This window comes from bacterium SCSIO 12844, from assembly GCA_024397935.1.
In the GTDB taxonomy this organism is placed as follows: Bacteria; Pseudomonadota; Gammaproteobacteria; order Francisellales; family Francisellaceae; genus M0027.
Map to the genome: position 1 here is coordinate 862676 of CP073743.1, position 115343 is coordinate 978018.

129 protein-coding genes, 1 tRNA gene and 4 pseudogenes (2 of these 134 running past the window's edge) are annotated in these 115343 nt (G+C 37.7%); 31 read left to right on the plus strand and 103 right to left on the minus strand.

What is annotated here, in order from left to right; genetic code table 11:
- Positions 1-4907: the 5' end (the start) of a VCBS domain-containing protein gene (locus KFE69_04085; protein ID UTW43324.1), read on the minus strand. Its footprint begins 21241 nt before the window's first position; only the first 4907 of its 26148 coding nucleotides appear in the window; it begins with the start codon at positions 4905-4907; its stop codon lies beyond the left edge, outside the window.
- A gap of 214 nt (positions 4908-5121) precedes the next feature.
- Between KFE69_04085 and KFE69_04090 the strand changes: the two genes are divergently transcribed.
- Positions 5122-5352, plus strand: a complete 231-nt coding sequence (locus tag KFE69_04090) for a hypothetical protein (GenBank protein ID UTW43325.1) — start codon at positions 5122-5124, stop codon at positions 5350-5352.
- A gap of 55 nt (positions 5353-5407) precedes the next feature.
- On the opposite strand, the gene KFE69_04095 is transcribed toward KFE69_04090, so the two are convergent.
- The 52 genes and pseudogenes from KFE69_04095 to KFE69_04350 form a co-directional block, all read right to left on the minus strand.
- Complete coding sequence (locus KFE69_04095; protein ID UTW43326.1) at positions 5408-5833, minus strand: VCBS domain-containing protein; 426 nt, start codon at positions 5831-5833, stop codon at positions 5408-5410.
- The gene (locus KFE69_04100) at positions 5826-6401 is read right to left on the minus strand and encodes a VCBS domain-containing protein (protein ID UTW43967.1); all 576 of its coding nucleotides are present in this window, start codon (positions 6399-6401) and stop codon (positions 5826-5828) included. Before KFE69_04100 ends, KFE69_04095 begins: the two co-directional genes overlap by 8 nt.
- Positions 6402-6421: 20 nt before the next feature.
- Entirely contained in the window at positions 6422-7474 is a 1053-nt protein-coding gene (locus KFE69_04105; GenBank protein UTW43966.1) for a VCBS domain-containing protein, read from the minus strand.
- Positions 7465-7689, minus strand: a complete 225-nt coding sequence (locus KFE69_04110; GenBank protein ID UTW43327.1) for a VCBS domain-containing protein — start codon at positions 7687-7689, stop codon at positions 7465-7467. The genes KFE69_04105 and KFE69_04110 overlap by 10 nt, the downstream gene beginning before the upstream one ends.
- A pseudogene (locus KFE69_04115) lies at positions 7680-7769 on the minus strand (VCBS domain-containing protein). Before KFE69_04115 ends, KFE69_04110 begins: the two are co-directional and overlap by 10 nt.
- A 32-nt stretch (positions 7770-7801) precedes the next feature.
- Complete coding sequence (locus KFE69_04120; GenBank protein ID UTW43968.1) at positions 7802-7936, minus strand: hypothetical protein; 135 nt, start codon at positions 7934-7936, stop codon at positions 7802-7804.
- 40 nt (positions 7937-7976) lie between these two features.
- Positions 7977-8159, minus strand: coding sequence for a VCBS domain-containing protein (locus KFE69_04125; protein ID UTW43328.1), 183 nt, complete (start codon positions 8157-8159; stop codon positions 7977-7979).
- Between the two features lie 101 nt (positions 8160-8260).
- Complete coding sequence (locus KFE69_04130; protein ID UTW43969.1) at positions 8261-8620, minus strand: VCBS domain-containing protein; 360 nt, start codon at positions 8618-8620, stop codon at positions 8261-8263.
- 94 nt (positions 8621-8714) lie between these two features.
- Positions 8715-9038, minus strand: a complete 324-nt coding sequence (locus tag KFE69_04135; GenBank protein UTW43970.1) for a VCBS domain-containing protein — start codon at positions 9036-9038, stop codon at positions 8715-8717.
- A complete protein-coding gene (locus KFE69_04140) occupies positions 9020-9220 on the minus strand; it encodes a VCBS domain-containing protein (GenBank protein UTW43329.1) in 201 nt (66 codons plus the stop codon). Before KFE69_04140 ends, KFE69_04135 begins: the two co-directional genes overlap by 19 nt.
- Complete coding sequence (locus KFE69_04145; protein ID UTW43330.1) at positions 9147-9380, minus strand: VCBS domain-containing protein; 234 nt, start codon at positions 9378-9380, stop codon at positions 9147-9149. The genes KFE69_04140 and KFE69_04145 overlap by 74 nt, the downstream gene beginning before the upstream one ends.
- Positions 9355-9555: a VCBS domain-containing protein gene (locus KFE69_04150; protein UTW43331.1), complete on the minus strand. Its 201-nt coding sequence runs from the start codon at positions 9553-9555 to the stop codon at positions 9355-9357. Before KFE69_04150 ends, KFE69_04145 begins: the two co-directional genes overlap by 26 nt.
- A complete protein-coding gene (locus tag KFE69_04155; GenBank protein ID UTW43971.1) occupies positions 9512-9799 on the minus strand; it encodes a VCBS domain-containing protein in 288 nt (95 codons plus the stop codon). The genes KFE69_04150 and KFE69_04155 overlap by 44 nt, the downstream gene beginning before the upstream one ends.
- 160 nt (positions 9800-9959) lie before the next feature.
- Positions 9960-10370: a VCBS domain-containing protein gene (locus KFE69_04160; GenBank protein ID UTW43332.1), complete on the minus strand. Its 411-nt coding sequence runs from the start codon at positions 10368-10370 to the stop codon at positions 9960-9962.
- Positions 10371-10667: 297 nt separating this feature from the next.
- On the minus strand, positions 10668-10871 hold the full coding sequence (locus KFE69_04165; GenBank protein ID UTW43972.1) for a VCBS domain-containing protein: 204 nt from the start codon (positions 10869-10871) through the stop codon (positions 10668-10670).
- A complete protein-coding gene (locus KFE69_04170) occupies positions 10862-11356 on the minus strand; it encodes a VCBS domain-containing protein (protein UTW43333.1) in 495 nt (164 codons plus the stop codon). Before KFE69_04170 ends, KFE69_04165 begins: the two co-directional genes overlap by 10 nt.
- Positions 11334-11519: a VCBS domain-containing protein gene (locus KFE69_04175; GenBank protein ID UTW43334.1), complete on the minus strand. Its 186-nt coding sequence runs from the start codon at positions 11517-11519 to the stop codon at positions 11334-11336. The genes KFE69_04170 and KFE69_04175 overlap by 23 nt, the downstream gene beginning before the upstream one ends.
- A complete protein-coding gene (locus tag KFE69_04180; GenBank protein UTW43973.1) occupies positions 11479-11937 on the minus strand; it encodes a VCBS domain-containing protein in 459 nt (152 codons plus the stop codon). Before KFE69_04180 ends, KFE69_04175 begins: the two co-directional genes overlap by 41 nt.
- Positions 11919-12008, minus strand: a complete 90-nt coding sequence (locus KFE69_04185; protein ID UTW43974.1) for a VCBS domain-containing protein — start codon at positions 12006-12008, stop codon at positions 11919-11921. The genes KFE69_04180 and KFE69_04185 overlap by 19 nt, the downstream gene beginning before the upstream one ends.
- Before the next feature lie 64 nt (positions 12009-12072).
- Entirely contained in the window at positions 12073-12222 is a 150-nt protein-coding gene (locus KFE69_04190; protein UTW43335.1) for a VCBS domain-containing protein, read from the minus strand.
- Positions 12203-12442, minus strand: a complete 240-nt coding sequence (locus KFE69_04195) for a VCBS domain-containing protein (protein UTW43336.1) — start codon at positions 12440-12442, stop codon at positions 12203-12205. The genes KFE69_04190 and KFE69_04195 overlap by 20 nt, the downstream gene beginning before the upstream one ends.
- Entirely contained in the window at positions 12351-12584 is a 234-nt protein-coding gene (locus KFE69_04200) for a VCBS domain-containing protein (protein UTW43337.1), read from the minus strand. The genes KFE69_04195 and KFE69_04200 overlap by 92 nt, the downstream gene beginning before the upstream one ends.
- Positions 12562-12810, minus strand: coding sequence for a VCBS domain-containing protein (locus KFE69_04205; protein UTW43975.1), 249 nt, complete (start codon positions 12808-12810; stop codon positions 12562-12564). The genes KFE69_04200 and KFE69_04205 overlap by 23 nt, the downstream gene beginning before the upstream one ends.
- Positions 12811-12960: 150 nt before the next feature.
- Positions 12961-13203, minus strand: a complete 243-nt coding sequence (locus KFE69_04210; GenBank protein UTW43977.1) for a VCBS domain-containing protein — start codon at positions 13201-13203, stop codon at positions 12961-12963.
- 1 nt (position 13204) lies between these two features.
- The gene (locus KFE69_04215; GenBank protein UTW43976.1) at positions 13205-13579 is read right to left on the minus strand and encodes a VCBS domain-containing protein; all 375 of its coding nucleotides are present in this window, start codon (positions 13577-13579) and stop codon (positions 13205-13207) included.
- 20 nt (positions 13580-13599) lie between these two features.
- A complete protein-coding gene (locus KFE69_04220) occupies positions 13600-13725 on the minus strand; it encodes a VCBS domain-containing protein (GenBank protein ID UTW43978.1) in 126 nt (41 codons plus the stop codon).
- Positions 13716-14015 (minus strand): VCBS domain-containing protein, encoded by a 300-nt coding sequence (locus KFE69_04225; GenBank protein ID UTW43338.1) that lies wholly within the window; start codon positions 14013-14015, stop codon positions 13716-13718. The genes KFE69_04220 and KFE69_04225 overlap by 10 nt, the downstream gene beginning before the upstream one ends.
- A 41-nt stretch (positions 14016-14056) precedes the next feature.
- The gene (locus KFE69_04230) at positions 14057-14269 is read right to left on the minus strand and encodes a VCBS domain-containing protein (protein ID UTW43339.1); all 213 of its coding nucleotides are present in this window, start codon (positions 14267-14269) and stop codon (positions 14057-14059) included.
- Positions 14229-14405 (minus strand): VCBS domain-containing protein, encoded by a 177-nt coding sequence (locus KFE69_04235; GenBank protein ID UTW43979.1) that lies wholly within the window; start codon positions 14403-14405, stop codon positions 14229-14231. Before KFE69_04235 ends, KFE69_04230 begins: the two co-directional genes overlap by 41 nt.
- Positions 14402-14575 carry a VCBS domain-containing protein gene (locus KFE69_04240; GenBank protein ID UTW43340.1) on the minus strand — a complete coding sequence of 58 codons (174 nt, stop codon included), beginning with the start codon at positions 14573-14575 and terminating at the stop codon, positions 14402-14404. The genes KFE69_04235 and KFE69_04240 overlap by 4 nt, the downstream gene beginning before the upstream one ends.
- Complete coding sequence (locus KFE69_04245; protein ID UTW43341.1) at positions 14535-14846, minus strand: VCBS domain-containing protein; 312 nt, start codon at positions 14844-14846, stop codon at positions 14535-14537. Before KFE69_04245 ends, KFE69_04240 begins: the two co-directional genes overlap by 41 nt.
- The gene (locus tag KFE69_04250; GenBank protein ID UTW43980.1) at positions 14843-14989 is read right to left on the minus strand and encodes a VCBS domain-containing protein; all 147 of its coding nucleotides are present in this window, start codon (positions 14987-14989) and stop codon (positions 14843-14845) included. The genes KFE69_04245 and KFE69_04250 overlap by 4 nt, the downstream gene beginning before the upstream one ends.
- Positions 14971-15462 (minus strand): annotated as a pseudogene (locus KFE69_04255) (VCBS domain-containing protein). The gene KFE69_04250 and the pseudogene KFE69_04255 overlap by 19 nt, the downstream one beginning before the upstream one ends.
- Positions 15459-15602, minus strand: coding sequence for a VCBS domain-containing protein (locus KFE69_04260; GenBank protein UTW43981.1), 144 nt, complete (start codon positions 15600-15602; stop codon positions 15459-15461). Before KFE69_04260 ends, KFE69_04255 begins: the two are co-directional and overlap by 4 nt.
- A 22-nt stretch (positions 15603-15624) precedes the next feature.
- On the minus strand, positions 15625-15933 hold the full coding sequence (locus KFE69_04265) for a VCBS domain-containing protein (GenBank protein UTW43982.1): 309 nt from the start codon (positions 15931-15933) through the stop codon (positions 15625-15627).
- A complete protein-coding gene (locus KFE69_04270) occupies positions 15917-16021 on the minus strand; it encodes a hypothetical protein (GenBank protein UTW43983.1) in 105 nt (34 codons plus the stop codon). The genes KFE69_04265 and KFE69_04270 overlap by 17 nt, the downstream gene beginning before the upstream one ends.
- A 44-nt stretch (positions 16022-16065) precedes the next feature.
- The gene (locus KFE69_04275) at positions 16066-16212 is read right to left on the minus strand and encodes a VCBS domain-containing protein (protein ID UTW43986.1); all 147 of its coding nucleotides are present in this window, start codon (positions 16210-16212) and stop codon (positions 16066-16068) included.
- The gene (locus KFE69_04280) at positions 16194-16376 is read right to left on the minus strand and encodes a VCBS domain-containing protein (protein ID UTW43342.1); all 183 of its coding nucleotides are present in this window, start codon (positions 16374-16376) and stop codon (positions 16194-16196) included. Before KFE69_04280 ends, KFE69_04275 begins: the two co-directional genes overlap by 19 nt.
- On the minus strand, positions 16373-16519 hold the full coding sequence (locus tag KFE69_04285) for a VCBS domain-containing protein (protein ID UTW43987.1): 147 nt from the start codon (positions 16517-16519) through the stop codon (positions 16373-16375). The genes KFE69_04280 and KFE69_04285 overlap by 4 nt, the downstream gene beginning before the upstream one ends.
- Positions 16497-16634 (minus strand): hypothetical protein, encoded by a 138-nt coding sequence (locus KFE69_04290; GenBank protein ID UTW43988.1) that lies wholly within the window; start codon positions 16632-16634, stop codon positions 16497-16499. Before KFE69_04290 ends, KFE69_04285 begins: the two co-directional genes overlap by 23 nt.
- Before the next feature lie 40 nt (positions 16635-16674).
- Complete coding sequence (locus tag KFE69_04295; GenBank protein ID UTW43989.1) at positions 16675-16869, minus strand: VCBS domain-containing protein; 195 nt, start codon at positions 16867-16869, stop codon at positions 16675-16677.
- The gene (locus tag KFE69_04300; GenBank protein ID UTW43343.1) at positions 16806-17024 is read right to left on the minus strand and encodes a VCBS domain-containing protein; all 219 of its coding nucleotides are present in this window, start codon (positions 17022-17024) and stop codon (positions 16806-16808) included. Before KFE69_04300 ends, KFE69_04295 begins: the two co-directional genes overlap by 64 nt.
- Positions 17002-17205, minus strand: coding sequence for a VCBS domain-containing protein (locus tag KFE69_04305; protein ID UTW43984.1), 204 nt, complete (start codon positions 17203-17205; stop codon positions 17002-17004). The genes KFE69_04300 and KFE69_04305 overlap by 23 nt, the downstream gene beginning before the upstream one ends.
- Positions 17181-17360 (minus strand): VCBS domain-containing protein, encoded by a 180-nt coding sequence (locus tag KFE69_04310; GenBank protein UTW43985.1) that lies wholly within the window; start codon positions 17358-17360, stop codon positions 17181-17183. Before KFE69_04310 ends, KFE69_04305 begins: the two co-directional genes overlap by 25 nt.
- 88 nt (positions 17361-17448) lie before the next feature.
- A pseudogene (locus KFE69_04315) lies at positions 17449-17619 on the minus strand (VCBS domain-containing protein).
- Positions 17601-17774 (minus strand): VCBS domain-containing protein, encoded by a 174-nt coding sequence (locus KFE69_04320; GenBank protein ID UTW43991.1) that lies wholly within the window; start codon positions 17772-17774, stop codon positions 17601-17603. Before KFE69_04320 ends, KFE69_04315 begins: the two are co-directional and overlap by 19 nt.
- The gene (locus KFE69_04325; GenBank protein UTW43990.1) at positions 17755-18093 is read right to left on the minus strand and encodes a VCBS domain-containing protein; all 339 of its coding nucleotides are present in this window, start codon (positions 18091-18093) and stop codon (positions 17755-17757) included. The genes KFE69_04320 and KFE69_04325 overlap by 20 nt, the downstream gene beginning before the upstream one ends.
- A complete protein-coding gene (locus KFE69_04330) occupies positions 18030-18275 on the minus strand; it encodes a VCBS domain-containing protein (GenBank protein UTW43992.1) in 246 nt (81 codons plus the stop codon). The genes KFE69_04325 and KFE69_04330 overlap by 64 nt, the downstream gene beginning before the upstream one ends.
- Complete coding sequence (locus tag KFE69_04335) at positions 18209-18385, minus strand: VCBS domain-containing protein (protein UTW43344.1); 177 nt, start codon at positions 18383-18385, stop codon at positions 18209-18211. Before KFE69_04335 ends, KFE69_04330 begins: the two co-directional genes overlap by 67 nt.
- A complete protein-coding gene (locus KFE69_04340; GenBank protein UTW43345.1) occupies positions 18333-18548 on the minus strand; it encodes a VCBS domain-containing protein in 216 nt (71 codons plus the stop codon). The genes KFE69_04335 and KFE69_04340 overlap by 53 nt, the downstream gene beginning before the upstream one ends.
- Positions 18511-18702 (minus strand): VCBS domain-containing protein, encoded by a 192-nt coding sequence (locus tag KFE69_04345; protein ID UTW43993.1) that lies wholly within the window; start codon positions 18700-18702, stop codon positions 18511-18513. The genes KFE69_04340 and KFE69_04345 overlap by 38 nt, the downstream gene beginning before the upstream one ends.
- Positions 18639-18839, minus strand: coding sequence for a VCBS domain-containing protein (locus tag KFE69_04350; protein ID UTW43346.1), 201 nt, complete (start codon positions 18837-18839; stop codon positions 18639-18641). The genes KFE69_04345 and KFE69_04350 overlap by 64 nt, the downstream gene beginning before the upstream one ends.
- 193 nt (positions 18840-19032) lie before the next feature.
- Between KFE69_04350 and KFE69_04355 the strand changes: the two genes are divergently transcribed.
- Positions 19033-19215 (plus strand): hypothetical protein, encoded by a 183-nt coding sequence (locus KFE69_04355; GenBank protein ID UTW43347.1) that lies wholly within the window; start codon positions 19033-19035, stop codon positions 19213-19215.
- A gap of 33 nt (positions 19216-19248) precedes the next feature.
- On the opposite strand, the gene KFE69_04360 is transcribed toward KFE69_04355, so the two are convergent.
- The 23 genes and pseudogenes from KFE69_04360 to KFE69_04470 all read right to left on the minus strand — a co-directional run bounded on the left by KFE69_04360 (position 19249) and on the right by KFE69_04470 (position 33913).
- The gene (locus KFE69_04360; GenBank protein UTW43994.1) at positions 19249-19494 is read right to left on the minus strand and encodes a VCBS domain-containing protein; all 246 of its coding nucleotides are present in this window, start codon (positions 19492-19494) and stop codon (positions 19249-19251) included.
- Complete coding sequence (locus KFE69_04365) at positions 19428-19619, minus strand: VCBS domain-containing protein (GenBank protein ID UTW43348.1); 192 nt, start codon at positions 19617-19619, stop codon at positions 19428-19430. The genes KFE69_04360 and KFE69_04365 overlap by 67 nt, the downstream gene beginning before the upstream one ends.
- Positions 19552-19692, minus strand: coding sequence for a VCBS domain-containing protein (locus KFE69_04370; protein ID UTW43995.1), 141 nt, complete (start codon positions 19690-19692; stop codon positions 19552-19554). Before KFE69_04370 ends, KFE69_04365 begins: the two co-directional genes overlap by 68 nt.
- 20 nt (positions 19693-19712) lie before the next feature.
- Positions 19713-19838: a VCBS domain-containing protein gene (locus tag KFE69_04375; GenBank protein UTW43996.1), complete on the minus strand. Its 126-nt coding sequence runs from the start codon at positions 19836-19838 to the stop codon at positions 19713-19715.
- Positions 19839-19842: 4 nt separating this feature from the next.
- Positions 19843-19995: a VCBS domain-containing protein gene (locus KFE69_04380; GenBank protein UTW43997.1), complete on the minus strand. Its 153-nt coding sequence runs from the start codon at positions 19993-19995 to the stop codon at positions 19843-19845.
- 20 nt (positions 19996-20015) lie between these two features.
- The gene (locus KFE69_04385) at positions 20016-20105 is read right to left on the minus strand and encodes a VCBS domain-containing protein (protein UTW43998.1); all 90 of its coding nucleotides are present in this window, start codon (positions 20103-20105) and stop codon (positions 20016-20018) included.
- Complete coding sequence (locus KFE69_04390; protein ID UTW43349.1) at positions 20080-20379, minus strand: VCBS domain-containing protein; 300 nt, start codon at positions 20377-20379, stop codon at positions 20080-20082. The genes KFE69_04385 and KFE69_04390 overlap by 26 nt, the downstream gene beginning before the upstream one ends.
- 39 nt (positions 20380-20418) lie before the next feature.
- A pseudogene (locus KFE69_04395) lies at positions 20419-20514 on the minus strand (VCBS domain-containing protein).
- Entirely contained in the window at positions 20511-20684 is a 174-nt protein-coding gene (locus KFE69_04400; protein ID UTW43350.1) for a VCBS domain-containing protein, read from the minus strand. The pseudogene KFE69_04395 and the gene KFE69_04400 overlap by 4 nt, the downstream one beginning before the upstream one ends.
- On the minus strand, positions 20647-21057 hold the full coding sequence (locus tag KFE69_04405) for a VCBS domain-containing protein (protein UTW43999.1): 411 nt from the start codon (positions 21055-21057) through the stop codon (positions 20647-20649). Before KFE69_04405 ends, KFE69_04400 begins: the two co-directional genes overlap by 38 nt.
- 24 nt (positions 21058-21081) lie before the next feature.
- Positions 21082-21432 carry a VCBS domain-containing protein gene (locus tag KFE69_04410; GenBank protein ID UTW44000.1) on the minus strand — a complete coding sequence of 117 codons (351 nt, stop codon included), beginning with the start codon at positions 21430-21432 and terminating at the stop codon, positions 21082-21084.
- Between the two features lie 53 nt (positions 21433-21485).
- Positions 21486-21746 (minus strand): VCBS domain-containing protein, encoded by a 261-nt coding sequence (locus KFE69_04415; GenBank protein UTW43351.1) that lies wholly within the window; start codon positions 21744-21746, stop codon positions 21486-21488.
- Positions 21691-22065 carry a VCBS domain-containing protein gene (locus KFE69_04420; GenBank protein UTW44001.1) on the minus strand — a complete coding sequence of 125 codons (375 nt, stop codon included), beginning with the start codon at positions 22063-22065 and terminating at the stop codon, positions 21691-21693. Before KFE69_04420 ends, KFE69_04415 begins: the two co-directional genes overlap by 56 nt.
- Positions 22002-22322, minus strand: coding sequence for a VCBS domain-containing protein (locus KFE69_04425; protein UTW44002.1), 321 nt, complete (start codon positions 22320-22322; stop codon positions 22002-22004). The genes KFE69_04420 and KFE69_04425 overlap by 64 nt, the downstream gene beginning before the upstream one ends.
- Positions 22323-22486: 164 nt before the next feature.
- Positions 22487-22705, minus strand: coding sequence for a VCBS domain-containing protein (locus tag KFE69_04430; GenBank protein ID UTW44003.1), 219 nt, complete (start codon positions 22703-22705; stop codon positions 22487-22489).
- Positions 22681-23166 (minus strand): VCBS domain-containing protein, encoded by a 486-nt coding sequence (locus KFE69_04435; protein ID UTW44004.1) that lies wholly within the window; start codon positions 23164-23166, stop codon positions 22681-22683. The genes KFE69_04430 and KFE69_04435 overlap by 25 nt, the downstream gene beginning before the upstream one ends.
- 120 nt (positions 23167-23286) lie before the next feature.
- On the minus strand, positions 23287-23412 hold the full coding sequence (locus KFE69_04440; protein ID UTW43352.1) for a VCBS domain-containing protein: 126 nt from the start codon (positions 23410-23412) through the stop codon (positions 23287-23289).
- Complete coding sequence (locus KFE69_04445) at positions 23409-23627, minus strand: VCBS domain-containing protein (GenBank protein UTW44005.1); 219 nt, start codon at positions 23625-23627, stop codon at positions 23409-23411. Before KFE69_04445 ends, KFE69_04440 begins: the two co-directional genes overlap by 4 nt.
- 104 nt (positions 23628-23731) lie before the next feature.
- The gene (locus KFE69_04450) at positions 23732-23836 is read right to left on the minus strand and encodes a VCBS domain-containing protein (GenBank protein UTW43353.1); all 105 of its coding nucleotides are present in this window, start codon (positions 23834-23836) and stop codon (positions 23732-23734) included.
- Positions 23820-24089 carry a VCBS domain-containing protein gene (locus KFE69_04455; GenBank protein UTW44006.1) on the minus strand — a complete coding sequence of 90 codons (270 nt, stop codon included), beginning with the start codon at positions 24087-24089 and terminating at the stop codon, positions 23820-23822. The genes KFE69_04450 and KFE69_04455 overlap by 17 nt, the downstream gene beginning before the upstream one ends.
- Entirely contained in the window at positions 24064-25572 is a 1509-nt protein-coding gene (locus KFE69_04460) for a VCBS domain-containing protein (protein ID UTW43354.1), read from the minus strand. The genes KFE69_04455 and KFE69_04460 overlap by 26 nt, the downstream gene beginning before the upstream one ends.
- On the minus strand, positions 25569-26561 hold the full coding sequence (locus KFE69_04465; GenBank protein ID UTW44007.1) for a VCBS domain-containing protein: 993 nt from the start codon (positions 26559-26561) through the stop codon (positions 25569-25571). The genes KFE69_04460 and KFE69_04465 overlap by 4 nt, the downstream gene beginning before the upstream one ends.
- Positions 26495-33913, minus strand: coding sequence for a VCBS domain-containing protein (locus KFE69_04470; GenBank protein ID UTW43355.1), 7419 nt, complete (start codon positions 33911-33913; stop codon positions 26495-26497). Before KFE69_04470 ends, KFE69_04465 begins: the two co-directional genes overlap by 67 nt.
- On the opposite strand from KFE69_04470, the gene KFE69_04475 reads away from it, so the two are divergent.
- Complete coding sequence (locus tag KFE69_04475) at positions 33882-34049, plus strand: hypothetical protein (GenBank protein UTW43356.1); 168 nt, start codon at positions 33882-33884, stop codon at positions 34047-34049. The two genes, KFE69_04470 and KFE69_04475, sit on opposite strands and share 32 nt — an antisense overlap.
- A gap of 55 nt (positions 34050-34104) precedes the next feature.
- On the opposite strand, the gene KFE69_04480 is transcribed toward KFE69_04475, so the two are convergent.
- The 3 genes from KFE69_04480 to KFE69_04490 all read right to left on the minus strand — a co-directional run bounded on the left by KFE69_04480 (position 34105) and on the right by KFE69_04490 (position 62748).
- On the minus strand, positions 34105-59793 hold the full coding sequence (locus KFE69_04480; GenBank protein ID UTW43357.1) for a VCBS domain-containing protein: 25689 nt from the start codon (positions 59791-59793) through the stop codon (positions 34105-34107).
- Positions 59794-60006: 213 nt separating this feature from the next.
- Positions 60007-60948: an SPOR domain-containing protein gene (locus tag KFE69_04485; GenBank protein UTW43358.1), complete on the minus strand. Its 942-nt coding sequence runs from the start codon at positions 60946-60948 to the stop codon at positions 60007-60009.
- A 36-nt stretch (positions 60949-60984) separates the two neighbouring features.
- Positions 60985-62748, minus strand: coding sequence for an arginine--tRNA ligase (locus tag KFE69_04490; protein UTW43359.1), 1764 nt, complete (start codon positions 62746-62748; stop codon positions 60985-60987).
- A 191-nt stretch (positions 62749-62939) separates the two neighbouring features.
- Between KFE69_04490 and thpR the strand changes: the two genes are divergently transcribed.
- The 3 genes from thpR to dxs all read left to right on the plus strand — a co-directional run bounded on the left by thpR (position 62940) and on the right by dxs (position 66190).
- Positions 62940-63485, plus strand: a complete 546-nt coding sequence (thpR, locus tag KFE69_04495; protein ID UTW43360.1) for an RNA 2',3'-cyclic phosphodiesterase — start codon at positions 62940-62942, stop codon at positions 63483-63485.
- 157 nt (positions 63486-63642) lie between these two features.
- Positions 63643-64176: a hypothetical protein gene (locus KFE69_04500; GenBank protein UTW43361.1), complete on the plus strand. Its 534-nt coding sequence runs from the start codon at positions 63643-63645 to the stop codon at positions 64174-64176.
- Between the two features lie 133 nt (positions 64177-64309).
- A complete protein-coding gene (gene dxs / locus KFE69_04505) occupies positions 64310-66190 on the plus strand; it encodes a 1-deoxy-D-xylulose-5-phosphate synthase (GenBank protein UTW43362.1) in 1881 nt (626 codons plus the stop codon).
- Here dxs and KFE69_04510 read toward each other — a convergent pair.
- From KFE69_04510 to KFE69_04525, 4 genes are all read right to left on the minus strand, one after another.
- The gene (locus KFE69_04510; GenBank protein ID UTW43363.1) at positions 66141-67025 is read right to left on the minus strand and encodes an ABC transporter permease subunit; all 885 of its coding nucleotides are present in this window, start codon (positions 67023-67025) and stop codon (positions 66141-66143) included. The two genes, dxs and KFE69_04510, sit on opposite strands and share 50 nt — an antisense overlap.
- A gap of 11 nt (positions 67026-67036) precedes the next feature.
- On the minus strand, positions 67037-67954 hold the full coding sequence (locus KFE69_04515; protein ID UTW43364.1) for an ABC transporter permease subunit: 918 nt from the start codon (positions 67952-67954) through the stop codon (positions 67037-67039).
- Positions 67951-69066 carry a polyamine ABC transporter ATP-binding protein gene (gene potA / locus KFE69_04520; GenBank protein ID UTW43365.1) on the minus strand — a complete coding sequence of 372 codons (1116 nt, stop codon included), beginning with the start codon at positions 69064-69066 and terminating at the stop codon, positions 67951-67953. Before potA ends, KFE69_04515 begins: the two co-directional genes overlap by 4 nt.
- A gap of 105 nt (positions 69067-69171) precedes the next feature.
- On the minus strand, positions 69172-70647 hold the full coding sequence (locus tag KFE69_04525) for an NAD(P)H-hydrate dehydratase (protein ID UTW43366.1): 1476 nt from the start codon (positions 70645-70647) through the stop codon (positions 69172-69174).
- 171 nt (positions 70648-70818) lie between these two features.
- On the opposite strand from KFE69_04525, the gene KFE69_04530 reads away from it, so the two are divergent.
- On the plus strand, positions 70819-71532 hold the full coding sequence (locus tag KFE69_04530) for a TIGR00266 family protein (GenBank protein ID UTW43367.1): 714 nt from the start codon (positions 70819-70821) through the stop codon (positions 71530-71532).
- Between the two features lie 12 nt (positions 71533-71544).
- On the opposite strand, the gene KFE69_04535 is transcribed toward KFE69_04530, so the two are convergent.
- From KFE69_04535 to KFE69_04550, 4 genes are all read right to left on the minus strand, one after another.
- Positions 71545-71880: a cupin domain-containing protein gene (locus KFE69_04535; GenBank protein UTW43368.1), complete on the minus strand. Its 336-nt coding sequence runs from the start codon at positions 71878-71880 to the stop codon at positions 71545-71547.
- Positions 71881-71894: 14 nt separating this feature from the next.
- Entirely contained in the window at positions 71895-72281 is a 387-nt protein-coding gene (locus KFE69_04540; GenBank protein UTW43369.1) for a hypothetical protein, read from the minus strand.
- 73 nt (positions 72282-72354) lie between these two features.
- Positions 72355-73287, minus strand: coding sequence for a hypothetical protein (locus KFE69_04545; GenBank protein ID UTW43370.1), 933 nt, complete (start codon positions 73285-73287; stop codon positions 72355-72357).
- A gap of 172 nt (positions 73288-73459) precedes the next feature.
- A complete protein-coding gene (locus KFE69_04550; protein UTW43371.1) occupies positions 73460-74299 on the minus strand; it encodes a uridine phosphorylase in 840 nt (279 codons plus the stop codon).
- A 186-nt stretch (positions 74300-74485) separates the two neighbouring features.
- Between KFE69_04550 and KFE69_04555 the strand changes: the two genes are divergently transcribed.
- Positions 74486-75199 (plus strand): hypothetical protein, encoded by a 714-nt coding sequence (locus KFE69_04555; GenBank protein ID UTW43372.1) that lies wholly within the window; start codon positions 74486-74488, stop codon positions 75197-75199.
- Positions 75200-75302: 103 nt separating this feature from the next.
- On the plus strand, positions 75303-75749 hold the full coding sequence (locus KFE69_04560) for a hypothetical protein (GenBank protein UTW43373.1): 447 nt from the start codon (positions 75303-75305) through the stop codon (positions 75747-75749).
- On the opposite strand, the gene KFE69_04565 is transcribed toward KFE69_04560, so the two are convergent.
- The 3 genes from KFE69_04565 to KFE69_04575 all read right to left on the minus strand — a co-directional run bounded on the left by KFE69_04565 (position 75750) and on the right by KFE69_04575 (position 79242).
- Entirely contained in the window at positions 75750-76856 is a 1107-nt protein-coding gene (locus KFE69_04565) for a pyridoxal-phosphate dependent enzyme (protein UTW43374.1), read from the minus strand. It abuts the gene before it with no gap.
- Between the two features lie 151 nt (positions 76857-77007).
- A complete protein-coding gene (locus KFE69_04570) occupies positions 77008-77220 on the minus strand; it encodes a hypothetical protein (GenBank protein UTW43375.1) in 213 nt (70 codons plus the stop codon).
- A 213-nt stretch (positions 77221-77433) separates the two neighbouring features.
- Complete coding sequence (locus tag KFE69_04575; GenBank protein UTW43376.1) at positions 77434-79242, minus strand: monovalent cation:proton antiporter-2 (CPA2) family protein; 1809 nt, start codon at positions 79240-79242, stop codon at positions 77434-77436.
- Positions 79243-79771: 529 nt separating this feature from the next.
- Between KFE69_04575 and KFE69_04580 the strand changes: the two genes are divergently transcribed.
- Positions 79772-80659 carry an aminoglycoside phosphotransferase family protein gene (locus KFE69_04580; protein UTW43377.1) on the plus strand — a complete coding sequence of 296 codons (888 nt, stop codon included), beginning with the start codon at positions 79772-79774 and terminating at the stop codon, positions 80657-80659.
- Between the two features lie 14 nt (positions 80660-80673).
- Here the strand turns inward: KFE69_04580 and KFE69_04585 are convergent, their stop codons facing one another.
- The 6 genes from KFE69_04585 to KFE69_04610 form a co-directional block, all read right to left on the minus strand.
- Positions 80674-81432, minus strand: a complete 759-nt coding sequence (locus KFE69_04585) for an alpha/beta hydrolase (GenBank protein UTW43378.1) — start codon at positions 81430-81432, stop codon at positions 80674-80676.
- A gap of 795 nt (positions 81433-82227) precedes the next feature.
- Complete coding sequence (locus tag KFE69_04590; GenBank protein UTW43379.1) at positions 82228-83466, minus strand: aminotransferase class I/II-fold pyridoxal phosphate-dependent enzyme; 1239 nt, start codon at positions 83464-83466, stop codon at positions 82228-82230.
- Positions 83450-83857 carry a response regulator gene (locus tag KFE69_04595; GenBank protein UTW43380.1) on the minus strand — a complete coding sequence of 136 codons (408 nt, stop codon included), beginning with the start codon at positions 83855-83857 and terminating at the stop codon, positions 83450-83452. The genes KFE69_04590 and KFE69_04595 overlap by 17 nt, the downstream gene beginning before the upstream one ends.
- 27 nt (positions 83858-83884) lie before the next feature.
- The gene (locus tag KFE69_04600; GenBank protein UTW43381.1) at positions 83885-85081 is read right to left on the minus strand and encodes a PAS domain-containing protein; all 1197 of its coding nucleotides are present in this window, start codon (positions 85079-85081) and stop codon (positions 83885-83887) included.
- Between the two features lie 419 nt (positions 85082-85500).
- Positions 85501-85577: transfer RNA gene (locus tag KFE69_04605), tRNA-Arg, on the minus strand.
- Positions 85578-85626: 49 nt separating this feature from the next.
- Positions 85627-86217, minus strand: coding sequence for a YihA family ribosome biogenesis GTP-binding protein (locus tag KFE69_04610; GenBank protein ID UTW44008.1), 591 nt, complete (start codon positions 86215-86217; stop codon positions 85627-85629).
- Positions 86218-86325: 108 nt separating this feature from the next.
- On the opposite strand from KFE69_04610, the gene KFE69_04615 reads away from it, so the two are divergent.
- Positions 86326-87261 carry a class I SAM-dependent methyltransferase gene (locus tag KFE69_04615; protein ID UTW43382.1) on the plus strand — a complete coding sequence of 312 codons (936 nt, stop codon included), beginning with the start codon at positions 86326-86328 and terminating at the stop codon, positions 87259-87261.
- A 3-nt stretch (positions 87262-87264) separates the two neighbouring features.
- Here KFE69_04615 and KFE69_04620 read toward each other — a convergent pair whose 3' ends face one another.
- Positions 87265-88593, minus strand: coding sequence for a hypothetical protein (locus tag KFE69_04620; protein ID UTW43383.1), 1329 nt, complete (start codon positions 88591-88593; stop codon positions 87265-87267).
- Positions 88594-88965: 372 nt separating this feature from the next.
- On the opposite strand from KFE69_04620, the gene glyS reads away from it, so the two are divergent.
- From glyS to rimO, 20 genes are all read left to right on the plus strand, one after another.
- The gene (glyS, locus tag KFE69_04625) at positions 88966-91044 is read left to right on the plus strand and encodes a glycine--tRNA ligase subunit beta (GenBank protein UTW43384.1); all 2079 of its coding nucleotides are present in this window, start codon (positions 88966-88968) and stop codon (positions 91042-91044) included.
- A 96-nt stretch (positions 91045-91140) separates the two neighbouring features.
- On the plus strand, positions 91141-92178 hold the full coding sequence (gene recA / locus KFE69_04630; GenBank protein UTW43385.1) for a recombinase RecA: 1038 nt from the start codon (positions 91141-91143) through the stop codon (positions 92176-92178).
- The gene (locus KFE69_04635) at positions 92171-92644 is read left to right on the plus strand and encodes a regulatory protein RecX (GenBank protein UTW43386.1); all 474 of its coding nucleotides are present in this window, start codon (positions 92171-92173) and stop codon (positions 92642-92644) included. Before recA ends, KFE69_04635 begins: the two co-directional genes overlap by 8 nt.
- A 12-nt stretch (positions 92645-92656) precedes the next feature.
- Positions 92657-93670 carry a Holliday junction branch migration DNA helicase RuvB gene (gene ruvB, locus KFE69_04640; GenBank protein ID UTW43387.1) on the plus strand — a complete coding sequence of 338 codons (1014 nt, stop codon included), beginning with the start codon at positions 92657-92659 and terminating at the stop codon, positions 93668-93670.
- Positions 93671-94432, plus strand: coding sequence for an alpha/beta fold hydrolase (locus KFE69_04645; protein UTW43388.1), 762 nt, complete (start codon positions 93671-93673; stop codon positions 94430-94432).
- Positions 94433-94689: 257 nt separating this feature from the next.
- Positions 94690-94761, plus strand: coding sequence for a hypothetical protein (locus tag KFE69_04650; GenBank protein UTW44009.1), 72 nt, complete (start codon positions 94690-94692; stop codon positions 94759-94761).
- A 323-nt stretch (positions 94762-95084) separates the two neighbouring features.
- Complete coding sequence (locus KFE69_04655; protein ID UTW43389.1) at positions 95085-95867, plus strand: hypothetical protein; 783 nt, start codon at positions 95085-95087, stop codon at positions 95865-95867.
- A gap of 258 nt (positions 95868-96125) precedes the next feature.
- Positions 96126-97466 carry a serine/threonine-protein kinase gene (locus tag KFE69_04660; GenBank protein UTW43390.1) on the plus strand — a complete coding sequence of 447 codons (1341 nt, stop codon included), beginning with the start codon at positions 96126-96128 and terminating at the stop codon, positions 97464-97466.
- 152 nt (positions 97467-97618) lie between these two features.
- Positions 97619-98299, plus strand: coding sequence for a protein TolQ (gene tolQ, locus KFE69_04665; GenBank protein UTW43391.1), 681 nt, complete (start codon positions 97619-97621; stop codon positions 98297-98299).
- 24 nt (positions 98300-98323) lie between these two features.
- The gene (tolR, locus tag KFE69_04670) at positions 98324-98755 is read left to right on the plus strand and encodes a protein TolR (protein ID UTW43392.1); all 432 of its coding nucleotides are present in this window, start codon (positions 98324-98326) and stop codon (positions 98753-98755) included.
- Positions 98742-99617 (plus strand): cell envelope integrity protein TolA, encoded by an 876-nt coding sequence (tolA, locus tag KFE69_04675; protein UTW43393.1) that lies wholly within the window; start codon positions 98742-98744, stop codon positions 99615-99617. Before tolR ends, tolA begins: the two co-directional genes overlap by 14 nt.
- Positions 99617-100933, plus strand: coding sequence for a Tol-Pal system beta propeller repeat protein TolB (tolB, locus tag KFE69_04680; protein UTW43394.1), 1317 nt, complete (start codon positions 99617-99619; stop codon positions 100931-100933). The genes tolA and tolB overlap by 1 nt, the downstream gene beginning before the upstream one ends.
- A 111-nt stretch (positions 100934-101044) precedes the next feature.
- Positions 101045-101674, plus strand: coding sequence for an OmpA family protein (locus tag KFE69_04685; GenBank protein UTW43395.1), 630 nt, complete (start codon positions 101045-101047; stop codon positions 101672-101674).
- Between the two features lie 3 nt (positions 101675-101677).
- Complete coding sequence (gene ybgF / locus KFE69_04690; GenBank protein UTW43396.1) at positions 101678-102412, plus strand: tol-pal system protein YbgF; 735 nt, start codon at positions 101678-101680, stop codon at positions 102410-102412.
- A 219-nt stretch (positions 102413-102631) separates the two neighbouring features.
- Complete coding sequence (locus KFE69_04695; GenBank protein ID UTW43397.1) at positions 102632-104362, plus strand: hypothetical protein; 1731 nt, start codon at positions 102632-102634, stop codon at positions 104360-104362.
- Positions 104363-104490: 128 nt separating this feature from the next.
- Positions 104491-105387, plus strand: a complete 897-nt coding sequence (locus KFE69_04700; protein ID UTW43398.1) for a hypothetical protein — start codon at positions 104491-104493, stop codon at positions 105385-105387.
- 221 nt (positions 105388-105608) lie between these two features.
- Positions 105609-106874 carry an arginine deiminase gene (locus KFE69_04705; GenBank protein ID UTW44010.1) on the plus strand — a complete coding sequence of 422 codons (1266 nt, stop codon included), beginning with the start codon at positions 105609-105611 and terminating at the stop codon, positions 106872-106874.
- A 13-nt stretch (positions 106875-106887) separates the two neighbouring features.
- Complete coding sequence (locus KFE69_04710) at positions 106888-107802, plus strand: hypothetical protein (GenBank protein ID UTW43399.1); 915 nt, start codon at positions 106888-106890, stop codon at positions 107800-107802.
- A gap of 53 nt (positions 107803-107855) precedes the next feature.
- On the plus strand, positions 107856-108689 hold the full coding sequence (locus KFE69_04715) for a carbon-nitrogen hydrolase family protein (protein UTW43400.1): 834 nt from the start codon (positions 107856-107858) through the stop codon (positions 108687-108689).
- Positions 108690-108735: 46 nt separating this feature from the next.
- The gene (gene rimO, locus KFE69_04720) at positions 108736-110064 is read left to right on the plus strand and encodes a 30S ribosomal protein S12 methylthiotransferase RimO (GenBank protein ID UTW43401.1); all 1329 of its coding nucleotides are present in this window, start codon (positions 108736-108738) and stop codon (positions 110062-110064) included.
- A gap of 8 nt (positions 110065-110072) precedes the next feature.
- Here the strand turns inward: rimO and KFE69_04725 are convergent, their stop codons facing one another.
- The 6 genes from KFE69_04725 to KFE69_04750 form a co-directional block, all read right to left on the minus strand.
- On the minus strand, positions 110073-110933 hold the full coding sequence (locus KFE69_04725; GenBank protein UTW43402.1) for a hypothetical protein: 861 nt from the start codon (positions 110931-110933) through the stop codon (positions 110073-110075).
- Positions 110934-111074: 141 nt separating this feature from the next.
- Positions 111075-112442, minus strand: a complete 1368-nt coding sequence (locus KFE69_04730; GenBank protein UTW43403.1) for an MATE family efflux transporter — start codon at positions 112440-112442, stop codon at positions 111075-111077.
- Between the two features lie 161 nt (positions 112443-112603).
- Positions 112604-112957, minus strand: a complete 354-nt coding sequence (locus tag KFE69_04735; protein UTW43404.1) for an STAS/SEC14 domain-containing protein — start codon at positions 112955-112957, stop codon at positions 112604-112606.
- A 78-nt stretch (positions 112958-113035) separates the two neighbouring features.
- Positions 113036-113617 carry a phosphoribosylglycinamide formyltransferase gene (gene purN, locus KFE69_04740; protein UTW43405.1) on the minus strand — a complete coding sequence of 194 codons (582 nt, stop codon included), beginning with the start codon at positions 113615-113617 and terminating at the stop codon, positions 113036-113038.
- Positions 113610-114650: a phosphoribosylformylglycinamidine cyclo-ligase gene (gene purM, locus KFE69_04745; GenBank protein UTW43406.1), complete on the minus strand. Its 1041-nt coding sequence runs from the start codon at positions 114648-114650 to the stop codon at positions 113610-113612. The genes purN and purM overlap by 8 nt, the downstream gene beginning before the upstream one ends.
- Positions 114651-114722: 72 nt before the next feature.
- Positions 114723-115343, minus strand: partial view of a 16S rRNA (uracil(1498)-N(3))-methyltransferase gene (locus tag KFE69_04750; protein UTW43407.1) — the 3' portion only. It continues 111 nt past the right edge of the window; only the last 621 of its 732 coding nucleotides appear in the window; its start codon lies beyond the right edge, outside the window; it ends in the stop codon at positions 114723-114725.

Consider the following 115343-nt stretch of genomic DNA (forward strand, 5'->3'; position numbering starts at 1 on the left):
TTAGTACCTGTAATGGTAATGGTAATATCTTGGGTTGTACCATCATCTGAAGTTACAGTAATTGTATCAGTAAGGGTATCGCCGTCACCTAAAGCCTGAATGGCAGATTGAGAGTTATCAGCAGAATAGCTCCAGTCACCATCCGCTTCGATGGTTAAGTCACCATAAGTGCCAGAGATGGTTTCAGCATTAAAGACGGCTTCACCTGTATCGGTATCAGAAATCGTTAATGTACCAGAAGTGGTTAAAGTAGCCGCTGCATCTTCGGTTACGCCACCAGTTGTGTCGCCACCAATGGTAGGATCATCATTAGTACCTGTAATGGTAATGGTAATATCTTGGGTTGTACCATCATCTGAAGTTACAGTAATTGTATCAGTAAGGGTATCGCCTTGACCTAAAGCTTGAATGGCAGATTGAGAGTTATCAGCAGAATAGCTCCAGTCACCATCCGCTTCAATGGTTAAGTCACCATAAGTACCAGAGATGGTTTCAGCATTAAAGACAGCTTCACCTGTATCGGTATCAGAAATCGTTAATGTACCAGAAGTGGTTAAAGTAGCCGCTGCATCTTCAGTCACAGAGCCTGAGGTATCGCCACCAATGGTAGGCTCATCATTAGTACCTGTAATGGTAATGGTAATATCTTGGGTTGTACCATCATCTGAAGTTACAGTAATTGTATCAGTAAGGGTCTCGCCGTCACCTAAAGCCTGAATCGCAGATTGAGAGTTATCAGCCGAATAAGACCAGTCACCATCCGCTTCGATGGTTAAGTCACCATAAGTGCCAGAGATGGTTTCAGCATTAAAGACGGCTTCACCTGTATCGGTATCAGAAATCGTTAATGTACCAGAAGTGGTTAAAGTAGCCGCTGCATCTTCAGTTACAGAGCCTGACGTATCACCACCAATGGTAGGGTCATCATTAGTACCTGTAATGGTAATGGTAATATCTTGGGTTGTACCATCATCTGAAGTTACAGTAATTGTATCAGTAAGGGTGTCACCGTCACCTAAAGCCTGAATCGCAGATTGAGAGTTATCAGCAGAATAGCTCCAGTCACCATCCGCTTCGATAGTTAAGTCACCATAAGTACCAGAGATGGTTTCAGCATTAAAGACAGCTTCACCTGTATCGGTATCAGAAATCGTTAATGTACCAGAAGTGGTTAAAGTAGCCGCTGCATCTTCAGTTACAGAGCCTGACGTATCACCACCAATGGTAGGGTCATCATTAGTACCTGTAATGGTAATGGTAATATCTTGGGTTGTACCATCATCTGAAGTTACAGTAATTGTATCAGTAAGGGTGTCACCGTCACCTAAAGCCTGAATCGCAGATTGAGAGTTATCAGCAGAATAGCTCCAGTCACCATCCGCTTCGATAGTTAAGTCACCATAAGTACCAGAGATGGTTTCAGCATTAAAGACAGCTTCACCTGTATCGGTATCAGAAATGGTTAATGTACCAGAAGTGGTTAAAGTAGCTGCTGCATCTTCGGTTACGCTACCGGTTGTATCACCACCAATGGTAGGATCATCATTAGTACCTGTAATGGTAATGGTAATATCTTGGGTTGTACCATCATCTGAAGTTACAGTAATCGTATCAGTAAGGGTGTCACCGTCACCTAAAGCTTGAATCGCAGATTGAGAGTTATCGGCAGAATAAGACCAGTCACCATCCGCTTCGATGGTTAAGTCACCATAAGTACCAGAGATGGTTTCAGCATTAAAGACAGCTTCACCTGTATCGGTATCAGAAATCGTTAATGTACCAGAAGTGGTTAAAGTAGCCGCTGCATCTTCAGTCACGCCACCAGTTGTATCACCACCAATGGTAGGATCATCATTAGTACCTGTAATGGTAATGGTAATATCTTGGGTTGTACCATCATCTGAAGTTACAGTAATTGTATCAGTAAGGGTATCACCGTCACCTAAAGCCTGAATGGCAGATTGAGAGTTATCAGCCGAATAAGACCAGTCACCATCCGCTTCGATGGTTAAGTCACCATAAGTCCCAGAGATGGTTTCAGCATTAAAGACGGCTTCACCTGTATCGGTATCAGAAATCGTTAATGTACCAGAAGTGGTTAAAGTAGCCGCTGCATCTTCGGTTACGCCACCAGTTGTGTCGCCACCAATGGTAGGGTCATCATTAGTACCTGTAATGGTAATGGTAATATCTTGGGTTGTACCATCATCTGAAGTAACCGTAATTGTATCAGTAAGGGTATCACCGTCACCTAAAGCCTGAATGGCAGATTGAGAGTTATCAGCCGAATAAGACCAGTCACCATCCGCTTCGATAGTTAAGTCACCATAGGTACCAGAGATGGTTTCAGCATTAAAGACAGCTTCACCTGTATCGGTATCAGAAATCGTTAATGTACCAGAAGTGGTTAAAGTAGCTGCTGCATCTTCAGTTACAGAGCCTGACGTATCACCACCAATGGTAGGATCATCATTAGTACCTGTAATCGTAATGGTAATATCTTGAGTTGTGCCATCATCTGAAGTTACAGTAATTGTATCAGTAAGGGTCTCGCCGTCACCTAAAGCCTGAATGGCAGATTGAGAGTTATCGGCAGAATAGCTCCAGTCACCATCCGCTTCGATGGTTAAGTCACCATAAGTACCAGAGATGGTTTCAGCATTAAAGACAGCTTCACCTGTATCGGTATCAGAAATCGTTAATGTACCAGAAGTGGTTAAAGTAGCCGCTGCATCTTCAGTCACGCCACCAGTTGTGTCGCCACCAATGGTAGGCTCATCATTAGTACCTGTAATGGTAATGGTAATATCTTGGGTTGTACCATCATCTGAAGTAACCGTAATTGTATCAGTAAGGGTGTCGCCAGCGCCTAAAGCCTGAATCGCAGATTGACTATTATCAGCAGAATAGCTCCAATCACCATCAGCTTCGATAGTTAAGTCACCATAAGTACCAGAGATGGTTTCAGCATTAAAGACAGCTTCACCTGTATCGGTATCAGAAATCGTTAATGTACCAGAAGTGGTTAAAGTAGCTGCTGCATCTTCAGTCACAGAGCCTGACGTATCGCCACCAATGGTAGGGTCATCATTAGTACCTGTAATGGTAATGGTAATATCTTGGGTTGTACCATCATCTGAAGTTACAGTAATTGTATCAGTAAGGGTATCACCGTCACCTAAAGCCTGAATCGCAGATTGAGAGTTATCAGCAGAATAGCTCCAGTCACCATCCGCTTCGATGGTTAAGTCACCATAAGTACCAGAGATGGTTTCAGCATTAAAGACAGCTTCACCTGTATCGGTATCAGAAATCGTTAATGTACCAGAAGTGGTTAAAGTAGCTGCTGCATCTTCGGTTACGCTACCGGTTGTATCACCACCAATGGTAGGATCATCATTAGTACCTGTAATGGTAATGGTAATATCTTGGGTTGTACCATCATCTGAAGTTACAGTAATCGTATCAGTAAGGGTATCACCGTCACCTAAAGCCTGAATGGCAGATTGAGAGTTATCAGCCGAATAAGACCAGTCACCATCCGCTTCGATGGTTAAGTCACCATAAGTCCCAGAGATGGTTTCAGCATTAAAGACGGCTTCACCTGTATCGGTATCAGAAATCGTTAATGTACCAGAAGTGGTTAAAGTAGCCGCTGCATCTTCGGTTACGCCACCAGTTGTGTCGCCACCAATGGTAGGGTCATCATTAGTACCTGTAATGGTAATGGTAATATCTTGGGTTGTACCATCATCTGAAGTTACAGTAATTGTATCAGTAAGGGTATCACCGTCACCTAAAGCTTGAATGGCAGATTGAGAGTTATCAGCCGAATAAGACCAGTCACCATCCGCTTCGATGGTTAAGTCACCATAAGTGCCAGAGATGGTTTCAGCATTAAAGACGGCTTCACCTGTATCGGTATCAGAAATCGTTAATGTACCAGAAGTGGTTAAAGTAGCTGCTGCATCTTCGGTTACGCTACCGGTTGTATCACCACCAATGGTAGGATCATCATTAGTACCTGTAATGGTAATGGTAATATCTTGGGTTGTACCATCATCTGAAGTTACAGTAATCGTATCAGTAAGGGTATCACCGTCACCTAAAGCCTGAATCGCAGATTGAGAGTTATCAGCAGAATAGCTCCAGTCACCATCCGCTTCAATGGTTAAGTCACCATAAGTACCAGAGATGGTTTCAGCATTAAAGACAGCTTCACCTGTATCGGTATCAGAAATCGTTAAGCTACCAGAAGTGGTTAAAGTAGCCGCTGCATCTTCAGTCACGCCACCAGTTGTGTCGCCACCAATGGTAGGGTCATCATTAGTACCTGTAATGGTAATGGTAATATCTTGGGTTGTACCATCATCTGAAGTTACCGTAATTGTATCAGTAAGAGTGTCGCCAGCGCCTAAGGCTTGTATTGCAGATTGGCTATTATCGGCAGAATAGCTCCAGTCACCATCCGCTTCGATGGTTAAGTCACCATAAGTGCCAGAGATGGTTTCAGCATTAAAGAGGGCTTCACCTGTATCGGTATCAGAAATCGTTAATGTACCAGAAGTGGTTAAAGTAGCTGCTGCATCTTCGGTTACGCTACCGGTTGTATCACCACCAATGGTAGGATCATCATTAGTACCTGTAATGGTAATGGTAATATCTTGGGTTGTACCATCATCTGAAGTAACCGTAATTGTATCGGTAAGGGTATCGCCGTCACCTAAAGCTTGAATCGCAGATTGACTATTATCAGCAGAATAAGACCAGTCACCATCCGCTTCGATGGTTAAGTCACCATAGGTACCAGAGATGGTTTCAGCATTAAAGACGGCTTCACCTGTATCGGTGTCAGAAATCGTTAATGTACCAGAAGTGGTTAAAGTAGCCGCTGCATCTTCAGTCACAGAGCCTGAGGTATCGCCACCAATGGTAGGCTCATCATTAGTACCTGTAATGGTAATGGTAATATCTTGGGTTGTACCATCATCTGAAGTTACAGTAATCGTATCAGTAAGGGTGTCACCGTCACCTAAAGCCTGAATCGCAGATTGAGAGTTATCAGCAGAATAGCTCCAGTCACCATCCGCTTCGATGGTTAAGTCACCATAAGTACCAGAGATGGTTTCAGCATTAAAGACAGCTTCACCTGTATCGGTATCAGAAATGGTTAAGCTACCAGAAGTGGTTAAAGTAGCTGCTGCATCTTCGGTTACGCTACCGGTTGTATCACCACCAATGGTGGGATCATCATTAGTACCTGTAATGGTAATGGTAATATCTTGGGTTGTACCATCATCTGAAGTTACAGTAATTGTATCAGTAAGGGTCTCGCCGTCACCTAAAGCTTGAATGGCAGATTGAGAGTTATCGGCAGAATAGCTCCAGTCACCATCCGCTTCGATAGTTAAGTCACCATAAGTACCAGAGATGGTTTCAGCATTAAAGACGGCTTCACCTGTATCGTATCAGAAATCGTTAATGTACCAGAAGTGGTTAAAGTAGCTGCTGCATCTTCAGTCACAGAGCCTGACGTATCGCCACCAATGGTAGGGTCATCATTAGTACCTGTAATGGTAATGGTAATATCTTGGGTTGTACCATCATCTGAAGTTACCGTAATCGTATCAGTAAGGGTATCACCGTCACCTAAAGCCTGAATCGCAGATTGACTATTATCAGCAGAATAGCTCCAGTCACCATCCGCTTCAATGGTTAAGTCACCATAAGTACCAGAGATGGTTTCAGCATTAAAGACAGCTTCACCTGTATCGGTATCAGAAATCGTTAATGTACCAGAAGTGGTTAAAGTAGCTGCTGCATCTTCAGTCACGCCACCAGTTGTGTCGCCACCAATGTAGGATCATCATTAGTACCTGTAATGGTAATGGTAATATCTTGGTTGTACCATCATCTGAAGTTACAGTAATTGTATCAGTAAGGGTATCACCGTCACCTAAAGCCTGAATGGCAGATTGAGAGTTATCAGCCGAATAAGACCAGTCACCATCCGCTTCGATGGTTAAGTCACCGTAGGTGCCAGAGATGGTTTCAGCATTAAAGACGGCTTCACCTGTATCGGTATCAGAAATCGTTAATGTACCAGAAGTGGTTAAAGTAGCTGCTGCATCTTCAGTTACAGAGCCTGACGTATCACCACCAATGGTAGGATCATCATTAGTACCTGTAATGGTAATGGTAATATCTTGGGTTGTACCATCATCTGAAGTTACCGTAATTGTATCAGTAAGGGTGTCGCCAGCGCCTAAGGCTTGTATTGCAGATTGGCTATTATCGGCAGAATAGCTCCAGTCACCATCCGCTTCGATGGTTAAGTCACCATAAGTGCCAGAGATGGTTTCAGCATTAAAGACGGCTTCACCTGTATCGGTATCAGAAATCGTTAATGTACCAGAAGTGGTTAAAGTAGCTGCTGCATCTTCGTTACGCCACCAGTTGTGTCGCCACCAATGGTAGGATCATCATTAGTACCTGTAATGGTAATGGTAATATCTTGGGTTGTACCATCATCTGAAGTTACAGTAATCGTATCAGTAAGGGTATCACCGTCACCTAAAGCCTGAATCGCAGATTGAGAGTTATCAGCAGAATAGCTCCAGTCACCATCCGCTTCGATGGTTAAGTCACCATAAGTGCCAGAGATGGTTTCAGCATTAAAGAGGGCTTCACCTGTATCGGTATCAGAAATCGTTAATGTACCAGAAGTGGTTAAAGTAGCTGCTGCATCTTCGGTTACGCCACCAGTTGTGTCGCCACCAATGGTAGGATCATCATTAGTACCTGTAATGGTAATGGTAATATCTTGGGTTGTACCATCATCTGAAGTTACAGTAATTGTATCAGTAAGGGTATCGCCGTCACCTAAAGCCTGAATGGCAGATTGAGAGTTATCAGCCGAATAAGACCAGTCACCATCCGCTTCGATGGTTAAGTCACCATAAGTGCCAGAGATGGTTTCAGCATTAAAGACGGCTTCACCTGTATCGGTATCAGAAATCGTTAATGTACCAGAAGTGGTTAAAGTAGCCGCTGCATCTTCAGTCACAGAGCCTGAGGTATCGCCACCAATGGTAGGGTCATCATTAGTACCTGTAATGGTAATGGTAATATCTTGGGTTGTACCATCATCTGAAGTTACAGTAATTGTATCAGTAAGGGTGTCACCGTCACCTAAAGCCTGAATGGCAGATTGAGAGTTATCAGCAGAATAGCTCCAGTCACCATCCGCTTCGATGGTTAAGTCACCATAAGTACCAGAGATGGTTTCAGCATTAAAGACAGCTTCACCTGTATCGGTATCAGAAATCGTTAATGTACCAGAAGTGGTTAAAGTAGCTGCTGCATCTTCGGTTACGCCACCAGTTGTGTCGCCACCAATGGTAGGATCATCATTAGTACCTGTAATGGTAATGGTAATATCTTGGGTTGTACCATCATCTGAAGTTACAGTAATTGTATCAGTAAGGGTTCGCCGTCACCTAAAGCCTGAATCGCAGATTGAGAGTTATCAGCCGAATAAGACCAGTCACCATCCGCTTCGATGGTTAAGTCACCATAAGTACCAGAGATGGTTTCAGCATTAAAGACGGCTTCACCTGTATCGGTATCAGAAATCGTTAATGTACCAGAAGTGGTTAAAGTAGCCGCTGCATCTTCAGTTACAGCCACCGTATCACACCAATGGTAGGGTCATCATTAGTACCTGTAATGGTAATGGTAATATCTTGGGTTGTACCATCATCTGAAGTACCGTAATTGTATCAGTAAGGGTATCCGTCACCTAAAGCCTGAATGGCAGATTGAGAGTTATCAGCAGAATAAGACCAGTCACCATCCGCTTCGATGTTAAGTCACCATAAGTACCAGAGATGGTTTCAGCATTAAAGACAGCTTCACCTGTATCGGTATCAGAAATCGTTAATGTACCAGAAGTGGTTAAAGTAGCTGCTGCATCTTCAGTTACAGACCTGACGTATCACCACCAATGGTAGGATCATCATTAGTACCTGTAATGGTAATGGTAATATCTTGGTTGTACCATCATCTGAAGTTACAGTAATTGTATCAGTAAGGGTATCGCCGTCACCTAAAGCTGAATGCAGATTGAGAGTTATCAGCAGAATAAGACCAGTCACCATCCGCTTCGATGGTTAAGTCACCATAAGTACCAGAGATGGTTTCAGCATTAAAGACGCTTCACCTGTATCGGTATCAGAAATCGTTAATGTACCAGAAGTGGTTAAAGTAGCTGCTGCATCTTCGTTACGCCACCAGTTGTGTCGCCACCAATGGTAGGATCATCATTAGTACCTGTAATGGTAATGGTAATATCTTGGGTTGTACCATCATCTGAAGTTACAGTAATTGTATCAGTAAGGGTATCGCCGTCACCTAAAGCTTGAATGGCAGATTGAGAGTTATCAGCAGAATAGCTCCAGTCACCATCCGCTTCGATGGTTAAGTCACCATAAGTACCAGAGATGGTTTCAGCATTAAAGACAGCTTCACCTGTATCGGTATCAGAAATCGTTAATGTACCAGAAGTGGTTAAAGTAGCCGCTGCATCTTCAGTTACGCCACCAGTTGTGTCGCCACCAATGGTAGGTCATCATTAGTACCTGTAATGGTAATGGTAATATCTTGGTGTACCATCATCTGAAGTTACAGTAATTGTATCAGTAAGGGTATCGCCGTCACCTAAAGCTGAATGCAGATTGAGAGTTATCAGCAGAATAGCCAGTCACCATCCGCTTCGATGTTAAGTCACCATAAGTACCAGAGATGGTTTCAGCATTAAAGACAGCTTCACCTGTATCGGTATCAGAAATCGTTAATGTACCAGAAGTGGTTAAAGTAGCCGCTGCATCTTCAGTCACAGAGCCTGTATCGCCACCAATGGTAGGGTCATCATTAGTACCTGTAATGGTAATGGTAATATCTTGGGTTGTACCATCATCTGAAGTTACAGTAATTGTATCAGTAAGGGTATCACCGTCACCTAAAGCCTGAATGCAGATTGAGAGTTATCAGCAGAATAGCTCCAGTCACCATCCGCTTCGATGGTTAAGTCACCATAAGTACCAGAGATGGTTTCAGCATTAAAGACAGCTTCACCTGTATCGGTATCAGAAATCGTTAATGTACCAGAAGTGGTTAAAGTAGCTGCTGCATCTTCGGTTACGCCCAGTTGTATCACCACCAATGGTAGGATCATCATTAGTACCTGTAATGGTAATGGTAATATCTTGGGTTGTACCATCATCTGAAGTTACAGTAATTGTATCAGTAAGGGTATCACCGTCACCTAAAGCCTGAATGGCAGATTGAGAGTTATCAGCCAGAATAAGACCAGTCACCATCCGCTTCGATGGTTAAGTCACCATAAGTACCAGAGATGGTTTCAGCATTAAAGACAGCTTCACCTGTATCGGTATCAGAAATCGTTAATGTACCAGAAGTGGTTAAAGTAGCCGCTGCATCTTCAGTAGGATCACGTACCTGTAATGTAATCGCCACCAATGGTAGGGGTATCATCATTAGTACCTGTAATGGTAATGGTAATATCTTGGGTTGTACCATCATCTGAAGTTACCAATGTAATTGTATCAGTAAGGGTATCGCCGCCTGAATCACCTAAAGCTTCGATGAATGCAGATTGAGACAGCTTATCAGCAGAATAAAGTAGCCAGTCACCATCCGCTTCGATGGTTAAGTCACCATAAGTACCAGAGATGGTTTCAGCATTAAAGACAGCTTCACCTGTATCGGTATCAGAAATCGTTAATGTACCAGAAGTGGTTAAAGTAGCCGCTGCATCTTCAGTTACGGTAGGTCATCACCTGTAATGGTTGTATCGCCACCAATGGTAGGGGTCATCATTAGTACCTGTAATGGTAATGGTAATATCTTGGTATCAGAAATTGTACCATCATCTGAAGTTACCAATGTAATTGTATCAGTAAGGTATCAGTATCGCCGTCACCTAAAGCCTGAATGGCAGATTGAGAGTTATCAGCAGAATAAGACCAGTCACCATCCGCTTCGATGGTTAAGTCACCATAAGTACCAGAGATGGTTTCAGCATTAAAGACAGCTTCACCTGTATCGGTATCAGAAATCGTTAATGTACCAGAAGTGGTTAAAGTAGCTGCTGCATCTTCGGTTACGCCACCAGTTGTGTCGCCACCAATGGTAGGATCATCATTAGTACCTGTAATGGTAATGGTAATATCTTGGGTTGTACCATCATCTGAAGTTACAGTAATTGTATCAGTAAGGGTATCGCCGTCACCGTCACCTAAAGCTGAATGCAGATTGAGAGTTATCAGCAGAATAAGACCAGTCACCATCCGCTTCGATGGTTAAGTCACCATAAGTATCCGCCGTCAGAGATGGTTTCAGCATTAAAGACAGCTTCAGCCTGTATCGGTATCAGAAATCGTTAATGTACCAGAAGTGGTTAAAGTAGCCGCTGCATCTTCAGTTACATTAGAGCCTGAAGTTACAGTATCAGTAAGGGTATCCACCAATGGTAGGTTATCAGCAGAATCATCATTAGTACCTGTAATGGTAATGGTAATATCTTGGGTTGTACCATCATCTGAAGTACATCATTAGTAATTGTATCAGTAAGGGTATCCCGTCACCTAAAGCTGAATGGCAGATGAATTATCAGCAGATTGAGAGTTATCAGCAGAATAGCTCCAGTCACCATCCGCTTCGATGGTTAAGTCACCATAAGTACCAGAGATGGTTTCAGCATTAAAGACAGCTTCACCTGTATCGGTATCAGAAATCGTTAATGTACCAGAAGTGGTTAAAGTAGCTGCTGCATCTTCAGTTACGACCAGTTACCGTAATTGTCGCCACCAATGGTAGGATCATCATTAGTACCTGTAATGGTAATGGTAATATCTTGGGTTGTACCATCATCTGAAGTTACCGTAATTGTATCAGTAAGGGTATCGCCGTCACCTAAAGCCTGAATGGCAGATTGAGAGTTATCAGCAGAATAAGACCAGTCACCATCCGCTTCGATGGTTAAGTCACCATAAGTACCAGAGATGGTTTCAGCATTAAAGACAGCTTCACCTGTATCGGTATCAGAAATCGTTAATGTACCAGAAGTGGTTAAAGTAGCTGCTGCATCTTCAGTTACGCCACCAGTTGTATCGCCACCAATGGTAGGATCATCATTAGTACCTGTAATGGTAATGGTAATATCTTGGGTTGTACCATCATCTGAAGTTACAGTAATTGTATCAGTAAGGGTATCGCCGTCACCTAAAGCCTGAATCGCAGATTGAGAGTTATCAGCAGAATAGCCAGTCACCATCCGCTTCGATGGTTAAGTCACCATAAGTACCAGAGATGGTTTCAGCATTAAAGACGGCTTCACCTGTATCGGTATCAGAAATCGTTAATGTACCAGAAGTGGTTAAAGTAGCCGCTGCATCTTCAGTACAGACCTGAGGTATCGCCACCAATGGTAGGATCATCATTAGTACCTGTAATGGTAATGGTAATATCTTGGGTTGTACCATCATCTGAAGTTACCGTAATTGTATCAGTAAGGGTATCGCCGTCACCTAAAGCTTGAATGGCAGATTGAGAGTTATCAGCAGAATAGCTCCAGTCACCATCCGCTTCGATGGTTAAGTCACCATAAGTACCAGAGATGGTTTCAGCATTAAAGACAGCTTCACCTGTATCGGTATCAGAAATCGTTAATGTACCAGAAGTGGTTAAAGTAGCTGCTGCATCTTCGGTTACGCCACCAGTTGTGTCGCCACCAATGGTAGGATCATCATTAGTACCTGTAATGGTAATGGTAATATCTTGGGTTGTACCATCATCTGAAGTTACAGTAATTGTATCAGTAAGGGTATCACCGTCACCTAAAGCTGAATGGCAGATTGAGAGTTATCAGCAGAATAAGACCAGTCACCATCCGCTTCGATGGTTAAGTCACCATAAGTACCAGAGATGGTTTCAGCATTAAAGACGCTTCACCTGTATCGGTATCAGAAATCGTTAATGTACCAGAAGTGGTTAAAGTAGCGCTGCATCTTCAGTTACGCCACCAGTTGTGTCGCCACCAATGGTAGGATCATCATTAGTACCTGTAATGGTAATGGTAATATCTTGGGTTGTACCATCATCTGAAGTTACAGTAATTGTATCAGTAAGGGTATCCGTCACCTAAAGCCTGAATGGCAGATTGAGAGTTATCAGCAGAATAAGACCAGTCACCATCCGCTTCGATGGTTAAGTCACCATAAGTACCAGAGATGGTTTCAGCATTAAAGACAGCTTCACCTGTATCGGTATCAGAAATCGTTAATGTACCAGAAGTGGTTAAAGTAGCTGCTGCATCTTCGGTTACGCACCAGTTGTGTATCGCCACCAATGGTAGGATCATCATTAGTACCTGTAATGGTAATGGTAATATCTTGGGTTGTACCATCATCTGAAGTTACAGTAATTGTATCAGTAAGGGTATCACCGTCACCTAAAGCCTGAATCGCAGATTGAGAGTTATCAGCAGAATAGCCAGTCACCATCCGCTTCGATGGTTAAGTCACCATAAGTACCAGAGATGGTTTCAGCATTAAAGACAGCTTCACCTGTATCGGTATCAGAAATCGTTAATGTACCAGAAGTGGTTAAAGTAGCCGCTGCATCTTCAGTCACCACCAGTTGTGTCGCCACCAATGGTAGGTCATCATTAGTACCTGTAATGGTAATGGTAATATCTTGGGTTGTACCATCATCTGAAGTTACAGTAATTGTATCAGTAAGGTGTCGCCGTCACCTAAAGCTGAATGCAGATTGAGAGTTATCAGCAGAATAGCTCAGTCACCATCCGCTTCGATGGTTAAGTCACCATAAGTACCAGAGATGGTTTCAGCATTAAAGACGGCTTCACCTGTATCGGTATCAGAAATCGTTAATGTACCAGAAGTGGTTAAAGTAGCTGCTGCATCTTCGGTTACAGAGCCTGGTATCGCCACCAATGGTAGGGTCATCATTAGTACCTGTAATGGTAATGGTAATATCTTGGGTTGTACCATCATCTGAAGTTACAGTAATTGTATCAGTAAGGGTATCACCGTCACCTAAAGCCTGAATCGCAGATTGAGAGTTATCAGCAGAATAGCTCCAGTCACCATCCGCTTCGATGTTAAGTCACCATAAGTACCAGAGATGGTTTCAGCATTAAAGACGCTTCACCTGTATCGGTATCAGAAATCGTTAATGTACCAGAAGTGGTTAAAGTAGCTGCTGCATCTTCAGTTACCCCAGTTGTATCACCACCAATGGTAGGATCATCATTAGTACCTGTAATGGTAATGGTAATATCTTGGGTTGTACCATCATCTGAAGTTACAGTAATTGTATCAGTAAGGGTATCACCGTCACCTAAAGCCTGAATCGCAGATTGAGAGTTATCAGCAGAATAGCTCCAGTCACCATCCGCTTCGATGGTTAAGTCACCATAAGTACCAGAGATGGTTTCAGCATTAAAGACAGCTTCACCTGTATCGGTATCAGAAATCGTTAATGTACCAGAAGTGGTTAAAGTAGCTGCTGCATCTTCGTTACGCCACCAGTTGTGTCGCCACCAATGGTAGGATCATCATTAGTACCTGTAATGGTAATGGTAATATCTTGGGTTGTACCATCATCTGAAGTTACAGTAATTGTATCAGTAAGGGTTCGCCGTCACCTAAAGCTTGAATGGCAGATTGAGAGTTATCAGCAGAATAGCTCCAGTCACCATCCGCTTCGATGGTTAAGTCACCATAAGTACCAGAGATGGTTTCAGCATTAAAGACAGCTTCACCTGTATCGGTATCAGAAATCGTTAATGTACCAGAAGTGGTTAAAGTAGCTGCTGCATCTTCAGTTACGCCACCTTGTGTCGCCACCAATGGTAGGATCATCATTAGTACCTGTAATGGTAATGGTAATATCTTGGGTTGTACCATCATCTGAAGTACAGTAATTGTATCAGTAAGGGTATCGCCGTCACCTAAAGCCTGAATGCAGATTGAGAGTTATCAGCAGAATAAGACCAGTCACCATCCGCTTCGATGGTTAAGTCACCATAAGTACCAGAGATGGTTTCAGCATTAAACGCTTCACCTGTATCGGTATCAGAAATCGTTAATGTACCAGAAGTGGTTAAAGTAGCCGCTGCATCTTCAGTTACAGAGCCAGGTATCGCCACCAATGGTAGGATCATCATTAGTACCTGTAATGGTAATGGTAATATCTTGGGTTGTACCATCATCTGAAGTTACAGTAATTGTATCAGTAAGGGTATCACCGTCACCTAAAGCCTGAATCGCAGATTGAGAGTTATCAGCAGAATAGCTCAGTCACCATCCGCTTCGATGGTTAAGTCACCATAAGTACCAGAGATGGTTTCAGCATTAAAGACAGCTTCACCTGTATCGGTATCAGAAATCGTTAATGTACCAGAAGTGGTTAAAGTAGCTGCTGCATCTTCAGTTACGACCAGTTGTATCACCACCAATGGTAGGATCATCATTAGTACCTGTAATGGTAATGGTAATATCTTGGGTTGTACCATCATCTGAAGTTACAGTAATTGTATCAGTAAGGGTATCGCCGTCACCTAAAGCTTGAATGGCAGATTGAGAGTTATCAGGAATAGCTCCAGTCACCATCCGCTTCGATGTTAAGTCACCATAAGTACCAGAGATGGTTTCAGCATTAAAGACGGCTTCACCTGTATCGGTATCAGAAATCGTTAATGTACCAGAAGTGGTTAAAGTAGCTGCTGCATCTTCAGTCACGAGCCAGTTGTATCGCCACCAATGGTAGGGTCATCATTAGTACCTGTAATGGTAATGGTAATATCTTGGGTTGTACCATCATCTGAAGTTACCGTAATTGTATCAGTAAGGGTATCACCGTCACCTAAAGCCTGAATGCAGATTGAGAGTTATCAGCAGAATAGCTCCAGTCACCATCCGCTTCGATGGTTAAGTCACCATAAGTACCAGAGATGGTTTCAGCATTAAAGACAGCTTCACCTGTATCGGTATCAGAAATCGTTAATGTACCAGAAGTGGTTAAAGTAGCTGCTGCATCTTCAGTCACGCCACCAGTTGTGTCGCCACCAATGGTAGGATCATCATTAGTACCTGTAATGGTAATGGTAATATCTTGGGTTGTACCATCATCTGAAGTTACAGTAATTGTATCAGTAAGGGTATCACCGTCACCTAAAGCCTGAATGGCAGATTGAGAGTTATCAGCAGAATAAGACCAGTCACCATCCGCTTCGATGGTTAAGTCACCATAAGTACCAGAGATGGTTTCAGCATTAAAGACGGCTTCACCTGTATCGGTATCAGAAATCGTTAATGTACCAGAAGTGGTTAAAGTAGCTGCTGCATCTTCAGTTACGAGCCTGTGTCGCCACCAATGGTAGGATCATCATTAGTACCTGTAATGGTAATGGTAATATCTTGGGTTGTACCATCATCTGAAGTTACCGTAATTGTATCAGTAAGGGTATCGCCGTCCCTAAAGCTTGAATGGCAGATTGAGAGTTATCAGCAGAATAGCTCAGTCACCATCCGCTTCGATGGTTAAGTCACCATAAGTACCAGAGATGGTTTCAGCATTAAAGACAGCTTCACCTGTATCGGTATCAGAAATCGTTAATGTACCAGAAGTGGTTAAAGTAGCTGCTGCATCTTCGTTACGCACAGTTGTGTCGCCACCAATGGTAGGATCATCATTAGTACCTGTAATGGTAATGGTAATATCTTGGGTTGTACCATCATCTGAAGTTACCGTAATTGTATCAGTAAGGGTATCACCGTCACCTAAAGCCTGAATGGCAGATTGAGAGTTATCAGCAGAATAGACCAGTCACCATCCGCTTCGATGTTAAGTCACCATAAGTACCAGAGATGGTTTCAGCATTAAAGACGGCTTCACCTGTATCGGTATCAGAAATCGTTAATGTACCAGAAGTGGTTAAAGTAGCTGCTGCATCTTCAGTTACAGAGCCTGAGTATCGCCACCAATGGTAGGATCATCATTAGTACCTGTAATGGTAATGGTAATATCTTGGGTTGTACCATCATCTGAAGTTACAGTAATTGTATCAGTAAGGGTATCGCCGTCACCTAAAGCCTGAATGCAGATTGAGAGTTATCAGCAGAATAAGACCAGTCACCATCCGCTTCGATGGTTAAGTCACCATAAGTACCAGAGATGGTTTCAGCATTAAAGACAGCTTCACCTGTATCGGTATCAGAAATCGTTAATGTACCAGAAGTGGTTAAAGTAGCCGCTGCATCTTCAGTCACGAGCCTGACGTATCGCCACCAATGGTAGGGTCATCATTAGTACCTGTAATGGTAATGGTAATATCTTGGGTTGTACCATCATCTGAAGTTACAGTAATTGTATCAGTAAGGGTATCACCGTCACCTAAAGCCTGAATGCAGATTGAGAGTTATCAGCAGAATAGCTCCAGTCACCATCCGCTTCGATGTTAAGTCACCATAAGTACCAGAGATGGTTTCAGCATTAAAGACAGCTTCACCTGTATCGGTATCAGAAATCGTTAATGTACCAGAAGTGGTTAAAGTAGCCGCTGCATCTTCAGTTACGCCACCAGTTGTGTCGCCACAATGGTAGGATCATCATTAGTACCTGTAATGGTAATGGTAATATCTTGGTTGTACCATCATCTGAAGTTACAGTAATTGTATCAGTAAGGGTATCGCCGTCACCTAAAGCCTGAATGGCAGATTGAGAGTTATCAGCAGAATAAGACCAGTCACCATCCGCTTCGATGTTAAGTCACCATAAGTACCAGAGATGGTTTCAGCATTAAAGACGGCTTCACCTGTATCGGTATCAGAAATCGTTAATGTACCAGAAGTGGTTAAAGTAGCCGCTGCATCTTCAGTTACAGAGCCAGTTGTATCACCACCAAATGGTAGGATCATCATTAGTACCTGTAATGGTAATGGTAATATCTTGGGTTGTACCATCATCTGAAGTTACAGTAATTGTATCAGTAAGGGTATCGCCGTCACCTAAAGCCTGAATCGCAGATTGAGAGTTATCAGCAGAATAAGACCAGTCACCATCCGCTTCGATGGTTAAGTCACCATAAGTACCAGAGATGGTTTCAGCATTAAAGACGCTTCACCTGTATCGGTATCAGAAATCGTTAATGTACCAGAAGTGGTTAAAGTAGCCGCTGCATCTTCAGTCACAGAGCCTGAGGTATCACCACCAATGGTAGGATCATCATTAGTACCTGTAATGGTAATGGTAATATCTTGGTTGTACCATCATCTGAAGTTACCGTAATTGTATCAGTAAGGGTCGCCGTCACCTAAAGCTTGAATCGCAGATTGAGAGTTATCAGCAGAATAAGCTCCAGTCACCATCCGCTTCGATAGTTAAGTCACCATAAGTACCAGAGATGGTTTCAGCATTAAAGACGGCTTCACCTGTATCGGTATCAGAAATCGTTAATGTACCAGAAGTGGTTAAAGTAGCTGCTGCATCTTCGGTTACGCCACCAGTTGTGTCGCCACAATGGTAGGATCATCATTAGTACCTGTAATGGTAATGGTAATATCTTGGGTTGTACCATCATCTGAAGTTACCGTAATTGTATCAGTAAGGGTATCGCCGTCACCTAAAGCTTGAATGGCAGATTGAGAGTTATCGCAGAATAGCTCCAGTCACCATCCGCTTCGATGTTAAGTCACCATAAGTACCAGAGATGGTTTCAGCATTAAAGACAGCTTCACCTGTATCGGTATCAGAAATCGTTAATGTACCAGAAGTGGTTAAAGTAGCCGCTGCATCTTCGGTTACCGTTGTATCACCACCAATGGTAGGATCATCATTAGTACCTGTAATGGTAATGGTAATATCTTGGGTTGTACCATCATCTGAAGTTACAGTAATTGTATCAGTAAGGGTATCACCGTCACCTAAAGCTTGAATGGCAGATTGAGAGTTATCAGCCGAATAAGACCAGTCACCATCCGCTTCGATGTTAAGTCACCATAAGTACCAGAGATGGTTTCAGCATTAAAGACAGCTTCACCTGTATCGGTATCAGAAATCGTTAATGTACCAGAAGTGGTTAAAGTAGCCGCTGCATCTTCAGTTACGAGCCTGACGTATCCACCAATGGTAGGGTCATCATCATTAGTACCTGTAATGGTAATGGTAATATCTTGGTTGTACCATCATCTGAAGTTACCGTAATTGTATCAGTAAGGGTATCGCCGTCACCTAAAGCCTGAATGCAGATTGAGATTATCAGCAGAATAGCTCCAGTCACCATCCGCTTCGATGGTTAAGTCACCATAAGTACCAGAGATGGTTTCAGCATTAAAGACAGCTTCACCTGTATCGGTATCAGAAATCGTTAATGTACCAGAAGTGGTTAAAGTAGCTGCTGCATCTTCAGTTACACCACGTATCACCACCAATGGTAGGATCATCATTAGTACCTGTAATGGTAATGGTAATATCTTGGGTTGTACCATCATCTGAAGTTACCGTAATTGTATCAGTAAGGGTATCACCGTCACCTAAAGCCTGAATGGCAGATTGAGAGTTATCAGCAGAATAGCTCCAGTCACCATCCGCTTCGATGTTAAGTCACCATAAGTACCAGAGATGGTTTCAGCATTAAAGACAGCTTCACCTGTATCGGTATCAGAAATCGTTAATGTACCAGAAGTGGTTAAAGTAGCCGCTGCATCTTCAGTCAGAGCCAGTTGTATCGCCACCAATGGTAGGTCATCATTAGTACCTGTAATGGTAATGGTAATATCTTGGGTTGTACCATCATCTGAAGTAACCGTAATTGTATCAGTAAGGGTATCGCCGTCACCTAAAGCCTGAATCGCAGATTGAGAGTTATCAGCAGAATAAGACCAGTCACCATCCGCTTCGATGGTTAAGTCACCATAAGTACCAGAGATGGTTTCAGCATTAAAGACGGCTTCACCTGTATCGGTATCAGAAATCGTTAATGTACCAGAAGTGGTTAAAGTAGCTGCATCTTCAGTTACAGAGCCTGAGGTATCGCCACCAATGGTAGGATCATCATTAGTACCTGTAATGGTAATGGTAATATCTTGGTTGTACCATCATCTGAAGTAACCGTAATTGTATCAGTAAGGGTATCGCCGTCACCTAAAGCTTGAATCGCAGATTGAGAGTTATACAGCGAATAAGACCAGTCACCATCCGCTTCGATGTTAAGTCACCATAAGTACCAGAGATGGTTTCAGCATTAAAGACGGCTTCACCTGTATCGGTATCAGAAATCGTTAATGTACCAGAAGTGGTTAAAGTAGCTGCTGCATCTTCGGTTACGCCACCAGTTGTGTCGCCACCAATGGTAGGATCATCATTAGTACCTGTAATGGTAATGGTAATATCTTGGTTGTACCATCATCTGAAGTTACAGTAATTGTATCAGTAAGGGTATCACCGTCACCTAAAGCCTGGAATGGCAGATTGAGAGTTATCAGCAGAATAGCTCCAGTCACCATCCGCTTCAATGGTTAAGTCACCATAAGTACCAGAGATGGTTTCAGCATTAAAGACAGCTTCACCTGTATCGGTATCAGAAATCGTTAATGTACCAGAAGTGGTTAAAGTAGCTGCTGCATCTTCGTTACGCCACCAGTTGTGTCGCCACCAATGGTAGGATCATCATTAGTACCTGTAATGGTAATGGTAATATCTTGGGTTGTACCATCATCTGAAGTTACCGTAATTGTATCAGTAAGGTATCGCCGCGCCTAAAGCCTGATGCAGATTGAGATTATCGGCAGAATAGCTCCAGTCACCATCCGCTTCGATGGTTAAGTCACCATAAGTGCCAGAGATGGTTTCAGCATTAAAGACAGCTTCACCTGTATCGGTATCAGAAATCGTTAATGTACCAGAAGTGGTTAAAGTAGCTGCTGCATCTTCGTCACGCTACCGGTTGTATCACCACCAATGGTAGGATCATCATTAGTACCTGTAATGGTAATGGTAATATCTTGGTTGTACCATCATCTGAAGTAACGTAATTGTATCGGTAAGGGTATCGCCGTCACCTAAAGCTTGAATCGCAGATTGACTATTATCAGCAGAATAAGACCAGTCACCATCCGCTTCGATAGTTAAGTCACCATAGGTACCAGAGATGGTTTCAGCATTAAAGACGGCTTCACCTGTATCGGTATCAGAAATCGTTAATGTACCAGAAGTGGTTAAAGTAGCCGCTGCATCTTCAGTCACAGAGCCTGAGGTATCGCACCAATGGGTCATCATTAGTACCTGTAATGGTAATGGTAATATCTTGGGTTGTACATCATCTGAAGTTACAGTAATCGTATCAGTAAGGGTGTCACCGTCACCTAAAGCCTGAATCGCAGATTGAGAGTTATCAGCAGAATAGCTCAGTCACCATCCGCTTCGATGGTTAAGTCACCATAAGTACCAGAGATGGTTTCAGCATTAAAGACAGCTTCACCTGTATCGGTATCAGAAATCGTTAATGTACCAGAAGTGGTTAAAGTAGCCGCTGCATCTTCGTTACGCCACCAGTTGTGTCGCCACAATGGTAGGGTCATCATTAGTACCTGTAATGGTAATGGTAATATCTTGGGTTGTACCATCATCTGAAGTTACAGTAATTGTATCAGTAAGGGTATCACCGTCACCTAAAGCCTGAATGGCAGATTGAGAGTTATCAGCAGAATAGCTCCAGTCACCATCCGCTTCGATGGTTAAGTCACCATAAGTACCAGAGATGGTTTCAGCATTAAAGACAGCTTCACCTGTATCGGTATCAGAAATCGTTAATGTACCAGAAGTGGTTAAAGTAGCTGCTGCATCTTCGGTTACGCCACCAGTTGTGTCGCCACCAATGGTAGGATCATCATTAGTACCTGTAATGGTAATGGTAATATCTTGGGTTGTACCATCATCTGAAGTTACCGTAATTGTATCAGTAAGGTATCGCCGCGCCTAAGCTTGATTGCAGATTGAGCTATTATCAGCAGAATAGCTCCAGTCACCATCCGCTTCGATGGTTAAGTCACCATAAGTGCCAGAGATGGTTTCAGCATTAAAGACAGCTTCACCTGTATCGGTATCAGAAATCGTTAATGTACCAGAAGTGGTTAAAGTAGCTGCTGCATCTTCGGTTACGCTACCGTTGTCACCACCAATGGTAGGATCATCATTAGTACCTGTAATGGTAATGGTAATATCTTGGGTTGTACCATCATCTGAAGTTACAGTAATTGTATCAGTAAGGGTATCGCCGTCACCTAAAGCTTGAATCGCAGATTGAGATTTATCAGCAGAATAGACCAGTCACCATCCGCTTCGATGGTTAAGTCACCATAGTACCAGAGATGGTTTCAGCATTAAAGACGGGCTTCACCTGTATCGGTATCAGAAATCGTTAATGTACCAGAAGTGGTTAAAGTAGCCGCTGCATCTTCAGTCACAGAGCCTGAGGTATCGCCACCAATGGTAGGCTCATCATTAGTACCTGTAATGGTAATGGTAATATCTTGGGTTGTACCATCATCTGAAGTTACAGTAATCGTATCAGTAAGGGTGTCACCGTCACCTAAAGCTGAATGCAGATTGAGAGTTATCAGCAGAATAGCTCCAGTCACCATCCGCTTCGATGGTTAAGTCACCATAAGTACCAGAGATGGTTTCAGCATTAAAGACAGCTTCACCTGTATCGGTATCAGAAATCGTTAATGTACCAGAAGTGGTTAAAGTAGCTGCTGCATCTTCGGTTACGCTACCGTTTGTATCACCACCAATGGTGGGATCATCATTAGTACCTGTAATGGTAATGGTAATATCTTGGGTTGTACCATCATCTGAAGTTACAGTAATTGTATCAGTAAGGGTATCGCCGTCACCTAAAGCTTGAATGGCAGATTGAGAGTTATCAGCAGAATAGCTCCAGTCACCATCCGCTTCGATGTTAAGTCACCATAAGTACCAGAGATGGTTTCAGCATTAAAGACGGCTTCACCTGTATCGGTATCAGAAATCGTTAATGTACCAGAAGTGGTTAAAGTAGCTGCTGCATCTTCAGTCACAGAGCCTGACGTATCGCCACCAATGGTAGGGTCATCATTAGTACCTGTAATGGTAATGGTAATATCTTGGGTTGTACCATCATCTGAAGTTACCGTAATTGTATCAGTAAGGGTATCACCGTCACCTAAAGCCTGAATCGCAGATTGACTATATCAGCAGAATAGCTCCAGTCACCATCCGCTCGATGGTTAAGTCACCATAAGTGCCAGAGATGTTTCAGCATTAAAGACGGCTTCACCTGTATCGGTATCAGAAATCGTTAATGTACCAGAAGTGGTTAAAGTAGCTGCTGCATCTTCGGTTACGCACCAGTTGTGTCGCCACCAATGGTAGGATCATCATTAGTACCTGTAATGGTAATGGTAATATCTTGGGTTGTACCATCATCTGAAGTTACAGTAATTGTATCAGTAAGGGTATCGCCGTCACCTAAAGCCTGAATGGCAGATTGAGAGTTATCAGCAGAATAGCTCCAGTCACCATCCGCTTCGATGGTTAAGTCACCATAAGTGCCAGAGATGGTTTCAGCATTAAAGACGGCTTCACTGTATCGGTATCAGAAATCGTTAATGTACCAGAAGTGGTTAAAGTAGCTGCTGCATCTTCAGTCACAGAGCCTGAGGTATCGCCACCAATGGTAGGGTCATCATTAGTACCTGTAATGGTAATGGTAATATCTTGGGTACCATCATCTGAAGTTACAGTAATTGTATCAGTAAGGGTATCGCCGTCACCTAAAGCCTGAATGGCAGATTGAGAGTTATCAGCAGAATAGCTCCAGTCACCATCCGCTTCGATGGTTAAGTCACCATAAGTGCCAGAGATGGTTTCAGCATTAAAGACGGCTTCACCTGTATCGGTATCAGAAATCGTTAATGTACCAGAGTGGTTAAAGTAGCCGCTGCATCTTCGGTTACGCACCAGTTGTGTGTCGCCACCAATGGTAGGATCATCATTAGTACCTGTAATGGTAATGGTAATATCTTGGGTTGTACATCATCTGAAGTTACAGTAATTGTATCAGTAAGGGTATCGCCTTACCTAAAGCTTGAATGGCAGATTGAGAGTTATCAAGCAGAATAGCTCCAGTCACCATCCGCTTCAATGGTTAAAGTCACCATAAGTACCAGAGATGGTTTCAGCATTAAAGACAGCTTCACCTGTATCGGTATCAGAAATCGTTAATGTACCAGAAGTGGTTAAAGTAGCCGCTGCATCTTCAGTCACAGAGCCTGAGTATCGCCACCAATGGTAGGCTCATCATTAGTACCTGTAATGGTAATGGTAATATCTTGGGTTGTACCATCATCTGAAGTTACAGTAATTGTATCAGTAAGGTCTCCGCCGTCACCTAAAGCCTGAATCGCAGATTGAGAGTTATCAGCCGAATAAGACCAGTCACCATCCGCTTCGATGGTTAAGTCACCATAAGTGCCAGAGATGGTTTCAGCATTAAAGACGGCTTCACTGTATCGGTATCAAAATCGTTAATGTACCAGAAGTGGTTAAAGTAGCCGCTGCATCTTCAGTTACAGAGCCTGACGTATCACCACAATGTAGGGTCATCATTAGTACCTGTAATGGTAATGGTAATATCTTGGGTTGTACCATCATCTGAAGTTACAGTAATTGTATCAGTAAAGGGTGTCACCGTCACCTAAAGCCTGAATCGCAGATTGAGAGTTATCAGCAGAATAGCTCCAGTCACCATCCGCTTCGATAGTTAAGTCACCATAAGTACCAGAGATGGTTTCAGCATTAAAGACAGCTTCACCTGTATCGGTATCAGAAATCGTTAATGTACCAGAAGTGGTTAAAGTAGCCGCTGCATCTTCAGTTACAGAGCCTGACGTATCACCACCAATGGTAGGGTCATCATTAGTACCTGTAATGGTAATGGTAATATCTTAGGGTTGTACCATCATCTGAAGTTACAGTAATTGTATCAGTAAGGGTGTCACCGTCACCTAAAGCCTGAATCGCAGATTGAGAGTTATCAGCAGAATAGCTCCAGTCACCATCCGCTTCGATAGTTAAGTCACCATAAGTACCAGAGATGGTTTCAGCATTAAAGACAGCTTCACCTGTATCGGTATCAGAAATGGTTAATGTACCAGAAGTGGTTAAAGTAGCTGCTGCATCTTCGGTTACGCTACCGGTTGTATCACCACCAATGGTAGGATCATCATTAGTACCTGTAATGGTAATGGTAATATCTTGGGTTGTACCATCATCTGAAGTTACAGTAATCGTATCAGTAAGGGTGTCACCGTCACCTAAAGCTTGAATCGCAGATTGAGAGTTATCGGCAGAATAAGACCAGTCACCATCCGCTTCGATGGTTAAGTCACCATAAGTACCAGAGATGGTTTCAGCATTAAAGACAGCTTCACCTGTATCGGTATCAGAAATCGTTAATGTACCAGAAGTGGTTAAAGTAGCCGCTGCATCTTCAGTCACGCCACCAGTTGTATCACCACCAATGGTAGGATCATCATTAGTACCTGTAATGGTAATGGTAATATCTTGGGTTGTACCATCATCTGAAGTTACAGTAATTGTATCAGTAAGGGTATCACCGTCACCTAAAGCCTGAATGGCAGATTGAGAGTTATCAGCCGAATAAGACCAGTCACCATCCGCTTCGATGGTTAAGTCACCATAAGTCCCAGAGATGGTTTCAGCATTAAAGACGGCTTCACCTGTATCGGTATCAGAAATCGTTAATGTACCAGAAGTGGTTAAAGTAGCCGCTGCATCTTCGGTTACGCCACCAGTTGTGTCGCCACCAATGGTAGGGTCATCATTAGTACCTGTAATGGTAATGGTAATATCTTGGGTTGTACCATCATCTGAAGTAACCGTAATTGTATCAGTAAGGGTATCACCGTCACCTAAAGCCTGAATGGCAGATTGAGAGTTATCAGCCGAATAAGACCAGTCACCATCCGCTTCGATAGTTAAGTCACCATAGGTACCAGAGATGGTTTCAGCATTAAAGACAGCTTCACCTGTATCGGTATCAGAAATCGTTAATGTACCAGAAGTGGTTAAAGTAGCTGCTGCATCTTCAGTTACAGAGCCTGACGTATCACCACCAATGGTAGGATCATCATTAGTACCTGTAATCGTAATGGTAATATCTTGAGTTGTGCCATCATCTGAAGTTACAGTAATTGTATCAGTAAGGGTCTCGCCGTCACCTAAAGCCTGAATGGCAGATTGAGAGTTATCGGCAGAATAGCTCCAGTCACCATCCGCTTCGATGGTTAAGTCACCATAAGTACCAGAGATGGTTTCAGCATTAAAGACAGCTTCACCTGTATCGGTATCAGAAATCGTTAATGTACCAGAAGTGGTTAAAGTAGCCGCTGCATCTTCAGTCACGCCACCAGTTGTGTCGCCACCAATGGTAGGCTCATCATTAGTACCTGTAATGGTAATGGTAATATCTTGGGTTGTACATCATCTGAAGTAACCGTAATTGTATCAGTAAGGGTGTCGCCAGCGCCTAAAGCCTGAATCGCAGATTGACTATTATCAGCAGAATAGCTCCAATCACCATCAGCTTCGATAGTTAAGTCACCATAAGTACCAGAGATGGTTTCAGCATTAAAGACAGCTTCACCTGTATCGGTATCAGAAATCGTTAATGTACCAGAAGTGGTTAAAGTAGCTGCTGCATCTTCAGTCACAGAGCCTGACGTATCGCCACCAATGGTAGGGTCATCATTAGTACCTGTAATGGTAATGGTAATATCTTGGGTTGTACCATCATCTGAAGTTACAGTAATTGTATCAGTAAGGGTATCACCGTCACCTAAAGCCTGAATCGCAGATTGAGAGTTATCAGCAGAATAGCTCCAGTCACCATCCGCTTCGATGGTTAAGTCACCATAAGTACCAGAGATGGTTTCAGCATTAAAGACAGCTTCACCTGTATCGGTATCAGAAATCGTTAATGTACCAGAAGTGGTTAAAGTAGCTGCTGCATCTTCGGTTACGCTACCGGTTGTATCACCACCAATGGTAGGATCATCATTAGTACCTGTAATGGTAATGGTAATATCTTGGGTTGTACCATCATCTGAAGTTACAGTAATCGTATCAGTAAGGGTATCACCGTCACCTAAAGCCTGAATGGCAGATTGAGAGTTATCAGCCGAATAAGACCAGTCACCATCCGCTTCGATGGTTAAGTCACCATAAGTCCCAGAGATGGTTTCAGCATTAAAGACGGCTTCACCTGTATCGGTATCAGAAATCGTTAATGTACCAGAAGTGGTTAAAGTAGCCGCTGCATCTTCGGTTACGCCACCAGTTGTGTCGCCACCAATGGTAGGGTCATCATTAGTACCTGTAATGGTAATGGTAATATCTTGGTTGTACCATCATCTGAAGTTACAGTAATTGTATCAGTAAGGGTATCACCGTCACCTAAAGCTTGAATGGCAGATTGAGAGTTATCAGCCGAATAAGACCAGTCACCATCCGCTTCGATGGTTAAGTCACCATAAGTGCCAGAGATGGTTTCAGCATTAAAGACGGCTTCACCTGTATCGGTATCAGAAATCGTTAATGTACCAGAAGTGGTTAAAGTAGCTGCTGCATCTTCGGTTACGCTACCGGTTGTATCACCACCAATGGTAGGATCATCATTAGTACCTGTAATGGTAATGGTAATATCTTGGGTTGTACCATCATCTGAAGTTACAGTAATCGTATCAGTAAGGGTATCACCGTCACCTAAAGCCTGAATCGCAGATTGAGAGTTATCAGCAGAATAGCTCCAGTCACCATCCGCTTCAATGGTTAAGTCACCATAAGTACCAGAGATGGTTTCAGCATTAAAGACAGCTTCACCTGTATCGGTATCAGAAATCGTTAAGCTACCAGAAGTGGTTAAAGTAGCCGCTGCATCTTCAGTCACGCCACCAGTTGTGTCGCCACCAATGGTAGGGTCATCATTAGTACCTGTAATGGTAATGGTAATATCTTGGGTTGTACCATCATCTGAAGTTACCGTAATTGTATCAGTAAGAGTGTCGCCAGCGCCTAAGGCTTGTATTGCAGATTGGCTATTATCGGCAGAATAGCTCCAGTCACCATCCGCTTCGATGGTTAAGTCACCATAAGTGCCAGAGATGGTTTCAGCATTAAAGAGGGCTTCACCTGTATCGGTATCAGAAATCGTTAATGTACCAGAAGTGGTTAAAGTAGCTGCTGCATCTTCGGTTACGCTACCGGTTGTATCACCACCAATGGTAGGATCATCATTAGTACCTGTAATGGTAATGGTAATATCTTGGGTTGTACCATCATCTGAAGTAACCGTAATTGTATCGGTAAGGGTATCGCCGTCACCTAAAGCTTGAATCGCAGATTGACTATTATCAGCAGAATAAGACCAGTCACCATCCGCTTCGATGGTTAAGTCACCATAGGTACCAGAGATGGTTTCAGCATTAAAGACGGCTTCACCTGTATCGGTGTCAGAAATCGTTAATGTACCAGAAGTGGTTAAAGTAGCCGCTGCATCTTCAGTCACAGAGCCTGAGGTATCGCCACCAATGGTAGGCTCATCATTAGTACCTGTAATGGTAATGGTAATATCTTGGGTTGTACCATCATCTGAAGTTACAGTAATCGTATCAGTAAGGGTGTCACCGTCACCTAAAGCCTGAATCGCAGATTGAGAGTTATCAGCAGAATAGCTCCAGTCACCATCCGCTTCGATGGTTAAGTCACCATAAGTACCAGAGATGGTTTCAGCATTAAAGACAGCTTCACCTGTATCGGTATCAGAAATGGTTAAGCTACCAGAAGTGGTTAAAGTAGCTGCTGCATCTTCGGTTACGCTACCGGTTGTATCACCACCAATGGTGGGATCATCATTAGTACCTGTAATGGTAATGGTAATATCTTGGGTTGTACCATCATCTGAAGTTACAGTAATTGTATCAGTAAGGGTCTCGCCGTCACCTAAAGCTTGAATGGCAGATTGAGAGTTATCGGCAGAATAGCTCCAGTCACCATCCGCTTCGATAGTTAAGTCACCATAAGTACCAGAGATGGTTTCAGCATTAAAGACGGCTTCACCTGTATCGGTATCAGAAATCGTTAATGTACCAGAAGTGGTTAAAGTAGCTGCTGCATCTTCAGTCACAGAGCCTGACGTATCGCCACCAATGGTAGGGTCATCATTAGTACCTGTAATGGTAATGGTAATATCTTGGGTTGTACCATCATCTGAAGTTACCGTAATCGTATCAGTAAGGGTATCACCGTCACCTAAAGCCTGAATCGCAGATTGACTATTATCAGCAGAATAGCTCCAGTCACCATCCGCTTCAATGGTTAAGTCACCATAAGTACCAGAGATGGTTTCAGCATTAAAGACAGCTTCACCTGTATCGGTATCAGAAATCGTTAATGTACCAGAAGTGGTTAAAGTAGCTGCTGCATCTTCAGTCACGCCACCAGTTGTGTCGCCACCAATGGTAGGATCATCATTAGTACCTGTAATGGTAATGGTAATATCTTGGGTTGTACCATCATCTGAAGTTACAGTAATTGTATCAGTAAGGGTATCACCGTCACCTAAAGCCTGAATGGCAGATTGAGAGTTATCAGCCGAATAAGACCAGTCACCATCCGCTTCGATGGTTAAGTCACCGTAGGTGCCAGAGATGGTTTCAGCATTAAAGACGGCTTCACCTGTATCGGTATCAGAAATCGTTAATGTACCAGAAGTGGTTAAAGTAGCTGCTGCATCTTCAGTTACAGAGCCTGACGTATCACCACCAATGGTAGGATCATCATTAGTACCTGTAATGGTAATGGTAATATCTTGGGTTGTACCATCATCTGAAGTTACCGTAATTGTATCAGTAAGGGTGTCGCCAGCGCCTAAGGCTTGTATTGCAGATTGGCTATTATCGGCAGAATAGCTCCAGTCACCATCCGCTTCGATGGTTAAGTCACCATAAGTGCCAGAGATGGTTTCAGCATTAAAGACGGCTTCACCTGTATCGGTATCAGAAATCGTTAATGTACCAGAAGTGGTTAAAGTAGCTGCTGCATCTTCGGTTACGCCACCAGTTGTGTCGCCACCAATGGTAGGATCATCATTAGTACCTGTAATGGTAATGGTAATATCTTGGGTTGTACCATCATCTGAAGTTACAGTAATCGTATCAGTAAGGGTATCACCGTCACCTAAAGCCTGAATCGCAGATTGAGAGTTATCAGCAGAATAGCTCCAGTCACCATCCGCTTCGATGGTTAAGTCACCATAAGTGCCAGAGATGGTTTCAGCATTAAAGAGGGCTTCACCTGTATCGGTATCAGAAATCGTTAATGTACCAGAAGTGGTTAAAGTAGCTGCTGCATCTTCGGTTACGCCACCAGTTGTGTCGCCACCAATGGTAGGATCATCATTAGTACCTGTAATGGTAATGGTAATATCTTGGGTTGTACCATCATCTGAAGTTACAGTAATTGTATCAGTAAGGGTATCGCCGTCACCTAAAGCCTGAATGGCAGATTGAGAGTTATCAGCCGAATAAGACCAGTCACCATCCGCTTCGATGGTTAAGTCACCATAAGTGCCAGAGATGGTTTCAGCATTAAAGACGGCTTCACCTGTATCGGTATCAGAAATCGTTAATGTACCAGAAGTGGTTAAAGTAGCCGCTGCATCTTCAGTCACAGAGCCTGAGGTATCGCCACCAATGGTAGGGTCATCATTAGTACCTGTAATGGTAATGGTAATATCTTGGGTTGTACCATCATCTGAAGTTACAGTAATTGTATCAGTAAGGGTGTCACCGTCACCTAAAGCCTGAATGGCAGATTGAGAGTTATCAGCAGAATAGCTCCAGTCACCATCCGCTTCGATGGTTAAGTCACCATAAGTACCAGAGATGGTTTCAGCATTAAAGACAGCTTCACCTGTATCGGTATCAGAAATCGTTAATGTACCAGAAGTGGTTAAAGTAGCTGCTGCATCTTCGGTTACGCCACCAGTTGTGTCGCCACCAATGGTAGGATCATCATTAGTACCTGTAATGGTAATGGTAATATCTTGGGTTGTACCATCATCTGAAGTTACAGTAATTGTATCAGTAAGGGTCTCGCCGTCACCTAAAGCCTGAATCGCAGATTGAGAGTTATCAGCCGAATAAGACCAGTCACCATCCGCTTCGATGGTTAAGTCACCATAAGTACCAGAGATGGTTTCAGCATTAAAGACGGCTTCACCTGTATCGGTATCAGAAATCGTTAATGTACCAGAAGTGGTTAAAGTAGCCGCTGCATCTTCAGTTACAGAGCCTGACGTATCACCACCAATGGTAGGGTCATCATTAGTACCTGTAATGGTAATGGTAATATCTTGGGTTGTACCATCATCTGAAGTAACCGTAATTGTATCAGTAAGGGTATCACCGTCACCTAAAGCCTGAATGGCAGATTGAGAGTTATCAGCAGAATAAGACCAGTCACCATCCGCTTCGATAGTTAAGTCACCATAGGTACCAGAGATGGTTTCAGCATTAAAGACAGCTTCACCTGTATCGGTATCAGAAATCGTTAATGTACCAGAAGTGGTTAAAGTAGCTGCTGCATCTTCAGTTACAGAGCCTGACGTATCACCACCAATGGTAGGATCATCATTAGTACCTGTAATCGTAATGGTAATATCTTGAGTTGTGCCATCATCTGAAGTTACAGTAATTGTATCAGTAAGGGTATCGCCGTCACCTAAAGCCTGAATGGCAGATTGAGAGTTATCAGCAGAATAAGACCAATCACCATCCGCTTCGATGGTTAAGTCACCATAAGTACCAGAGATGGTTTCAGCATTAAAGACAGCTTCACCTGTATCGGTATCAGAAATCGTTAATGTACCAGAAGTGGTTAAAGTAGCTGCTGCATCTTCGGTTACGCCACCAGTTGTGTCGCCACCAATGGTAGGATCATCATTAGTACCTGTAATGGTAATGGTAATATCTTGGGTTGTACCATCATCTGAAGTTACAGTAATTGTATCAGTAAGGGTATCGCCTTGACCTAAAGCTTGAATGGCAGATTGAGAGTTATCAGCAGAATAGCTCCAGTCACCATCCGCTTCAATGGTTAAGTCACCATAAGTACCAGAGATGGTTTCAGCATTAAAGACAGCTTCACCTGTATCGGTATCAGAAATCGTTAATGTACCAGAAGTGGTTAAAGTAGCCGCTGCATCTTCAGTCACGCCACCAGTTGTGTCGCCACCAATGGTAGGCTCATCATTAGTACCTGTAATGGTAATGGTAATATCTTGGGTTGTACCATCATCTGAAGTAACCGTAATTGTATCAGTAAGGGTATCGCCAGCGCCTAAAGCCTGAATCGCAGATTGACTATTATCAGCAGAATAGCTCCAATCACCATCAGCTTCGATAGTTAAGTCACCATAAGTACCAGAGATGGTTTCAGCATTAAAGACAGCTTCACCTGTATCGGTATCAGAAATCGTTAATGTACCAGAAGTGGTTAAAGTAGCTGCTGCATCTTCAGTCACAGAGCCTGACGTATCGCCACCAATGGTAGGGTCATCATTAGTACCTGTAATGGTAATGGTAATATCTTGGGTTGTACCATCATCTGAAGTTACAGTAATTGTATCAGTAAGGGTATCACCGTCACCTAAAGCCTGAATCGCAGATTGAGAGTTATCAGCAGAATAGCTCCAGTCACCATCCGCTTCGATGGTTAAGTCACCATAAGTACCAGAGATGGTTTCAGCATTAAAGACAGCTTCACCTGTATCGGTATCAGAAATCGTTAATGTACCAGAAGTGGTTAAAGTAGCTGCTGCATCTTCGGTTACGCTACCGGTTGTATCACCACCAATGGTAGGATCATCATTAGTACCTGTAATGGTAATGGTAATATCTTGGGTTGTACCATCATCTGAAGTTACAGTAATCGTATCAGTAAGGGTATCACCGTCACCTAAAGCCTGAATGGCAGATTGAGAGTTATCAGCCGAATAAGACCAGTCACCATCCGCTTCAATGGTTAAGTCACCATAAGTACCAGAGATGGTTTCAGCATTAAAGACAGCTTCACCTGTATCGGTATCAGAAATCGTTAATGTACCAGAAGTGGTTAAAGTAGCCGCTGCATCTTCAGTCACGCCACCAGTTGTGTCGCCACCAATGGTAGGGTCATCATTAGTACCTGTAATGGTAATGGTAATATCTTGGGTTGTACCATCATCTGAAGTTACCGTAATTGTATCAGTAAGGGTGTCGCCAGCGCCTAAGGCTTGTATTGCAGATTGGCTATTATCGGCAGAATAGCTCCAGTCACCATCCGCTTCGATGGTTAAGTCACCATAAGTGCCAGAGATGGTTTCAGCATTAAAGACAGCTTCACCTGTATCGGTATCAGAAATCGTTAATGTACCAGAAGTGGTTAAAGTAGCTGCTGCATCTTCGGTTACGCTACCGGTTGTATCACCACCAATGGTAGGGTCATCATTAGTACCTGTAATGGTAATGGTAATATCTTGGGTTGTACCATCATCTGAAGTTACAGTAATTGTATCAGTAAGGGTATCGCCGTCACCTAAAGCTTGAATGGCAGATTGAGAGTTATCAGCAGAATAAGACCAATCACCATCCGCTTCGATGGTTAAGTCACCATAAGTACCAGAGATGGTTTCAGCATTAAAGACAGCTTCACCTGTATCGGTATCAGAAATCGTTAATGTACCAGAAGTGGTTAAAGTAGCTGCTGCATCTTCGGTTACGCCACCAGTTGTGTCGCCACCAATGGTAGGATCATCATTAGTACCTGTAATGGTAATGGTAATATCTTGGGTTGTACCATCATCTGAAGTTACAGTAATCGTATCAGTAAGGGTCTCGCCGTCACCTAAAGCCTGAATCGCAGATTGAGAGTTATCAGCCGAATAAGACCAGTCACCATCCGCTTCGATGGTTAAGTCACCATAAGTCCCAGAGATGGTTTCAGCATTAAAGACGGCTTCACCTGTATCGGTATCAGAAATCGTTAATGTACCAGAAGTGGTTAAAGTAGCCGCTGCATCTTCAGTTACAGAGCCTGACGTATCACCACCAATGGTAGGGTCATCATTAGTACCTGTAATGGTAATGGTAATATCTTGGGTTGTACCATCATCTGAAGTAACCGTAATTGTATCGGTAAGGGTGTCACCGTCACCTAAAGCCTGAATCGCAGATTGAGAGTTATCAGCAGAATAGCTCCAGTCACCATCCGCTTCGATAGTTAAGTCACCATAAGTACCAGAGATGGTTTCAGCATTAAAGACAGCTTCACCTGTATCGGTATCAGAAATGGTTAAGCTACCAGAAGTGGTTAAAGTAGCCGCTGCATCTTCAGTCACGCCACCAGTTGTGTCGCCACCAATGGTAGGATCATCATTAGTACCTGTAATGGTAATGGTAATATCTTGGGTTGTACCATCATCTGAAGTAACCGTAATTGTATCAGTAAGGGTATCACCGTCACCTAAAGCTTGAATCGCAGATTGAGAGTTATCGGCAGAATAAGACCAGTCACCATCCGCTTCGATGGTTAAGTCACCATAAGTACCAGAGATGGTTTCAGCATTAAAGACAGCTTCACCTGTATCGGTATCAGAAATCGTTAATGTACCAGAAGTGGTTAAAGTAGCCGCTGCATCTTCAGTCACGCCACCAGTTGTATCACCACCAATGGTAGGATCATCATTAGTACCTGTAATGGTAATGGTAATATCTTGGGTTGTACCATCATCTGAAGTTACAGTAATTGTATCAGTAAGGGTATCACCGTCACCTAAAGCCTGAATGGCAGATTGAGAGTTATCAGCCGAATAAGACCAGTCACCATCCGCTTCGATGGTTAAGTCACCATAAGTCCAGAGATGGTTTCAGCATTAAAGACGGCTTCACCTGTATCGGTATCAGAAATCGTTAATGTACCAGAAGTGGTTAAAGTAGCCGCTGCATCTTCGGTTACGCCACCAGTTGTGTCGCCACCAATGGTAGGGTCATCATTAGTACCTGTAATGGTAATGGTAATATCTTGGGTTGTACCATCATCTGAAGTTACAGTAATTGTATCAGTAAGGGTATCACCGTCACCTAAAGCTTGAATGGCAGATTGAGAGTTATCAGCCGAATAAGACCAGTCACCATCCGCTTCGATGGTTAAGTCACCATAAGTGCCAGAGATGGTTTCAGCATTAAAGACAGCTTCACCTGTATCGGTATCAGAAATCGTTAATGTACCAGAAGTGGTTAAAGTAGCTGCTGCATCTTCGGTTACGCTACCGGTTGTATCACCACCAATGGTAGGATCATCATTAGTACCTGTAATGGTAATGGTAATATCTTGGGTTGTACCATCATCTGAAGTTACAGTAATCGTATCAGTAAGGGTATCACCGTCACCTAAAGCCTGAATCGCAGATTGAGAGTTATCAGCAGAATAGCTCCAGTCACCATCCGCTTCAATGGTTAAGTCACCATAAGTACCAGAGATGGTTTCAGCATTAAAGACAGCTTCACCTGTATCGGTATCAGAAATCGTTAAGCTACCAGAAGTGGTTAAAGTAGCCGCTGCATCTTCAGTCACGCCACCAGTTGTGTCGCCACCAATGGTAGGGTCATCATTAGTACCTGTAATGGTAATGGTAATATCTTGGGTTGTACCATCATCTGAAGTTACCGTAATTGTATCAGTAAGAGTGTCGCCAGCGCCTAAGGCTTGTATTGCAGATTGGCTATTATCGGCAGAATAGCTCCAGTCACCATCCGCTTCGATGGTTAAGTCACCATAAGTGCCAGAGATGGTTTCAGCATTAAAGACGGCTTCACCTGTATCGGTATCAGAAATCGTTAATGTACCAGAAGTGGTTAAAGTAGCTGCTGCATCTTCAGTCACAGAGCCTGACGTATCGCCACCAATGGTAGGGTCATCATTAGTACCTGTAATGGTAATGGTAATATCTTGGGTTGTACCATCATCTGAAGTTACAGTAATTGTATCAGTAAGGGTATCACCGTCACCTAAAGCCTGAATCGCAGATTGAGAGTTATCAGCAGAATAGCTCCAGTCACCATCCGCTTCGATAGTTAAGTCACCATAAGTACCAGAGATGGTTTCAGCATTAAAGACAGCTTCACCTGTATCGGTATCAGAAATCGTTAATGTACCAGAAGTGGTTAAAGTAGCTGCTGCATCTTCGGTTACGCTACCGGTTGTATCACCACCAATGGTAGGATCATCATTAGTACCTGTAATGGTAATGGTAATATCTTGGGTTGTACCATCATCTGAAGTTACAGTAATCGTATCAGTAAGGGTATCACCGTCACCTAAAGCCTGAATCGCAGATTGAGAGTTATCAGCAGAATAGCTCCAGTCACCATCCGCTTCAATGGTTAAGTCACCATAAGTACCAGAGATGGTTTCAGCATTAAAGACAGCTTCACCTGTATCGGTATCAGAAATCGTTAATGTACCAGAAGTGGTTAAAGTAGCCGCTGCATCTTCAGTCACGCCACCAGTTGTGTCGCCACCAATGGTAGGGTCATCATTAGTACCTGTAATGGTAATGGTAATATCTTGGGTTGTACCATCATCTGAAGTTACCGTAATTGTATCAGTAAGGGTGTCGCCAGCGCCTAAGGCTTGTATTGCAGATTGGCTATTATCGGCAGAATAGCTCCAGTCACCATCCGCTTCGATGGTTAAGTCACCATAAGTGCCAGAGATGGTTTCAGCATTAAAGACAGCTTCACCTGTATCGGTATCAGAAATCGTTAATGTACCAGAAGTGGTTAAAGTAGCTGCTGCATCTTCGGTTACGCTACCGGTTGTGTCGCCACCAATGGTAGGATCATCATTAGTACCTGTAATGGTAATGGTAATATCTTGGGTTGTACCATCATCTGAAGTTACAGTAATTGTATCAGTAAGGGTCTCGCCGTCACCTAAAGCCTGAATCGCAGATTGACTATTATCAGCAGAATAAGACCAGTCACCATCCGCTTCGATGGTTAAGTCACCATAGGTACCAGAGATGGTTTCAGCATTAAAGACGGCTTCACCTGTATCGGTGTCAGAAATCGTTAATGTACCAGAAGTGGTTAAAGTAGCCGCTGCATCTTCAGTCACAGAGCCTGAGGTATCGCCACCAATGGTAGGCTCATCATTAGTACCTGTAATGGTAATGGTAATATCTTGGGTTGTACCATCATCTGAAGTTACAGTAATCGTATCAGTAAGGGTGTCACCGTCACCTAAAGCCTGAATCGCAGATTGAGAGTTATCAGCAGAATAGCTCCAGTCACCATCCGCTTCAATGGTTAAGTCACCATAAGTACCAGAGATGGTTTCAGCATTAAAGACAGCTTCACCTGTATCGGTATCAGAAATGGTTAAGCTACCAGAAGTGGTTAAAGTAGCTGCTGCATCTTCGGTTACGCTACCGGTTGTATCACCACCAATGGTGGGATCATCATTAGTACCTGTAATGGTAATGGTAATATCTTGGGTTGTACCATCATCTGAAGTTACAGTAATTGTATCAGTAAGGGTCTCGCCGTCACCTAAAGCTTGAATGGCAGATTGAGAGTTATCGGCAGAATAGCTCCAGTCACCATCCGCTTCGATAGTTAAGTCACCATAAGTACCAGAGATGGTTTCAGCATTAAAGACGGCTTCACCTGTATCGGTATCAGAAATCGTTAATGTACCAGAAGTGGTTAAAGTAGCTGCTGCATCTTCAGTCACAGAGCCTGACGTATCGCCACCAATGGTAGGGTCATCATTAGTACCTGTAATGGTAATGGTAATATCTTGGGTTGTACCATCATCTGAAGTTACCGTAATCGTATCAGTAAGGGTATCACCGTCACCTAAAGCCTGAATCGCAGATTGACTATTATCAGCAGAATAGCTCCAGTCACCATCCGCTTCAATGGTTAAGTCACCATAAGTACCAGAGATGGTTTCAGCATTAAAGACAGCTTCACCTGTATCGGTATCAGAAATCGTTAATGTACCAGAAGTGGTTAAAGTAGCTGCTGCATCTTCAGTCACGCCACCAGTTGTGTCGCCACCAATGGTAGGATCATCATTAGTACCTGTAATGGTAATGGTAATATCTTGGGTTGTACCATCATCTGAAGTTACAGTAATTGTATCAGTAAGGGTATCACCGTCACCTAAAGCCTGAATGGCAGATTGAGAGTTATCAGCCGAATAAGACCAGTCACCATCCGCTTCGATGGTTAAGTCACCGTAGGTGCCAGAGATGGTTTCAGCATTAAAGACGGCTTCACCTGTATCGGTATCAGAAATCGTTAATGTACCAGAAGTGGTTAAAGTAGCTGCTGCATCTTCAGTTACAGAGCCTGACGTATCACCACCAATGGTAGGATCATCATTAGTACCTGTAATGGTAATGGTAATATCTTGGGTTGTACCATCATCTGAAGTTACCGTAATTGTATCAGTAAGGGTGTCGCCAGCGCCTAAGGCTTGTATTGCAGATTGGCTATTATCGGCAGAATAGCTCCAGTCACCATCCGCTTCGATGGTTAAGTCACCATAAGTCCCAGAGATGGTTTCAGCATTAAAGACGGCTTCACCTGTATCGGTATCAGAAATCGTTAATGTACCAGAAGTGGTTAAAGTAGCCGCTGCATCTTCGGTTACGCCACCAGTTGTGTCGCCACCAATGGTAGGGTCATCATTAGTACCTGTAATGGTAATGGTAATATCTTGGGTTGTACCATCATCTGAAGTAACCGTAATTGTATCAGTAAGGGTATCACCGTCACCTAAAGCCTGAATGGCAGATTGAGAGTTATCAGCCGAATAAGACCAGTCACCATCCGCTTCGATAGTTAAGTCACCATAGGTACCAGAGATGGTTTCAGCATTAAAGACAGCTTCACCTGTATCGGTATCAGAAATCGTTAATGTACCAGAAGTGGTTAAAGTAGCTGCTGCATCTTCAGTTACAGAGCCTGACGTATCACCACCAATGGTAGGATCATCATTAGTACCTGTAATCGTAATGGTAATATTTTGGGTTGTACCATCATCTGAAGTAACCGTAATTGTATCGGTAAGGGTATCGCCGTCACCTAAAGCCTGAATCGCAGATTGAGAGTTATCAGCCGAATAAGACCAGTCACCATCCGCTTCGATGGTTAAGTCACCATAAGTACCAGAGATGGTTTCAGCATTAAAGACAGCTTCACCTGTATCGGTATCAGAAATCGTTAATGTACCAGAAGTGGTTAAAGTAGCCGCTGCATCTTCAGTCACAGAGCCTGACGTATCGCCACCAATGGTAGGGTCATCATTAGTACCTGTAATGGTAATGGTAATATCTTGGGTTGTACCATCATCTGAAGTTACAGTAATTGTATCAGTAAGGGTATCACCGTCACCTAAAGCCTGAATCGCAGATTGAGAGTTATCAGCAGAATAGCTCCAGTCACCATCCGCTTCGATAGTTAAGTCACCATAAGTACCAGAGATGGTTTCAGCATTAAAGACAGCTTCACCTGTATCGGTATCAGAAATCGTTAATGTACCAGAAGTGGTTAAAGTAGCCGCTGCATCTTCAGTCACGCCACCAGTTGTGTCGCCACCAATGGTAGGATCATCATTAGTACCTGTAATGGTAATGGTAATATCTTGGGTTGTACCATCATCTGAAGTTACAGTAATTGTATCAGTAAGGGTCTCGCCGTCACCTAAAGCCTGAATGGCAGATTGAGAGTTATCAGCAGAATAAGACCAGTCACCATCCGCTTCGATAGTTAAGTCACCATAAGTACCAGAGATGGTTTCAGCATTAAAGACGGCTTCACCTGTATCGGTATCAGAAATCGTTAATGTACCAGAAGTGGTTAAAGTAGCCGCTGCATCTTCAGTTACAGAGCCAGTTGTATCACCACCAATGGTAGGGTCATCATTAGTACCTGTAATGGTAATGGTAATATCTTGGGTTGTACCATCATCTGAAGTAACCGTAATTGTATCGGTAAGGGTATCGCCGTCACCTAAAGCCTGAATCGCAGATTGAGAGTTATCAGCCGAATAAGACCAGTCACCATCCGCTTCGATAGTTAAGTCACCATAGGTACCAGAGATGGTTTCAGCATTAAAGACGGCTTCACCTGTATCGGTATCAGAAATCGTTAATGTACCAGAAGTGGTTAAAGTAGCCGCTGCATCTTCAGTCACAGAGCCTGAGGTATCACCACCAATGGTAGGATCATCATTAGTACCTGTAATGGTAATGGTAATATCTTGAGTTGTACCATCATCTGAAGTAACCGTAATTGTATCGGTAAGGGTCTCGCCGTCACCTAAAGCTTGAATCGCAGATTGAGAGTTATCAGCAGAATAAGACCAGTCACCATCCGCTTCGATAGTTAAGTCACCATAGGTACCAGAGATGGTTTCAGCATTAAAGACGGCTTCACCTGTATCGGTATCAGAAATGGTTAATGTACCAGAAGTGGTTAAAGTAGCTGCTGCATCTTCGGTTACGCCACCAGTTGTGTCGCCACCAATGGTAGGCTCATCATTAGTACCTGTAATGGTAATGGTAATATCTTGGGTTGTACCATCATCTGAAGTTACCGTAATTGTATCAGTAAGGGTCTCGCCGTCACCTAAAGCTTGAATGGCAGATTGAGAGTTATCGGCAGAATAGCTCCAGTCACCATCCGCTTCGATAGTTAAGTCACCATAAGTACCAGAGATGGTTTCAGCATTAAAGACAGCTTCACCTGTATCGGTATCAGAAATCGTTAATGTACCAGAAGTGGTTAAAGTAGCCGCTGCATCTTCGGTTACGCTACCGGTTGTATCACCACCAATGGTGGGATCATCATTAGTACCTGTAATGGCAATGGTAATATCTTGGGTTGTACCATCATCTGAAGTTACAGTAATTGTATCAGTAAGGGTATCACCGTCACCTAAAGCTTGAATGGCAGATTGAGAGTTATCAGCCGAATAAGACCAGTCACCATCCGCTTCGATAGTTAAGTCACCATAAGTGCCAGAGATGGTTTCAGCATTAAAGACAGCTTCACCTGTATCGGTATCAGAAATCGTTAATGTACCAGAAGTGGTTAAAGTAGCCGCTGCATCTTCAGTTACAGAGCCTGACGTATCACCACCAATGGTAGGGTCATCATTAGTACCTGTAATGGTAATGGTAATATCTTGAGTTGTACCATCATCTGAAGTAACCGTAATTGTATCGGTAAGGGTATCGCCAGCGCCTAAAGCCTGAATCGCAGATTGACTATTATCAGCAGAATAGCTCCAGTCACCATCCGCTTCAATGGTTAAGTCACCATAAGTACCAGAGATGGTTTCAGCATTAAAGACAGCTTCACCTGTATCGGTATCAGAAATCGTTAATGTACCAGAAGTGGTTAAAGTAGCTGCTGCATCTTCAGTTACAGAGCCTGACGTATCACCACCAATGGTAGGATCATCATTAGTACCTGTAATGGTAATGGTAATATCTTGGGTTGTACCATCATCTGAAGTAACCGTAATTGTATCAGTAAGGGTATCACCGTCACCTAAAGCCTGAATGGCAGATTGACTATTATCGGCAGAATAGCTCCAGTCACCATCAGCTTCGATAGTTAAGTCACCATAAGTACCAGAGATGGTTTCAGCATTAAAGACGGCTTCACCTGTATCGGTATCAGAAATCGTTAATGTACCAGAAGTGGTTAAAGTAGCCGCTGCATCTTCAGTTACAGAGCCAGTTGTATCACCACCAATGGTAGGGTCATCATTAGTACCTGTAATGGTAATGGTAATATCTTGGGTTGTACCATCATCTGAAGTAACCGTAATTGTATCAGTAAGGGTATCGCCGTCACCTAAAGCCTGAATCGCAGATTGAGAGTTATCAGCCGAATAAGACCAGTCACCATCCGCTTCGATAGTTAAGTCACCATAGGTACCAGAGATGGTTTCAGCATTAAAGACGGCTTCACCTGTATCGGTATCAGAAATCGTTAATGTACCAGAAGTGGTTAAAGTAGCCGCTGCATCTTCAGTCACAGAGCCTGAGGTATCGCCACCAATGGTAGGATCATCATTAGTACCTGTAATGGTAATGGTAATATCTTGAGTTGTACCATCATCTGAAGTAACCGTAATTGTATCGGTAAGGGTCTCGCCGTCACCTAAAGCTTGAATCGCAGATTGAGAGTTATCAGCAGAATAAGACCAGTCACCATCCGCTTCGATAGTTAAGTCACCATAGGTACCAGAGATGGTTTCAGCATTAAAGACGGCTTCACCTGTATCGGTATCAGAAATGGTTAATGTACCAGAAGTGGTTAAAGTAGCTGCTGCATCTTCGGTTACGCCACCAGTTGTGTCGCCACCAATGGTAGGCTCATCATTAGTACCTGTAATGGTAATGGTAATATCTTGGGTTGTACCATCATCTGAAGTTACAGTAATTGTATCAGTAAGGGTATCACCGTCACCTAAAGCTTGAATGGCAGATTGAGAGTTATCAGCCGAATAAGACCAGTCACCATCAGCTTCGATGGTTAAGTCACCATAAGTGCCAGAGATGGTTTCAGCATTAAAGACGGCTTCACCTGTATCGGTATCAGAAATGGTTAATGTACCAGAAGTGGTTAAAGTAGCTGCTGCATCTTCAGTCACGCCACCAGTTGTGTCGCCACCAATGGTAGGATCATCATTAGTACCTGTAATGGTAATGGTAATATCTTGAGTTGTACCATCATCTGAAGTAACCGTAATTGTATCGGTAAGGGTATCGCCGTCACCTAAAGCTTGAATGGCAGATTGAGAGTTATCAGCAGAATAAGACCAGTCACCATCCGCTTCGATAGTTAAGTCACCATAGGTACCAGAGATGGTTTCAGCATTAAAGACAGCTTCACCTGTATCGGTATCAGAAATGGTTAAGCTACCAGAAGTGGTTAAAGTAGCCGCTGCATCTTCGGTTACGCTACCGGTTGTATCACCACCAATGGTGGGCTCATCATTAGTACCTGTAATCGTAATGGTAATATCTTGGGTTGTACCATCATCTGAAGTAACCGTAATTGTATCGGTAAGGGTATCGCCGTCACCTAAAGCTTGAATCGCAGATTGACTATTATCAGCAGAATAAGACCAGTCACCATCCGCTTCGATAGTTAAGTCACCATAGGTACCAGAGATGGTTTCAGCATTAAAGACGGCTTCACCTGTATCGGTGTCAGAAATCGTTAATGTACCAGAAGTGGTTAAAGTAGCCGCTGCATCTTCAGTCACAGAGCCTGAGGTATCGCCACCAATGGTAGGGTCATCATTAGTACCTGTAATGGTAATGGTAATATCTTGGGTTGTACCATCATCTGAAGTTACAGTAATCGTATCAGTAAGGGTGTCACCGTCACCTAAAGCCTGAATCGCAGATTGAGAGTTATCAGCAGAATAGCTCCAGTCACCATCCGCTTCGATGGTTAAGTCACCATAAGTACCAGAGATGGTTTCAGCATTAAAGACAGCTTCACCTGTATCGGTATCAGAAATGGTTAAGCTACCAGAAGTGGTTAAAGTAGCTGCTGCATCTTCGGTTACGCTACCGGTTGTATCACCACCAATGGTGGGATCATCATTAGTACCTGTAATGGTAATGGTAATATCTTGGGTTGTACCATCATCTGAAGTTACAGTAATTGTATCAGTAAGGGTCTCGCCGTCACCTAAAGCTTGAATGGCAGATTGAGAGTTATCGGCAGAATAGCTCCAGTCACCATCCGCTTCGATAGTTAAGTCACCATAAGTACCAGAGATGGTTTCAGCATTAAAGACGGCTTCACCTGTATCGGTATCAGAAATCGTTAATGTACCAGAAGTGGTTAAAGTAGCTGCTGCATCTTCAGTCACAGAGCCTGACGTATCGCCACCAATGGTAGGGTCATCATTAGTACCTGTAATGGTAATGGTAATATCTTGGGTTGTACCATCATCTGAAGTTACCGTAATCGTATCAGTAAGGGTATCACCGTCACCTAAAGCCTGAATCGCAGATTGACTATTATCAGCAGAATAGCTCCAGTCACCATCCGCTTCAATGGTTAAGTCACCATAAGTACCAGAGATGGTTTCAGCATTAAAGACAGCTTCACCTGTATCGGTATCAGAAATCGTTAATGTACCAGAAGTGGTTAAAGTAGCTGCTGCATCTTCAGTCACGCCACCAGTTGTGTCGCCACCAATGGTAGGATCATCATTAGTACCTGTAATGGTAATGGTAATATCTTGGGTTGTACCATCATCTGAAGTTACAGTAATTGTATCAGTAAGGGTATCACCGTCACCTAAAGCCTGAATGGCAGATTGAGAGTTATCAGCCGAATAAGACCAGTCACCATCCGCTTCGATGGTTAAGTCACCGTAGGTGCCAGAGATGGTTTCAGCATTAAAGACGGCTTCACCTGTATCGGTATCAGAAATCGTTAATGTACCAGAAGTGGTTAAAGTAGCTGCTGCATCTTCAGTTACAGAGCCTGACGTATCACCACCAATGGTAGGATCATCATTAGTACCTGTAATGGTAATGGTAATATCTTGGGTTGTACCATCATCTGAAGTTACCGTAATTGTATCAGTAAGGGTGTCGCCAGCGCCTAAGGCTTGTATTGCAGATTGGCTATTATCGGCAGAATAGCTCCAGTCACCATCCGCTTCGATGGTTAAGTCACCATAGGTACCAGAGATGGTTTCAGCATTAAAGACGGCTTCACCTGTATCGGTATCAGAAATCGTTAATGTACCAGAAGTGGTTAAAGTAGCCGCTGCATCTTCAGTCACGCCACCAGTTGTGTCGCCACCAATGGTAGGATCATCATTAGTACCTGTAATGGTAATGGTAATATCTTGGGTTGTACCATCATCTGAAGTTACCGTAATTGTATCAGTAAGGGTATCGCCGTCACCTAAAGCTTGAATGGCAGATTGAGAGTTATCAGCAGAATAAGACCAGTCACCATCCGCTTCGATGGTTAAGTCACCATAGGTACCAGAGATGGTTTCAGCATTAAAGACGGCTTCACCTGTATCGGTATCAGAAATCGTTAATGTACCAGAAGTGGTTAAAGTAGCCGCTGCATCTTCAGTCACGCCACCAGTTGTGTCGCCACCAATGGTAGAATCATCATTAGTACCTGTAATGGTAATGGTAATATCTTGGGTTGTACCATCATCTGAAGTTACAGTAATTGTATCAGTAAGGGTATCGCCGTCACCTAAAGCTTGAATGGCAGATTGAGAGTTATCAGCAGAATAAGACCAATCACCATCCGCTTCGATGGTTAAGTCACCATAAGTGCCAGAGATGGTTTCAGCATTAAAGACGGCTTCACCTGTATCGGTATCAGAAATCGTTAATGTACCAGAAGTGGTTAAAGTAGCTGCTGCATCTTCGGTTACGCCACCAGTTGTGTCGCCACCAATGGTAGGATCATCATTAGTACCTGTAATGGTAATGGTAATATCTTGGGTTGTACCATCATCTGAAGTTACAGTAATCGTATCAGTAAGGGTATCGCCAGCGCCTAAGGCTTGTATTGCAGATTGGCTATTATCAGCAGAATAGCTCCAGTCACCATCCGCTTCGATGGTTAAGTCACCATAAGTGCCAGAGATGGTTTCAGCATTAAAGAGGGCTTCACCTGTATCGGTATCAGAAATCGTTAATGTACCAGAAGTGGTTAAAGTAGCTGCTGCATCTTCGGTTACGCCACCAGTTGTGTCGCCACCAATGGTAGGATCATCATTAGTACCTGTAATGGTAATGGTAATATCTTGGGTTGTACCATCATCTGAAGTTACAGTAATTGTATCAGTAAGGGTATCGCCGTCACCTAAAGCCTGAATGGCAGATTGAGAGTTATCAGCAGAATAGCTCCAGTCACCATCCGCTTCGATGGTTAAGTCACCATAAGTGCCAGAGATGGTTTCAGCATTAAAGACGGCTTCACCTGTATCGGTATCAGAAATGGTTAAGCTACCAGAAGTGGTTAAAGTAGCCGCTGCATCTTCAGTCACAGAGCCTGAGGTATCGCCACCAATGGTAGGGTCATCATTAGTACCTGTAATGGTAATGGTAATATCTTGGGTTGTACCATCATCTGAAGTTACAGTAATTGTATCAGTAAGGGTATCGCCGTCACCTAAAGCCTGAATGGCAGATTGAGAGTTATCAGCAGAATAGCTCCAGTCACCATCCGCTTCGATGGTTAAGTCACCATAAGTGCCAGAGATGGTTTCAGCATTAAAGACGGCTTCACCTGTATCGGTATCAGAAATCGTTAATGTACCAGAAGTGGTTAAAGTAGCCGCTGCATCTTCGGTTACGCCACCAGTTGTGTCGCCACCAATGGTAGGCTCATCATTAGTACCTGTAATGGTAATGGTAATATCTTGGGTTGTACCATCATCTGAAGTTACCGTAATTGTATCGGTAAGGGTATCGTCTTGACCTAAAGCCTGAATCGCAGATTGAGAGTTATCAGCAGAATAGCTCCAGTCACCATCCGCTTCGATAGTTAAGTCACCATAAGTACCAGAGATGGTTTCAGCATTAAAGACAGCTTCACCTGTATCGGTATCAGAAATCGTTAATGTACCAGAAGTGGTTAAAGTAGCTGCTGCATCTTCAGTTACAGAGCCTGACGTATCACCACCAATGGTAGGATCATCATTAGTACCTGTAATGGTAATGGTAATATCTTGGGTTGTACCATCATCTGAAGTTACCGTAATTGTATCAGTAAGGGTGTCGCCAGCGCCTAAGGCTTGTATTGCAGATTGGCTATTATCGGCAGAATAGCTCCAGTCACCATCCGCTTCGATGGTTAAGTCACCATAAGTCCCAGAGATGGTTTCAGCATTAAAGACGGCTTCACCTGTATCGGTATCAGAAATGGTTAATGTACCAGAAGTGGTTAAAGTAGCTGCTGCATCTTCGGTTACGCCACCAGTTGTGTCGCCACCAATGGTAGGCTCATCATTAGTACCTGTAATGGTAATGGTAATATCTTGGGTTGTACCATCATCTGAAGTTACAGTAATTGTATCAGTAAGGGTATCACCGTCACCTAAAGCTTGAATGGCAGATTGAGAGTTATCAGCCGAATAAGACCAGTCACCATCCGCTTCGATGGTTAAGTCACCATAAGTGCCAGAGATGGTTTCAGCATTAAAGACAGCTTCACCTGTATCGGTATCAGAAATCGTTAATGTACCAGAAGTGGTTAAAGTAGCCGCTGCATCTTCGGTTACGCCACCAGTTGTGTCGCCACCAATGGTAGGGTCATCATTAGTACCTGTAATGGTAATGGTAATATCTTGGGTTGTACCATCATCTGAAGTAACCGTAATTGTATCAGTAAGGGTATCACCGTCACCTAAAGCCTGAATGGCAGATTGAGAGTTATCAGCCGAATAAGACCAGTCACCATCCGCTTCGATAGTTAAGTCACCATAGGTACCAGAGATGGTTTCAGCATTAAAGACAGCTTCACCTGTATCGGTATCAGAAATCGTTAATGTACCAGAAGTGGTTAAAGTAGCTGCTGCATCTTCAGTTACAGAGCCTGACGTATCACCACCAATGGTAGGATCATCATTAGTACCTGTAATCGTAATGGTAATATTTTGGGTTGTACCATCATCTGAAGTAACCGTAATTGTATCGGTAAGGGTATCGCCGTCACCTAAAGCCTGAATCGCAGATTGAGAGTTATCAGCCGAATAAGACCAGTCACCATCCGCTTCAATGGTTAAGTCACCATAAGTACCAGAGATGGTTTCAGCATTAAAGACAGCTTCACCTGTATCGGTATCAGAAATCGTTAATGTACCAGAAGTGGTTAAAGTAGCCGCTGCATCTTCAGTCACGCCACCAGTTGTGTCGCCACCAATGGTAGGGTCATCATTAGTACCTGTAATGGTAATGGTAATATCTTGGGTTGTACCATCATCTGAAGTTACCGTAATTGTATCAGTAAGGGTGTCGCCAGCGCCTAAGGCTTGTATTGCAGATTGGCTATTATCGGCAGAATAGCTCCAGTCACCATCCGCTTCGATAGTTAAGTCACCATAGGTACCAGAGATGGTTTCAGCATTAAAGACGGCTTCACCTGTATCGGTATCAGAAATCGTTAATGCACCAGAAGTGGTTAAAGTAGCTGCTGCATCTTCAGTCACAGAGCCTGACGTATCGCCACCAATGGTAGGGTCATCATTAGTACCTGTAATGGTAATGGTAATATCTTGGGTTGTACCATCATCTGAAGTTACCGTAATCGTATCAGTAAGGGTATCACCGTCACCTAAAGCCTGAATCGCAGATTGACTATTATCAGCAGAATAGCTCCAGTCACCATCCGCTTCAATGGTTAAGTCACCATAAGTACCAGAGATGGTTTCAGCATTAAAGACAGCTTCACCTGTATCGGTATCAGAAATCGTTAATGTACCAGAAGTGGTTAAAGTAGCTGCTGCATCTTCAGTCACGCCACCAGTTGTGTCGCCACCAATGGTAGGATCATCATTAGTACCTGTAATGGTAATGGTAATATCTTGGGTTGTACCATCATCTGAAGTTACAGTAATTGTATCAGTAAGGGTATCACCGTCACCTAAAGCCTGAATGGCAGATTGAGAGTTATCAGCCGAATAAGACCAGTCACCATCCGCTTCGATGGTTAAGTCACCATAAGTCCCAGAGATGGTTTCAGCATTAAAGACGGCTTCACCTGTATCGGTATCAGAAATCGTTAATGTACCAGAAGTGGTTAAAGTAGCCGCTGCATCTTCGGTTACGCCACCAGTTGTGTCGCCACCAATGGTAGGGTCATCATTAGTACCTGTAATGGTAATGGTAATATCTTGGGTTGTACCATCATCTGAAGTTACAGTAATCGTATCAGTAAGGGTGTCACCGTCACCTAAAGCCTGAATGGCAGATTGAGAGTTATCAGCAGAATAGCTCCAGTCACCATCCGCTTCAATGGTTAAGTCACCATAAGTACCAGAGATGGTTTCAGCATTAAAGACAGCTTCACCTGTATCGGTATCAGAAATCGTTAATGTACCAGAAGTGGTTAAAGTAGCTGCTGCATCTTCGGTTACGCCACCAGTTGTGTCGCCACCAATGGTAGGGTCATCATTAGTACCTGTAATGGTAATGGTAATATCTTGGGTTGTACCATCATCTGAAGTAACCGTAATTGTATCAGTAAGGGTATCACCGTCACCTAAAGCCTGAATGGCAGATTGAGAGTTATCAGCCGAATAAGACCAGTCACCATCCGCTTCGATAGTTAAGTCACCATAGGTACCAGAGATGGTTTCAGCATTAAAGACAGCTTCACCTGTATCGGTATCAGAAATCGTTAATGTACCAGAAGTGGTTAAAGTAGCTGCTGCATCTTCAGTTACAGAGCCTGACGTATCACCACCAATGGTAGGATCATCATTAGTACCTGTAATCGTAATGGTAATATTTTGGGTTGTACCATCATCTGAAGTAACCGTAATTGTATCGGTAAGGGTATCGCCGTCACCTAAAGCCTGAATCGCAGATTGAGAGTTATCAGCCGAATAAGACCAGTCACCATCCGCTTCGATGGTTAAGTCACCATAAGTACCAGAGATGGTTTCAGCATTAAAGACAGCTTCACCTGTATCGGTATCAGAAATCGTTAATGTACCAGAAGTGGTTAAAGTAGCCGCTGCATCTTCAGTCACAGAGCCTGACGTATCGCCACCAATGGTAGGGTCATCATTAGTACCTGTAATGGTAATGGTAATATCTTGGGTTGTACCATCATCTGAAGTTACAGTAATTGTATCAGTAAGGGTATCACCGTCACCTAAAGCCTGAATCGCAGATTGAGAGTTATCAGCAGAATAGCTCCAGTCACCATCCGCTTCGATAGTTAAGTCACCATAAGTACCAGAGATGGTTTCAGCATTAAAGACAGCTTCACCTGTATCGGTATCAGAAATCGTTAATGTACCAGAAGTGGTTAAAGTAGCCGCTGCATCTTCAGTCACGCCACCAGTTGTGTCGCCACCAATGGTAGGATCATCATTAGTACCTGTAATGGTAATGGTAATATCTTGGGTTGTACCATCATCTGAAGTTACAGTAATTGTATCAGTAAGGGTCTCGCCGTCACCTAAAGCCTGAATGGCAGATTGAGAGTTATCAGCAGAATAAGACCAGTCACCATCCGCTTCGATAGTTAAGTCACCATAAGTACCAGAGATGGTTTCAGCATTAAAGACGGCTTCACCTGTATCGGTATCAGAAATCGTTAATGTACCAGAAGTGGTTAAAGTAGCCGCTGCATCTTCAGTTACAGAGCCAGTTGTATCACCACCAATGGTAGGGTCATCATTAGTACCTGTAATGGTAATGGTAATATCTTGGGTTGTACCATCATCTGAAGTAACCGTAATTGTATCGGTAAGGGTATCGCCGTCACCTAAAGCCTGAATCGCAGATTGAGAGTTATCAGCCGAATAAGACCAGTCACCATCCGCTTCGATAGTTAAGTCACCATAGGTACCAGAGATGGTTTCAGCATTAAAGACGGCTTCACCTGTATCGGTATCAGAAATCGTTAATGTACCAGAAGTGGTTAAAGTAGCCGCTGCATCTTCAGTCACAGAGCCTGAGGTATCACCACCAATGGTAGGATCATCATTAGTACCTGTAATGGTAATGGTAATATCTTGAGTTGTACCATCATCTGAAGTAACCGTAATTGTATCGGTAAGGGTCTCGCCGTCACCTAAAGCTTGAATCGCAGATTGAGAGTTATCAGCAGAATAAGACCAGTCACCATCCGCTTCGATAGTTAAGTCACCATAGGTACCAGAGATGGTTTCAGCATTAAAGACGGCTTCACCTGTATCGGTATCAGAAATGGTTAATGTACCAGAAGTGGTTAAAGTAGCTGCTGCATCTTCGGTTACGCCACCAGTTGTGTCGCCACCAATGGTAGGCTCATCATTAGTACCTGTAATGGTAATGGTAATATCTTGGGTTGTACCATCATCTGAAGTTACCGTAATTGTATCAGTAAGGGTCTCGCCGTCACCTAAAGCTTGAATGGCAGATTGAGAGTTATCGGCAGAATAGCTCCAGTCACCATCCGCTTCGATAGTTAAGTCACCATAAGTACCAGAGATGGTTTCAGCATTAAAGACAGCTTCACCTGTATCGGTATCAGAAATCGTTAATGTACCAGAAGTGGTTAAAGTAGCCGCTGCATCTTCGGTTACGCTACCGGTTGTATCACCACCAATGGTGGGATCATCATTAGTACCTGTAATGGCAATGGTAATATCTTGGGTTGTACCATCATCTGAAGTTACAGTAATTGTATCAGTAAGGGTATCACCGTCACCTAAAGCTTGAATGGCAGATTGAGAGTTATCAGCCGAATAAGACCAGTCACCATCCGCTTCGATAGTTAAGTCACCATAAGTGCCAGAGATGGTTTCAGCATTAAAGACAGCTTCACCTGTATCGGTATCAGAAATCGTTAATGTACCAGAAGTGGTTAAAGTAGCCGCTGCATCTTCAGTTACAGAGCCTGACGTATCACCACCAATGGTAGGGTCATCATTAGTACCTGTAATGGTAATGGTAATATCTTGAGTTGTACCATCATCTGAAGTAACCGTAATTGTATCGGTAAGGGTATCGCCAGCGCCTAAAGCCTGAATCGCAGATTGACTATTATCAGCAGAATAGCTCCAGTCACCATCCGCTTCAATGGTTAAGTCACCATAAGTACCAGAGATGGTTTCAGCATTAAAGACAGCTTCACCTGTATCGGTATCAGAAATCGTTAATGTACCAGAAGTGGTTAAAGTAGCTGCTGCATCTTCGGTTACGCCACCAGTTGTGTCGCCACCAATGGTAGGATCATCATTAGTACCTGTAATGGTAATGGTAATATCTTGGGTTGTACCATCATCTGAAGTTACAGTAATTGTATCAGTAAGGGTATCGCCGTCACCTAAAGCCTGAATGGCAGATTGAGAGTTATCAGCAGAATAGCTCCAGTCACCATCCGCTTCGATGGTTAAGTCACCATAAGTGCCAGAGATGGTTTCAGCATTAAAGACGGCTTCACCTGTATCGGTATCAGAAATCGTTAATGTACCAGAAGTGGTTAAAGTAGCCGCTGCATCTTCAGTCACAGAGCCTGAGGTATCGCCACCAATGGTAGGGTCATCATTAGTACCTGTAATGGTAATGGTAATATCTTGAGTTGTGCCATCATCTGAAGTAACCGTAATTGTATCAGTAAGGGTATCGCCGTCACCTAAAGCCTGAATGGCAGATTGAGAGTTATCAGCCGAATAAGACCAATCACCATCCGCTTCGATGGTTAAGTCACCATAGGTACCAGAGATGGTTTCAGCATTAAAGACAGCTTCACCTGTATCGGTATCAGAAATCGTTAATGTACCAGAAGTGGTTAAAGTAGCCGCTGCATCTTCGGTTACGCCACCAGTTGTGTCGCCACCAATGGTAGGATCATCATTAGTACCTGTAATGGTAATGGTAATATCTTGAGTTGTGCCATCATCTGAAGTTACAGTAATTGTATCAGTAAGGGTATCGCCGTCACCTAAAGCCTGAATGGCAGATTGAGAGTTATCAGCCGAATAAGACCAATCACCATCGGCTTCGATGGTTAAGTCACCATAAGTACCAGAGATGGTTTCAGCATTAAAGACGGCTTCACCTGTATCGGTATCAGAAATCGTTAATGTACCAGAAGTGGTTAAAGTAGCCGCTGCATCTTCGGTTACGCCACCAGTTGTGTCGCCACCAATGGTAGGATCATCATTAGTACCTGTAATGGTAATGGTAATATCTTGGGTTGTACCATCATCTGAAGTTACAGTAATTGTATCAGTAAGGGTATCACCGTCACCTAAAGCCTGAATGGCAGATTGAGAGTTATCAGCTGAATAAGACCAGTCACCATCCGCTTCGATGGTTAAGTCACCATAAGTCCCAGAGATGGTTTCAGCATTAAAGAGGGCTTCACCTGTATCGGTATCAGAAATCGTTAATGTACCAGAAGTGGTTAAAGTAGCTGCTGCATCTTCGGTTACGCTACCGGTTGTATCACCACCAATGGTGGGATCATCATTAGTACCTGTAATGGTAATGGTAATATCTTGGGTTGTACCATCATCTGAAGTTACAGTAATTGTATCAGTAAGGGTCTCGCCGTCACCTAAAGCTTGAATGGCAGATTGAGAGTTATCGGCAGAATAGCTCCAGTCACCATCCGCTTCGATAGTTAAGTCACCATAGGTGCCAGAGATGGTTTCAGCATTAAAGACGGCTTCACCTGTATCGGTATCAGAAATCGTTAATGTACCAGAAGTGGTTAAAGTAGCCGCTGCATCTTCAGTTACAGAGCCAGTTGTATCACCACCAATGGTAGGGTCATCATTAGTACCTGTAATGGTAATGGTAATATCTTGGGTTGTACCATCATCTGAAGTAACCGTAATTGTATCAGTAAGGGTATCGCCGTCACCTAAAGCCTGAATGGCAGATTGAGAGTTATCAGCCGAATAAGACCAGTCACCATCAGCTTCGATGGTTAAGTCACCGTAGGTGCCAGAGATGGTTTCAGCATTAAAGACGGCTTCACCTGTATCGGTATCAGAAATCGTTAATGTACCAGAAGTGGTTAAAGTAGCTGCTGCATCTTCAGTTACAGAGCCTGACGTATCACCACCAATGGTAGGGTCATCATTAGTACCTGTAATGGTAATGGTAATATCTTGGGTTGTACCATCATCTGAAGTTACCGTAATCGTATCAGTAAGGGTATCACCGTCACCTAAAGCCTGAATCGCAGATTGACTATTATCAGCAGAATAGCTCCAGTCACCATCCGCTTCAATGGTTAAGTCACCATAAGTACCAGAGATGGTTTCAGCATTAAAGACAGCTTCACCTGTATCGGTATCAGAAATCGTTAATGTACCAGAAGTGGTTAAAGTAGCTGCTGCATCTTCAGTCACGCCACCAGTTGTGTCGCCACCAATGGTAGGATCATCATTAGTACCTGTAATGGTAATGGTAATATCTTGGGTTGTACCATCATCTGAAGTTACAGTAATTGTATCAGTAAGGGTATCACCGTCACCTAAAGCCTGAATGGCAGATTGAGAGTTATCAGCCGAATAAGACCAGTCACCATCAGCTTCGATGGTTAAGTCACCGTAGGTGCCAGAGATGGTTTCAGCATTAAAGACGGCTTCACCTGTATCGGTATCAGAAATCGTTAATGTACCAGAAGTGGTTAAAGTAGCTGCTGCATCTTCGGTTACGCCACCAGTTGTGTCGCCACCAATGGTAGGATCATCATTAGTACCTGTAATGGTAATGGTAATATCTTGGGTTGTACCATCATCTGAAGTTACAGTAATCGTATCAGTAAGGGTATCACCGTCACCTAAAGCCTGAATCGCAGATTGAGAGTTATCAGCAGAATAGCTCCAGTCACCATCCGCTTCGATGGTTAAGTCACCATAAGTGCCAGAGATGGTTTCAGCATTAAAGAGGGCTTCACCTGTATCGGTATCAGAAATCGTTAATGTACCAGAAGTGGTTAAAGTAGCTGCTGCATCTTCGGTTACGCCACCAGTTGTGTCGCCACCAATGGTAGGATCATCATTAGTACCTGTAATGGTAATGGTAATATCTTGGGTTGTACCATCATCTGAAGTTACAGTAATTGTATCAGTAAGGGTATCGCCGTCACCTAAAGCCTGAATGGCAGATTGAGAGTTATCAGCCGAATAAGACCAGTCACCATCCGCTTCGATGGTTAAGTCACCATAAGTGCCAGAGATGGTTTCAGCATTAAAGACGGCTTCACCTGTATCGGTATCAGAAATCGTTAATGTACCAGAAGTGGTTAAAGTAGCCGCTGCATCTTCAGTCACAGAGCCTGAGGTATCGCCACCAATGGTAGGGTCATCATTAGTACCTGTAATGGTAATGGTAATATCTTGGGTTGTACCATCATCTGAAGTTACAGTAATTGTATCAGTAAGGGTGTCACCGTCACCTAAAGCCTGAATGGCAGATTGAGAGTTATCAGCAGAATAGCTCCAGTCACCATCCGCTTCGATGGTTAAGTCACCATAAGTACCAGAGATGGTTTCAGCATTAAAGACAGCTTCACCTGTATCGGTATCAGAAATCGTTAATGTACCAGAAGTGGTTAAAGTAGCTGCTGCATCTTCGGTTACGCCACCAGTTGTGTCGCCACCAATGGTAGGATCATCATTAGTACCTGTAATGGTAATGGTAATATCTTGGGTTGTACCATCATCTGAAGTTACAGTAATTGTATCAGTAAGGGTCTCGCCGTCACCTAAAGCCTGAATCGCAGATTGAGAGTTATCAGCAGAATAGCTCCAGTCACCATCCGCTTCAATGGTTAAGTCACCATAAGTACCAGAGATGGTTTCAGCATTAAAGACAGCTTCACCTGTATCGGTATCAGAAATCGTTAATGTACCAGAAGTGGTTAAAGTAGCCGCTGCATCTTCAGTTACAGAGCCTGACGTATCACCACCAATGGTAGGGTCATCATTAGTACCTGTAATGGTAATGGTAATATCTTGGGTTGTACCATCATCTGAAGTTACCGTAATCGTATCAGTAAGGGTATCACCGTCACCTAAAGCCTGAATCGCAGATTGAGAGTTATCAGCAGAATAGCTCCAGTCACCATCCGCTTCGATAGTTAAGTCACCATAAGTACCAGAGATGGTTTCAGCATTAAAGACAGCTTCACCTGTATCGGTATCAGAAATGGTTAATGTACCAGAAGTGGTTAAAGTAGCTGCTGCATCTTCGGTTACAGAGCCAGTTGTATCACCACCAATGGTAGGATCATCATTAGTACCTGTAATGGTAATGGTAATATCTTGGGTTGTACCATCATCTGAAGTTACCGTAATCGTATCAGTAAGGGTATCACCGTCACCTAAAGCCTGAATCGCAGATTGAGAGTTATCAGCAGAATAGCTCCAGTCACCATCCGCTTCGATAGTTAAGTCACCATAAGTACCAGAGATGGTTTCAGCATTAAAGACAGCTTCATCTGTATCGGTATCAGAAATCGTTAATGTACCAGAAGTGGTTAAAGTAGCTGCTGCATCTTCGGTTACGCTACCGGTTGTATCACCACCAATGGTAGGATCATCATTAGTACCTGTAATGGTAATGGTAATATCTTGGGTTGTACCATCATCTGAAGTTACAGTAATCGTATCAGTAAGGGTATCACCGTCACCTAAAGCCTGAATCGCAGATTGAGAGTTATCAGCAGAATAGCTCCAGTCACCATCCGCTTCAATGGTTAAGTCACCATAAGTACCAGAGATGGTTTCAGCATTAAAGACAGCTTCACCTGTATCGGTATCAGAAATCGTTAATGTACCAGAAGTGGTTAAAGTAGCCGCTGCATCTTCAGTCACGCCACCAGTTGTGTCGCCACCAATGGTAGGGTCATCATTAGTACCTGTAATGGTAATGGTAATATCTTGGGTTGTACCATCATCTGAAGTTACAGTAATTGTATCAGTAAGGGTATCGCCTTGACCTAAAGCTTGAATGGCAGATTGAGAGTTATCAGCAGAATAAGACCAGTCACCATCCGCTTCAATGGTTAAGTCACCATAAGTGCCAGAGATGGTTTCAGCATTAAAGACAGCTTCACCTGTATCGGTATCAGAAATCGTTAATGTACCAGAAGTGGTTAAAGTAGCCGCTGCATCTTCAGTCACGCCACCAGTTGTGTCGCCACCAATGGTAGGATCATCATTAGTACCTGTAATGGTAATGGTAATATCTTGGGTTGTACCATCATCTGAAGTTACAGTAATTGTATCAGTAAGGGTCTCGCCGTCACCTAAAGCCTGAATGGCAGATTGAGAGTTATCAGCAGAATAAGACCAGTCACCATCCGCTTCGATGGTTAAGTCACCATAAGTGCCAGAGATGGTTTCAGCATTAAAGACGGCTTCACCTGTATCGGTATCAGAAATCGTTAATGTACCAGAAGTGGTTAAAGTAGCCGCTGCATCTTCAGTCACGCCACCAGTTGTGTCGCCACCAATGGTAGGATCATCATTAGTACCTGTAATGGTAATGGTAATATCTTGGGTTGTACCATCATCTGAAGTTACAGTAATTGTATCAGTAAGGGTATCACCGTCACCTAAAGCTTGAATGGCAGATTGAGAGTTATCAGCAGAATAAGACCAATCACCATCCGCTTCGATGGTTAAGTCACCATAAGTGCCAGAGATGGTTTCAGCATTAAAGACGGCTTCACCTGTATCGGTATCAGAAATCGTTAATGTACCAGAAGTGGTTAAAGTAGCTGCTGCATCTTCGGTTACGCCACCAGTTGTGTCGCCACCAATGGTAGGATCATCATTAGTACCTGTAATGGTAATGGTAATATCTTGGGTTGTACCATCATCTGAAGTAACCGTAATTGTATCAGTAAGGGTATCGCCGTCACCTAAAGCTTGAATGGCAGATTGAGAGTTATCAGCAGAATAAGACCAATCACCATCCGCTTCGATGGTTAAGTCACCATAAGTACCAGAGATGGTTTCAGCATTAAAGACAGCTTCACCTGTATCGGTATCAGAAATCGTTAATGTACCAGAAGTGGTTAAAGTAGCTGCTGCATCTTCGGTTACGCCACCAGTTGTGTCGCCACCAATGGTAGGATCATCATTAGTACCTGTAATGGTAATGGTAATATCTTGGGTTGTACCATCATCTGAAGTTACAGTAATCGTATCAGTAAGGGTATCACCGTCACCTAAAGCTTGAATGGCAGATTGAGAGTTATCAGCCGAATAAGACCAGTCACCATCCGCTTCGATGGTTAAGTCACCATAAGTCCCAGAGATGGTTTCAGCATTAAAGACGGCTTCACCTGTATCGGTATCAGAAATCGTTAATGTACCAGAAGTGGTTAAAGTAGCCGCTGCATCTTCAGTTACAGAGCCAGTTGTATCACCACCAATGGTAGGGTCATCATTAGTACCTGTAATGGTAATGGTAATATCTTGGGTTGTACCATCATCTGAAGTTACAGTAATTGTATCAGTAAGGGTATCGCCGTCACCTAAAGCTTGAATGGCAGATTGAGAGTTATCAGCAGAATAAGACCAATCACCATCCGCTTCGATGGTTAAGTCACCATAAGTACCAGAGATGGTTTCAGCATTAAAGACAGCTTCACCTGTATCGGTATCAGAAATCGTTAATGTACCAGAAGTGGTTAAAGTAGCTGCTGCATCTTCGGTTACGCCACCAGTTGTGTCGCCACCAATGGTAGGATCATCATTAGTACCTGTAATGGTAATGGTAATATCTTGGGTTGTACCATCATCTGAAGTTACAGTAATTGTATCAGTAAGGGTGTCGCCAGCGCCTAAGGCTTGTATTGCAGATTGGCTATTATCGGCAGAATAGCTCCAGTCACCATCCGCTTCGATGGTTAAGTCACCATAAGTGCCAGAGATGGTTTCAGCATTAAAGACGGCTTCACCTGTATCGGTATCAGAAATCGTTAATGTACCAGAAGTGGTTAAAGTAGCCGCTGCATCTTCAGTCACGCCACCAGTTGTATCGCCACCAATGGTAGGATCATCATTAGTACCTGTAATGGTAATGGTAATATCTTGGGTTGTACCATCATCTGAAGTTACAGTAATCGTATCAGTAAGGGTGTCGCCGTCACCTAAAGCTTGTATTGCAGATTGAGAGTTATCAGCCGAATAAGACCAGTCACCATCAGCTTCGATAGTTAAGTCACCATAAGTGCCAGAGATGGTTTCAGCATTAAAGACGGCTTCACCTGTATCGGTATCAGAAATCGTTAATGTACCAGAAGTGGTTAAAGTAGCCGCTGCATCTTCAGTCACAGAGCCTGACGTATCACCACCAATGGTAGGCTCATCATTAGTACCTGTAATGGTAATAGTAATATCTTGGGTTGTACCATCATCTGAAGTTACAGTAATTGTATCAGTAAGGGTATCACCGTCACCTAAAGCTTGAATGGCAGATTGAGAGTTATCAGCCGAATAAGACCAGTCACCATCCGCTTCGATGGTTAAGTCACCATAAGTGCCAGAGATGGTTTCAGCATTAAAGACAGCTTCACCTGTATCGGTGTCAGAAATCGTTAATGTACCAGAAGTGGTTAAAGTAGCCGCTGCATCTTCAGTCACAGAGCCAGTTGTGTCGCCACCAATGGTAGGGTCATCATTAGTACCTGTAATGGTAATGGTAATATCTTGGGTTGTACCATCATCTGAAGTTACAGTAATTGTATCAGTAAGGGTATCACCGTCACCTAAAGCTTGAATGGCAGATTGAGAGTTATCAGCCGAATAAGACCAGTCACCATCCGCTTCGATGGTTAAGTCACCATAAGTGCCAGAGATGGTTTCAGCATTAAAGACGGCTTCACCTGTATCGGTATCAGAAATCGTTAATGTACCAGAAGTGGTTAAAGTAGCTGCTGCATCTTCAGTCACGCCACCAGTTGTGTCGCCACCAATGGTAGGCTCATCATTAGTACCTGTAATGGTAATGGTAATATCTTGGGTTGTACCATCATCTGAAGTTACAGTAATGGTGTCAGTTAAAGTATCGCCATCACCTAGTGCTTGAATAGCATTTTGATTATTATCGGCAGAATAAGACCAGTTACCATCTGCATCAATGATTAAATCACCATAGTTTCCAGTAATTGTTTCATCTGTGAAACTATCATTAGTGATAATTAATGTACCAGATGTGGAAATTTGATTACCAATAACACCAACATCTTCAGTAATAGAACCTTCAATTGTTCCTTCAATAACTGTTGGTTCTATTATAGTTTCTTCAGGCTCTTCTTCTAAGGCTTCTTCTTCCTCTGGTTCTCCTTCTTCTTCAACAAGAGGTACTACATCCTCTACATTTTGAATATTCCTTTCTAAATTAAAATCAGTTTGTTGAAGATTGGGCTCTACTCTTGAGTTTAGAGATTGATCAAAAAGGGTAATTAAATCGATTGTACCTGTGAAAATAATTGGTTTAATTAGTTGAAGGTCATTGGTGATGCTTGAATCAGTAAATAATTCTGGCAATGTAGCATTAAAAGTAGATATATCAATACCAAGATCAACTAATAAAGCTATTTCATTAACAGTAAGGTTGGATGAGTGATCTATTGTTTCTTCTGTTGTTGGAGCTTCACGTAATATTGTTCTTGTATATTTGGCAAGTAAAGATTCACTCCCAAAATGCGTATTCTCATGCCCCCCAACTGTATCAGGCGTAATAGCTGTTACTTTTGTGTCTAAATATTCTTTACCAGATGTAAACTGATTGTTGTTAGCCATAAATAATAATCCGATACATTAATACCCTTACATTTTAAAAGTATATCGACTTTAATTAAATTATAGTAGTTTAACTGATGATTTTTAATTAATTAGGTTAAATTATTGATTTTAAAGTTTTAGTTTTTTGATGTTGATCTTAATTATAAATTTTAAAAAAATTATAAACAATATGTTTTTTGTAAAAATAAATGACTGCAATTATAACGGTTATTAATTAATTGCTTTTTTGCTTGTTTGAACTAGCATACTGCCTTGAATATTATTTGCTTCTAACTTATGTTTAATAACATCACCTTCACGTTTTGACTTAATATTGCCAATAGAAACAACATAATAGCTGCCTTTTTTGGCAACAATAGGCTTTAATCCAATAAGTAATAGTCGAGCTCTCATGCTATTCGCATCATTTTGATTTTTATAAGATGCAACTTGTAAGGCATAAGTATATTCATACTTTTGTTGGATTTTTGGTGTGGCATCCACTTGGACAGTTTGTTTAGTTAAGGTATCATAAAATGTGAATTTTGGTTCAGTATCATTGTTTTGTTGAGAAGTGATCGTAGTTTGAGTAGGCAAATTTGATTGAATATCATTATTTAATTGGCTATTTGTATCTTGTGGCTGAGATTCGTTATTTTTATTGGAGTTAATTGGTATTGTAACTACCGGCGCCGGTTTATTAGGATCTAAACTAGGCGGGTTAAGAAAACTTGCAGGTTTTGGTAGCGTAATTTCTTTTATTTCAGTCGTTTTTTTATGTAACATAACATAAAATAATAAAAGCAGAAGAATAATAGTCATTAGCCCTAATAATATAAAAACAGAAACTGATGTTAGTTGTGATTTTGCTTTTTTAGTTAGATTAAATGAATGCTTACTTTTTAGGTTGTTTTTTTTGTGATTGGCTTTAGTTGTAGACTTTCTTTTAGCTTTTGAAGTTGTCTTTTTACTAGGTTGTGTAGTTAACTTCTTTGTTGTTTTTGTTATTTTTTGAAATTTAGAAGTTATTGTTTTTTTAGTGCTTTTTTGGTTAGATAATGCAGAAAGCTCTTTTGCAGCAGTATTTTTCAATTTATTTGCTGTTTTTAATCTTTTTGGTTTTGCTGTTGGCTGTGCCGTTACAGTATTTTTTGCATAATCTCTTATTACCATGGTCCTTTACCGTGTTTAAATTTCCGTTATTTAAATTTACATTATCTCAGGTGCTTTAATATTTAATAGAGATAATGTATTGTTTATAACCTCTCTTATGCTATCAATCAAGACCAATCTTGCCTGAGTTATTTGTTGACTATCAACAATAAACTTATATTGATTATAGTACATATGAAATAATTGCGCTAAATCACGAAGATAATTTGTTAATAGATGAGGCTCAAGCTTTTCAGAAGCTTTTTCAATTAATTCAGGATATTGTATTAATTTATTAGCTAGATCTGCTTCAATATCAGAGTCAAGAGAACTTAAATTATCTAAGCCGATATTAGATTCATAAGTTTTATTTTGTTCTTTTAACTGTCTGAAAACACTACAAATTCTTGCATGAGCATATTGTACATAATAAACAGGATTTTCATTTGATTTGGATTTTGCAAGATCAAGATCAAAATCAAGGTGTTGATCAGCTTTTCGCATAATATAAAAATATCTAGCGGCATCAGAACCAACTTCTTGGCGTAACTGGCGCAGTGTTACAAAGGAACCGCTGCGAGTTGACATTTGTACTTGTTCGCCGCCTTGATATAAAATAGCAAATTGAATCAATGGTATCTTCACTTTACTTTTATCAAACTCAAATGCTTCTGCTAGGGCCATTATACGTGGAATATAGCCGTGATGATCTGTGCCAAAAAGATAGATAACTTGTTCAAATTTACGATCAAATTTATTTAGCATGTAGGCTGCATCTGATGCAAAATAAGTTCTTTGTCCATTTGCTCTTACTAAAACACGATCTTTATCGTCATCAAAGTTAGTTGATTTAAACCAAATTGCTCCTTCTTTTTCATACAATAAGCCTTTTTTATCAAGAAAATCAATAGCTTTATCAATATCTTGATTTTCTTCTAATGATTTTTCAGAAAACCAATTATCATAATGAACTCCAAAGTCTTCTAAGTCTGCTTTAATATCACCTAAAATTGCATTTAAACTAAACTGATGAATAATATTATAATCATGTTTAAGTAACAGTTTTGCATTAAAAATTAAATCATCAATATGTTTTTCTTTATCACCTGTATTATTTTCAGAGTTAAAATCATCAGAGACATTAGAAAATACTTCAGAAACCGTTTTGACAAACTGATTTTGATATTGATTTTTTAGATCTATTGCAATGTCATTAATATAATCGCCTTTATAACCATTTGAGGGGAAGGAAAAAGATTGCTTATTTGACTGGAGGTATCTAAGCCAAACGCTAGTGGCAAGAATATCCATTTGTCTTCCTGCATCATTGACATAATACTCAGATTCAACATCATAACCTGCAAATTTAAGTAGTGAAGCGATTGCTGAGCCTATTGCAGCACCACGTCCATGACCAACATGTAAAGGGCCTGTTGGATTAGCTGAGGTAAATTCTACATTAATTTTAATATTCTTAGGTTTGCCTTGGCCAAATGACTGCCGTTTGGAAAGAATTGTTTTAACAATTTCGAATTGATAAGCTTGATTTAAATAAAAATTAATAAATCCGGGGCCTGCAATTTCGATTTTTTTGATTAAATTAGACTTAGGAATGTTGTTAACAATAAGATTTGCCAGCTCATTTGGAGATTTTCTAGCAGCTTTAGAGAGTGTTAATGCAAGATTAGTTGCTAGATCACCATGAGATTTTTGTTTTGTTGGTGTAATAATAATATTAGCTTGAGTATCATTTGCTAATACGTCATTTTTAATTAAATTATCGATGCTTTGTTGTAATAGTTCAGTTAATGCTTGTTTCATTGTTAGTACCTGTTTTAAAAAAATCTTCTCATTATAATTTGATACAAATTAAATCATCGTACGTATATTGCTTTATATTGTCCTTTAATCTCAGGTTAAGTCAATATACAGTGGTAAAAGTAATAAAAAATTTATAATAAATTTTCAATAGATTGAAAAAATGAAGTGTTTTATATAAAAAGGTCAGTTTAATGAGAGCTTTTATCGGAATTCCTATTGATAATGAAACAGCAACAAAAATATATCAATATGCAGAGTACTACCAAAAACTATGTGGTAGGCAATTTTTAAAACTATCACAGGTAAAAAATTATCATATTACTTTAAGTTTTTTAGGGGAAATCAATTCATTACAACTGATGCATCTGGAAGATCAATTTAAGATGTTAGATCAATATAATTTAACAGCATTTAATTTAGATTTAGTATCAATTTTACCATTTCCAGTTACAAATCCTAAAGTCATTGCTGTGATGGTTAAACCAAATGAAATTTTAATTAATTTACAGAAAAAATTGTTATCAATTGTTAATTCAGCAGCTATTTTCCAAAAAAGAGGCAAATTTATTCCGCATTTAACCATTGCAAGGGTTAAAGTATCTAAAAACTTAGCAAAACCATATTACCCATTATTAGAAATTCAACAAAAGCTTGATGTAAATAAGATAATATTATATGAAAGTCAATTATTTAAAACAGGTGCGCACTATACTCCAAAACTTTATTATCGTTGGTGAGTTATATATAAACCATATATTTTGTATTACAAGTAGACAAACCTTAAATTGATAATTGCAATATAAATGTTAAATTTTATGCAAAATATTGAATTTTGGGTCATAATTATAATAAAGAGGTGACGTATATAATGATTGTAATTGCTAAGGTAACTAGATGAAGTTAATTTATCAAAATACTGAGATTGGACATTGGTATGATCTAATTTTAATGGCTCAGGAAGATGCAGCTATTCAACTTGAACACGAGTTGGAAGGTTATGTTGTTATGATGTTAATGCGATTTAATCGAACTAAGTCACTTTCCGATGCAGTATTAGCTTTAGAGTTTTTAGAAGCATTAGATGAAAAAAATAATAAAAACCATGATCAAATGCGAGAAGTAGCAGATAAGTGTTTGATTTATTCAGGTCTTTTCCCAGAGAGAACCAAAAGAAAACGGGTTGATGAACATTATTTTATTCAGTTAGGTCAAAGTGCTTATCGTATTTTATGTGATGCAATAAGTCATGGAATGCCATTACTTAGTCGTTTATATGAAAAACTATCTTCTGAATTTATTGCAATTGTTGATGTAATAGGTGCAATGCGTATGAAAAAAACATTACCCATATCTAGAGAAAGTTTTCAAATGGATGAAAAACAGGCAGATATGTTATTAAACTATAGGCAAAATGCGTTTAAAAAATAATGGTTAAGATAACAATGTTTTATAAATATTTTTTTAGCTTAAATTAAGCAACTTATGGGTTTTACTTGAGTATTTGCTAAGATAAGGACATAATAGGCGCAAGTTAATAACCAATGCAAGATTTTGACCAAAAATGTCAGATGAGAAATACCCATTATTAGCAAATATTGAGTCGCCGAGTGATTTGAAAAAACTTTCTCAAGCTCAACTGCCGGAACTTGCTAATGAAATTAGAAGCTACTTGATTGATTCACTAGATATTTGTGGTGGGCATTTTGCATCGAGTTTGGGTGCGCTTGAATTAACGGTTGCATTACATTATGTATTTAATACGCCAAATGATCGTTTAGTTTGGGATGTAGGCCATCAAAGCTATATTCATAAAGTGTTAACAGAAAGAAAAGATAGATTATCAACAATTAAAAAAGACAATGGTTTGGCACCATTTCCTAAACGAGAAGAAAGTGAATACGATAGCTTTGGTGTAGGGCATTCATCAACTTCAATTAGTGCTGCTTTAGGTATGTCTGAAGCTTTTAGGTTAAATCAATCAGCGCAAAAGGCAATTGCTGTTATTGGTGATGGTGCAATGACTGCTGGTATGGCTTTTGAAGCATTAAATCATGCTGGTGGGCTAAGAAGTAATGTGTTGGTTGTATTAAATGATAATGAAATGAGTATCTCTGAAAATGTAGGTGCATTAACACATCATTTAACTAAAGTATTATCCGGTAATTTTTATCATCAGTTTCGTGAGCAAAGTAAAAAAGTATTAACAAAAATTCCTGGTGTATGGGAATTTGCAAAACGTTTTGAAGCACAAACAAAAGGTATGTTACTACCAGGTAATTTGTTTGAAGCATTAGGGTTTTATTATGTTGGACCAATTGATGGTCATAATTTAGCTGAATTAGTCCCTGTATTAGAAACATTAAAAGACCACAAAGGGCCAGTACTTCTGCATGTGATTACCAAAAAAGGTAAGGGTTATGAAAAAGCAGAAGAAGATCCAATTAAGTTTCATCATGTTTCACCTAGTTTTCACTCAGATACGGATATAAAACCTAAAACAAAGAAATTACCAACGTATTCAAATATATTTGGGCAATGGTTGTGTGAGCGTGCAGAAAAAGATAAGCGTTTAGTCGGAATTACGCCAGCAATGCGAGAAGGTTCTGATTTGGTTGCGTTTTCTAAACAATTTCCAGAGCGCTATTTTGATGTGGCAATTGCAGAGCAACATGCTGTAACTCTAGCTGCAGGCTTAGCTTGTGAGGGCTTGAAACCAGTTGTTGCAATTTATTCGACATTTTTACAACGTGCTTATGATCAATTTATTCATGATGTTAGTATTCAAAATTTGGATGTATTATATGCCATTGATCGAAGTGGCCTTGTTGGTGCAGATGGCCCAACGCATGCAGGTAGTTTCGATTTAAGTTTTATGCGCTGTATTCCAAATACAGTGATTATAGCGCCTTCGGATGAAAATGAAATGTACCATATGCTTGAATTTGGTTATGCACATCAAGGACCAGTTGCTGTACGTTATCCAAGAGGCAATGTTACTGGCATAGTAATACAGCCAGAGCTAGATATTGAACTTGGAAAAGCAAAGCTTAGAAGAAAAGGCTTATCTGACTTGGTAATTTTAAGCTTTGGTATTATGTTACCTTTTGCATTAGAGGCAGCTGAAGTATTAAATGCAACCGTTTATGATATGCGTTTTGTTAAACCGTTAGATGAGGAATTACTCAAAGAAGTAGCGGATCGGTTTGATCATATTATTACGATTGAAGAAAATGCAGTTCAAGGTGGTGCCGGGTCTGCAGTAAATGAATATTTAATCGCAAATGATCTTCATCAAACTGTTAAAATTCGTAACTTAGGTCTGCCTGATACTTATCTTTCTCATGGAAACCCAAATAACTTATTAACTTCAGTAGGCTTAAGTGCTGATGGCATTATTGATACGTACCAAGTAATGAAATCGCCTCATCTTTCTTTTTCTTAAGTAATAGTGTATTTTTTCGTTTTTTACGCTCAAATCTAAATGATAAAAAAGTGGCAATGATCACAACAATTGTGACAATGGCAATAATAATTGTTGCTAAAGCATTAATTTCAGGTGTAGGACCTGTTTTAACGGTTGAATAAATATACATAGGTAATGTTGATTGTTCAGGAGATGCAACAAATTCAGTAATAACAAGATCATCTAGTGATAATGTAAAAGCTAAAAGCCAAGCTGCAATTAATGAAGGTATAATTTGTGGTAATGTGATCATAAAAAATGTTTTAAGAGGTCTTGCACCTAGATCCATGGCTGCTTCTTCAGTTGAGCGGTCAATATGCGCAAGGCGGGATTGCATGACAATGGTTACATAAGCGGTACAAAAAGTAATATGTGCTGCAAGGATAGTAAAAAAACCTCGGATATCAAAGCTATTACCAAAAATATTGGCAATAATATGCTGAAGACTAACAAACATTAATAATAATGAAATACCAATGACAACATCAGGCATGACAAGTGGTGTTAATGTTAAACCATAAAATATTGAGCGGCCACGAAATTTATTAAATCGAGTGAGTGTATAAGCTGCCATGGTACCTAAAATTAAAGCGCCAGTAGCTGCACTTACAGCTAATTTTAAACTTCTTAGTGCGCTTGAGATGATATCAGCATCTTGGAATAATACCTTATACCAAACGGTTGAAAACCCACCCCAAACCGTAATCAATGCAGAATCAGTAAATGAAAATATCACTAAAACAACTAATGGTAGGTAAAGAAATATAATACCTAGTAATAAGATAAGATTGGAAAATTTTAATTTTCTTAGCATAAGATTCATCTCTATCTTTCCGTTGAAAATGATGTTTGTTTTTGTTGGATACGCTGTAAAAGAATAATAGGGAAAATAAGTAGAATCAGTAAAACAACAGCAAGTGCTGAGGCAACGCCCCAATTTTGTGCTGTGAAAAATTCTTGCCAGATGACATTACCAACCATAACTGTATTTAGCCCACCTAAAATTTGTGGAATGATGACCTCACCAACAGCTGGGATAAAAACAAGTAGGCTGCCAGCTAATAAGCCTGGTATTGATAGTGGTAAGATAATTTTAAAAAATGTCGTAACGGGTTTAGCACCTAAATCAGCTGCAGCATCTTCTAGTGTTCGATCCATTTTAATTAACGTTGCATAAAGTGGTAGAATAAAAAATGGTAAATATCCGTATAAAAGACCAAGATAAGCTGAAAAATTATTATAAATTAAAGGTAGGCTATTAAATCCAAGCCAATTTAAAAACTGATTAATAATACCGTTATTTTGCAATACCGTAACCCAAGCATAAGCACGTAGAAGAAATGAAGTCCAATAGGGAATAATAATGAGCATTAAAAGAAGTTTACGTGTTGTATTATTGGTCCTAACGATTGCAAGTGTCATAGGATAACCAATTAGAATGCATAATATAGTTGTGATAAAAGCCATTTTTATTGAGTTAAAAACAGCAATAAAAAAGACATTATGCTCAATCATAAATAGATAATTACTAAAATGTAGCATAATGCTAATGGTTTGATCCTTTATCACTAATAATGGTGAAATTGGTGGAATACTATCAGCTGGAATTGAAAAACTGATTCTCAATACAAATAAAAAAGGAATCATTAAAAAGAGAATGAACCATAGGTAGGGAACTAAAATGACAAAACGTCTTTGCCACTGCTGTAGTGCAGTTTGTAGTTTTGTTTTAACTTGGCTCATGAGTAGAGTACCATGATGTTTTCAGGTTCCCATGTTAAGTATACTTGATCTTCCCAGGTTGGATTATCAGCATTACGTTCAACATTAAAATCCATTGATTTAACAATACGACCAGTTTCAGTTCTTACATGGTAAGTAGATAAACCACCCATATAAGCAATATTTTCAACCTTACCTGTTAAGCAGTTAATTGGTTGATTTCGACTATAGTGTTCAGGTGGGTTTTTTGAAATCATAATTTTTTCAGGTCGTATGCCAACCCAAATTTGTTGACTTGCGACACCATCAAGGCCTCGGTTAATTTCAAAGCTACAGCGTGCCTCATCAGAGTGAATAAAGCTTTTAGTTCGACTACTTGAAGCAATATAGCCTTCAAAAATCGCACTTGAGCCAATAAATTGTGCGACCAATCGACTATGAGGAAACTCATAAATTTCATTAGGTGGGGCTACTTGTTCAAGATAGCCTTCTGACATAATACCAAGACGAGTTGACATGGTCATAGCTTCTTCTTGGTCATGAGTAACCATAATAAATGTGCTATCAGTTTGCTCTTGGATATCAACAAGTTCAAACTGCATTTGGCCACGTAAATTTTTATCTAACGCAGATAGTGGCTCATCTAGTAAAATCAGTTTTGGTCGTTTTGCAAGGCAGCGAGCAAGAGCTACACGTTGTCTTTGACCGCCAGATAATTGATGTGATTTACGTTTGGCAAATCTAGTCATTTCTACCAAATTAAGTGCTTCATCTGTGCGTTTTTGAATTTCAGCTGAAGATAATTTATCTTGCTTTAACCCAAAGGCAATATTTTGTTGTACGCTCATATGTGGAAATAGAGCATAGGATTGAAACATCATATTAACAGGGCGGTCATAAGGTGGTACTTTAGTCATATCAATACCATCAAGTAAAATCTTACCTTCTGTTGGTGATTCAAAGCCTGCTAACATCCGTAATAGTGTACTTTTACCTGAACCAGAACTACCTAGTAATGAAAAAAATTCTTTAGGATAAATATCAAGTGAAATGTTATCGCAAGCAAGATGACCGTCATCAAATCGCTTAACAAGGTTGCGTATACTAACAAGTGGTTTGAGGTTCTTTTGCATTTGGCATCAAGTCCCCTTTATCGATGAAATTATCATTTAATCATTAAGTGACGGTATTTTAGTGGAAAATGAAATCTTATACCAGAGAAAATCAAATGCTTTAGATTAAATTTGATTAAAAATTTCTGATGCAAGCATTGGTATTTGACCTGATTTTAATAGTCTATCTGCTTTATTAGCATGGTCCCATACAGCCATTTCACAGGCTAGTTGTATGGGATATTTTTGAGCAAGGTAGCTTATGATGATACCAGTTAGCATATCACCCATACCAGCTGTTGCCATATAAGGGTTACCACATGGGCATAGGCTTGGTAATTGTTTGGGTGATTGAATTAAAGTGCCTTTGCCTTTTAATATACTCGTTGTATTATAAGTTGTAGCTAACTGTTCTATAGCAGAAAAGCGATCACTTTCAATTGCTTGCGTATTGGTCTTTAAAAGTGTGGCAGCCTCACCTACATGGGGTGTAATTACTGTATTTTTAAGATTATTTTTTAAAGATGAAATACTTGCTAAATAATGCAATATGCCAGCATCAAACACTTTGTGTTTTGTTAATTTAGCATTTAAAATAAGTTCAAAAAAATGTTTTGACCATGGCAATTTAGGTGACATACCAGAGCCAATAGCAATTACATCTGCAGCCTTTATATATTCACTAATGTTATCATTAATATCAATACCTTTTACCATCACTTCAGGAATAAAGCTTAAACTTGCTGTAACATGTTCAGAACGTGTTAGTAAAGTTACCTTGCCAGCACCTGATTTTAAAGCAGCAAAGGCATTTAAAATACCAGCACCACCCATACCAGTATCTCCAGCAATAATTAAAACATGCCCAAGCATGCCTTTATGACTATTGGCTAATCTTGGCTTTCTGTTATTTTCAATATAATCATTGGTTAATAAATTAACTGAATGCTTGATTGAATAGTTATTGGTATGCTCAATGCCTAAATCATTAAAGATCAGCTCACCTATATAGTATGAGGCAACCTCACTATAAAGGCCTTGTTTTTTAGATAAAAATTGACAAGTGAGATTAGCTTTAACTGCTATTTCAATTGGTGCGCCGGTATTAGCACATAAGCCAGATGGACAATCTGCGCTAATAGTATAAGCGCTGGACTGATTAATCCAGTCAATCGTTTTCTTAAAATTACCTTGAGGTGGTTTTGACAGGCCAATGCCAAACAATGCATCAATAATGACATCATTTTCATTTAGTTTTAATTGCTTTAGATAGGTTGGGCTAAATGCTTTAAATAGAACACCCAATGCTTTTGCATGATCAAACATTAGTTTTGATAAGCTTGAAAGCTTAGTTAATGGTGAAAGATAAATAACTTCTACATCATAATTAAACTGTTTTAGCAATGTAGCTGCTACGATACCATCACCACCGTTATTACCAGGCCCTATAAAAATAATTATTTTATTTGTATATTTTGGTATAGATTGAAAAAGTGCAAATCCAGCTCGTTGCATCAATAAAGCCATGGTAACTTTTTTATCTTGTGCAATTTTTTTCTCTAATGCATAAACTTCTTTTGTACTGTATAACATTTCAAGCATGATGATGGCCATGTGTTTATTAATTGACTTAGTGCTGATTGTAGAGATAAATAAGTAAAAAATTCAAGCATAGTAAAATTAAAATTTGCCATAATATCCTTTTATTTATTGCTATACTAACTTAGTATTGGTTTTAATATACATTGATTATTTAAAACTAAGTTAAGGTGAATGATAATGGTTGCTGATGTAATTGACTATGAAATTATTGGTCACGATCTTCAAATTGTGGAAGTTGAGCTTGATCCAAATGAAGCTGTTCGTGCTGAAGCAGGTACGATGTTATATATGGATCGTGAAATTGAAATGCAAACCAATACTGGTGGCGGTTTATTCAAAGGCTTTAAGCGTATGTTAACAGGCGCAGGCTTTTTCATTACTAATTTTACAAATACCGGCCATCGTAAGGCAAAAGTTGCTTTTTCAGCACCATTTCCTGGCAAAATTATGCCAATTGATCTAACACAGCATAATGGTCAGTTACTTTGTCAAAAGGATGCTTTTTTATGTGCAGCAGGTGGTATTGATGTAGATATTGCTTTTACTAAAAAACTAGGTTCTGGTTTTTTTGGTAAAGAAGGTTTTATTTTGCAGAAGCTTTCAGGTGATGGTATGGCCTTTGTTCATGGTGGTGGTACGATTGTTAAAAAAGTGTTAACTGAAGGCGATGTATTACGAGTTGATGCAGGATGTTTGGTTGGCTTTGAAACGAGCATTAATTTTGATATTCAATTTGTTGGCGGCTTTAGAAATGCTTTATTTGGAGGTGAAGGTATCTTTTTTGCTCAGATGACCGGTACTGGTGCGGTTTATATCCAAAGCTTACCAATATCAAGATTAGCTGATCGAATGCTTGCATTTGCTAATACGGATTCGAATCGTTAGTAGAAAAATTTTTTATCTTTTTGCATCTAACAAAATAAAAGCCATTAATGCAGTTTTATCCGTTTTATTACTCCAAGCATGTTTACTACCCATATCGATTACACAGTCACCTGGGTTTAGTTCAGTTTCACTATTATCTAAAATAACGTGGACTTTGCCTTGTAAAACAATACCATAAATAAGAGAATTAACTTGATGCATTAGAGGATGTTTATCATTTTTTTGCTCATCAGTTAAGGGTGAGGCATTTAAATGTAATGTATCACCTAAGATACTATCTTCTAATATGTCTGATTGATTGAGGCTGTTTTGTTCAAGAATAACCCTTCTAGCTTTAATTTGTGTCATTTCATTTACCTAAATTATTTCTTATCTATAAAAGGGTTAGGTAGTAGTTTACAGTTAGCGCTGGTTGAAATAAGTTTTTTGCCGTCCTGCTCAACTGAAGTGCTATAAGTAAGAAAATTTGGGTTAAAATAAGTTTTTATGGTTATTTTTTCATTTTTACTAATGTTAACATCCTCTTCTGTATAGATATATTGATTATTTTGAGCATATTTTGCTGGTTTATAGTTAATTTTTGATAAATCGGCATCAACAATTATATTTTTGGTAAATGGCTTTTTACTGTCATCTTTATGGCTTGTTTCAGTACCTGTACAGTTAAAAGTGTATGCATATACATGCGAATAAGATAAAAATAAGCCTATTAGTAAGCTAATTTTAATGATTTTTTTTACTAGGTTCATAATATAGTATCTATTTGTTTTTTAGGTAGTATATAGATTAGTTAGAAGCATCTTATTTGTCAAAAGAACATTCTTATTGTGGTTGCCAATAAGGGCTATAAGGAGGGTAGGTAGGACCATAACCGCTAGTTTCAGTATTATAAAAATCAAGTGGTGGTGCAGAAGGAAGTGGGTTTGATGGTGTATAACTAGATTCTTGATAAACTGGTGGTTCAAAACTAGGTGATTTTTGATAATAATCTCTTTGTTCACTGCAAGGAGCAAGTGGTAATTCTTGAATATCACTGATATCTTCACTTTCTAGTTCATTTTGCTGTGGGTTAATTTTAATTTGAAGTGCTTCACAGGCAGCAATTGCATTAATAATATAATTATCTAAATGACTTTGAAAAAATGTGCCAGTCCCACCAGGCAGGCGACTACCCGAAATATGTGGGTAATGGGAACTAGCAAACTCTTTTTTTGCATGTAAGATAGTATTCTTTCTTAAGAGTGATATTAAGTTTTCAATTAGCTTTTCCAATAATTCATGATGGTTTAACCCTTCAGTTAAATAAATATCTTTTAGTGAAGTATATATTTGGTCAATTGATCGATACATATCAAGGGCAATGGCAATTCTTTCTGAGGTTAATTTATCATCTCTAAACCATGACTCTATTTTAAAAGCTTGATTTTCATCTATCCAAAAACCATATTGATCTTTATGAAAACCTTCATCAAGCTCGTTTGCTTCTTTTAAGCCATGTGAATAAATAAGTGTTTTAAGCATCTGATGTGTGATTGCACCACCGCTAAGCTCAGTTTGAGTTTCATGATTAAAATTAATAATCTCTCCTCGGCTATTTAGATATGCTAATAGGTTATTTTTTATGTTTTTTAAAAGCTTAAATAACATTTGGTCATATTCTAGTTGTTTTAAATTATCGTTATAAATATCATTTGCCTCAATTTGTATCCATTGAGATTCATCTAAAGCAGTTGACTCTTTTTCCTTCTTAGGCATTTGTCTATCTCCTTGACACTAATATATGGCCGTAATAGTAATTATATAGGTAGTTGTAATTAAATGATTGGTTTTTTAATTACATAAAAAATAATGTTTAATATTAATAATTAACGAATAGTTCAGGGTGGTTTTTTATCAATAATAAGAAAATATGTTACAAAAAGGGTAATTAATTTTGATTTAGTTGGTTGAGCTCAAAAAATGTATTAATACCAAGTTCAATCATATCATCCGTTAAAGCTTGAATCATTTCAGGAGTACCAAAATCTTCTTCTTCCCCTAGAACACTACAGATAGCGCCTGACAAGATACGATCTTTAAATGTATAGTCTGTATTACCCATTTGCTGTGCATCGGCTAAATTACATAATGTAAATAACATGGCAGCTTCCATTTCAGAGGCAATCGCACCAGCATTTTTGATAATGTTCATATAATCTGTGTTTTGTTGTTTCATTGCACCTTGTTTGAATTCTCTAGCATATAGTGATGATTTAGTATGGAAAACACCATAATGTATTTTACGTTTATCAAGTTTTTTAGCAGCATTTGAAATCGCATTAATCATATCAACTGAAGCAATTGCGGGATATTCTTTAGGTACATAGCAGCTAGTTGTATGTTCATCTTTAATGGCTGAAGTTGCAACAGCTAAGTCACCACCTTGCATAAACTTAGGCTGTAAAAGGCCACAGGTACCAACACGAAGAAATTTTTTAGCACCAAGTTTTAATAATTCATTAATTACAATATCTGCACTTGATGTACCCATGCCTGTTGAGATGCTAGCAACATCAATGCTTACATTATTTTTTGTAATACTACCTAAATAAAGATTATGTCCACGAGATGAAGGTCTAATAATTGCTTGAGCGTCAAAATGTTGGGCAATGGTTTTAGCTCTACTATCTGAACCTGGAACAAAAACATAACGACCAGCAGTATCATTACCAATAAAATCTTCGTGCTTTGCACTAATATGCAATGGTATAAAATTTGGATCTATCATATAACTTAAATCCTATTTGTATTTGATATTTAATAGTATATCACAGATGTAAATTTAATTAGCCATATTTTGGCGTTAATCAGACTTATTTAATAAGTTAATTATTAAAGATTCTGTGATGATTTCTTGTTCTTTATCAGAGTTTTTGATAAATTATTGTTTGGTTATTTTTGGGTTGGTCTTTATATGCAAAACAGAATCATTATTTTTAGAGTTATTATATGTTTTATGATATTGCTATTTGCATCTAATATGGCATTTGCTCGTTTTGGGGGTGGTCGAAGTTTTGGTCATTTTTCAAGATCCTATACGCATAGTTATCATCACTCTAGTGATGCTAAAAAAAGTGGCAAAAGTCGTTATTTTCGCTCGCGAAGTGTTTATGGTGCAATTGGAATATTAGGCATTTTAAGTTTAATTTTACATGGAGCCTCAATTTATGGCTTTGTTTTGATATTGCTGCTACTAGCAGTTGTAAGTATTATTTATTTTATCAATAAATCTAAAAGTGATATGCAAAAGCGTCAATTACCAACCACACAGTTACCTGATGGAACTGACGTTTATAAATTTGAAGAAATTGCTTATCAATTATTTATGCAATTACAAAAGTTAAATGATCAAGCATCCATTTACTCGATTAAAAATTATTTAACAGATGATTTATTTAATCAGATGAAAGCTGAAATTTTTCAAAATTCGTCAATTGCTGAATTTAAGAACTTGCAGTGGCGTTACCTTGGATTTGAGCAAAATGATAGTGATCTTTATGCTTCGGTTGCATTTAAAGGCTTAGTAAAAGAAAAAGACACTAATTGGACTTACTTTAATGAAACCTGGTGTTTTTTAAAATCATCACCAAATCAATGGTTATTAGCAGGTATTAAACAAGTTAATTAGGTTGTTATTTATGCTAATTATTCTATCTGTTGGCTTTTATGTTAATTAATTGTGTTTTTATTTAAAATATCATTGAGATTTAATGACAAGGAATCGTTATCGAATGAAAAAGCAAATACACTGCTCTTTAGATGAGTATATTAAAGATATAAAAAATACACCAAAAGAAGTATATGCAATAGAAATTGAAGGAAATTTACTTCGCTTTGGACTAAATGGCGTGAAACAAATTTTTAGCTCAATTCCAGAACATATTGAAACTTTAATTTGTTTAAATCATCAATTAAATAACTTATCAGCTAAAGAATTAGCAGAAGCATTTAGTGCGCTACCTGATAATATTACAATCGTAGGTTTTAATATAGAAAATTTTCATCTATTGGATAGTGACAAAGGATATATTATTCACATGTTACATGAAAAAAATATCAGTTTAAAAAGTGCTCATGAGTTAAGTTTTGATTTATCACTTAGTCCAAGTTTATTGTTCTTAGATAAAAATCCTATTGAAAAAGAAATAGTTGAAGAAAAAAGTTGCACTATATTATAATTATTTCTTATCTGACCAACTATCTTGAACAGTATGATGGCTTTGCCATTTCCCTGTATTGTAAAAATGTTCTATTTGCTGGTAATAGGGTTGAATATCCAACTGTTCTTTTTTAAGCCAATCATCATCAAAATATGTATTTTCATATAAAGTACCAGCATCACAGCATAAGGTTACAATTGAACCAGAATGCCCTTGAATTTGCATTTCATTGGCTAATAAAAATGCGCCATAAAGATTAGTTCCTGTAGAGCCACCAACTTTTAAACCAATAATCTCTTGAATAAATCGGATGCTTGCAATACTCGCTGCATCGGGTATTTTAAGCATTCGGCTAATGCATGAGGCATTAAAAGAGGTTGCAACTTGACGTCTGCCAATACCTTCAATTCTTGAAGTTCGATCAACTGATATCTCACAAGTATGATCAAGGTAATAATCATAATAAGCCGAAAATTCCGGATCAACCACGCAGAGTTTGGTGTTTAAATTATTTTTTAAGATACATTCTGTAAATGCTTGGATTGTACATCCAGTGCCAGTACCACAAATAAACCAGGTAGGGGTAGAAAATGCTTCAAATTCCATTTGCTCTAAAACTGATTGTCCAACATTATCTGAATAAGAAATACCGAATACTTTTTTAGCTGATTCAAATTGATTGATAAAATAGCCATTGGTCTTTTTAGCTAATGCTTTTGCAACTTCAACATCACTTTGGTTGTTATCAATAAGGTGGCATTGACCACCAAGCATTTGGATGCGATCAATTTTTTGTTGCGAGGTTGTTTTAACCATAACAGCAATATAAGGTAAATTTAGTAATTGAGCATAATAAGCTTCAGAGATAGCTGTATTACCTGATGATGCTTCAATAATGGTTGAATCTTTAGTTATTTCACCTTGCAGTAAAGCTCTGATAAAAAGAGATCGGGCAAGGCGATGTTTTAAACTTCCTGTTTTATGATTTGATTCATTTTTAAGATAAATTATTATATTTGATAGCGCAGGTAATCTAATTTTAAGTAAATTGGTTTCAGCACTTCTTTGTGCATCAGCTTGTAATGTTTTGATGGCATTTTTTATCCAATTGATATTACTTTTCATAAATTTATTATTCGCAAATTATATTATAGATATTGTTAAGTATAGCAGTAATTCTTTTTGATTTTTTTTATATGATTTTTAGATAATGAAAATAATTGTATGTAATGTTTTATCATCCATGATAATGTACATATTTTAAGTAATTATAGAATTATCCAGAGATAGGCCCAATATATGTCATTCTATAATCCTGAGGGTAGTTTAATACCGTTTTTAATTTATCTGTTTGTGGGGCAATGGTAACTTTAAATATAATTCTTTCGTTTTGATCTTGTGGTGGAGAATAGGTATCACCATGTTCATTGATAATATTATCAGGTGTTGCGGTAATTAGTAGTTCAGTTCTACATGGTACAACTGCCACTTTTGTAGTTTTAGTCCAATAACCTTGTTCATCTTTTTGTATTGTAGCACTAGCGAGAGCTACAATGTGACCATAGTCATAATTTTCCTTATTATAAACATTGAAGGGGACAGATTGGGTATTAAAAAAGAAATATGGGGGTTATTATCATTAACTATTTTCTCAGTTAGAATGTTAACACTTTATCTGCGTAATATTTTGGTTGATTTCTAGCTAAGATAACTCGCTTTTCATTAACTCAGAGAGCGTATTTTGATTAATGCTAACTTGGCTGACATAGCTTTTATCTTCTCCATGATCAAGCCAGACTTTTTTAAGATTTGATAATGATTTTGCATCATGCTCTTTAAAAATATCTACTTTTCTTTTGGCCGTTTCTTCATCATCGCCAAGCATAATTAATGCTTCAGTTGCTGCAAGGGCAGCCGATTCAAATGTTTCACGAACGATAAAATTAGCACCAGCTTCTTCTAACTCATATACATGATGACGGTCTTTTGCTCTAGCAATGATAAGTAAATTAGGTTGGTGTCGTTTAAGCATAGAAACAAGTTTTGTTTGGCTATCACGCTCATCAATGGCAGCGATGAATACTTTTGCATCTGCTATGCCTGCAGAGATAAGTAGTTCAGGCATTAATGCATCACCATAATATGCAACATTACCATATTTTCTAAATGTCTCGACCATATTGATATCATAATCTAAGATAATAGGATCAAATTTATTGGCATTTAGTACCCTGGCAGAAATTTGTCCAAATCGTCCGGCTCCAGCGATAATAATTTCACCTTTAGATTCAATTGTATCAGTTTCTTCATTACTGATTTCTTGATATTTTGGCAAGATTATTTTTTCATAGAGTAAGAACAATACAGGTGTTAATATCATAGAGATAATAACAACCAAGGTTATTATTTCAACGGCAAATTGGCTTAATAGCGATAAATTCAGAGAAAATGATAATAACACAAATGCAAATTCACTGCCTTGGGCTAAAGCTAGACTAAATAACCAGAAATTAGCGTTTTTAAGTTTATATATACGTGCTAGTATCATTAAAATAAGTATTTTTGAAATAATCAATAAAATAGCCCATAAGAGGATTTGGTACCAGTTTTCAAAAAAGAGTATGAAATTAATACTTGCACCAATTGAGATAAAAAATATACCCATTAATAAGCCTTTAAAAGGTGATATTTGGCTTTCTATCTCATGGCGAAATTCACTATCAGATAAAATAACACCTGCGATAAATGTGCCTAATGCAGCAGATAGGCCAATTTTTTCCATGACAATTGAAATACCAATAACAACCAAAAGTGTTAAAGCAGTAAATATTTCGATTAGTTTTGTTTTTGCGATATAGCGAAAGACGTGATCTAAGAAAAACCGGCCTATTATAATCATAATCAAAATAACGGATATAATAATAATTGTTTGCATAAAGTATGATAGGTGCGAGATTAAGCTTGTATGATCAGTATTATTTTGTATGATATTAGCTGTATTTAAAACGAGCATCGGTAGTATTGCAAAAATTGGAATAACAATAATATCTTGTGTAATTAATACAGATAAAATGGATTGACCGGCTTGAGTGTTTGTTTGTTTGATCTCATTAATACTCTGAAGGACAATCGCGGTTGATGATAGGGCGAGAATAAGAGAAATTGCGACCGCTTGGTTCCAGGTAAAATTAAATAATATGGTTATAAGACCTGTGATAAGACATGCGGTTAAAACGATTTGTAAGCCACCAAGTCCAATAAGTTGATAGCGCATACTCCAAACTTCTTTTGGCTTTAACTCAAGGCCGATTAAAAACATCATAATAATGATGCCAAACTCAGCAAAATGCTGTACGGATTTAACTTCTGAGCCGATAAAGCCAAACAAAGGGCCAAGTAGAATACCCGCTACCAAATAACCTAATACAGAACCTAGTTTTAGTTTTTTTGCAATTGGTACGGTAATAATTGCAAATAAAAGATAGAGTGCAGCTTGTATTAAAATAGGCATGGTATTCCTTAACCTCAGTAAATCACTGATCAGTATTATAATTTAAGATTGATGTATTTGATAGTTTGATTGGTAAGAATCGTAGGTTAAAAAGTAAAGTTTGATATAGTATTGGGAAGCTATACTTTAAGATGAATGTGAATAATTTTGACTATTAGAGGCAATAATGTATGTCATTTAAAATAAATTATAAAAAATATATATACTTATTATTGTATGGTTAAGTTTATTTTTGGGAGATGAAAATGAATGTTATTAATTGTATTTTGACAGGCGTAATTTTATTTAGTTTTTTACTTCCAACCATTAATATAGCGCAGAATAATAAAAAATCTAATGTAATATTGATACCTGTATCTTCAAAGCATGGGGAAGTTATATCCCAGCATGGTAAGGTTCACTCACAATCAAAATCTCGTTGAGAATTATAAATAGTCTGGAGTTTAATGATCTTATTTGTATGCTCAAATTTTTGCTATTATTATAAAAATTTCAGATATATAAATATATACCTATATAAGAATATCCCATGAATAAAATGCATAAAGATGAATTAGAAATTAATGAAGCGCTTGTACGTCAGCTATTAGAAAATCAATGCCCACAATGGGTTAATTTAGATGTAGTGCGTATTCCATCAAGTGGTACTGATCATGCATTATTTCGTTTGGGCGAAAAGTTAACCGCTCGCTTACCAAGAATTCATTGGGCAGTTAAAGGCATTGATAAAGAGTATCATTGGCTACCTATTTTAGCGTCTAGTTTAAGCATTCCTATTTCTGTGCCTATTTTCTGTGGAAAACCTGATAAAAATTATCCATGGCCTTGGTTAATTGCTTATTATCATCATGGTTATAACCCTCAGTTTGAAAGAGAAAGTGAACACAGGCAACTTGCAATTGAATTAGCAGAATTTTTAAATCAATTGCATTTAATAGCTGTGGTAGATAATGCACCTGAATCAAGACGTGGTGTACCATTAATTAATTTAGATGAAGCAACTAAAAAAGGAATTAATGCATTAGGTGATACATTTAATATAAAAAAATTAATGCATCTATGGGAAGCATGCTGTCAGTTACCTCAATGGAATAAAAAACCGCTATGGGTTCATGGTGACTTTCTTCAAGGTAATATTATTATTGACGATCAAAAGCTTGCTGCTGTTATTGATTTTTCAGATATTGGGATTGGCGATCCTGCTTGTGATTTAGTTATTGCTTGGTCATTATTAAATCATCAAAGTAGAGAAATTTTCCGAAAAAATCTTAATGGTATTGATGATGCTACTTGGCAACGAGGTAAAGGTTGGGCGTTATCAATAGCCGCCATTATGCATCCTTATTATAAAAATACCAACCCAGTATTAGCAAAATTAGCTCATCGTATTTTAAATGAAATAACCGTATCATCTTAAAATAACTGTTAATCTTAATTAGAAGCTAGAAATTTCTGTATGATATAAGCATACTCCACGGGTTTTTCTTGCATTGGGTAGTGCCCTGATTCCATTTCTATGGTTTCAAAATTAGAAAACCAGTTGCTAAAGTTAGGTTTAAGCGCTTGAAGCCTTAAATTTTCATTATCATGTTTTCCACATACAACTAAAGTTGGCGTAGATATATTTTTCATTTCATTTGAAAAATCTCCTTTTGCCCACATATCACAGTAGGCACGCATTGCTGTAGGATTAACGGTTTGACGGTTTTTTTCTAGTTTATAGTTTGTCCATAGGCTGTCATATTTAGCGCTTGTTAATCCATCCATACCTGCTTTGAAAGCCTCATCATCATCAACCATGCTATTAAAAAAATTATAAGTTTCTTCATCTGTATTCATGCCAGAAGCTGGTACTGGTGTTGTTAGGATAACTTTTTTTAATCTATTTGGAATATCGATCATTGCTCTTTGTACAACCATACCAGTCATTGAATGACCAATTAAAGAAAATTCAGACCATCCAAGCTCATCTGCTAATTGGGCAACATCTTTTACTACTTCAGTTGCGCTATATTTACCCGTTAGATTGATAGATTTTCCATAACCTCTAACATCAGCTAATGCAAAGGTAAATGCTTGTTGGTTTAAAAATGGTTTAATTGCATCGTTTGATGTTACATCTTGTGACCAGTCATGAATGACAATGACTTTAGACTCACCAGTACCAAGTAAGTTATATTGTATAGACATAATTATAGCTTTCCTTAACTTTGTTTTTAGTTAAATAAGTGATGTATTAAAATATGTAGTAAGAATAATAAGAGTTAAAAGCAAAAATTTCAATGATTAGTAATTTAATAATTAATGGTTGTTATATAGTCAATATTAATCAAAAGGTTATACACAAAGTTATGCACATTTTAGTATGATAAATATTAATTATAATTATGATTCAATTGAAGTTAAAATGGTATCAAATTGGATGAAAAAAGTTACTTTTTCGTTATATAACAATTTGAAATTTATGAGTATTTTTCAATTATGTAATCGAAAGTAGCTTGGGTTTATTTAAAGATTATAATGATATATCAATATGAGATTAAAGGATTTTATTCACAGGTAGGGATAGTTAAATATTTAGAGTTGATTGGTATAGTTAGCTGTGGATATAACTTTTTTATCTATGACATTGCTTTAACAAAAATCATATCTTTAAAAACTTTTGATATTTTGTAACATGAAATATTAAAAAATTAATAATTACTTTTTATAAAGCAATAAGTTATATTAATGTAAACAGCAATAACGTAATGCTTCATATATTTCTGATTCTTAGTTACAATGAACATGATTAATTAATACACTACGGGGAGTTGTTCTTATGCCAGGTAATACTAAAATAATATACTCATAAAGTGCAGATAATATTTTCCAATGGTATTAACTCTTAGGTGAGTAGCTAGTTTTTCAAGGCGACTCAAAATATTACTACGGATTTTATTGACTATTACAAAGTAATGATTACATATCAAAACAACTATATTTTTAAACGTTAATTTTTTGATAATTTTTTATTAGTATTTTGCTAAGGTAATCAATATCCGATTTTTGATGCAGAGCAGATAAAGCAATTCTTAAGATAGCTTTTGATTTTGCAACTGTAGGATACATAGCAGTTGTAACAGCAATATTTTCTTTTTTTAGTAGCTTTGATAGCTGTATTGCTTTAAATTCATCACCAACTTTTATACCTCTAATTGGTGAAGTTGATCCAGAGTTAATGATATAATCATATGGTAACTGATTGTCAAAGTAAGCAATATTTTGTTGTAATCTTTGCTGGAGCATATAAATTTCATTGCTTAAATGTATTTTAGCTGATTCAATTGCTGCTGAAATAGATGACAAAGGGGGGGGACCACTAAAAATATAGGTAGAAGAGTAGTGCTTTAAGATCTTGTCATCTAAACTGGTAGGAAGAACAATAACACCAGCAACAGAGCCAAATGCTTTTGATAAAGAAGTTGAGAGAATTAATCTTGGATGAAAATAGCCTAATTTATCTAGAACATAGCCACAACCATTTTTACCATAAATAGACATGCCGTGTGCATCATCTAAATATATATAACCTTTATATTTATCAGCAAGTTCAAATAACAAATCAATTGCAATGACGCCTCCCATAGAGCCTATGCTATCTGCAATCGCTACAGGTTTTTTATAATCTTTATTTGACTTTAGAAAAGCATTTTCTAATTCTGATTTGTTATTAAAGTTAATTATTAAAACATCACCAAATTGACTTAACAAGGCTCTTTGAATTTGAATTGAAGCATGACATGTTTTATCTAAAATAAAACAAAATCCATTTTTATCTGGAGGAAAACTTGGAAGCTTTCCTGAAGCTAGTATTGTTAGTACTCCAAGATGTCCAAGGTGTAAAGATGAAAATGTTGTTGTAAAAGCATCATAAAAAATTTCATTTAAAAGATTTTCTAACTGAGTAAAAAGGTGACTTTTTATACGTGTTCTAGCAGCAGGAAAAGTTGTACCTGTCTCATTTAGGTGTTTAGAAGCTGCCGTAATTACTCTGGTATCTAAATCTAGGCCTAAATATGAACAAGAAACAAAATCAGTAACTATTGTATTATCATCTAAAGTTAACTTTTTACCTTCTCGTTTAGTAAAAGTTAGTTCATTAATTTCGGAATAAGCTAATTCTTGAAAGTGTTGACTATTTTCTATTTTTTGAGCTTGCCAGTTTTTAAGTACATTTGTCATAAGTAGCTATTTCCTTTTTTGAATATTTAGTTAACAGTAGTTGACATATATTATTAGTCAGTGGTTTGGCTATAAACTCATTTACTCCTGCAGCAGCAGCTTCATTTTCATAATTTAACTCATTGGTTGCAGTTACTATAATAATTGGAGTTTTAGCATTAGAGGTGGTTGTATTACGTATGATCTTTGCTAATTCAATTCCATTTGAGTCAGGGAGGCCAATATCTAAAAAAATTAAATCATAAGTATCTCGGTTAACCAGTACTTTTGCATCATTTGCATTGCTTGCAATATCAACTGAACAATTTAGCTCTTCCAAAATATACTGAGCTAATTTTTGGGCAATTAACATATCCTCTACAACTAATACCTTTTTAAAGTTGCTGTGCATAATTTACTATCCTTAAGTAATTTATTCCTAATGTGTTGAATGAGTTTTTAATGGAATAGTACAAATAAACTTTGTACCTCTATTAAGCTCACTGATTAATTCTATTGTACCACTTAGTTCGTGCATAAATTGTTTAACAATCCTTAATCCTAAACCAATACCTTTATGTGATCCTTGGTTTGATAGGCTAAGTCTTGTAAACCTTTCAAAAATATAATCCTGTTTATTTTTTGGAATACCTTGACCACTATCTTCAATAATAAACTTAAGAAGAATATTATTTTGATCAAATTCTATGATGTCTATTTTTAGTTTAATATAGCCGTGATCGGTAAATTTAACAGCATTGCTGATAAGGTTAATTAGTATTCTCTTTATGCGATAGTCATCACCAATCAAACGCTCAGGAATATTTTTATTAATATTTACACCTAATGATAAATTTTTATTTTTTGCTGCAGGAGTTTCAATATCTATTATACTTTTAACTAATTGCTTTAGAGTAAATTCTCGCTCTATTAGCGATAATGTCCCAGATTCAATACGGGAATAGTCTAAGATGCTGTTACAATAATCAAGCAACTCTTTAGAACATGAAATGATGTCATTTAAGCACTCCTTTCTCTTAGAATCAGTTTCAGAGTTATATAAATATTCAGCCATTCCCCATATGCCTGCACAAGGGGTACGTATATCATGTTCCATATTTCGCATGAATTCAGTTTTTAGTTTATCTAATGCTTGAGCTTTTTTTGTTTCCTGCATTAATTTTGTTTCTAATTTTTTTTGATCAGTAATATCTGTAGCAATTGCTAATATGCCTGTTACATTACCTTTATTATCATGCATGGGGGACTTTTCAGTTCTAACAAAAAGGAATTCACCATCATCCCTTTTTTGTGGTAACTGATGTTCTGTGAGAATTTTTTGACTATTTTGAATGACATATTGATCATCTTGAACAAACTTATCAGCTTCTTTACTACCCCAGTCAAAATCATAGTCACTTTTTCCAATCATTTCTTTTGGTTCGTTTAATCCAGAAAATTTAACCAAATTTTCATTAACCCACATATATTTGGAGTTTATGCTTTTAAAATAAATGTATCCGGGCATTTTATATAATATATCATTTAAAGCATCTTTTGAGATGTTATGAATTTTTTTATTATAATTTAATTTGGAATATATAAATTTAAGTTTTTCAGAAATACTTTTAAACATTGAGTCTCACTTTAAATTTAAGTTTTTTATTATTTTTTTATGATGCATATAAATTGCTTTAGTACATTATTTATCCTGCATTTTTATTACTTTTAAATAATTTTGTCAATGGTCATAAATACGGTATTTTTATATAGAATTTTTATATTTAATTATTTTCTTGTAAAAAGTAGCCTAAATCTATGAGATGTCTATATTACAAACAATTCATTTAATTATTAAACATTCATTTATATGATAGAAAATATTTAAGGCAAACATATATATTTCGCAAGCGCAGTATATTGTTAGATTTGAATGTCAACTCAGTAGATAGCAATAAACTTCTTGTTACCCCAGTGTTACCTTGATGGAAATTAAATCACAGATTGGTGGAACTTTTAAGATGGATAACTTATTGATTTATAATAAATTTTAATTGGCGTCCCGAAGAGGATTCGAATCTCTGACCTACTCCTTAGGAGGGAGTCGCGCTATCCAGCTGTGCCACCAGGACATTTTAGTTAAAAATAGATTTTAACGAAGACAATTTAATAGATAGTAAGTTAAATTTCAAGCCACTGGTCTAATTTAGCAGTGAGTTTATCCAGCCCCGTTTTTTTCAATGATGAAAAGTGTTGTACGGTGATTAGATCATTTTTTTCACCGATGGCATTATAAGCTTCATTTAATGCAAGTTGACGTTCTTTATTGGTTAGTTTATCTGATTTTGTTAAAAGAATATGTAAAGGTTTTTGAACCGTTCTTGCCCATTGAATCATCATCAAGTCAAATTCTTTTAAACTATGGCGTGGATCAGTTAATAAAACGATACCTTTCAAACATTGCCTTTGGCTAACATAGGCATCAATTAAAAGACGCCATTGATTAATCATTTTTAAAGGTACTTTAGCATAACCATAGCCTGGTAAATCAATTAACCGGCGCTGTTCATCTAGTGGAAAAACATTGATTAACTGAGTTCTGCCTGGCGTTTTACTAACACGTGCTAACTGTTTTTGTTGTGTTAATGTGTTAAGTGCGCTAGATTTTCCAGCATTTGAACGCCCTGCAAACGCAATTTCATAACCATCATCTGGCGGGAGTTGGTCTATTTCAGCAACACTTTTAAGAAAGCTTGCACGTTGATAGTTCATAGCCATTTTATTATCTCTTTGAAAAATTATTTATTGATTGTATAGCAAAATATAAGAAAATGAAGCATATTTGTATGGCTAATAAAATGATTGAAAGGGAAAAGTAAGATGGAAAACGATCAATTAGGGCTGATTTCTCATGATTTAATGGTAGAAAATTTAGCAAATGCGATTACACAATTAAAAGATAAAATCATTGCCCAAGGTGATAAACCACATATAACAGTTGAAGAACAGCTAGATATCTTAGATCAATTAGCAGCGTTTAAATTTGGGCAATTTTTAATTCAACATCAAGGAATTAATGGTTATTGGACGCATTATATGTTAACTCACCCTTGGTTTGGGCGTAAATCAGGTAAAGATTTAGATGGCAATTCATTAACTGAATTAGAAAGTTATCTTTTAGATAGGTCACCAGTTTTATTAGCAACACAACAGCGCTTTGAAATTTTTTTACAAGAAAACCAAAAAATTGTTAAAGATAATGTTACATTAGCCTGTATTCCTTGCGGCTTAATGGGGGAGCTACTATATCTTAATTACGATAATATTAATCAGATTAATTTAGTAGGTATTGATTTTGATGCTGATGCATTACAAGGTACTCTTGCATTAGCTCAAAAGCGAAACTTAAATCAATGGGTTTCCGTTATTAATGAAGATGCCTGGCATTTAAGTGCTAATAATGAATATGATTTAATTTCTAGTAATGGCTTAAATATTTATGAACCAAGTAGTGATCGAGTTATTGCACTTTACAAAGAATTTTATCAAGCGTTAAAGTCAGGTGGTAAACTTGTGACAAGTTTTATTACTCCACCACCAACTTTATCTGATCAATCACCATGGAAAATGGATCAAATTAATCAAGGTGATTTAAGATTACAGCAGGTTATTTTTAGTGATATTTTAGGTGCTAGATGGCAGTGTTTTAGAACAGAAGCAGAAACACTTGAACAATTAACTAAAGCTGGTTTTAAAGATGTGAACTTTATTTATGATAAAGCATATATTTTTCCAACTGTAATAGCGTTTAAATAAATACTACTGATCTACTCTGATATTTAAATTTTCAAGCCACTGATTAGTTGAATCTTGAGTTCTACCAAAAAATAATAAATGTGATGAACGTTGATTAGCTTGATTATGCATGGTTGTTATCTCTTCTTGTAAATTTAAATTTTCTTCACCAGTAAGTCGTTCATAGAAATGTTTGACCCTTTGAGGTACTTCATATTTTTTTCCATCAATTGTCACTTTATGACTGCTTCCAAAAGCACCAAGATCAAACCCTTGAATGATTTTGCGCTCAAACTCTTTAGTTAGTTTTTGCCTAGGTTCTAACTCAATATCTTCAAAAGTCAGGGTGCGAGTAACAGCTTTATGATCACTTGCTTCCCGACCATTTGGTTTTGTAATTTGATGAGTGTGTACGCTGTGCTCCTCAGCTGTAAATTTTCCTCTGTCACCATGGTTTTTAAAACCAATATTATCGAGTGCGCCTATTTTGCGGTTATGGGTTGCATCTTCTGATTGCTTAATATTTCCATTCCTATCAAATTTTAGATAGCTTAAAAACTCAGACTTTCCAAACATAAATCCATTAAAACCATCTGGATGACCTTGATTATATAATGGGTCAAACCGTTCAATTAATTCTTGGTGCAATTGTTGATGACGCTCTGTATTTTCTAATACTTGTTGGTGACTAGGGCGCCCATCTGGCCACTGGTCTAAGTGTTCATCAATATAATGATCAATATATTGAATAAAATTTCTATGATCTATATATAAATCACTATGTAAACGTTCATTTAAATCACCCATTAAGATAATACTATCCACATGATCTTGATGTTTTTTTTGATCTAAGAAATGATCAGTTAAAGCATTTCGCTCATCAGTTCTATATGCTTCATTACCAGAGTCAAAGTGCCCACCTACAAGACCAACTCTTGAATTGCCTATACGTAATGTTGTGTAGGTCCCACCTTTATTAAATCCATGAACCCAACTTTCTTGCCCTGAGTTTTTCTTTTCAACAATAATTTCATTGAGTCGGTCATTTCTAACTAAAACAACAGAGCCGACTTTACCAATTTCAAATGGTTTAGTCATTGTACGAAAACTCTCGTTATAAGCTAAGGTATAACCTTCTGAGTTTTCACCTAAATTTCTTAGGCGTTTAGCGATACGCTCACCTAAGTTTTCACCATGCCAGCTATTGGCTGCTTCTTGAAAACTAATAAAGATTGCATCTGGTTGTTCATTTTCTACATCCAATGTGCTTGTAAGTTGATCAACAGAGTCTTTATGTAGATTACTATTTGCAGCATTAAAAGTAAGTGTTTTAATGTTATATGGCCCTGGCATTGCAACCTCCTATTATTTAGATATTGAGTTATTAATTTTTATATGGTTGATTATTTTTGTAATGGTGCAAGATGTCAAATGCATTTTGAAATAACAATTGATTGTTTAATAAAAGGAAATTAGAAAAAAAATTCTTATCTCTGATTATGAAAATTTAATTTAGCTTTGTTTTATAAACAAATGGGTATAAATTTTTGATTTGTTCAATTTTAACTTAGCTTGAAATAGACACTGAAATAAAAGTTATGTTAAATATTCTTACTTTTAAATTTCACTGTCAATATTTTTACAAAAGAGTAAAATATAAACCTTGCTATAAGTTACACTGAAAATAGATAGAACCAAGAATTAAAAATAGGATTAAATGTTAAGATGAAAGAAACTCAAGATTTATTATTTGAGATTGGAACAGAAGAGTTGCCACCTAAGGCATTAAAAAATCTTGCAGAGAGTTTAGCATCCAGTTTAGAAAAACAACTTCAAAAAAATGGCTTTGGGTTTGAAAAAGTCTCTTATTATGCATCACCAAGACGATTAGCTGTTATTATTGATAAAGTTCAAGTTGCGCAAAAGGATAAAAAAATAACACGTCAAGGACCCTTTGTGACAGCTGCTTTTGATAAAGAAGGTAAAGCAACACAAGCGGCTTTAGGCTTTGCTCGATCTTGTGGTGTAGAAGATATTAATCAATTAGATAAAGTTGATACTGAAAAAGGTGAAAAGCTAGCATTTGATATAGTAGAAAAAGGTAAAATGTTAACAGGTGTGATTGAGGCAATGCTTAAACAAGCAATTAAATCACTACCAATTCCTAAAATGATGCGTTGGGGTAACTATGATTATCAGTTTGTGCGTCCAGTTCACTGGATTGTATTAATGTTAGGTGATCATATCATCCCAATTCATTTATTTGGTCATAAAGCAACGGATATCACTTATGGGCATCGTTTTCATGCACCTAAAGCTATTACCATTACAGAGCCAAAAGCCTATGTCGAATCACTTAAAGAGCAAGGGCATGTTTTAGTTGATTGGGATGAGCGAAGATCGATGCTAATTAATCAAGCTAATGAAATTGCAAATCAGTATCAAGCTAAAGTAGCTTTAGATGAAGATTTAGTTGAAGAAGTAACAGCAATTGTTGAATACCCACATGCATTAGCGATTGAATTTGATGAACACTTTTTACGTGTACCACAAGAGGCATTAATCTCAGCCATGCAAGGTCATCAAAAATGCTTCCCAATCGTTGATTTTAATGACAAACTTAAAAATTATTGTATAACGATTAGTAATATTGATAGTCAGTACCCGCAAGCTGTCATTGATGGCAATAAAAAAGTCATTACAGCACGCCTATCAGATGCAGCATTTTTCTATGATACAGATTTAAAAACGCCATTAGATTCGCATTTAATCCGCTTAGAACATGTCACTTTTCAAAAAGCATTAGGTACAATGGCAGATAAATCTAAGCGTATAGCCGAATTGGCACAGTGGATTGCTGATAAATTAAATGAAAATAAAGATCATGCTTTTCGTAGTGGTATCTTATCTAAAACTGATTTAATGACAGAAATGGTTTATGAATTTCCTGAACTTCAGGGGGTGATGGGACGTTATTATGCCAAAGCACATGGTGAAGTAGATGAAGTTGCTAATGCATTATATGATCAGTATTTACCTCGATTTTCAGGTGATGAACTACCAAAAACTGTGATAAGTCAGTCAGTTGCTTTAGCGGATCGGCTTGATACACTAGTGGGTATTTTTGGTGTTGGCCTAAAACCCACAGGTGAAAAAGATCCATTTGCACTACGTCGCCAGGCATTAGGTGTATTAAGAATATTAAAAGAATATGATTTAAAGCTTGATTTGAATGCCTTGCTTGAAAAAGCTAAGTCGCTATATGCTGTTCATTTAGATGATCAAAGTGTTTTAGATGTATTTGATTTTATGATGGAACGCCTAAAAGGTATTTATCGTGATGAAGGTGTTAATCCACAGATTTTTGAATCAATAAGAGCTTTAAATATTACGCACATTGGTGACTTTAGTCGTAGAGTAGATGCAGTTTGTAAATTTATTGACTTACCGCAAGCACAAGTTTTAGCGAGTCTTAATAAGCGTGTTGCACAAATTTTACAGAAAAATTTTAGTGGTGATATGTCAGATTATGTTAATGCAGACTTACTCAGTGAATCACAAGAGCAAAGTTTATATGATCAAATGCATCAAGTTAAAGAACAAGTATCTGATTTGTTAGAAGCAGAAAATTATGATCAGTCATTAGCAGCATTAACAGAGTTAGAAACGGCCATTAGTCAGTTTTTTGATCATGTGATGGTGATGACAGAAGATGAAAAAGTAAGGGTTAATCGCCTTGCTTTATTAAAACAATTACAACAAAATTTAAATCGCGTTGCAGATATATCTGAGCTGGCAATTTAGCTTTAATCTGTATGCTGATATCTGCTACAATAAACCTAGTCTAATAATTTTAGATTTTTATTTGTCAATTTAATCATAAAAAGGAATCGTTTAGTCATGAGTGATAGAACACAAGCGTTAAATGCAGCATTATCGCAGATTGAAAGGCAGTTTGGCAAGGGATCGATCATGCGTATGGGAGATCAACCAAAAGCACGTGATCTTGAAGTAATCTCAACAGGCTCACTTGGGCTTGATGTTGCATTGGGTGTTGGTGGTTTACCAAAGGGCAGAGTTGTTGAAATATATGGTGCAGAATCTTCGGGTAAAACAACGCTAACATTACAAGCTATTGCAGAGTGCCAAAAACAAGGTGGTACAGCAGCATTTATTGATGCAGAGCATGCATTAGATCCTGTTTATGCAGAAGCTTTAGGTGTTAAGGTAGATGATTTAATAGTCTCTCAACCAGATACAGGTGAGCAGGCTTTAGAAATTGTTGATATGTTAGTTCGCTCAGGTGCTTGTGATATTGTGATTATCGATTCAGTTGCAGCATTAACGCCAAAGGCAGAAATTGAAGGTGATATGGGTGACTCACATATGGGTTTACAAGCACGTTTGATGTCACAAGCTTTAAGAAAATTAACAGCAAATATTAAACGTTCAAATACTTTAGTTGTATTTATTAACCAAATTAGGATGAAAATTGGGGTTATGTTTGGTAACCCTGAAACAACAACAGGTGGTAATGCATTGAAGTTTTATGCATCCGTTCGCCTTGAGATTCGTCGTGGTTCACCGATTAAAAAAGGTGATGAAATCTTGGGTAATGAAACCAAAGTAAAAGTCGTTAAAAATAAAGTATCACCACCATTTAAACAAGCAGAGTTTGATATTCTATATGGTGAAGGGACATCATTTGAAGGTGAGATTATTGATTTAGGTGTTAAAAATAAACTCATTGAAAAAGCAGGTGCTTGGTATAGCTATAAGGGTCAGAAAATTGGTCAAGGTAAAGAAAATGTTCGTCAATGGCTTAAAGAAAATGTTGAGGCAAAAGCTGAACTTGATAAAGCCATTCGTGAGATTTCACTACCTAAGAAAAATCAGGAATTAAATGAGGCGACAACACCTGATCAATTGAATGATTAATAAAGCATCAAAGCTTAAATATGCTAAAAACTATGCAATATCTTTATTAGCAAAACGAGAGTATGCAACGAAAGAGTTAAAAGAAAAGCTAAGAAAATATCACTTAGATAATCAAGAAATTGATAGCTTATTGATTGAGTTAGCTGAAAAAGGATTTCAAAGTGACTATCGTTTTGCTGAAAGTTTTGTGCGCTTTAATATAAGTCAAAATCGTGGCCGTTATCGCATTTTAGGCGAATTAAAACAAAAAGGTATTGGTTCAGATTTATTTGAAGAGGTAATTGATAAAATTAAGCCTAATTGGAATGTGCTATGCTTAAATCGAGTTGGGAAATATATTAACTCAAATGAAACATTAAATGATTTTAAGCTAGTAGAAAAGTTAAAGCGCTATTTGGTTTATCATGGATTTTCATTTGATGAAATTAATGAGGCGATTAAGCAAATGAAAGATAAAGAAGTTTAAATAGGTAGTAATATGATAGAAACTGACCGAATTGTATCAGGATCAGAAAAGCCAGATGACTTTTTAATCGACCGAGCGATTCGTCCTAAAACTTTGAGTGAGTATGAAGGCCAACCTAAAGTTCGTCAACAAATGGATATATTCATTAAAGCAGCTAGAAAACGCTCTGATGCATTAGATCATGTATTGATTTTTGGGCCACCAGGGTTAGGTAAAACAACGTTATCTCATATTATTGCCAATGAAATGGGTGTTAACTTGCGTCAAACATCAGGCCCTGTGATTGAAAAAGCTGGTGATTTGGCAGCAATTTTAACCAATTTAGAAACCAATGATGTATTATTTATTGATGAAATTCATCGTTTAAGTCCTGTTGTTGAAGAAGTATTATATCCTGCGATGGAAGATAATCAGTTGGATATTATGATTGGTGAAGGGCCTGCTGCACGTTCGATTAAAATTGATCTACCACCTTTTACATTAGTTGGTGCAACGACAAGAGCAGGACTTTTAACTTCTCCATTAAGAGACCGTTTTGGTATTGTTCAGCGATTAGAGTTTTATAATGTTGAAGATTTAACATCCATTGTTTTACGTTCAGCTGATAAGTTAGAAATACAGATAGAGAAAGATGGTGCCAAAGAAATTGCTAGACGCTCTCGTGGCACACCAAGAATTGCCAATCGCTTATTACGCCGAGTTAGAGATTATGTTGAAGTTGAATCAAATGGCATTATTACCCAAGAGAATGCAGATAAAGCGTTAGTGATGATTAATGTTGATCCAGTTGGCTTTGATCATATGGATCGGAGTTATTTATCAATATTAATTGAAAAATTTAGTGGTGGGCCTGTTGGTGTTGATACCTTATCAGCTGCAATTGGTGAAGAAAAAGGTACCATTGAAGATGTGATTGAACCTTATTTAATACAGCAAGGGTATCTTATGCGTACAGCAAGAGGGCGTACAGCAACCATTCATGCCTATAAACATTTTAATATTCCAATGCCAAAAAGTGATAGTTAGTTGAAATTTAAGCATATAAAAAATGTGCATTCTGACACAGCGATTGTCTTTTTACATGGCTGGTGTTGTCATTATGATGATTTTAAGGCTCAGGTGGCGTTTTTCAAAAATAAGTTTCCAATTATTTTGCCGGATTATACAAACTTTATTTTAGAAAAGGTTAAATTAGGTGAACTCATTAATTTTACAGACTGTATTGATCAAGTAGCAGAATGTATTCAGTCATTTGAGTATTCGAAACTAGTTATCATTGGCCATAGTATGGGGGGTGCAATAGCGCTTTCATTAGCTTTAAAGTTTCAAAACCAATTACGCGCATTATTTATATTAGATACAACCATTTCTTCAGATATATCAAAAGATACAAAAACATTTTTAGATGAAATTACAAAACTTGAAGGTGAACAGATTTTTCTTAATGGTATGAAAAAATTGTTTGTTTGTGAAGAGTATGATGATTTAGCTTTGATGGATCAAAAAATCATATCGATGTCTGAAGTATGGAAAAATGCGCCAAAGATATTTTCTGATTTGCTTTATCAAGCAATTTTAGTAGATAAAGTTAAACAGTTAAAAATACTAGAGCCAGATATACCAATTGTATACTTGACGTCAATTGAAGCAAGACATAGAGCCGATATTGTAAAAAAGATATCTAAAAAAATTAAAGTTTATTATTTAGCATCGGGTCATTTTTTAATGTTTCATGCAAAAGATAAATTAAATCAGCTTATTGATCAAGAAGTATGCAGTATTTTATAAAATATCATAATGCACTATATTGAATTAATGTAACAAAGAAAATAATTTCAACCTGAGTTCGAAAATAGCATTTAATTTAACCATTTGATCTTTATGGTGTTATGATGAGATAAATATTCACAAAATAATACCACTCATCATGGAAGATTTATTCATCACAACCTTTTGTTGCCTAGACGACTTTTGCATTATCCTTGAAAAGCAATTAAAAGCCAACACTAAGGATTGAACAATAACAGCTACTAAATCAAAAGAGTATTATTGAAGCTTTATTTGATCACTTAAAAAATTCATTGATGCTTTGGCATACGAGACATCGTTCAGTTTGACTTATTTGCTTTCTGCATTAACTGCATGGACTCTTAGCCCAATTAAGATTTCAGCCCAAAAGAAGATTGCTTATGTGAAAAGTTAATTATCGAGTAGCTATTATGAATAAGTTGATTGCTATTATCAGTTCTGTAATAAAAAGAGGGTCACCCTGGATGAAAATAAATCAGATTGATGCATGACTTTTATAACAGATGCTGAGGTTAAGGTAATAACATTATCTATTAGGTTACTTTTTTCGAATAATAAAAAAGTTTAGTGCTTTACAATTAAGAAGCATTGCGTTATTATTTCCAGTGTCTATATATGAGGGTTGTACTGTATGAAAATAATTATAAAAATAGCTTCATTTTTTTGCTTTATCTTTTCAGCTAATATATATGCTGGAACAACTTTTGATTTTACAATTAAAAATACAAGTAATTATTCTGTAAAAGTGACTCAAGGTAATTGGCAATGTATAAAAATGCTTGTTAACTTCATTAATGGAGCAATACTTACGACAAATGATGAAATGATTTTTAAAGTTCAAGATAAGGCTGAGGGTAGCTGTGAAGGAAAGGAAAAGCATTTTACAATATACTATCAATTTCTTGATGAGAATAATGAACCATTTGGAGATAAAAAAGGAATTGAATGGGCTCGTTATAAAAAAGATGGTGACTGGGGGTTTATTGTTAGAGGAGATACAAAAGGTACTGTGATTTTGGACTCAGCAAATTGTAATGGACAAGATTGTGAAAATAAATGGGCATCTGGTAAGAAAGGTAATATGTTTATTGAAACAACCGATGGTTTTGGGAAATACAAATCAATTGGTTTAGGTGAAATAGTAGTTACTGATGGAGTTGGAAAATTACTTGAAATAACTGAAATTGACCTTAGTTCTACTGATGATGTTTATATCTTTCATTTTAGTAATACTCATGGAGCTTGTCGTTATGTAAATAAGATGATGACTTGTGATCATGGTATTAACTTAATATTTAAATCAGAGTCGTATATATTCTTTTGTAAACAAGTAGATAGAGAAGAGTCAGCATGTCCATGGATCTCTATATCTGAAGGTATAAATAGTTACCATGCTAATATAAATATTTATTAACCTCAGCATCTGTTATAAAAGTCATGCATCAATCTGATTTATTTTCATCCAGGGTGACCCTCTTTTTATTACAGAACTGATAATAGCAGTCAACTTATTCATAATAGCTACTCGATAATTAACTTTTCACAAATGAGAATGAATCTTAATAATTGTGTTTAATTATATATCATAATTTATCTGTTTATTTTTTGATCTTGTTTTGTTATTATTTTAAAAATAAATGTAATTAATATAATTTATTAAATTAAGTTTCATATGGTTGGGTTGCATTGGAAGTCAGAAGAAGAAAAAGCAAAAGAATGGGAAATTGCAAAAAAATATCTTAAAGCTAAACAATTTATAGATGGTGTAAAACTTAAACGTTCAAAGGGCATAATATCGCCTAATCAATATAGGGATTTACAAGATAAACTTCATTCTATAGCGCATTCTTTTATTTCTGTAAATGAGCAAATCTTAGCAATGGCAGGTAAAGGTAATATTTTAGGAGAAGGCTCATTTGGAAAAGTAAAGCTAGCTGAAAATGAACAAGGTCAGCTATTTGCTATAAAAATAGTCTATGAAGCATATAAATCTGAAGATGAACTAGAAATTTTAAAAGATATTAATATACTAAGAGGGTATGCAACAAGGGAAGATAAACATTATATTGTTTTAGACTATTTAGGTGAGACATTAGATAATCTTTCGTTTCAAGATGAAAGACACAGGTTGAATGTGGGTTATCAATTAATTCATTTAGTATGTGGTTTAAATACAGGTAAGTTTTCAAATCAAAGCAAAGCAATATTTCATAATGATATTAAACCTGAAAACATTGTTATAGATGAGAAGGGAATTGTACGCTTAATAGATTTTGGTTCAGCATCGAAAGAAAAATCAATTACACTAAGACAAGGGACGCCATATTATCAGGCACCAGAAGTAGAAAAAGTTGGATATAGTTTAAAAACAGATACTTATTCATTAGGATTAACATTACAAACATTTTTGCCCAAAAACTCAAAATTAATGCATACAGCAGAGTTAATGACAGCAAAAGATCCTCAACAGAGACCTGATAAAGAAGCTGTGATATTTGATTTTTTAACCGAAATGTATCCTAAGGTTGATGAACTATCTGCACAACTTAATGCTTTTGGTTTTAAGCTAAGTGCTCATCAAGCAAGAGCCATATCTGTTTTATTAGAAAGTTCAACGCCAGATCTAAATTTAACTATTGCAGCAAATATTGAAGCTATTAAAAATAATGGTGTTTTGTTAGAAGCTTTAAACTGTGCTTATGACTATCTGAATTCTGGGCAGTTTTACTTTAATAGTGGTCATGGTGATCATGGTAGAGGGCAAACTTATATTTTTGTACAGAATTTGATGAGTATTAAAGATAAAAATATGAATAATATAAGAAATGAAATGTCTAACTGGGTTAAAGGTTATGGCATATTTGCTCGTGCTTCAGGTGAAGATGAATATTCAAGATTAGGTTGTGCAAAAAGAGCTTCGTTTTGTCAAGGTGATAATGAGATGGATTTATTTTTTAAGCATGATCAAAAAACACAGGACAAAGATAAGGATAGTGGCTGTATCATTTCATAGGTGCATTTTAATAAAGTTATATATAAACCATAAATAATATATCATTTTACAAATAAATATTCTAACTTTCTTGCCACCAAAGTCTTGCCTTAGATTATAATAAACGTAAGAATAAGCATAGAAAATTTAAATCATAAGGATTGGAGAAAATCGTGACAAATAATCTGTCAATTTGGCATCTGGTAGGTAGTGCAGATCCAGTCGTAAAGTTTATTTTATTGGTATTGTTAGTTTGCTCTATTTGGAGCTGGGCAATTATCATTCAAAGAACTTTATTAATTAAACAATATCGAAAAAATGATCGAGATTTTGAAAAGCGTTTCTGGTCTGGTTCTGATATGGGTAGGCTATATCAAAATTTAGATAAAAATGAAGGCTTACTACAAGGTATTGTTGGTGTATTTCATAGTGGCTTTAAGGAATTTATGAAATTACATAAACGAAATGGTATTGGTGCTGATGCGATTATTGATGGTATTAATCGCGTTATGAGAGTGACAATCACAAGAGAAGCTGATCGACTTGAAAATCAATTATCTTTATTAGCAACGATTGGTTCAGTTGCACCATATATTGGTTTATTAGGTACAGTTTGGGGTATTATGGCGTCATTTACTGTTCTAGGCGGTGTAGAGCAAGCAACACTTTCAATGGTGGCACCGCATATTGCAGAAGCACTTATTGCGACAGCTTTAGGGCTATTTGTTGCGATTCCAGCTGTGATTGCTTTTAATCGATTAAGTCGCTCGATTGATCTTCGTGTTGCTGAGTTTGAGAACTTTCAAGATGAATTTTGCAGCATTATCCATCGTGAGGTTCATACACAACGTTAATTGAAAAATTAGGATGTATACTATATGGCTTATATGAAACGTCATAGAACAAAGCGTAAGGTATCTGCTGATATTAATGTTGTACCTTATATTGATGTGATGCTTGTTTTATTAGTTATTTTTATGATTACAACACCGATGTTAACACAAGGTGTTAAGGTTGATTTGCCACAAGCAACGGCTAAAAAGATTCCACCAAAATCTGAAAAACCAATGATAATTACAGTCAATAATAAGGGGCAGTATTTTTTAAATATTGCAGATCAGCCTAAATTACCTTTAACATCACAGTCATTATTACTTAGAGTCAAAACGGAATTAAATAAAGATCATTCACGTCAAGTATTTGTCCGTGGTGATAAAAATGCTAATTATGGAGAAGTAGTTTCAGCAATGGTATTACTTCAAAAAGCAGGCGCACCCAGTGTTGGGTTAATGACGGATGATGATGCATAAAAAAAAGTTTGCCAATTCATATAAAGGATTATTGCAGTTTGAGTTTTCATCGCGTAAAACATCATCAATTGCATTATTTGTTTCTGTTATATTGCATTTAATTGCTGCTATTTTATTGGTTATATTTTTAACCAATGACCAACCACAAAAAAAACGCACAGTTTCTATCTCAGTTAACCCAGTAGCAAATCAATCAATCGTTCAAGCTTCTGTTGTCTCTTCTAAAGCGGTAAATAATGAGCTAAATCGTTTAGATCAAATCAAAGAACAAAAACGTCAGGCAGAAATTCAAAAACAAAAGCAAATCCAGCGCCAAAAATATCTTCAAGAGCAAAAACGTAAAAAAGCTTTAGCACAAGCTAAGGCTAAAGCAAAATTAGAAGCACAAAAGAAAAAGCAATTAGCAGAGAAAAAGCGCCAGGATGAATTAAAAAAACAAAAAGAAGATCAAGCTAAAAAACAACAGCAGTTAGACTCACTTAAAAATCTAGGTTTAGCAGACATTGATCAACAAATTACTCAAGCTAATAATGCACAAAGACAAGCTCAGATTAAAGCACAAAATCAACAACGTTTAGCGACCGAGGCTGATCGCTATAAAGCATTGATTAAGCAGGTAATTCAGTCTAACTGGACGGACCCTGAGTCACTATCAGAAGATAATGTTGTTTGGCTTAAAATTTCATTAAACTTAAATGGTGATGTTCAATCTGTCAGTATTTATAAGTCCAGTGGTAATGCGATTTTTGATCGACAAGCAATTTTAGCAGTTAAAAAAGCACAGCAATTGCCAATGCCACAGTCAGAAACATTAAAAAAACAATTTCAAAATATAACTTTAAGTTTTGGAGGAAATGATTGATGAAATCAATGCGTCTGAGTATTTATCTTAGTATCTTTTTTTCGATTCTATTAGCATATAATCAAAGTTTTGCTGATATTTCAATTCATATTGAAAAGGGAGTCGACCGCCCTTATCCAATTGCAATTATTCCATTTAGTGGTAATGTACAATCATCAGAAGTTGTAGGAATTCTTGAAAAAGATTTAACAAATTCAGGCCGCTTTAGTTTATTAACAGAAGCTAAGATGCCTCAAAAAACATCAAATGTTAAGGATTTAAATTTAGTTCAATGGTCTAAAACAGGTGTTGAGTTTATTGTGTTAGGCCAAGTCAGCCAATCAACAGATAATCACTATGATGTATCTTTCTATTTAATTAGCCAATTAGGTGGACGATCACTAATTGCTAAAGCTTTTAAAAACATTCCCCAATCACAATTACGCGCTTTAGCACATCATATTAGTGATTTAATTTATCAAGGTGTTACGGGAACAAAGGGGTATTTCTCAACAAAATTAACCTATGTTGAAGTATTAAACCCATATGACCAAAAAAAGGCAGTGTATAAACTTGTTGTATCAGATTATGACGGAGTTAACCCTCAAGTATTATTAAAGCAAACAGGTATTCCAATTGCATCACCGACGTGGTCACCTGATGGTAAGTATATTGCTTATGTTAGCTATATTAATGGACGTATGGCAATTTATCGAATTAGTATTGTGACTGGCAAACGTCAATTAGTTTCAAATCTTGAAGGTATCAATAGTGCACCTGCTTTTGGGCCAGATGATACTTTAATGGCTTTAGCTTTATCAAAAGGGACAAGCTATTATACAAATATCTATTTATTTAATCTTAAAAAGCATAATCTTGAAAAATTAACCTCAGTTGGTATCAATACATCGCCTGCCTTTTCACCCGATGGTCAGTCATTAATATTTACGTCCAATCGAAGTGGTTTACCACAAATTTATCAACTTCAAATTGGTGAAAGCTATCCTAAAAGACTAACATTTGATGGCGTACAAAATATGGATGCACATTTCACTCCAAATGGTAAAGCAATTGTTTTTATGCATCAAGCACAAAGAGGAGGTGATTTAAATATTGCTAAACAGAGTTTAAAAGATGGTGATATCACAGTATTAACAGGTGGTAATGTAGATAAATCACCTAGTATATCACCTAATGGACAGATGGTAGTTTATACGCGTGCTTTAACCAATGGAAAGATTAATTTAGCGATGGTATCACTTGATGGGCAGGTACACATAGACTTACCAACAACAAAAGGTAATGTGCAGTCGCCTTCATGGTCGCCATACTTATGAGTAATTCATATCATATGGGACTAAACTATTGGGCGAAGAAGTATTTTTTTGCTAATCTTTAGGACATGCATTTTAAATTTAGATTATATAAAATATAAAGGAGCTAGAGTAATGACTATGAAAATAAATAAGTTAGTTGGCGTATTGGCAGCTGTATTATTAGCAGGGTGTGCAACTCAGAAAGGTGCGCCAATTGTTGATGCTGATGGCAATGCTTATGGGCCAGATGGTAGTAGTAATAGCGTCTCATCTCATGGTTTAGGAGAGCAAGGTAAAACATTTAGTGGGGAAGAGTTAGCTAAATATAATAGTATGATCAATGATTCACAAGACTATACGGATCAACAAAAATTAGAAATGGTTCAAAAGTTAAGCCAAATGCCTGTAACTGTTTATTTTGCATTTAATAGTTATTATTTGAAAAAATCCTCCAGAGATAATTTAGATAAAGTGGCGAGCTTTTTAGTTGAATATCCAAAACAAATTGTACGCATTGAAGGCCATACTGACCCACGTGGTAGCGAGAGTTATAATTTAAATCTAGGCCAAAAGCGTGCTGATAGTGCAAAAGATTATTTACTTAAACATGGCGTTTCTAAAGATCAGATATGTACTGTCAGTTTTGGTGAGTTAAAACCTGCAGCATCTCCGGATGATTTTGGTGGTGATTGGAAAAAAGCTTATGATTTAGATCGCCGTGATGTATTAGTCTATGGTCAGTCATGCGAAGGTGTTAGTTAATCAATGGCTATTAATCAAGCAATCAAAAAAATAGCCTTGCCTTTGGTGATTAGTTTAAGCTTATCAACAAATGTATTTGCTGCGACAAATGAGCAGCTTCAAAATCAAGTAAATCAGTTAAATACTAAAGTTAGGCAGTTAGAAAATCAAATTAATTATTTAATGGATCGGCTAGAGAAATATAATCAATATCAATCTAGTATTGATAATTTGCGTAATCAAATTGAAGTAAATAATCATAAGATTCAGACAACTGATGATAAAATTACACAAACAAATAAAGTCTATGATCAAAAGCTATCTGACGTTCAAAAAGATTTAAGTGCGCAGATTAAAAAAGTTGAAGCACAAAAGCTTAGAGATCCTCAAGATGTTGCTTATGAAAAAGCCTATAACCTAATGCTTAAGCGGCAATATAAAAGTGCATTAAAAGGCTTTAGTGACTATGTAAATAGTTATTATAATGGTAGGTATTATTCAAAAAGTCTTTATTATATGGGCGTACTTTATTTAGCTGATGGTAAAGTATCTTCAGCAAAAAGTAAGTTTAAGCGAATTGTCGATCGTTATCCAAAGAGTGAGAAGTATCCAGATTCGTTAGTACAACTAGGTGCTATTTGTCGTGTAGAAGGTAATACTAAATTAGCTAAATCTTATTTTAATAAAGTTATTAAAAACTATCCAAATTCAAAGGCAGCAAATTTAGCAAAAACAGAACTGAAAAAAATAAAATCTTAATAGTCTAGTGAGATTTGCTGGACTTTTCCAACTTTTAATTATTTCAAAATAATCAGTCATTTTTTTATGTGTAATCAATCAACTATTAATTTTAAGTAATTATTTTGTTTCTATTTTAATTAAGTAAATTCAAAAATTAGATGACTTTAATTAATCACACTGATAAAAATTAGATATAACTGAATTGAGAATATAGTTTAACTATGGAGGTGTTGCATTATGCTATATCGAGATTTATTAAGTCATTTTAAAAGTGTTTTAATTATGAGTCAGGTGGCATTTACTCGCCGTTGTCTTACTGTTAATAGCATAGGAAGTAGTATTGAAGATCAATATTCAGGAAATATTTCAGGTATAAAAGATTTTTACAATGCGCGGATGAAAAAATTTCTTGAAGAAGTCAGGTATAAACCATCAAGTAATAGTGACTTACTATTTATTGAAGATGTAACATATGACCACTTTGAAAATAATTGTAAAAATTTATTAGATGATATTGAGGTTGATCGAAATACACTTCCAAATCTAATTTTACTAGAAATGACATTAAAGCATATTGTTGAAATTGATGATTATAAATTAAGTAATTTTATAAAAATGATGGCAAAAACAATATATCCAGATATTCCAGAATATTTAATTGAACAGAATGTTAGCAAGTTAAGGCAAAATGCTTTAGAAAAAATAAATTCTCGTTTAAATATAAATCAGCCATTAATAAAGATTGATTCCCTAAATAGTAAAATAGATGGTTTAAATCATGAAATAGATGATTTAACTCAACAATATGATGAGCTTCAAAGTAAATATAATAAAATAAAAGAAATTAAGCAGGAAGCTAATATTATTTTACAAAATCAAGTTAGATTTTTAGAAGATATGGCATATGAGTATGTGGTTGGTTCTGAACAAGTATATAGCTCAACATCTGCAAATAAGATAAAACCCCATGATAGAAATGATTTTCATAAAATTTTCAGCTCTGATATGTTTGAATATAGTGAGTACTTTCCAAAACTTAAAAATTCATATCAAACAAACTCAGAAATGTTTGAAGAGGTGTTAAGTAATATTTTTCATAACTGTATTACTAATCGTAAAACAGCATTTATTCGAACACCCTTACAAGCAGGTGAAATGTCTCTTTATTTCATAGATGCAATTAATGCAAATCAAAGTAATTTAGGTATTAAAGCGTTACGTGGTAATGCAAGAACTAAAGAAAAATTTGCTTCTCAACGTTTAGATAATTGTCCATTTAATTTAAAAATGGCTTATGAAAGTGAACTTTTGAAGTTAGCAAATGAAGGACGAGATGTAGCATTGCCAGGTACTACTTCTGTTGAAGATTTAGAATTAGAAATAGAAACACAGTTAGATGATATTAGTGAAAGAATTGGTGAAAAGCAGCAACAGCGCAATCAAAAATTAGGTCGGCTTGAACAAAAAGTTCATCGCAATGGTGGTATATTAAAAGAAGCATATAAAAGAAGTCTTGAGGTAGTAGATAATGTGGAAGTAATGCAGTCACAAGTACAAGAACAAAATCAGCTCAAAGACTCATTAAAAGCTGCTTTAATAAATGCTACTACCAAAGCAATGAAAAATATGGCTGATAGGAGTTATAAAAATACAGATAAATATAAAACATTAGACTATATTTTTAATAAAATTGATGATTTAGATCAAGATGATAGCGAAAATTTAACAAAGTATTTTTATTTGCTTGAGAGAACTGCTAGTACAAAGCGCGGTCTATTTGGTCGTAAATGGGGAAAAGCTGATACTTATTTGGCAATTAGTTCTGATTTAACTCAAATTAGAGCTAAGTATGATTTTGTTGCTACTGTACAAAAAAATGTAGAGTCAAGCGAGCCAGCCTATATGACATATAAAAATTACTTAAGCACAAATCTTGCTGAGATACGAAATATTGGAAATGATTTATAGCTTAGATATTTTTCCACAATAAGCTTATACACAACCTTGGTTCAATTATTGATTTAAATTGTAATTTTTTGTGAAGCATGTTACCATTTTAAATGAATTTTTAAAATTAATACGGGGGGGAATTCAATATGTTCGTTACAAATAATCTTGGGCAATGTCAGGGCTTTACTGGCAGTCAGCGTGTAGTTAGTGTCGGCTGTGCTGATAATGACTATGCTATTTTTCAAACAAACGCCATTAGTTATTGTGTTGGTATTGGTATCATTGTAAAAAGCAATGATAATCTGGTAAAGCAAATTTCATTACATCACTCAATTAGTGAGCATGGTTTTAATGAAGATAGTAAAATTTTACTTAATGAATATAATCAAATGTTATCTGTAGATAGAAACATTGTTTTAAAAGCAGGGTCAGATGAATCTTATTATAATGATGGTAGATATTTTGCTTGTTCATTCGTAGAGATGTTAAACTCTACGAATGATGATGATAATGTCTCAGTTATGCTGCAAATTGGAGATAATTATGAAATCAGCTTAATTTTGGATGATTTAGAACCATGGTTTAAAGCTTATCAAGAAATAAGGAATATAAAGTTAAATGTAAATATTACCCAAGTTGATAATCCTGATCATGTCGGTTATTTTGCAATTGATAGTAATGCTAAAGTCTATATTAATCATGAAGATTATAATAATGCACTTTTGATGCCAAAAGCAAAAGCTTGCATTGAAAATATAAATGATTTAATCAAAGATAAAGAAGCGATTAAAGAAATAGTTCCTTCAAAAGTTTTATTAATCGATGAAATGTTAACTGGAGCCTGTGAGGAGTTACAAGAAGCTATTATATCTAAAGATACTGCTTCTTTATCATCTGCACTAGAAAACTATGATAATACTTTCAAGCAACTTCTTAATTTACTTGATAATAAAGAAAATCAACAAGAAGCACCATACCCGTTTCATAATAGCGAGCTAGAGGTATCACAAAAAAATAGCCAATTGAACAGTAGTTCATTTTAATTAATATTATAAAAATTAACCAGTAATATATAAACCACATTTGTCTACAAAATCCTTCACTCTTAAAGCATTTACAGATAGAATCAAAATTTGCATATAATAATCTGTCTTTAAATTGACAAAATATTAGACAAATTAAAATAGAACTTTCATTTCTACGCGTTAAACAATAAACTTTTTAAGGAACTTACAAAGTGACTATTGATATACAAGGCAAACAGATGGCATCTCATGTAAAGAATATAGAGAATAAGACAATTTCATCTCCTATTGATATTCAAATAACAAGCGAGATAGCAAAACTTAAGTGTGTATTATTAAGAAGGCCTGCAAATGAGTTAAATAATTTAACCCCTGAGATGTTAGATCAATTATTATTTGATGACATTCCGTTTTTAGAGAATGCTCAATTAGAACATGATGCATTTGCGCAAACATTAGAAGATTTGGGTGTAAATGTTGTTTATTTGGAAAAATTAGTTGGTGATGTATTAAGTGATAAAGCACTCAATATTGAGTTTATTCATCGGTTTTTGAAAGTATCAAATATCACCGAACCAAAATTAATTAATGCATTAACAGAATATTTAAGTGATTATTCAGGCCAAACGTTATGCCAAAAGCTAATGGCAGGTCTTAAAAAAACCGAGTTAGATTATTATGATACAAGTTTAAGTGGCCAAGTAAATGTAACGGATTTATTTTGGTTACAGCCAATTCCAAACTTATATTTTACTCGAGATCCAGCAACAAGTTTTGGAAATATGATATCTTTAAATAAAATGTCTACTAAGACACGTCAACGAGAAAGCCTATTTATTGAAAGTATTTTTAAGCACCACCCACAATATAAACATAATAAATTACTTGATATGAATAATGCAAAAGCATCAATTGAAGGCGGTGATATTTTAGTATTGGATGAAACAACTTTAGCAATTGGTGTCTCTCAAAGAACCGATACACAGGCAATTGAAAATTTATGTCAGGAACTTTTTTATAACTTAGACTATCAAAACCATCATAAAATAAAGAAAGTATTGGCATTTCATATACCATCTTCTCGAGCATTTATGCATTTGGATACGGTATTAACACAAGTTGATGCAAATAAACTAATCATGCATCAAGGTGTTGCAGAAGAAACAAAAGTTTATAAGTTAACACCATCTAAACATAAAGGGCTTACTTGTAGGCTTTTAACTGGTTCTGTTGAAAGTATTTTATCTGCGGAATTAGATAAAGATATTCAAATTATTTATTGTGGTGGGCGAGATAGTATTACTGGTTCTAGGGAGCAATGGAGTGATGGCGCAAATACATTAGCAGTAGCGCCAGGTGAGGTACTTGTTTACCAAAGAAATCAAAAGACCAATCAAATATTAGAAAATTTTGGAATTAAAGTGCATAAAATACCATGCTCAGAACTTTCTCGAGGACGAGGTGGGCCTAGATGTATGTCTATGCCACTAGTTAGATCAATATAATAAGGTGCTAGCTATGGACTTTATTGCTAATACTGTTGTTATGGTGGAACCTAAGCATTTTGCTTTTAATTCACAAACAGCTTCAAATAATGTATTTCAACATGATGTAGATGAAACTGATCTTGTTGCGAAAGCAACAAAAGAGTTTAAGCAAATGGTCAGTCAAATACGTGCAGTTGGTATTGATGTGATTGTATTAACTTCACCAAAAGAAAAAACACCGGATGCTGTTTTTCCAAATAATTGGTTTAGTACGCACTTAATTGATAATGAACCTTATTTATTTATTTATCCGATGTTTTCAGCCAATCGCCAAGCTGAAGTGCAGGTAGCATTATTAGAAAAAGCTTTATTAGAGCATACCAATAAACAATATAAGATCATTGATTTTAGAGAAAATTCAAACAATATAGCTTTAGAAGGAACTGGTGTTTTTGTATTTGATCATGCAAAAAAGCATGCTTTTTTATCATTATCTGAAAGGGCAGATCTTACATTAGCTGAACGAGTAGTTGCTAAGCTTGGTTATAAACTGGTTTCATTTACAAGTGTTGATCAAAAAAATAGAGCAATTTATCATACCAATGTGATGATGAGTATTGGGGATAAACTGGCATTTGTCTGTTTAGAGGCAATTTACTCTGAGCAAGAACGTGCAATGGTTAAATCAACTTTAAATCAGCTTGATAAAGTAATAATAGAATTAAGTTATAAACAGATGTATCAAATGACTGCTAATGTACTTGAGCTAAAAAATAATCAAAACCAGCATTTTTTATTATTATCAAAGTGTGCGGATAATGCTTTAGAAGAAAGTCAAAAGGAAGTAATTGATCAGTATTGTGTGCGTGTACCCTGTGATATACCAACAATTGAAACTGTTGGTGGTGGAAGTGTTCGCTGTATGTTAGCAGAAATTTTTTACTAAATAGCTTTTAAGTTTTGATATAATCATAAAAAACCACAATAGGGAATGTGTAGATGAACCAGGTTGCTGTCATTCAAATGACTTCTTCAGAATCTATTGGTTTAAACTTAATTAAGGCGAAAGAATATATTATAGAGGCATATGAATCTGGTGCAAAGTTGGTTGTATTGCCAGAATTTTTTGCTTGTTTTTCACAAAATAATGACTTTATTACAGCAGTTAAAGAACCATTAGGTAGTGGTAGGATTCAAGATTTTATCTCTGAAATGGCAAATAAGTATAATTTATGGATTGCAGGCGGTTCTTTGGCAATTGCAGATGACGATGATAATCAGCGTGCTTATAATACTTGTATTTTGTGGGACAATGAGGGCCAGAGACGAGCAGTTTATCGTAAAATGCACTTATTCGATGTAACCATTGGAGATGATGAAACGTATAATGAATCAGCACGTTATCTAAAAGGCGATGCGCCTTGTATTGTTGATACACCAATTGGTCGTATAGGTATTGCAATATGTTATGATTTAAGGTTTCCAGAAATATTTAGGCTAATGTCTGAACAAGGTGCTGAAATTATTTTATTACCAGCAGCGTTTACTTATACGACAGGGCAAAAGCATTGGGAAATTTTATTAAGAGCAAGAGCAATTGAAAATCAATGCTATCTGTTAGCCAGTGATCAAGTTGGTTTTCATGATAATGATAAAGTTCGTACCTTTGGTCATAGTATGATTATTAACCCTTGGGGTGAAGTTTTAGCAAAAAGAGAAACCGGCGAGGGTGTTATTTTATCTGAAATTAATTTAAACTATCTCAACATGTTGCGCCAGCAATTTCCTGTTTTAGCGCATAAAAGAATAAAATTTGATTATAAAACAGAATAATAGTTGAATAATTAGATACGTATTAAAAAGATAAAGAGAAGTGATTATGCAAAATGTTGCACCGAAGATTGGTTTTGTAAGTCTTGGTTGTCCTAAAAATTTAGTAGATTCTGAGCGAATAATGACACAGTTACGAGTTGATGGCTACCAAATATCAGGTTCATATGAAGATGCGGATATGGTAGTTGTTAATACCTGTGGTTTTATTAATGATGCAGTTAAAGAGTCCTTAGATACAATTGGGGAAGCGTTAAGAGAAAATGGTAAAGTTTTAGTAACAGGTTGTTTAGGCTCACGGGATAATACAATATTAGAGCAATATCCAAATGTACTAGGTGTAACAGGCGCACATGCTTATGATGAAGTTGTTGGCAGTGTACGTGAATATTTTCCAATTGCGCGCGCGCAGTTTGATTCATTAGTGCCTGAAGAAGGCATTAAATTAACACCAAGACATTATGCGTATTTGAAAATCTCTGAAGGGTGTAATAATAAATGCACTTTTTGCATTATTCCTGATATGCGTGGAAAGCTCGACTCACGTCCATTAGATGATGTGATGAAAGAAGCTGAACGTTTAGCAAAAGCAGGCGTTAAAGAATTACTTGTAATTTCACAAGATACCAGTGCTTATGGTGTTGATTTAAAATATAAAGAAGTGAACTGGCAAGGCCAAACTTATCAAAGTCGTTTAGCTGATTTAGCAAAAGCATTAGGTGAATTAGGAATTTGGGTACGTTTTCATTATGTTTATCCGTATCCACATGTCGATCATATTATCCCCTTAATGGCAGAAGGAAAAGTATTACCTTATTTAGATATTCCATTTCAGCATGCCAATCAGCGCATTTTAAAACTCATGAAACGCCCAGCGAATGCGGTGAATACATTAAATAGGATTAAAACTTGGCGAGCTATTTGTCCAGAGTTAGCAATACGTAGTACTTTTATTGTTGGATTTCCAGGAGAAAGTGATGATGAGTTTGAGGAGTTATTAGATTTCTTATATGAGGCTCAATTAGATCGAGTTGGTTGTTTTGCTTATTCTGATGTTGATGGTGCTAAAGCAAATCACTTAAAAGATCATATTCCTGAAGAAATCAAACAAGAGCGTTTGGCACGTTTTCATCAAGTTCAAGCACAAATTAGTGCAGAGAAGTTAAGACTAAAGGTTGGTAGCACACAGCAAATTATTATCGATGAAGTGAATAAAGAAGAAGGTATTTTAATTGGCAGAACCAAAGCAGATGCGCCTGAAGTCGATGGTATTGTTGCAGTGAATATTGATGCAAATGTTCAATTACATCCAGGTATGTTTACTACAGTTAAAATTACTGAAACCGATGACTATGATTTAGGTGGACAGTTAATTTAAATTGAAGCTTAAATACATTTCTGATTTTCAGCTTGAAAATTAGGTGTTTGGTGCATATTTTCTTGTTGATAAAATAAATGTGGGTTATCAGGCCTTTGAGTGGGTAAAAATGGTAGATTAAGCTGTAGTTTTGCATCAAGGAGTTCTATTTTCATTTTCTCAGAAACAGGTAAACTGAATCTTTGCAAAGTATCTTCTAGATCAATTAATACATGCTGTAGGTTATTAATATTTGGTTGATCAATTTGCATTAATTTTTCATGAAGTGTTGATAACTCACTATGCATCTCAACTTGATTAGCATCAATATCTTTAAGCTGAGCCAATATAATATGTGATAGCTTATCTTTAAGTTCAGCATTAAACTGTTTATTAAATTCAGCAGACATAGTTTGGATTGCAGGTAAAGGTTTGAATTTATCAAGCAAAATATCAGATTTATCATTTCCAAAATCAGTTTTTTCATCTGTAAATTGAATCTTTATTGGAGTTTGATCTAAGTAGATATTAGCACATGGGCAGCCGTCAGTGTTGTTATATTGAATAGTAACTTGAGTGTTAAGTGATTGATTAATTTTATCTATGTCACTAGTGTTTGAGTCGTCTAAGTCTTCATGTCCAGTATAGTAGTATGCCTGAATACTGCCAAGTTGGGAATTTTTAGCAATTGTTTCTAGGTGTTGCTTAGCAGAGTTATTTAGGTTTCCTGAGTTTAAATGATTAGCGTAGACAAATGATTCACCCTCTAAAGTTGTATATTTTACTACCAATGCTGCACATGTTAGTAATGGGCCGACTTCTATTTGATCAAACATTTGATCATCTAAAGATATATTACATGATCTGCTGACATTTAAGCTGATTTTCATATGGTGAATATCCTGTCAAGATTAGTTACATTAAATATAAATAATCAAACATAACAAAGTCAAAGCTGTAAATCAAGGATAAGATATTTTATGAAACTTATTGCCCATAAAGCATGAATATAGAAAAAAATTTAAATTGATTTAGCTTTTCCACACAATATTTTGAGATTTATAAGCCCAGCGCAAGTATAAAATAACGGCACCAATAAACATCATAATAATGCCTGCAATACTAATGCCAATTAGGCCTAGATTAAATGTAAAGCAGAAAATATAAGCTAAAGGGATACAAATAACCCAAGCGTTAATAATGCTTACAATCATTGGAAAGTGAACATCTAAGATGCCTCGAAGACTACCAACTTTTACTTCAATAATGGTATCTAAAAATAATCTTGAGCCAGTTAGAATAAGGATAGTACTTGCTAAATGCATTAACTCAGGTGTAAAGTCATGATCAGTTCCAGCATAAAATAAAATAAGCTTATCAGGGAAGATAGTAAATAAAAGCATAACAACCAATGCAAAGAAAAGCCCAATAACTAGAATTGTATTTCCATAGCGTTTGATATCAGAAACATTTTTAGCACCATAAGATTGTGCAACTAAAATTGAGCTTGTTTGTGATAACGCTAAAATAGGCACAACGAGTAATAAGAAATATTGATTAACAACTTGTTGAATGGCAAGGTCATTATTACCTAACCAACCAATCATAAATGTAATGGCTAAAAAGCTTAAGATATCACTTGCTGATTGAAGTGCAATAGGTAGGCCAATTTTAAGCATCTGTTGGATCTGAGATAATTGAATAATTTCAAAGCTTGTCAATAGATTAAATTGATAAAAATATGAATTACTAAAAAGATAAGTTGCATAAATAATAACTGATAATAACCCCCAAATTGTTGTAGATAATGCAAGGCCTGATATGCCTAATTTAGGTAAGCCAAAGTGTCCATAAATCAACCCATAAGCTAAGATGGTGGTAACGATTAAACTTAAAAAACTCATCAAAACAATCAATCGTTTACGATCGACTGCTATCAAAAACTGTTGAAAAACAAATACACACATAAATAAGGGTGCTGCAAGCATAAATACAGTAAAATATTGCTGTGCCAACATGACAGAAGATTCGGGCTGTCCTAAACATAGTAATATCTTATCTGCATTATATAAAATAACATCAATAACAACGCTTAAACCAAGTGCGATAACAATACCATTTCTAAAACATTTACCCGCATTTTCATTTTCTTTAGCACCAAATGCTTTAGCCGCTAAAATACCAACAGCTGTAATTAATGATGCGCCAATAACAAAAATTAGTGCTTGAATTGGTGTAATTAGCGCACTGGCAGCTAACTGATCATGTCCAAGATGAGCAACCATTAGCATGCCAATGAATGCTGATATCATTTGAACAAATCGTGTCATACCAACAGATAAACTAACTTGAAAGCTTTTTTTAATAATTTGATTTAAAGGTGTTTGTGATAATTGCATAAAGTAAACCTCATAGCATTAGAGTCATTGTGAAAATCATAGTTTTAAGTTTTATGCTATGTTGTTCATCTTCAGTGTATGCCTTTTAGTTATTAAATAATGATAATTATGAATGAATTCTATAGTAGAACTAATAAGAAAATCAAGCTTTAAAATCAAAACTAATCGTTTATCCAGTTAATTGCTCGTTCCATGTCATCTTCAGAAAAATATTTCATATCAGCATAAACAAATATAGAGAATAATTTACTAAGCATTTCTTGCCATATATCTTCGCCAACGATGGCAATTTTTTGAAAATCTTTTCGGTGTTTAATGCCAGTGATAAAGTCATCCCAAGCAGCTTGTAATTCCCAGCCATTAAAGTTAGTTACTTCTAGTAAAAGGCGAAGTTTTCCATACTTTGTAATGGCATCTTCAAGCGTTGGAATCAAAAATTGAATATAATCTTCGTGAGTTAATTTACCACTAACGCTGATATGTAAATACTTTCCGTTATCAATAACATTAAACATGATTTAATAGCCTGTCAGTTTATAATATATTAATTATAAAGGTGCTTAATGAATATTTTAGTTGAAGATATTAGTATTTTAAATCACTAACTCATCATTACATAATCTACGAATGACTTCAGGGTATAATTGATACTCTAATTCTTTGATACGACTCTCAAGAGAAGTAATTGTATCATCTTTATTAATTGCAAGCTTTGCTTGTGCTATTACTGTACCAGCATCAAGTGCTTCAGTAACGATATGAACGGATGTTCCATGCTCTTTATCTTTATTTTCAAGCGCCTGTTTATGCGTATGTAAGCCTTTGTATTTAGGTAATAGCGATGGATGAATATTAATGATTTTATTTTTAAAAGCTTGAATAAAGTGAGGTGTTAATATACGCATAAATCCAGCTAAGATAATAAAATCAGGCTTATAGGGTAAGATTGCTTTAATTAATGCTTGATCATAGTTTTCTCTAGTTGAATAGTCTTTGTGAGATAAATAAATTGCCGCTATTTGATGATTTTTAGCGCGAATTAAGGAGTAACTATCTTTATTAGAGATAACAGCTTGAATATTAGCAGAAATAATACCTTGCTCTATTTGGTTAATAATTGCTTGAAGATTGCTGCCATTACCAGATGTTAGAACAATTAACTTTTTTTTAGTCATAATGATAAATAACTTCAGGTATTTGCTGTTCTGATTGCTCAATATGACCAATTTGCCAAACAGTTTCTCCTAAGCTTGCGGCAGTATCAATAATTGCTGAAGCTTCATCTTCTGGAACACATAAAATCATGCCAACGCCACAGTTAAACGTTTTTAACATTTCATTCGTTTCAATATTACCCTTATCTTTTAACCACTGAAAAATACCAGGTAATTGAAAACTAGATAAATCAATCTCAGCATTGAGATAGTCAGGTAAAACTCGAGGTAAATTTTCGGTAATGCCCCCACCTGTGATATGTGCAACACCTTTAATAGTATGTTTTTTAATTAATTCTAAAATGCTATTAACATAGATTCTAGTTGGCTTTAATAAAGTGTCACCTAAGGTTGTGTTTTCAAAAGTTTCAGATAAATCAGCATTGGAATATTCGATAACCTTTCTAACTAAAGAGTAACCATTTGAGTGAATGCCTGAGGCGCTCAGTGCAATTAATGTATCACCTGGTTGAATATACTGCCCTGATATAATCTCATCTTTTTCAACAATACCAACACAAAACCCAGCTAAATCATAATCATCTTTAGCGTACATCCCAGGCATCTCAGCCGTTTCACCACCAACTAATGAGCAGTTTGCTTGATGACAACCCTCGGCAATACCTTTGATTACTGACTCAGCCGTATTAACATCGAGTTGACCTGTTGCATAATAGTCTAGAAAAAATAAAGGCTCAGCACCTGTAACGATTAAGTCATTAACACACATTGCAACTAAATCAATACCGATTGAACCATGTTTATTAAGTTCTAGTGCTAGCTTTAGCTTTGTGCCAACGCCATCAGTGCCTGAGACTAAAACAGGGTTTTGATATTTATTTAATGGTAATTCAAATAAAGCACCAAATCCGCCAAGCCCAGTTAAAACTTCTTTTCTATGCGTTGCTTTAGCATATTGACCGATGCGTTTAACAAGTGTATTACCAGCATCAATATCAACACCAGCTTCTTTATAACTTAATGACTGACTCATAATATATCTTTTAAACTTAGACTTTATTTTGTGTGGTCTTATTGTATCGAAAAGATAAATTACTTACCAGGTTTAAAAGTCACCCCAGAGGTATTCAATTAAACTAATCATAGCAACAGGTGCAGTTTCAGTACGTAAAATACGCGGCCCTAAGTTGATACTAAATATACCAAGTTTTTCAGCATTGAATATTTCAGCATCCGTTAAACCACCTTCAGGACCTATGATAATATAAATATTATTAGATGATTTATCCGCATATTGGCTTAATTTTTTTTCAGTATAAGGTGATAAAATAAATGCTAAAGTATCGCAAGGTTTTTGAAATTTGGCTAATTCAAGTGGTTGCTCTATTTTAGGAATAATAACTCGATTAGATTGTTCACAAGCTGAAATAACGATCTTTTGCCAGTGTTGAATTTTTTTTGTTAAACGTTCAGCTGATAATTTGACATCAACTCGCTCAGTAATTAAAGGGGTAATACTAGCAACACCTAATTCAGTTGCTTTTTGAATGGCATAATCAAAACGATCACCTTTTGATAGTGCCTGTAATAGGTGAATATTAATCGGTGGCAAGTTATTTATAGGTATTATTTGAGTAATTTCGATGGTGGTTCTTTTTTTAGATATTTCTGTAATTAGACCATGAAATTCGACTGCATCAGTGCCATTAAATAGGATAACAGGATG

Coding starts and splice junctions, on each gene's coding strand:
- KFE69_04090 (UTW43325.1), top strand. CDS start 5,122: ATGGTTTCAGCATTAAAGACAGCTTCACCTGTATCGGTATCAGAAATG.
- KFE69_04125 (UTW43328.1), bottom strand. CDS start 8,159: ATGGTGACTGGTCTTATTCTGCTGATAACTCTCAATCTGCATTCAGCT.
- KFE69_04145 (UTW43330.1), bottom strand. CDS start 9,380: ATGGTGACTGGTCTTATTCTGGCTGATAACTCTCAATCTGCCATTCAG.
- KFE69_04150 (UTW43331.1), bottom strand. CDS start 9,555: ATGATACCCCTACCATTGGTGGCGATTACATTACAGGTACGTGATCCT.
- KFE69_04160 (UTW43332.1), bottom strand. CDS start 10,370: ATGGTGACTGGTCTTATTCTGCTGATAACTCTCAATCTGCATTCAGCT.
- KFE69_04170 (UTW43333.1), bottom strand. CDS start 11,356: ATGGTGACTGGCTATTCTGCTGATAACTCTCAATCTGCGATTCAGGCT.
- KFE69_04175 (UTW43334.1), bottom strand. CDS start 11,519: ATGATCCTACCATTGGTGGCGATACCTCAGGTCTGTACTGAAGATGCA.
- KFE69_04195 (UTW43336.1), bottom strand. CDS start 12,442: ATGATCCTACCATTGGTGGCGATACACAACTGGTGCGTAACCGAAGAT.
- KFE69_04200 (UTW43337.1), bottom strand. CDS start 12,584: ATGGTGACTGGCTATTCTGCTGATAACTCTCAATCTGCGATTCAGGCT.
- KFE69_04225 (UTW43338.1), bottom strand. CDS start 14,015: ATGATGGTACAACCCAAGATATTACCATTACCATTACAGGTACTAATG.
- KFE69_04230 (UTW43339.1), bottom strand. CDS start 14,269: ATGATCCTACCATTGGTGGCGATACCTGGCTCTGTAACTGAAGATGCA.
- KFE69_04240 (UTW43340.1), bottom strand. CDS start 14,575: ATGATCCTACCATTGGTGGTGATACAACTGGTCGTAACTGAAGATGCA.
- KFE69_04300 (UTW43343.1), bottom strand. CDS start 17,024: ATGATCCTACCATTTGGTGGTGATACAACTGGCTCTGTAACTGAAGAT.
- KFE69_04340 (UTW43345.1), bottom strand. CDS start 18,548: ATGATCCTACCATTGGTGGTGATACGTGGTGTAACTGAAGATGCAGCA.
- KFE69_04355 (UTW43347.1), top strand. CDS start 19,033: ATGGTTTCAGCATTAAAGACGGCTTCACCTGTATCGGTATCAGAAATC.
- KFE69_04390 (UTW43349.1), bottom strand. CDS start 20,379: ATGACCCATTGGTGCGATACCTCAGGCTCTGTGACTGAAGATGCAGCG.
- KFE69_04400 (UTW43350.1), bottom strand. CDS start 20,684: ATGACCCTACCATTGTGGCGACACAACTGGTGGCGTAACGAAGATGCA.
- KFE69_04415 (UTW43351.1), bottom strand. CDS start 21,746: ATGGTGACTGGAGCTATTCTGCTGATAACTCTCAATCTGCATTCAGCT.
- KFE69_04480 (UTW43357.1), bottom strand. CDS start 59,793: ATGGCTAACAACAATCAGTTTACATCTGGTAAAGAATATTTAGACACA.
- KFE69_04485 (UTW43358.1), bottom strand. CDS start 60,948: ATGGTAATAAGAGATTATGCAAAAAATACTGTAACGGCACAGCCAACA.
- KFE69_04490 (UTW43359.1), bottom strand. CDS start 62,748: ATGAAACAAGCATTAACTGAACTATTACAACAAAGCATCGATAATTTA.
- thpR (UTW43360.1), top strand. CDS start 62,940: ATGAGAGCTTTTATCGGAATTCCTATTGATAATGAAACAGCAACAAAA.
- KFE69_04500 (UTW43361.1), top strand. CDS start 63,643: ATGAAGTTAATTTATCAAAATACTGAGATTGGACATTGGTATGATCTA.
- dxs (UTW43362.1), top strand. CDS start 64,310: ATGTCAGATGAGAAATACCCATTATTAGCAAATATTGAGTCGCCGAGT.
- KFE69_04510 (UTW43363.1), bottom strand. CDS start 67,025: ATGCTAAGAAAATTAAAATTTTCCAATCTTATCTTATTACTAGGTATT.
- KFE69_04515 (UTW43364.1), bottom strand. CDS start 67,954: ATGAGCCAAGTTAAAACAAAACTACAAACTGCACTACAGCAGTGGCAA.
- potA (UTW43365.1), bottom strand. CDS start 69,066: ATGCAAAAGAACCTCAAACCACTTGTTAGTATACGCAACCTTGTTAAG.
- KFE69_04525 (UTW43366.1), bottom strand. CDS start 70,647: ATGCTTGAAATGTTATACAGTACAAAAGAAGTTTATGCATTAGAGAAA.
- KFE69_04530 (UTW43367.1), top strand. CDS start 70,819: ATGATAATGGTTGCTGATGTAATTGACTATGAAATTATTGGTCACGAT.
- KFE69_04535 (UTW43368.1), bottom strand. CDS start 71,880: ATGACACAAATTAAAGCTAGAAGGGTTATTCTTGAACAAAACAGCCTC.
- KFE69_04540 (UTW43369.1), bottom strand. CDS start 72,281: ATGAACCTAGTAAAAAAAATCATTAAAATTAGCTTACTAATAGGCTTA.
- KFE69_04545 (UTW43370.1), bottom strand. CDS start 73,287: ATGCCTAAGAAGGAAAAAGAGTCAACTGCTTTAGATGAATCTCAATGG.
- KFE69_04550 (UTW43371.1), bottom strand. CDS start 74,299: ATGATAGATCCAAATTTTATACCATTGCATATTAGTGCAAAGCACGAA.
- KFE69_04555 (UTW43372.1), top strand. CDS start 74,486: ATGCAAAACAGAATCATTATTTTTAGAGTTATTATATGTTTTATGATA.
- KFE69_04560 (UTW43373.1), top strand. CDS start 75,303: ATGAAAAAGCAAATACACTGCTCTTTAGATGAGTATATTAAAGATATA.
- KFE69_04565 (UTW43374.1), bottom strand. CDS start 76,856: ATGAAAAGTAATATCAATTGGATAAAAAATGCCATCAAAACATTACAA.
- KFE69_04575 (UTW43376.1), bottom strand. CDS start 79,242: ATGCCTATTTTAATACAAGCTGCACTCTATCTTTTATTTGCAATTATT.
- KFE69_04580 (UTW43377.1), top strand. CDS start 79,772: ATGAATAAAATGCATAAAGATGAATTAGAAATTAATGAAGCGCTTGTA.
- KFE69_04585 (UTW43378.1), bottom strand. CDS start 81,432: ATGTCTATACAATATAACTTACTTGGTACTGGTGAGTCTAAAGTCATT.
- KFE69_04590 (UTW43379.1), bottom strand. CDS start 83,466: ATGACAAATGTACTTAAAAACTGGCAAGCTCAAAAAATAGAAAATAGT.
- KFE69_04595 (UTW43380.1), bottom strand. CDS start 83,857: ATGCACAGCAACTTTAAAAAGGTATTAGTTGTAGAGGATATGTTAATT.
- KFE69_04600 (UTW43381.1), bottom strand. CDS start 85,081: ATGTTTAAAAGTATTTCTGAAAAACTTAAATTTATATATTCCAAATTA.
- KFE69_04610 (UTW44008.1), bottom strand. CDS start 86,217: ATGAACTATCAACGTGCAAGCTTTCTTAAAAGTGTTGCTGAAATAGAC.
- KFE69_04615 (UTW43382.1), top strand. CDS start 86,326: ATGGAAAACGATCAATTAGGGCTGATTTCTCATGATTTAATGGTAGAA.
- KFE69_04620 (UTW43383.1), bottom strand. CDS start 88,593: ATGCCAGGGCCATATAACATTAAAACACTTACTTTTAATGCTGCAAAT.
- glyS (UTW43384.1), top strand. CDS start 88,966: ATGAAAGAAACTCAAGATTTATTATTTGAGATTGGAACAGAAGAGTTG.
- recA (UTW43385.1), top strand. CDS start 91,141: ATGAGTGATAGAACACAAGCGTTAAATGCAGCATTATCGCAGATTGAA.
- KFE69_04635 (UTW43386.1), top strand. CDS start 92,171: ATGATTAATAAAGCATCAAAGCTTAAATATGCTAAAAACTATGCAATA.
- ruvB (UTW43387.1), top strand. CDS start 92,657: ATGATAGAAACTGACCGAATTGTATCAGGATCAGAAAAGCCAGATGAC.
- KFE69_04655 (UTW43389.1), top strand. CDS start 95,085: ATGAAAATAATTATAAAAATAGCTTCATTTTTTTGCTTTATCTTTTCA.
- KFE69_04660 (UTW43390.1), top strand. CDS start 96,126: ATGGTTGGGTTGCATTGGAAGTCAGAAGAAGAAAAAGCAAAAGAATGG.
- tolR (UTW43392.1), top strand. CDS start 98,324: ATGGCTTATATGAAACGTCATAGAACAAAGCGTAAGGTATCTGCTGAT.
- tolA (UTW43393.1), top strand. CDS start 98,742: ATGATGATGCATAAAAAAAAGTTTGCCAATTCATATAAAGGATTATTG.
- tolB (UTW43394.1), top strand. CDS start 99,617: ATGAAATCAATGCGTCTGAGTATTTATCTTAGTATCTTTTTTTCGATT.
- KFE69_04685 (UTW43395.1), top strand. CDS start 101,045: ATGACTATGAAAATAAATAAGTTAGTTGGCGTATTGGCAGCTGTATTA.
- ybgF (UTW43396.1), top strand. CDS start 101,678: ATGGCTATTAATCAAGCAATCAAAAAAATAGCCTTGCCTTTGGTGATT.
- KFE69_04695 (UTW43397.1), top strand. CDS start 102,632: ATGCTATATCGAGATTTATTAAGTCATTTTAAAAGTGTTTTAATTATG.
- KFE69_04700 (UTW43398.1), top strand. CDS start 104,491: ATGTTCGTTACAAATAATCTTGGGCAATGTCAGGGCTTTACTGGCAGT.
- KFE69_04705 (UTW44010.1), top strand. CDS start 105,609: ATGGCATCTCATGTAAAGAATATAGAGAATAAGACAATTTCATCTCCT.
- KFE69_04710 (UTW43399.1), top strand. CDS start 106,888: ATGGACTTTATTGCTAATACTGTTGTTATGGTGGAACCTAAGCATTTT.
- KFE69_04715 (UTW43400.1), top strand. CDS start 107,856: ATGAACCAGGTTGCTGTCATTCAAATGACTTCTTCAGAATCTATTGGT.
- rimO (UTW43401.1), top strand. CDS start 108,736: ATGCAAAATGTTGCACCGAAGATTGGTTTTGTAAGTCTTGGTTGTCCT.
- KFE69_04725 (UTW43402.1), bottom strand. CDS start 110,933: ATGAAAATCAGCTTAAATGTCAGCAGATCATGTAATATATCTTTAGAT.
- KFE69_04730 (UTW43403.1), bottom strand. CDS start 112,442: ATGCAATTATCACAAACACCTTTAAATCAAATTATTAAAAAAAGCTTT.
- KFE69_04735 (UTW43404.1), bottom strand. CDS start 112,957: ATGTTTAATGTTATTGATAACGGAAAGTATTTACATATCAGCGTTAGT.
- purN (UTW43405.1), bottom strand. CDS start 113,617: ATGACTAAAAAAAAGTTAATTGTTCTAACATCTGGTAATGGCAGCAAT.
- purM (UTW43406.1), bottom strand. CDS start 114,650: ATGAGTCAGTCATTAAGTTATAAAGAAGCTGGTGTTGATATTGATGCT.